Here is a 115,022-nt window from a genome sequence, read left to right on the forward strand (position 1 = left end):
AGCGGGTGATGATCGCCATGGCGCTGGCGCTCGAGCCCGACGTGCTGATCGCCGATGAGCCGACGACGGCGCTCGACGTCACCGTGCAAGGCGAAGTGCTGGAGCTGTTGCGCGACCTGCAGCGCCAGCATGGCACCAGCGTCATCCTGATCACCCACGATATGGGCGTGGTTGCCGAAATGGCCGACCGGGTCATCGTCATGCGCGACGGCCGCATGGTCGAAGAAGGCACGACATCGGATATTTTTGCCCGCCCGCAGGCCGACTATACGCGCGAACTGCTGGCTGCCGTGCCGCGCATCGGCAGTGGTGTCGGTCGACAGAAATCCAGGGATGCGATTGACGTCTTGAAACCGGCCAATGTCGCCGAGGTCAACGACCTGCATGTCCGCTTCGATCTGCGTGGCGGCATCTTTGGCCGGGTCACCCGCCGCGTCCACGCCGTCGAGGGCGTCAGCTTCTCGATCGCGCCCAACGAAACGCTTGCTCTGGTCGGCGAATCCGGCTGCGGCAAGTCGACGACCGCCAAGGCGCTGGCCGGACTGGCGCCGTATAGCGGCGACATCGTCATTGGCGGGCGCAATCTCTCCGGTCTTGGCCGCGACGAGCGCAAGGCGGTGCGCCGTGACGTCCAGATGATTTTCCAGGATCCCTTCGCTTCGCTCGATCCGCGCATGCGCGTCGGCGAGCTCGTCGCCGAGCCGCTGGTGATCCATGGCATCGCCTCCAAGGACGAGCGCCGCGAACGGGTGGGGGCGCTGTTCGAGCGCGTCGGCCTGTCGGCCGACCAGATGGAGCTTTACCCGCACGAATTCTCCGGTGGCCAGCGCCAGCGCGTCTGCATCGCCCGAGCGCTGGCGCTACGACCAAAACTGATCATCGCTGACGAAAGCGTCTCCGCGCTCGACGTCTCGGTGCAGGCGCGTGTGCTCGATTTGCTGAAGGAATTGCAGCGCGAATTCGGCGTCGCCTATCTCTTCATCTCGCACGACATGGCGGTGGTCGAGAACATTTCCGACCGCGTTGCCGTCATGTATCTCGGCCAGATCGTCGAGATGGGCACGCGCGACCAGGTGTTTTCCAACCCGCGCCATCCCTACACCAGGCGGCTGATCGACGCCGTGCCGGTGCCCGATCCGGCGCAGCGCAGAACGCGCTTCGCGCGCCTCGACCAGGAAATCCCGAGCGCCACCCGCAGGATCGGGGAGGCGCCGCTGAAGCTGGCGCTGAACGATGTCGGCGGCGGCCATCTGGTTGCTGCGGAAAGCTGAGCCCGCACTGGCTGGCAGCTGTTCTTTTACTTTGTTGAGTACAACCAAGAACTGCCGTCTCGGGTTTACCGCGTCTTAGGTGGACGGCGGCCACTATACGGTCGGAGTTCTTGCCAAGGGGAAAAATAGTGCTCAAGGCGGTTCTGCAGCTGCTGCCGGGTCGGTTCATGGATGTGCGCATGCGCGTATCCGCCGACTACGAGACGCGCGTCGTGGAGCGGCCCGGGCGCTGGATGAAGGCTGCCGAACTGGAGCAGCTGAGCAGCGATCTGCGGCTGGTAGCGTCCAAGACACTGAAGTTCGGCAGCCTGACCTATGGCGTGTTTTCCGGCGACCGCAGCCGGCTGGAACATTCCATCATCACCATTGTCTACCGGCGCAGCGACCGGCAGCCGATCGCCTTCAACTCGCTGGCGCTGATGGAGATATCGCTCGCCGGCAAGCCCTATGAAGTCTTGCACCTCGGTCTGGTCATGATCGATCCCGACGAGCGCAGCCGCGGGCTGAGCTGGATCCTCTACGGCCTGACCTGCTTCCTGATGTTTTTGCGCAATCAACTGCGGCCGATCTGGATTTCCAATGTCACCCAGGTACCCGCTGTCGTCGGCATGGTCGCGGAGGCGTTCAGCAATGTGTTCCCAGGACCGCATGCCGGCGCGCGCCGCTCGCTTACCCATGTGCTTCTGGCGCGGCAGATCATGGCGCGCCATCGCCATGTCTTCGGTGTCGGCCCCGAAGCTGGTTTCGACGAAGAGCGCTTCGTCATCACCAACGCCTATACGGGCGGCTCGGACGATCTGAAGAAGACCTTCGACGAGGCGGCCAAGCACCGCGTCGAGACCTTTAACGAGTTCTGCCGCAAGGAACTCGACTACACGCGCGGCGATGATGTGCTGCAGATCGGACAGATGAGCTTTCAGTCGGCGCGCACCTATCTCGCCGACGCGGTTCCGCGCGGCTCGCTTGCCGCCCTTGCGGTAGCAGGTGCGGCGGCCACGCTGCAGCGGCTGGTTTTGCCGGTGGTACACTGGGCGGATAGCAGCCGCCAATGGAATGTGCTGAGACCATGGACACGCTGATGGCTTCATCCGTGATGATGCCTGGGTGTGAGCTGATGGGCGCTGACCGATGAACCTCGACGACACGCTCGTGGCCGACACCATCACCTCGCTGGCGGCGCTGTTCGGGCTGCTGATCGTGATATCGGTCGTCGGCGGGCGCGACACCGGCGATCCGCTGTCGCGGCGTTTTCTGTTCGGTTTGCGGGTGCTGACGGTTCTGCTCGCCTGCCGCATCCTCGACTGGACTACCGGCCTCGCACTCTTCCGCTTCGTCACCATCGCGGCGGCGGGCCTGCTGCCGCTGGCCGCACTGCTGCTGACCGAGGGGCTGTTGCGCCGGCATGCGCCGTTTGCGCTAAAGTTCTTTGCCGCCGGCGGCGCCCTGCTGTTTCTACTGCTGGCGCCGATCCCGGAACGCTTTGCCGAGCCATGGCGGATGGCGGTACTACTTGCCTTCCAGTTCGGAGGTTTTCTCGCCATCGGCTGGCTGGTGATGACGCGCGATCGCGACAGCCTGTCGGCGGCCGAAAACCGCACGGTCGAGCGCATGGCGCTGTCGCTGCTGTTGATCATTCCGTTCATGGTCACCGACTACCGGCCCGGCCTGTTCGAAGTGCCGGTTCGGCTTGGCGGCATCGCCATCCTGTTCCTGTGTTGGCTGACGATCGGCCTTGGACGCGCGAGCCTCGGCCATCGCGACACGATCGGCGCCTTTACCGTGATTACGCTGAGCTCGGTTTTCGCCGGGCTGGCGCTGGGCGGCATCGACGATCTCGGCTGGCGCGGCAGTGTGCAGGGCGTGGTGATCGTGCTGTCGGCGACGCTGCTGGCAGTCATCTACAATGACAGCGTCAGCCTCACCGCGGAGAAGCGCCGCGACTCGTTGCTGAAGCATATGGCCGAGGGCGACCTCACCGATTCGGCGCGCTTCCTGCGCGGCCTGCAGAGCCATATTCTTGTCGACGGTGCGCTGATCCTGCCGGCAGCCGACCTCGGTGATTTCGACCTGAAGGTGCTGGCCCGTGCACTAGAGCAGGAGCCCGTGCGCTCGCTCGCCGATACGCAGCCGGGGGCGCCAGTCGACCAGGATATACGCGAGCAGCTGGCCTGGCTGTTCGAGAAATTTGAGGCGACCCATGTGCTGCTGGCGACGCTCGAGCCGTTGACCGTGGTGGCGCTCAACATGCCGGCGCTGGCATCGTCGCCGGGCGTGGAAATGGAGCTGCGGGCAGTCCAGCGCATGGCGATGCTGATCTCGCAGCGGCATGCGAAGGGTTGATCATACTGAACGGGCCGGCTCTTGCGTCGGCCCGTTGCCGTAGCCGGGTCAGGCGGCCTTGGTCTTCAAGGCCTCTTCGTCGCGCACCATTTTTGTCACGGCGGCGAAGTCGAGCTTGCCGGAGCCAAGGACCGGTACCTTTGAGACCACCCGCACTTCGGCCGGGACCATCAGGTCCATGGCGCCGTTGGCCTTGGCGTAGGCGAGGAATTCCGCTCGTGTGGCGCCGGATGCCTCAGTGATGAGGATCAGCTTTTCGCCCTTGCGCGCGTCGGGCACCGTGGCGACCGCCGACAGCGAGCCCTTCCACAATTCGCCGGCCAGCGCTTCGACAGCGGCGAGCGAGATCATCTCGCCGCCGATCTTGGCGAAGCGCTTGGCGCGGCCGCGAATGGTGATGAAGCCGCCTTCGTCGATAGCGACGACGTCGCCCGTATCATGCCAGCCGTCCTCCAGCGGTTCGAGCACGCCGGGCTTCTCGGCCCGGAGATAACCGGCCATGACATTGGGGCCGCGCACGAACAGCCGGCCGCCTTCGTCGACGCCGGGGACCGGATCGAGGCGGTATTCCATGCCGGGCATGATCTTGCCGACGGTTCCAGAGCGATTGTACATCGGCGTGTTGATGGAGATCACCGGCGCCGTCTCGGTGACGCCATAGCCCTCGAGTATGCGGACGCCGAACTTCTCCATATAGGTCATGCGCGTCGCTGTCTTGACCGGCTCCGCGCCGGCAAAACAATAGCGTATCGAGCGGAAGTCGTAGGGGTGCGCGGTGCGGGCATAGCCGGAGAGGAAGGTGTCGGTGCCGAAGATGATCGTCGCGTTCGAGCCGTAGATCAGTTCCGGCACGAGGCGGTAGTGCAGCGGCGAGGGGTAGAAATAGACCGGCACGCCGGAGATCAACGGCAGCACCGTGCCCGCGGTCATGCCGAAGGAGTGGAAGATCGGCAGCACGTTGAACACCTTGTCGCCCGAATGGAAGTCGATACGCGACGCCGCCTGGGCGGCGTTGGCCAGGATGTTGCGGTGGGTCAGAACGACGCCCTTCGGCGTGCCTTCCGAACCCGAGGTGAACAAGATCACCGCCGCATCGCCGGGCTTGCGTTTCGCGCGCGGCGTCGACTTGCGCAGCAAGCCGAGCAGCTTATCCTTGAGACTGATGGTCTTTCTGAGATCGTCGAGCCACACGATGTCGACCGAGCGACCGAGTTCCTCGACTACAGCGCCGAGCTTTGCCTGTTCGACGAACGCGCGGGACGTCAGCACGGTGCGGACTTCGGCGGCCTTGCAGGCGGACAGAATATTGGCAGCACCTGCGGTGAAGTTCATCATCGCCGGAACCTTGCCGGCGGACATGACGCCGAGCAGCGTCGCGCAAGAGCCGTTGGCGTTGGGCAGCATGATGCCCAGCGTCTGCTGGTCGGCATAAAGGTTCTGGAACTTCTCACCAAGCACGGCGGCAGCCGTGAGCAGCTTGCTGTAGCTGAGAGAACCGGTGATCGGATCCTGAACTGCGAGCTGATTCATGCCGCGTTCGTTCGCCGTCTCGATGATCTTTTCCAGTACGGTCTTGTCGATGTCCTGGGTGCGGAAAACGAGATCCGACATCACCTGGTAGAGCGCGGAACCCGCCGCGGCGCGGCGCTTGCGGCCCTTCAGCTCTTGCGGCACCTCGAGCTTGACCGGTTCCAGAATGGTCACTTTGACCTTCGGGAACAGGCGGCGGCGCACATGCTGCGAGCTCAACCGCGAGAAGTAGGTCTTCTCCAGCCCGTCGATGCGCACCGGCACAACCATCGAGCCGGTCTTGTCGGCAACCATGGCGGCGCCGTCATAGACCTTCATCAGGCCGCCGGTCACCGTGATGCGTCCCTCCGGGAAGATCACCAGCGGATCGCCGCCCTGCACGATCTTGATCAGCGTGCGGGTCGACATCGGCTTGGCCGGGTTGAGCGGCAAAGCGCGGGCAAGTTTCATGAACGGCTTCATCCACCAGGCCTGGGCAATGGTGTAGTCGATGGCGAAGACCGGCTCCTCATCGGTCAGCGTCAAGGCGAGCGGACCGTCGAGGAAGCTGACATGGTTGAGCGCCAGGATCGGCGCCTTGCCGGCCGCCTTGAGGTTTTCCATACCCTCGACTTCGAGGCGCAGGAAAGCGCGGAACAGGATGGAGACGAAGTCACGGAAGGGGTTCGTCGGCAAATATTTCAGCATCAGCCAGGCGGCAATCGCATTGGCCGCGACGAGGCCGAACAGGATGCCGCCGGTCGAGACCTTCGTCTGGATCAGGGCCATGATGATGCCGCCGCCAGTCATGAAACCGGCATTGACGATACTGACGGCGGCGACGACCCTGGCGCGCCGCGCTTCGGGCGACCAGGCCTGCACGGCGGCGAAGGTCGGCACCACCAGGAAAGCGGCTGCAATGGCCATGCCGGCGAGGTCGATGGCGACGCGGATCGTGTTTGGGCCGGCGAAGAATGCGCCAAGGGTTTCCGCCTGGGGCGACGGCGTCATGCCGGAGATGGTCCAGGCGAGATGCAGGCCGAACAGGGCGAGCAGCGCCGTGCCGACCGGTGCCGGCAACAGCACGATGCGGCCCTGCGACATCCAGGCGGCGATGGCCGAACCGATGGCGATCGAGACGGCGAACACGGCGAGGTAGACGGTGACGGCCATTTCGTTGCCGCCGAGCGAATCCTTGATCAGGACCGGCAGGAGCGAGAGCACGATGGCGCCGATCAGCCAGAACCAAGACGTCATCAGGCCGGCGCGCCAGATGCGCGTGTCGGTGCGCAATTCGGTGACCTGGCGCCAGGTCGAGCGGAAGATGTTCTTGTCGATGACAAGGTCGGGCGCCGCCGAACCGGTGGACGGGATATAGCGGCTGACGAGCCAGCAACCGACGGCGAGCGCCATCATGATCGGTCCGAACACCGCGACGCCGATACCATCGGCGGAAACGACGCCGCCGGCTATGGTGCCGCCGAGAATCGCGGCAAACGTGGCTGACTCGATCCAGGCGTTGGCCTTGGGCAGTTCCTTGCGTTCGAGGTGATCGGGCAGGATTCCGTATTTGATCGGTCCGAACAGCGCCGAGATGATGCCGAACATCAACAGCGCCGTCATCAGCACGGGAATGGACGACAGGGCGATGCCGACGACGGAGACACCCGCCGCGGCGATCTCGGCGAATTTCAGACGCTTGGCTATGAGAGCCTTGTCGAAGCGGTCGGCGAGCTCGCCGCCGAGCGCCGACAAGAGCAGGAAGGGAGCCATGAAGACGGCGCCCGCCAAGGTGACCAGTGATGCCGCCTGGTCCGCCGCCAGCGTGAACAGAATAAGGAACACCAGCGTGTTCTTGAGGAAATTATCGTTGAAGGCGGACAGGAACTGCGTCCAGAACAAGGGCGCAAAGCGCCTGGATGTCATCAGATGAGCTGTGGGACGATTGATCGGGGCGATTTCCATAGCGGCGACTTCCATTGGGCAAGACCGGTGAAAATCCTGACTGGATTGATCAGCGGTCTTGCGCGTTGAGCCTTGTTTAGCGGGAACCCGGTTACACTTCGTTACTGCGGCTGACTTCCATCAGCAACTTCTCGGTCTTGGCGTCTTCCAGCCGGTTGATGAAGCGGCTTGCCTCTTCCGAGTCGCGCAGTGTCTTGGTGATGGTGATCGAGGTGTGCACGAGCATGATGGCGGCCATGGCATAAAACCCCTTGGCGGCGAAGCTCGCCTCCATGAAGTAGATGCCGCCGGCCATCATTGTGGCGGCAACGGCGAAACTGGCCATGGTGAAGGTCTTCCAGGCGCTTGAGTCCTTGGGGGAATAGGTGTTCGGGGTCATCGATATGGTCCTTTCGTTTCAAGGTTAGGTTGGTTGGGCGTGGGTCTGTTTCAGGCTGGATACAATCAGGCTGGATACAATCAGACTGGATAACAATCAGGCCGGGTACGATCAGGCCGGCTTGGTCATGGTCTTCGTGAGCCGTTCGAGCACGGCGTCGGCGCTGCTTCTCAGCGGCGCACCGCAGCCGGCGGCCGCAAGCTTCTCTGAGACCGCGGCAGGATCGCCCGACTGTTCCATCTCGGCCATGGCGGCCGCGGTGTCGTCCATCTGCTTTTGCCTGGTGCGCAGGCGCAGCAGCGTCTCCTCGGCGTCCCTGAGCGCCGACAGGCTGGAGCCGGGCGCGCTTTCTCGCAGGCGCTGGGTCGAGTCGACCGCGGCAACGATGCGCTGGCCGCGCTGCAATTCGCGCAGGCGCATTTCGGAGACGCGGATAATCCGCTTGAGACGCTCAATCTCGGTGCCGAAGCTTTTCTGCGCCTCGGCGGAGGCGTCGCGTTCGGCTTCCAGCATGGCGATGGTTTCGGCGGCTTCGCGGGCCAGTTCATTCTGTCCCTGCTCGATCGCGGCGATCGTGCGCTTCTCCAAATCGTCGATGCGGAGGACAAGCTTCTTGTACTGCGCGACTTCCTGTTCGTTCTGGGCGATGGCAATTGCAACCGCCCGGCGGGCGGCCGCGATAGCGTCGGCGCAATCGCGGATCTGCTGGCGCAGGATTATCAGCGCGTTGCGGTCGACGACCGCCTCGGCGGCTTCGTAGCTTCGGCCGCGAACGAGAGCAAAAAACTGTTTCAACATTTCCGTTTCTCCTCTATGAACGTTGTTCATGAGGCAAAGTAGCACATTGTGAACGGCGTTCAAGGAGAAAATGAACGGTGTTCATGATTGCGCATAAGAGAAGGTTAATGACCGCAAAACGGGACGCCAAACGCGAGGACCTCAAAGGCAGGCTGATCGAGGCCGCGCAAGCGCGCATCCAGTCCTCGGGGCTCGCCGGTCTGCGTGCGCGCGACATCACGGCCGATGCCGGCTGCGCGCTGGGCGCGCTCTACACCGCCTTCGCCGACCTGGACGAGCTCATCCTGCACGTCAATTCGATCACATTGGCCAGGCTGGGGGCGGCCCTGCAGCAAGAGGCGACCGGCGTCGCCGAGCCTAGGGCAAGGCTGAAGGCGCTGGCCAAGGCCTATCTCGGCTTCGCCCGCGACAACCGCATGGCGTGGAAGGCGCTGTTCGAGCACCGTATGGCGCCAGGCGTGGCGGTGCCCGAATGGCATCTGGCCGAACATGCGGTGCTGGTCCAGCATCTGGTTGAGCCGCTGGCCCAGCTGCTCCCGGCGGCGGCAACGCCGGAGCTTTTGGCCCGCGCGCGCACGCTGTTCTCCGCCGTGCATGGGATCGTCGCCATCTCGCTCGAAGACCGTTTCATTGGCCTGGCGTCCACCGACCTCGAAAGTGAGCTGCTGGGTTTCGTCGACACGCTGGTGAGCGGACTGGAGACGGAAAGGGAATGAACTGCTGCGATCGGCTCTTGCCTCACGGCACTCTGCCCTTATGAAGATCGTGGCGCGGACTGCCGGTTGATCCAGGCCGGCTGAGACTGTTGGGGATATCCGGTGACAATCGATCAGAACCGTCGGTTTCGACCCGAAATACAGGGGCTGCGCGGCTTGGCGGTCGCGCTTGTCGTGGTCTATCACATATGGCCGGATGTGCTGCCTGGCGGATATGTCGGCGTCGACGTCTTTTTCGTCATCTCTGGCTATCTGATCACGGGCCTGCTGGCGCAGATGGCGCTGCGCGGCGGCCGGATTTCACTGATCGAATTCTACTCGCGACGGGTGCGACGGTTGTTGCCGGCAGCAACCCTGGTGCTGCTGGTGGCATTGCTGGGCACGCTGCTTTTCATCTCAAAGGCGCGCTGGGAGGAAATGGGCAACCAGATCGTGGCGAGCGCTCTTTATGTCGAGAACTGGCGGCTGGCCTCGATTGCGGTCAGCTATCTCGAGGCCGACACCTTGCCGAGCCCGGTGCAACACTACTGGTCGCTTTCCATCGAAGAGCAGTTCTACATCGCCTGGCCGTTGGTGATGATCGGCGTGATCTGGCTGGCGCGCCGCCGTGACCTTCCGCTGAGGGCCTGCTTGATCGGGGCGTTGTCGCTCATTTTCGCGGCATCACTTGTTGCCTCCGTCGTTTTGACGGCGACGGATCCGGCCCAGGCCTATTTCGTCAGCCATACCCGCCTGTGGGAATTGGCGCTGGGTGGTCTGCTGGTGCTGACCGAACACCAGTTTCGACTGGCGGCACTCACTAGACAGTGGCTGGCGATCGCCGGCATCCTGGGCATCGTTGCGTCCGCCTTGCTGTTTTCCGCTGCAACTCCATTTCCCGGCGTCAGTGCGTTGTTGCCGACCTTGGCCACAGTGCTGGTCATCCTGGCTGGCGAGGTTGAAGTCGGCCGGTTTCGTGGGCTCGATTCGTTGCCACTTCGTTTCATCGGCGATCGCTCCTACTCGGTCTATCTATGGCATTGGCCGCTGATCACCATCTTCCAGGCGCAGGGTCATTCGCTGACCCTTGCCGGCGGTTTCGGCCTGATTGCGGCGACCCTGCTTCTATCGGATCTGTCCTATCGATATGTTGAGCAGCGCTACCGGCAAGCTCGGGGCGGCGCCTGGTGGAAGCCGCTGGGATACGGCACCGCGGCGGTTCTCACATGCGTGGCCGCATCCGGCAGCCTGCTGCTCTTTCTGAAGACCGAACGCATCGACACCGCGCTGATCGGCACGCCTTCCTACCCTGGGCCCGCCGCTCTCGTCTCCGGCGCCGTGGTCCCGGACGGTGTGAACCTTCTGCCGCCGCTGGCCCGGCTGAGGCGGGACGTGCCGGTCGTGTATGCAAGGAAGTGCCACCAGGAGGAAAGCTCGGAGCCCAAACGATGCTCTCTAGGCGATCCCACGGGTGCGAAAACAATGGTTCTGGTGGGAGATTCTCATGCAGCCCAGTGGGTGCCGGCACTGGACAAGATCGCAAAGGACCGCAACTTCAAACTGGTTACCTTTACAAAATCCGCCTGCCCATTCACCCGCGTGGCCATCACGGCGGATGGCAAACCCAACGTCTTATGCGCGCAGTGGCACGAAAAGGTGCTTGCCGAGATCCTAAAGCTGAAACCGGATCTGATCTTCACCAGCCAGTCCAATTACGGAGCGGTTCAGCAAGACGTGATGATCGAGGGGCTGCGAAGTCTCTGGGGCGGGCTGACGGACGCCGGCTCGCAAATCGTTGCCATCCGCAACACGCCCTATATGAAATTCGACCCGGGCGAATGCCTGAGTTCGACCCCAACGAAATGCGTCACCAAACTGAGCGATATTGAGCGGAGCAACGTGTTGGCGCTGGCCGCGGAAGGACAGAAAAATGTGCGCGCCATCGATATGCTCGATGCCATTTGCGGGCCGCAACTATGCCCGGCAGTTGTCGGCAACATCATCGTCTGGCGGGACAGTCATCATCTGACCGCCAGCTACTCGCTTGCCCTGGCGCCCTATCTCGCAGCGAAGGCGGGGCTTTGACGAGACGTCTCGGAACTTAGATGTGTCGACAGGCAGGAAAATTCCGCTGGTGGAGCTGAGGAGGATCGAACTCCTGACCTCGTCATTGCGAACGACGCGCTCTCCCAGCTGAGCTACAGCCCCGTCCAGCGGATGGCGCATTTATCGAAGGCGGCGGTTTCCTGTCAAGGCGGGGTTTTGCCGAAATCCCTTGTGCCCGGTGCTTATAGGCGACCGGCCCTTGCCGGTTTGGCGCGCAATGGCTACATGTCGGCAACAATCGGAGACCGGCATGCTCGCCCTCATTCAAACAATCGTCATGGCGCTGGACCTGTACTGGTGGGTCATCATCGCCTCGGCGATCTTTTCCTGGCTCTATGCGTTCAACGTCGTCAACTCGCGCAATCAATTTGTCGGCAGCATCGGCAACATGCTCTACCGGCTGACCGAGCCGGCGCTGCGGCCGATCCGTCGGTTCATGCCCGACCTCGGCGGCGTCGACATTTCGCCGATCATCCTGCTTCTGCTCCTGTTCTTTCTCAGGCAGCTCATTCTCACCACGATAGCGCCGCTGGTCCTGTGAGCCTGACGATGGCATGAGCGCGCCATTCCGCTTGCGCGCCGACGGCATCGACCTGTTTATCCGGCTGACACCCAAGTCTTCGGTGGACAGGCTCGAAGCCGTCGAACCTCCGTCGGCGGGCGCAGCCATTTGAAGGCGCGCGTGCGCGCCGTGCCGGGCCAATGCGGCGCTGGAACGGCTGGTGGCCAAGGCGCTGGGCGTTCCGGCATCGGTCGTGTCGGTCATTGCAGGCGGCACGGCGCGGCTGAAGACCGTGCATTGTCGGGGGTGATCCGGCGGTGCTGGCGCAGCGTATCGGGGCGCTCAGCGGCTGATCGAAGATCCAGCGTTGCGGCATGCAGCCCCTTGATCTGTCGGCGGAACAGCGCCCCCCTCTGTCCTGCCGGACATCTCCCCCACGAGGGGGGAGATTGGCAGTTTCCGCCCCACTCTCAATCCCCCAGCGGCAACTTCGGATCGTCGACCTTCAGCGTGTTCACGCTCTGCTTGATGCGGCGCAGGTTTTCGAGAACCCTGGGTCCGCGCGTTTCGGCCACGGAGGTGACGATCATGTCGATGATCGACAGCAGAGCATAGCGCGACGAGGTCGGCTTGTAGATGTTGCCGTCCTCCAGCGACTGGAACTGGACGACAGTGTCGGCGGCCTTGGCGAGCGCTGACTCCGGCGGGGTGATGGCGATTGTGGTGGCGCCATATTGCTGGGCAACCTGCACGGCGTCGATCACCGAGCGAGCATAGCCGGACACCGAGAACGCGATCAACGTCGTCTCCGACGTAGCGACCGCGGCATACATGCGCTGCAACTGCCCGTCGATCTGCGCCAGCACCGGCACGCCCAGCCTAAACAGCCGGTTCTGCATCTCGGTCGCCATCATCGAGGAAATGCCGCCGGAGCCGATGCACAGCACATTGCCCGAACTGACGATGCGCGCGGCCACGCCCACCAGCGTCTTCATGTCGAGGTTTTCGCTGGCGCGCTGGATGGCGGCGATTGCCGCTTCGGTGATGGCCGACGCAATGCGCTGCTCGCGCGCGTCCCGGTTCAGCGGTTCGGGCGATAGATACTGGCCGCCAATGGCGATCGCCTGCGCCAGGTAGAATTTGAAATCGCGCAGACCCTCGCAGCCGAGATTGCGGCAGAAACGGGTGACTGTCGGCTCGCTGACGCCGACGCGCGCGGCAATTTCCGAGATTGCCGCCTTGGAGGCAAAGTCGAGATCGGTGAGCACGAGACCGGCCAGGCGGCGGTCCGATTTGGTGCCGTCCTGCGACATCAGCTGCAGGCGCGTGATGATGTCGGCCGGCGTTTTCATTTCTGGGTTGTCGTCTTCATCGTGGTATTTTCGTTTTCATGCCGGCGCTCATAGCGGCAGGCCTGTCGCCGTGTCGAACAGATGGATGTTGCCCGGCGCTACCGAGACCGGCAGCAGTTCACCCGGCTTGACCTGAACCCGGTCGCGGAATACGGCGCGCACCGTGTCAGCGCCGATGGCGCCATAGACATGGGTTTCCGAGCCGGTCGGCTCGACGACATCGACCTTGATCGCCATCGCGTCGACAGCCTCGCCGATGACGAAGTGTTCGGGCCGTATGCCGGCCTCGACCGTGCTGCCAGCCGGCACCGTCTTGCTGCCGAGCGACAGTCGCCCTCCGCCGGCCGATTCGAACCAGCTTTTCTCGGGCGTCGTCTTCAGGGCGCCGGAGACAAAACTCATCGACGGCGAGCCGATGAAGGAGGCGACGAATTTGTTGGCGGGACGGTCGTAGAGTTCCAGCGGTGCGCCGACCTGCTGGATCTTGCCGCGGTCCATCACCACGATGCGGTCGGCCATGGTCATGGCCTCGATCTGGTCGTGGGTGACGTAGACGATGGTCGATTTCAGCCGCTGGTGCAGCGCCTTGATCTCGGTGCGCATCTGCACGCGCAATTGCGCGTCGAGATTGCTGAGCGGCTCGTCGAACAGGAACACCGAGGGTTCGCGCACGATGGCGCGGCCCATGGCGACGCGCTGGCGCTGGCCGCCCGACAGTTCCCGGGGATAGCGGTCGAGATAGGAGAACAGGTTGAGGACGCCGGACGCCTTTTTCACCTTGTCGTCGATTGCCGTGCGGCTTTCGCCGCGAATCTTGGGACCAAAGCCGATATTGTCGGCCGCTTTCAGGTGCGGAAACAGAGCATAGGACTGGAAGACCATCGCGATGTTACGCTGTTGCGGCGGCAAATCGTTGGCGCGCACGCCGCCGATCAAGAGGTCGCCTGAGGTGATCGGCTCCAGCCCGGCCAGCATGCGCAGCAAGGTCGACTTGCCGCAGCCGGAAGGGCCGACCAGCACGACGAACTCGCCGCTCTTGATGTCGAGGCTGATTTTTTCGAGGATCTTATGGCGTCCGAAAGATTTCGACAGGTCGCGGAACTCGACATCGGTCATGGTCAGGCTCCCAATATGTCGTCGATGAAGGGCAGGAAGCCGGCGGTCAGTCCGGCGTCGACCGGCACCACCGCGCCGGTTATCCCCGATGCGCGATCCGAAACAAGGAAGGCCACCGCTTCGGCCACTTCCGTGGCGTCGACGATGCGGCCGAGCGGATAGAGCCGCTTGAGCTTGCCGAGAACATCCGGGTTCTTGGCCAGCCGATGGTCCCATGCGGCGGTGCGGATCGAGCCGGGGCAGACGACATTGGCGCGCAGCCCGTTGCGGCCGAGTTCCACAGCGATCGCTTTGGCATAGGCATTGATGCCGGCCTTGGCTGCGGCATAGGCCGGGTTGCCGAAGTGGGCGATGGCGTTGACGGAAGAGATGAAGACGACGCTGCCCGAACCGCGCGCGGCCATCGCCTTGATCAGTGGATCGGCGAACAGCATCACCCCGGTCAGATTGAGGTCGAGCTCGTGCTCAATCTTATCGGGTGTCAATGCGGCAAGCGTCTCTGCGCGCGTCCAGCCGGCATTGTTGATCAGCATGTCGGGAACGCCATCTTTCTCAAGGATCGCTGGTATCGCCGCCTCGATGGAAGCCCGGTCGAGGAGGTCGAAGGCGTGACGCGACGCCAGGTGTGGGCTGCGCAACGCATCTTGCGACTGGTCGCAGCCGACGACCCGCGCGCCTCGTTGGGCCAGCAGCGCCACAATAGCCGAGCCGAGCCCGCCGCCGGCGCCGGTCACCAGCACGGTCTTGCCCGCGAATTCGGCCGTTGAAACCACCCTGCGCGCCTCCCTGGGATCCACGATAGTCGGAAAACGCTATTTTAGGAAATGTAATTAAGCAACAGGATAATCCGCTTGCACGGCGTGAAATGAAGGATAATGTAGGAAAGTCACATAAAGCCATGGCCGCCTGAAAGCCGCAAGAGCGCAGGCGCCAATCAAATGGGAGAGATCGAATGAAGCTTGCAAAATGGACTGTCGGCCTGATGGCCGGAATGAGCCTGCTCGCCCTGGCCGCCCAAGCAGATGCCGGCGAGGTGCGCGTAACCGTCGCCGAATACAGCGCCAAGACCGGCCCGTATTTCGAAGCGGTGAAAAAGGAATTCGAGGCAGCCAACCCGGGTATCACCGTCAAGTTCGAAGTTGTGCCGTGGGACGTGCTGCTGCAGAAGCTGACCACCGACATCACCGCCGGCACCAATGCCGACCTGTCGATCATCGGCACCCGCTGGCTGATCGATTTCGTCCAGCAGGATGTCGCCGAGCCGCTCGACGCCTACATCAAGCCAGACTTCAAGGACCGCTTCATCGACACCTTCCTGTCGCCGTCGATCATGGAGGGCAAGACCTATGGCCTGCCGATCGCGGCTTCGGCGCGCGCCATGTACTACAACAAGGAATTGTTCGAGAAGGCCGGAATCGCCAACCCGCCGGCAACCTGGACCGAGTTGCAGGAGGATGCGCGCAAGATCAAGGCGCTGGGCACCGGCACGTTCGGCTTCGGCCTGCAGGGCAAGGAGATCGAGACCGACGTCTATTACTACTATGCGATGTGGTCGCAAGGCACCGAGATTCTCAACAAGGATGGCACGTCGGGCCTCGGCACGCCGGGCGCGCTCGAAGCCGCCAAGCTCTACAAGTCGATGATCGACGAAGGCCTGACGGAACCCGGCGTCACCTCCAACAACCGCGAGGACGTCCAGAACCTGTTCAAGCAGGGCAAGGTCGGCATGATGATCACCGCGCCCTTCCTGTCCAACCAGATCAAGGACGAGGCGCCGAACCTGAAATATGGCGTGGCCGCTATCCCCGCCGGACCGACCGGCGCGCGCGGCACGTACGGCGTCACCGATTCCATCATCATGTTCAAGAATTCCAAGAACAAGGATGAGGCCTGGAAGCTGCTCGACTTCCTGTTCACCACCGAACAGCGCGCCAAGTTCACGCAAGGGGAAGGCTTCCTGCCGGTGAACAAGGAAGAGGCCAAGATGGACTATTACGTCAACAATGCCGATCTGGCAGCGTTCACCGCGCTGCTGCCCGACGCCCGCTTTGCACCGGTCATCCCCGGCTGGGAAGAAGTCGCCCAGATCACCTCGGATGCCATGCAGAAGATCTATCTCGGCGGCGACCCCGAGGCAGGCTTGAAGGAAGCGGCTGGCAAGGCCAACGCCGTGATCAAGAAATAGGGCGTATCTCCCTGCGCCCGGCGCGCCCCACGGGGCGCGCCACACTTCCTCTCCCTCCGGAGGGGGGAGAGGTGGCTCGGCGAAGCCGAGACGGAGTGGGGGAACCACCTGGCAACCGCCGCGAACGGACATAGGAAGGGCAATAGGGGCAAACATCACCTCGCCTTGCGCCCCAAGGGTCGACATCCACTCCGTCGACCCCCACTCCGTCGAGCTTCGCTCGACACCTCTCCCCCGATCAACGGGGGAGAGGAAGGGCTCCCTTCCGCAACCGCTGCGGAGGATGGGCAGGCAGGTGAGGGGCAGCGCAAACGTCCGCAGGAGATTCAAACCCTGAAGCGCTGCCTTAGACCGATATGCGAGATTGATCCGAGCTGGCGCGCCAGCGCCACTTATGTCCAACACGGTACGAATCCGGCCGATGCAAAATCGTTACCTGCCCTATTTATTGACCTTGCCCAGCCTGTTTCTGGCCGCAGTCGTCATCTTCTGGCCGGTCTGGGACCTGATCCAGATATCGACGCATGATGTCAGCCGTTTTGGGCAGCTGCGGGACTTCAACGATTTCGCCAATTATTCCGCCTTCCTCGCCGATCCCGATTTCCTGGCGGCACTCTGGCGCACCGGCCTGTGGACCGTGCTGGTGGTCGGCGGCGCGCTGCTGTTGTCCGTCCCCGTGGCGATGATCCTCAATACCGATTTCTACGGCCGCGGCATTGCCCGCGTCATCATCATGCTGCCCTGGGCGGTGTCGCTGACGATGACGGCGGTGGTCTGGCGCTGGGCGCTCAACGGCGAAAGCGGGATGCTGAACTCGGCGCTGATCGGGCTTGGCCTGATCCATGAGAACATCCAGTGGCTGGCGCGCGCCGAGACGGCATTCCCGATGCAGGTGCTGATCGGCATATTGGTGACGGTACCGTTCACCACGACCATCTTCCTCGGCGGCCTGTCGTCGATCCCCGACGACCTCTACGAGGCGGCGGCCCTGGAGGGGGCGACGCCGCTGCAGCAGTTCCGCGAGATCACCTTTCCGCTGCTGAAGCCGTTCATCAACATCGCCATCGTCCTCAACACCATCTACGTCTTCAATTCCTTCCCGATCATCTGGGTGATGACGCAGGGCGGGCCGGCCAACTCGACCGACATCCTGGTCACCCATCTGTACAAGCTGGCCTTCCGCATCGGCAAGCTTGGCGAAGCATCGGCGGTGTCGCTGCTGATGTTCGCCATCCTTTTGATCTTCACCATGATCTATGTGCGCCTCGCCATGCGGGAGCAACGCGCATGATGCCCAAGCTGAAGCGCACGATCATTGCCTGGCTGCTGCTTTCGCCGCTGCTCGTGGTGACCATCTTCCCCTTCGCGGTGATGTTTTTGACCGCGGTCAAGCCGCGGCAGGAGGTGCTGTCGCCGACCTGGTGGCCAAGCGAATTCCACTGGTCGAATTTTGCCGACATGTGGGTGGCGACCGGCTTTGGCGAGGCGCTGGCCAATTCGCTCTATGTCTCTGTTATCGCCACCGTCGGCGCCATCCTGATCTCGGTGCCGGCTGCTTACGCCATGTCGCGGTTTCGCTTTGCCGGCTACGGCGCCTTCCGCCAGTTCCTGCTGATCTCGCAGATGATCTCGCCGATCGTGCTGGTGCTTGGCCTGTTCCGGCTGATGGCCGCCTGGGGCCTGATCGAATCGACGACGGCGCTCGGCGTCATCTACATGGCTTTCAACGTCGCCTTCACCGTGTGGATGCTGCAGAGTTATTTCGACACCATCCCGCGCGATCTCGAGGAAGCAGCGTGGATGGAGGGCGCCGGCCGCTGGCTGACCTTGCGAAAAGTGTTTCTGCCGCTTTGCCTGCCGGCAATCGCGGTCACCGCCATCTTCACCTTCATCAACGCATGGAATGAGTTCGTCGTTGCGCTCACAATGCTGCGCAGCCAGGAAAGTTACACGCTGCCGATCCAGGTGTTCTCGCTGGTCGCCGGCCGCTACACGATCGAATGGCACCATGTAATGGCGGCGACGCTGCTGGCGACGCTGCCGGTGGCGATTCTGTTCATCTGGCTGCAGCGCTATCTCGTCCGCGGGCTGGCGCTCGGGGCGGTCAAATAACCGCGCCATTCACAACGGAGCTTTCATGCGCATCTTCACCGCCTCGCTGGCGACCGAAACCAACACCTTCTCGCCGGTGCCGACCGACCGGGCGTCGTTCGAGATGGCGTTCTATGCCGGGCCGGGCAAGCATCCAGACACGCCGACCTTGTGCTCATCGACGATGGTCGCGCTGCGCCGGCGTGCGGCTGCCGAAGGGCTGACCGTCATCGAAGGCACCGCCACTTGGGCGGAGCCGGGCGGGCTGGTGCAGCGGCAGACCTATGAGGCGTTGCGCGACGAGATTCTCGGCCAGTTGAAGGCAGCCTTGCCGGTCGACGCCGTCATCCTCGGCCTGCACGGCGCCATGGTGGCGCAAGGCTATGACGATTGCGAAGGCGATCTGCTGGAACGGGTTCGCGCAATCGTCGGGCCCGACGTGGTGATCGCGGTGGAGCTCGACCCGCACAGTCATCTGACCCCAAAGCGCGTCGCGGCATGCAATGTCATGGCCTATTTCCTCGAATTCCCGCACACCGACTTCTATGAGCGCGGCGAACATGTCGTCGAGCTTGGATTGGCGGCGGCGCGCGACGAGATCAAGCCGGTGATCTCGACCTTCGACTGCCGCATGATCCAGGTGCTGCCGACCAGCCGCGAGCCGATGCGCTCCTTCGTCGACCGCATCAAGGCGCTGCACGGCAAGGACGGCGTGCTGTCGGTGTCGGTCATCCATGGCTTCATGGCCGCGGACGTGCCCGAAATGGGCACGCGCATCCTGGTCGTGACCGACAATGACAAGGCCAAGGGTGATGCGCTGGCGGAGAGGCTAGGGCGCGAGCTTTACGCCATGCGCGAAAAGACGGCGATGACGATGCTGAACACCGAGGATGGCATCGCGCGGGCACTGGCGGTGCGCAAGGGAAACCCCGGCAAGCCGGTTGTGATTGCCGACATCTGGGACAATCCCGGCGGTGGCGTCGCCGGCGACGGTACCGTTGTGCTGCGCGCCATGTTGGAACAGGACGTTGACAATTTTGGCGTGGCGACGATCTGGGACCCGATCGCCGTCACATTTTGCCAGGCGGCAGGCGAAGGCGCCGTCATCGACCTGCGCTTCGGCGGCAAGGCCGGGCCGCTGGCCGGCGAACCGATCGATGCGCGCGTCAAGGTGTTGAAGGCTGTCCGCGAGGGCTGGCAGAGCTTCGGGCCAAGCCGGGTGACGCTCGGGCCAACGGCGCTGGTGCGCGTCGAGGGCACGGAAATCGACATCATCCTCAACACCAACCGCACGCAGACCTTCGAGCCGGATATTTTCTCGAACATCGGTATCGATCCGATGAGCAAGGGCATATTGCTGATCAAGTCGACCAACCATTTCTACGCCGGCTTTGAACCGATCGCGGCGGAGATCATCTATGTCTCGGCGCCGAGCTCGTATCCGAGCAATCCGGCGGTGACGGATTACAAGAAGCTGACGCGGCCGGTTTGGCCAAGGGTGGCGGATCCTTGGAAGGTCTAATCTCCTTGAGGGGGAGATGTTGCCCAAGTTGACAGGGGGTCGCCTCGCGTGAAGCGCCGACCTTCATCTGCCGCAGGAGGTCGAGCCCAGTCGGACCGACCCCCCTCTGGCCGCTTTGCGGCCATCTCCCCCTCGAGGGGGGAGATAAGCTGGCGCTATAGCAATCCCCGCTTCACCATCATCGCTTCCGGCGAAGGCATCTTGCCGCGGAACGCCGTGTACAGCTCCTCCGGATCCTTCGACCCGCCGGCGGCATAGATATTCTTCCGAAGCCGTTCCGCCAGCGCCGGGTTGAAGGGATCGCCGGTCTCCTCGAAGGCGGCGAAGGCGTCGGCGTCGAGCACTTCCGACCACATGTAGGAATAGTAGCCGGCTGAATAACCGTCGCCGGAGAAGATATGGCCGAAATGCGGGGTGCGATGACGCATGGCGATGGTGTCGGGCATATCAAGCTTTTCCAGCGTTTCGGCTTCGAAACGCAGCGGTTCCGCCGGCGCATCCGGCCGCGCGTGATACGCCATGTCGATCAGCGCCGACGCTGTGAACTCGACCGTGGCGAAACCGGCGCCGAACGTGCGGGCGGCCAGCATCTTGTCGAGCAGCGACTTCGGCATCGGCTTGCCGGTCTTAACATGCAGCGCATGCTTTTCCAGCACTGCGGGCACCGTCAGCCAGTGCTCGTAGAGCTGCGAAGGCAGTTCGACGAAATCGCGGGAAACCGAGGTGCCCGCCACCGACGGCCAGGTGACGTCGGTCAGCATGCCGTGCAAAGCATGGCCGAACTCGTGGAACAGGGTCTTGGCCTCATCGACCGACAACAGCGCCGCTTCCCCGGCCGGCGGCTTGGCGAAGTTCATGATATTGTAGATCACCGGCTTGGAGCCATCGCCAAGCTTGTAGCCCGACTTCAGCGCGCTCATCCACGCGCCGGAGCGCTTCGAGGACCGGGCGAAATAGTCGGCGAGGAACAGGCCGCGCTCGCTGCCATCGGCGTTCTTCACCACGAAGACGCGCGCGTCGGGATGCCAGGCGGCGATGCCCTTCTTCTCCTCGAAAGTGATGCCGAACAGTTTTGTGGCGACGTCGAAGCAGGCGTTGATGACCCGGTCGAGCTGCAGATAGGGTTTCAGTTCCGCCTCGTCGAAGGCGAATTTTTCGGCGCGCAACTTCTCCTGGTAGAAGCGCCAGTCCCAGGCGGCGAATTTTTCGTTGCTGCCTGCCTTGGTCGCCAGCCGCTCCAGCTCCTTCTGGTCGGCGGCGGCCTTCTCCAGCGCTTTCTCCCAGACCGGGTCGAGGAGGTCGTGCACAGCCTTCGGCGTCTTGGCCATGGTGTCGTCGAGTTTCAGCGCGGCGAACGAGGCATAGCCGAGCAGCTTGGCCTTTTCGGCGCGCAATTTCAGCATGTCGCGCACCACTGCGGTGTTGTCGCTGGCGCCGCCGTTCTGGCCGCGCATGGTGAAAGCGCGGAAGGCGGTCTCGCGCAGGTCGCGGCGTTCGGAGAAGGTCGTGAACGGCTCATAGATAGAGCGCGACAAGGTGACTGCGTAGCGGCCTTTCTGGCCGCGCGTCTCGGCGGCTTCGGCCATCGAACTCTTCACGAAGTCCGGCAGGCCCGCAAGATCAGCCTCGTCGAGGAAAAGCGCCCAGTCGCGCTCGTCGGCCAGCACATTCTGGCCGAAGGTCGTGCCGAGCGAGGACAGCTCCTCGCTGATGTTGGCCAGCCGCTTCTTGCCGTCGGCGTCGAGTTTTGCGCCCGATCGCACAAAGCCTTTCCAGGTCTTCTCCAGCACCCGCAGCGTCTCGACGTCGAGTTTTAGCGTCTCCCGGCGCTGGTAGAGGTCGTCGACGCGGGCAAACAGTTTCTCGTTCATCGAGATCGCCGAGAAATGCCGCGACATCTTCGGCGAGATCTCACGCTCCAGCGCCTGGATCGCATCGTTGGTGTGGGCGCCGGCCCGGCACCAGAAGATCGACGAGACATGGTCGAGCGGCTCACCGGCGAGCTCGAGGGCTGCCAGCGTATTCTCGATGGTCGGCGCATCCTTGTTGCCGGCGATCGCATCGACTTCGGCCTCATGTGCCTTCAGCGCCGCGTCGAACACCGAGGAGAAATCGTCGTCGCCGATGCTGGCAAAATCCGGCAGGCCGAGCGGCCCTTGCCATTTGGTCAGCGGATGGGCGGCGAGATCGACGGTTTTCGTGGACGGCATGGGGGATCTTTCGATGATTGGCGGAGCTTGCTGACCGATGTAGGGCGATGACTGGCGCGGCGCAACAGCGCGGCCGTTCCAGCCCGCGTCAGAAGCCGTCGCAATTTTCCGCGATCGCCGCTTGCGAACTGGCGGTGATGCGGTTGCCGGTGACGCCGAACGTCTCCTGCATCAGCATGTCATTGTTGGGGAAATCATAGCAGGCGATGACAGTGGTGACGCCGGCCTCGCTCTTTTCGACGCGATGCCGGATTTCGGCGCCGGCGACCGCGCCCTTCCATTCGTCGATCGACGCGATGAACTCCTGCTTCGACTGCACGACGCCGAGATCGTCGAGCTTGATGCGGACATCGTCGGCGAGCAGGTCCGACAATTCGGTGCGATCGGCGACCAGCAGCGCCGAATACCAGCGGTCGATAATGGCGCCGTCATCGGAGCGGGCAGGGACGAGCGAAATCAGCAGCGCCGCTACGGCGAAAGCGATCGCAGGCCAAACCCGCATTCTTGCCTCCTCTTATTTGACCATGCCCTTATCCGAAAACCGGTTCCCACTTTTCGGGATCATGGGTCTACGTCAAATCCGGCCGCTCGAAGTCGCCGGTGTCCTTGTTCATCACCCAGAGCTCGCCGGTCGAGATGTCGAACCAGGCGCCATGCAGCGACAGCCGCCCCTTGCCTTCGAGGATGGAGACGCAAGGGAAGGTCCTGAGATTGGCGATCGAATAGCGGATGGAAATCCGCTCCAGCGCCGTCTGCCGTTCGGTTGCCGTCATGAACGTGCTGGACGAAACGGTTTCGGCCGCCGGCGCGATCAGGCTCATCCATTTGCCGATGAAGTCGCCGGGCGACAGCGGCGCCGAATTGGTGTCGAGCGCGGCGCGGATGCCGCCGCAGCGGCCATGGCCCATCACCACGATGTTTTTCACCTTCAGGCTCTGCACGGCGAATTCGAGCGCGGCCGAGGTCGAGTGGAACTCGCCGTCCGGTGCATAGGGCGGCACCAGATTGCCGACATTGCGCAGGACGAACAGTTCGCCCGGACCGGCGTCGAAGATCGCCTCGGGGGCAGAGCGGGAATCGCAGCAGGCAACGATCATGGTTTCGGGCGCCTGCCCTTCGCGGGCGAGCTCGCGATAGCGTCCGCTCTCGGTGAGATAGCGGCCATTCATGAAGTTGCGGTAGCCGGTCCAAAGATGTTCGGGGAGATGGGGCATGGGCTAGGGATGAAGCCTTTCGGGGTTAGCGACGGCAGCTCATTTCAAGTTAGAAAGGCTCTAACGGCAAATGCCCGTCGCGGGCAATGCCGAATTGCAGATGGCTTCGTCGCAAATCGCCATGCCGCACGCATGGCTCGCCGCTTGCCTCACGCCCAGATCGCCAGGGGAATGCCCAAACGGTCGGCAAGCGGCGGGTCGGGAAACGGCTTTGCCTCGCCGCCGGCAATGCGTCCGGCAATCAGCATCATCGCTGCGGCGTCGAGGAAATCGTCGGCGGCAGCACCGCGTTGCGGCGGCTGGTCAAGGAAGGCTCTGGTATAGCCGTGCCGGCAGAGCAGTGCCTTGCGCTCTTCCATCCCGGCAGGATTGACTGCGCCCTTGATCTTCTTCGGCAGCGTCATCGGTTTTTCGCCGTTCAGCCGGCAGAAGGCCACTTCGGGGTGCGATTCGAAGACGCGGCGGCGCAGTTGCGGACGTGCGATCAGCAGCGCGTCGATCTCGCGTATCTTGGCAAAGATGCCGAAGGCCTGGATCGAGACGCCGCGTGGCGGATCGGAGGTCGCCCTGGCCACCTCGCTGGCGCGCCGATGCGCCTCATACCAGGCCTCGACCGTGGTGAAGTCGCTGATGTCGGCGTAGAGGGCCGCGCGGGACGGGATAGAGAAGACGCTGAATTGCCGTGCTCCGAGCATTGGCCGTACCAAGGTCTCCGGCCCGCGCCCGCCTCTTTGCGAGACGTCCGGCAGGCCGATCGGCATGTCGACGGCCACTGTCGCATCGGCGGGCAAGGCGTCGAGCAGGGCCGCAAAGCTGGGAAAGACGCGGACTGACGGCGCGGCATCCAGATCGCGGCGGACGGCGATCCAGCCGGCCTTGCAGCCGTCGGCGCCGACGACCACGGTCGAGGTCACGCCCGGCGGTCCCGCCCCGGATGCGTGAGGTGGCGCAGCTGCACCATCGCCATCGGGTGCGACAGGCTCTGGGCATCGGTTTCAAGCTGCAGCTCGTCGCCGCCACGCTTGGCGGTTCGCGCCAGGATTTCGTAGACGGCGGCGGTGGTCGATTGCAGCGCCTTGATCGGCGGCTGCCCCGACAGGATGCGGGCGAGGTAGACGGCCGCAGTCAGGTCGCCGAGGCCATTCGGCGGCTTGTCGATGAGGCGGTGTTCGGCCAGCAGCGCCTGGGTGCCGTCAAGCAGCAGATTGCCGGTGCCGCCGGTCATCATCGACTGTGCCGACGTCACCAGCATTGTTGACGGTCCGGCATGGAGGGCGGCCGAGATCACGGATTTCAGATCGGGCAAGGGCGCGCCGGCCATCCACTCCAGCTCATAGCGGTTGGGGGTGGCGATGTCGGCGATCGGCATCAGTCGATCACGCATGGCGGCGGCCGTCGGCTCGGGCACATAGAGCCCGCCGGAATCGCCCATCACCGGATCGCATATATAGATCGCGTCCGGCGTCTTGGCCTTGACTGCCGCAACCAGCGAGGCGACGGCCTCGGCCTGGCCGGCCTCGCCGAGATAGCCCGACAGCACCGCGCCCACCTCGCCCAGCCAGGGCGCGCGCTCGAGATCGGCCATCAGCGCCTTGAACTGGTCGAGCGGCGGCACGATGCGCGTGGCGCGGCCATGGCCCGGATGCCAGGGCAGGATGACCGTCGGTACCGCCCACACCGGAAAGCCCAGCGTCTCCAGCGCAAACACGGCGGCGCGGTTACCGACCGAGCCGCGGGCGACATGGCTGGAAATGACGATGACCGCGCGCGGCGCGTCGGCTTTTTCGCTGTTCATGGAAAATCCTAGATACGGATAATTTTTCGTTGAATCGTCATCCTGATCTATCTCTTTGGTTGGAGCATGATCTCCGGACAAAACGGTTCCCGCTTGTCCGAGAAAACCGGTTCCCACTTTTCAGGATCATGCTCTAGCTGCCCCGGGAGACGTAGTACACGAGCCAGATCAAAAGGCCGAGGGCGACGATGAGCCCAAGTGCGCGACCGATGCGGGTGCCCCAGACCTCGATCGGATCGGATCGGTCGGCCTCCGCTGCGGTAACATGATCGCGCGCGCCTTTCGCTGCCCGTGACACCAGCGATGCGCTGCCAAGGCCGCCCTCGTTCGCCACGCGCTCGATAATGCGGCGCGATTCGCTGTCACCGTCGCGGCCTTCCGCCATGGTCCTGTCCTGTTTGCCGGCAACCATACCGTGTTCGCGCGATCAATCACAGGGCCTCGCCGGCGCATGAATGCGCGCCAGCGGCAGACATTTTCTTGAGCGCGGATTGTGCTAATGCTTCACATGCAACTTCTGTCGAGGGACCTCACCATGTTTGCCCAGCGCCTTGCCTTCCCTTTCCGCAGTCTGCCGGCCGTGCTGATGATGGCCGTCGTGCTGCCTCTGCTCGCCGGCTGCGGCTTCAACACCATCCCGACGGCGGAGGAAAACGCCAAGGCGGCATGGAGCGAGGTGCTGAACCAGTATCAGCGTCGGTCCGACCTCATTCCCAATTTGGTCGAGACGGTGAAGGGCTATGCCTCGCATGAAAAGGACACGCTCGATGCGGTGGTCGAAGCGCGCGCCAAGGCGACGCAGATCACGGTGACGCCGGAAACGCTGAAGGACCCCGAAGCGCTCAAGAAGTTCCAGGATGCGCAATCAGGGCTGACCAGCGCGCTGTCGCGGCTGATCGCGGTGTCGGAGGCCTATCCCGACCTCAAGGCCAACCAGAATTTCCTGGCGCTGCAGGCGCAACTCGAAGGCACCGAGAACCGTATCGCCGTGGCGCGGCGCGACTACATCCTGGCGGTCAAGGATTACAATCTGACGCTGAGGACCTTTCCGTCGGTGCTATGGGCAACCTTCTGGTTCCGCAGCAACGAGCCCTTCGCCAACTTCACCGTCGAAGAAGACAAGATGCAGCCGCCGAAGGTCGATTTCGGCACGAAGCAGGGCGGGTGATGACGTCTGCTTGGCCTTTGCCAGCCTTGCGTTCCTTCACACCCCCCTCTGTCCTGCCGGACATCTCCCCCTCAAGGGGGGAGATCAGCTGTCTTCTGTCCTTGCGCCAAATATCAGCGTTGCCGGCTGAGCGTCGGCAGCGAGATTGCCAATCTCCCCCCTCGAGGGGGAGATGTCCGGCAGGACAGAGGGGGACGCGAAGGAACGCCAACCTTGGTGTTCTTCTCGCCTTTCTGGCCGTCTTCCTGCCCCTCACCGCCTTCGCCGCCGACCTCCCCGCGCTGACCGGCCGCGTCGTCGATAACGCCGGCATTATCGACGCGGGAACCAAAGCCGCGCTCACCCAGAAACTCGCCGACTTCGAGACCAGAGGCTCCGACCAGATCGTCGTCGCCACCATCCCCAGCCTCGACGGCGAGGAGATCGAGCCTTACGCCAACCGGCTGTTTCGCTTCTGGAAGCTCGGCCAGGCCAAGGAAAATAACGGCGTGCTGCTGCTGGTGGCGCCGAACGACCGCAAGATGCGCATCGAGGTCGGCTATGGGCTGGAAGGCACGCTGACCGATTTGCACACCAAGCTGATCATCGAAAACGACATGGTGCCGGCGTTCCGCGCCGGCGATTTCTCCGGGGGCATTTCCAAGGCCGTCGACGACATGGTGATGGTGCTGGAAGGCAATCCGGAGGAATTGGAGGCGCGCGGCGAGCGCAACCAGAAGCCGCCCATCAATACCGACAATCTGTTCTTCGGCGTCTTCATCAGCATCTGGGCAATCATCTTCTTCGGCAGCATGGCCGCCTCCATCCTGCCGCCGATCTTCGGCCAAAAACTCGGTCCCGGCCGCTATCGCTGGCTCGGCATGACATTCGAGCCGCACAAGCGGTCGTCCAGCGGCGGCTGGTCTTCGGGCGGGGGCGGCTGGTCGTCGGGTTCAAGCGGTGGTGGCGGCTTTTCCGGCGGCGGCGGTTCGTCCGGCGGCGGCGGCTCCTCGGGAAGCTGGTGACGAGATGACAACACGCATCGCCAATCCCTGGCATGGCCGCTTCGCCACGATGACCGGCGCTGCCTTGCTGGTCTTGCTCGTCAGCTTCGCGGCGCTGGCGGCGGAACTGCCCGCCCTCACCGGTCGTGTCGTCGACAATGCAGGCATCATCGACGCTGCGACCGAGGCGGCGCTGACGCAGAAGCTGGCCGATTTCGAGACCAAAGGCTCCGACCAGATCGTCGTCGCGACGGTTCCCAGCCTCGACGGCGAGGAGATCGAGCCTTACGCCACCCGGCTGTTCAACGCTTGGAAGCTCGGCCAGAAGGCCAAGAACAATGGCGTGCTTCTGCTGGTGGCCGTGAACGACCGCAAGATGCGCATCGAGGTCGGCTACGGGCTGGAAGCCACGCTCACCAACCAGCACGCCACACGGATCATTGAAGGCATGGTGCCGGCCTTCCGCGCCGGGGATTTCTCCGGCGGTATTTCCAAAGCGGTCGACGACATGATCATGGTGATTGAGGACAGTCATGGTGGTTGAGGGGAACTGGTGACGGCATGACAGTACGCGTCTTCAATCCGCCAAGACCTGGCCGCGCAGCCGCGACGATCGGCATCGCGCTGTTGACGATGCTCACCATGCTGTTTGTAGCTTTGGCGGCAGACCTGCCGGCACTCACCGGGCGGGTGGTCGACAATGCCGGTATTATCGACGCCGCGACCAAGGCGGCACTGACGCAGAAGCTCGCGGATTTCGAGACCAAAGGCTCCGACCAGATCGTCGTCGCCACGATCAACAGCCTCGACGGCGAGGAGATCGAACCCTACGCCAACCGGCTGTTCCGCTTTTGGAAACTCGGGCAGGCCGGCGAAAACAACGGCGTGCTTCTGCTGGTGGCCAAGAACGACCACAAGATGCGCATCGAGGTCGGCTACGGGCTGGAAGGCACGCTGACCGACCTGCACACCAAACTGATCATCGAAAACGACATGGTGCCGGCGTTCCGCGCCGGTGATTTCTCCGGCGGCATTTCCAAGGCCGTCGACGACATGGTGATGGTGCTGGAAGGCAACCCGGAAGAGCTGGAGGCGCGCGGCAAGCGCAACCCGGCCGACCGCAGCACGCCCATCGATCCCGTCGTCGCGGTCTTCCTGATCCTGTGGGCGGCGATGTTCTTCGGCGGCCTGGCGATGGCCTTCCTGCCGCCGATCTTCGGCACCAAGCTGTCGCCGGGCGTGTATAAATGGCTGGGCATGACCTTTCGCTACGGCCAGGGGCCGAGCGGATCGTCCTCGGGCTCCAGCAGCTGGACAACAAGTTCGTCGTCGGGCAGCGGATGGTCATCGGGAAGTTCGGGCAGCAGCTGGTCTTCGGGCTCAAGCAGCGGCGGCGGGTTTTCAGGCGGCGGCGGTTCGTCTGGCGGTGGCGGGTCTTCAGGGAGCTGGTGAGAGAAGATGGCAACACGACCGATCAGCCCACAGGACCATGAGCGCATCGCCACCGCGATCCGCGCGGCCGAGGCCAAAACCGACGGCGAGATCTACTGCGTCGTTGCGCATGCCAGCGACGGCTATTTCTTTCCCGCCGCCTTCATGGCGACATCAGGCATGCTGATTGCCAGCCTCGCCGTCGCTTATGGGCTGGAAGCCTGGTGGCTGTCGATCCGGCTGCCGCATTTCGTCATTGTCCAACTGCTGGCACTGGCCTCGGTGTTGGTGCTTTTGTGGGCGCTGCCGGGCTTGCGCATCCATCTGGTGCCGCGCCGGCAGCGTTATCAGGCGGCACATCACAATGCGCTCAGGCAGTTCCTCGCCCGCAATGTCCACCGCACCACGGCGCGCACCGGCGTGTTGGTCTTCGTGTCGATCGCCGAGCGTTATGCCGAAGTGGTCGCCGATTCGGGCATCGACAGCAAGGTCGGCCAGCATGTCTGGGACGGCGTGGTGCGCGATCTCCTGCAGCATGCCGGTGACGACCGGCTCGCCGACGGCTTCGTCAAGGCGATCGGGCAGGTCGGCGCGGTGCTGGCCGAGCATTTCCCGGTGACGTCGGGCGACGCCAATGAGCTGGACGATCATCTCGTCGAGATCTGAAGAGCCTGCACGCGCTACCCGGACGGACGCCTGACCGCGCCGGCTGGGCGCGTTTTCCAGGCAGGCTTTGCCCATTGTCAGCAGTGTCGCGATCGGCTGTGAGAAAGCGGTCGGCGGGCTGACCTCGAGTCTTGCAAATGGCCGATGCGGGTTTATGGTTAACAAATCATGAATACGCTGAGCATCGACATCAGGAAAGCCGAACCGCGCGACGCCGGCGCCATTGCCGACGTGCACCAGCTGGCCTGGGAGGGCGCCTATTCCGGCATCATCCCGCATCGCTCGCTGACCTCGATGATCAACCGCCGCGGCGCCGACTGGTGGGCCAACGCCATCCGCCGCGCCGCCACCGTTCTGGTGGTCGAGATCGGCGGCACCATCGCCGGCTATGCCACGATCGGCAAGAACCGCGCCCGCGAGCTGAAGCAACAGGGCGAAATCTACGAACTTTACCTGCGTCCGGAATATCAGGGCATCGGGCTCGGCAGCCGGCTGTTCAAGGCGGCGCGGGCGCGGCTTGCCGACCACGGGCTGAAGGGAATGGTGGTGTGGGCGCTGGAAGACAACCAGAACGCACTTTCCTTCTATGCCGGCGCGGGTGGCCGTGACGTCGCCGAAGGCGTCGAGATTTTCGAGCAGAGGGCGCTCAAGAAGGTCGCCTTCGTCTGGGAATGACCGGCCTCGGTTACAAATCATCATAAACCGTGCGCTTCCGTTAGCGCTTCGCACCAATCGCCGCATTGCACCATGCCGCGCCGCCCGCTATCGATCTTGGACATCGAGAGAGGGATTTAAGCCATGCGAATCGAAGCCATTGCCATCGGAAAGAACCCGCCCGAGGACATCAACGTCATCATCGAGGTGCCGATCGGCGGCGAGCCGATCAAGTACGAGATGGACAAGGAGGCCGGCACGCTGTTCGTCGACCGTTTCCTGCATACGTCGATGCGCTACCCCGGCAATTACGGTTTCGTGCCGCACACGCTGTCGGGCGACGGCGACCCGATCGACGTGCTGGTCTGCAACACGCGCGCGCTGGTGCCGGGCTGCGTCATCAATGTGCGGCCGATCGGCGTGCTGGTGATGGAAGACAATGCCGGCCAGGACGAGAAGGTCATTGCCGTGCCCTCGCCGAAGCTGACGCTGCGCTACGAAAACGTCACCGAATACACGCAGCTGCCCGAGATCACCCGCGACCAGGTCCAGCACTTCTTCGAGCACTACAAGGATCTCGAGCCCGGCAAATGGGTCAAGATCGAAGGCTGGCACGATTCGAAATACGCCAAGAAGATGATCGTCGACGCGATCGCACGGGCGAAGGCGGCGAAGTAGCGCCGAGAGAGGCCTGCGTCTCGTTCAAGTAAGCGGCAAACGCCAGCGCGAGGCACCCCCCTCTGGCCTGCCGGCCATCTCCCCCTCAAGGGGGGAGTCGCAACGGCTTTCGTCAATTTTCAGCGCCGAAAGAAAAGCGCCGCCAGCGAAGCTGCCAATCTCCCCCCTTGAGGGGGAGATGCCCGGCAGGGCAGAGGGGGGTGCCTTGCACCCACGTGACTAGTTATCCACCCGACCAAACGCCGGCACGTTGCCGATGACGGTGTGCTTGTCCTTGCCACAGGCGAAACTCTTCGCCTTTTCGTCGGCCAACTTGCGCGCCTGGTCATTGGCCTGCGGGTTGCCGGTGGCCAGCACGAGGCCGATGGTGCAGCCGTCGCGGGCTTCCATCTGGGCGACCTTGGCGACGAGCAGCACTTCGGTCGGCTTGTTCTCGTCCTCGGGATTGCTGATCGAGCGGCGGTGGATGACGGCAAAGGGAACGGCAACGTCGCCCTTGGTCTCGATGCGCCACTCGACCTTGGCGCCGGACGAGTTGAAGCCGGAAAAGCTCTCCCAGACCGAGGTCATGTCGCCGCCGGGCGGAAATCCGTAGAACAGCGATTCACGGGCGTCGTCATAGGCGATCAGCACGGGATAGCCACGATAGCCGGAGCAGGCGAGTTCGGCCCAGTCGCCATCGCCTTCCTCGGCCTGCGCATAGGTCACGCAATCCTTTTGCGAGTCGAGGTCGGTGTAGACGCTGGATATGCCATCGGCATGGGCTGCCTGGCAGAGGGCGGCGAGGGCGAATGGAACAAGCAGCAGGGTTCGCATGCGGACTTTTCCCTTGAGGTTGGCCCCAGCCTATCGCCAAATTTGCGGCCGGCCTAGCGTGCCAATCTCAACGTTGGCGCCGCCCAAATCGCCCTGCCGGGCAATTCTCCCCCTGAACGGGAGAAAGTGGCCGGCTGCGCCGCTGGCGACAACCTTGCAACGCTGGCAATTGGCGAAATCGTGATGAGAGCGTTCCTCGCCCCATTTCCGGGAAAGGATGCCGGCAGGTGAGGGGCGGCGCCAACGTTCGAAATGTTATTTCTTCAAGCTCGCCTCGATCAGCAGGTCGGCGTTGCGGGCGACCGCTGCCGCCGGGCCTCCGAGGCCGAAGAGCTGGCCGCTGATATAGGCGCCTTCGATCAACAGCAGCAGGCCGTCGCCGAGCGTGTCAGGGTCTTTAGCGCCCATCGCTGCGGCCATCGCGCGCAGGCGGTGGCGCAACTCCTGCTTGTTGGCCTCGCTGACGACGCGCGCCGGATGGCCATGTTCGGGATATTCCACCGCCGCGTTGGTCATGCCGCAGCCGCGATAGTCCGGCCTTTGCGTGCGCTTGCCGACGCGAGTCAGGAAAGCCCTGAGCTGTGCCCGCGGGTCGCCGGGATGGGCAGCCACGGCTTCGTCGAAACGCTCCCAATACTCACGGTCATATTGCCTGAGATAGGAAGCGGCGAGCTCGTCCTTGGAGGGAAAGCTGCGGTAGAGGCTGGGCTTGGTGACGCCGGCGCGCTTGACGATCTCGTCGACGCCGATCGCCCGGATGCCGCGGCGGTAGAACAGGTCGTACGCCACGTCGAGGATTTTCTTGGCAGCCTTGGGCGGTGCGGCTGCATGACCGTCCTTGATGGTCAGTTCAATATTTTTGTCCGTTGGCATGGTATGACTCGATTGACGTGTTACCGATCGGTACGTATACATGTCCTCACCCTGCAACGTACCGGTCAGTAACATGATAGCTCAATCCCGTCCCTTTGGCCAGCGCTACGCTTTCGTCGTGGTTGGCGTCATCTTCCTCTGCTTGTTGATCGCGGCCGGGCTTCGTTCCGCACCCTCGGTGATGATGCTGCCGTTGGATAAAAGCTTCGGCTGGGGGCGCGATACGGTTTCGATTGCCGCCGCGATCGGCATCTTCCTTTACGGCCTGACCGGGCCGTTTGCCGCCGCATTGATGGAGCGTATCGGCTTGCGCCGCACGCTGCTTGCCTCGCTTGTGATCATGTCGGGCTCGACCGCGCTCAGCCTGCTGATGACCGAGCCATGGCATCTGTTCCTCACCTGGGGCGTGTTTTCAGGTATCGGCTCCGGCGCGGTCGCCACCGTGCTCGGCGCCACCATCGTCAACCGCTGGTTCAAGACCAATCGCGGCTTGGTGATGGGGCTGATGTCGGCCTCCAGCGCCACCGGCCTCTTGGTGTTCCTGCCGCTGCTGGCATCGCTCGCCCAGTCGGGCGGCTGGCAGCCCGTCGCTACCGCCGTCTCGATCGCCACCGCCTGTCTTCTGCCGCTGGTCTGGCTGTTGGTTCCGGAGCGTCCCGCTTCGATCGGCATGGTGCGCTATGGCGCCGGGACCGATGACGTGCCGCCGGTATCGCCGGCATCGCAAGGCAATTTCCTGGCGCATACGCTGAACACGCTACGCCGCGCTGCCGGCACCCGCGTCTTCTGGTATCTGTTCGCCACCTTCTTCATCTGCGGCTTCACCACCAACGGGCTGGTCGGCACGCATCTGATCTCTTTCTGCGGCGACATGGGCATCCCCGAGGTACAGGCCGCGGGCCTGCTGTCGCTAATGGGCATTTTCGACCTGATCGGGACGACGCTCTCGGGCTGGCTCACCGACCGTTTCGACCCGCGCAAGCTGCTCGGCGTCTACTACGGCATTCGCGGCCTGGCGCTGATCTATCTGCCCTATTCCGGCTTCTCGGCGACCAGCCTGATCATCTTCGCCGTGCTCTACGGTCTCGACTGGATCGCCACCGTGCCGCCGACGCTCAGGCTCGCCAACGAGGCCTTCGGTGACCGCAGCGGCCCGATCGTGTTCGGCTGGATCGTAGCCGGCCACCAGGTCGGCGCCGCCACCGCCGCCGCCTTCGGCGGCACCATGCGCGAACTGCAGGGCAATTACGAACTGGCTTTCCTGATCGCCGGCATGACGGCGATCGTGGCTGCGTGTCTGTCGCTGCTGATCAATACGAGCAGGCCGGCTTTCGATCCGGAGCCGCAAGCGGCGTAAGGCGCGGTACTAATCTCCCCCCTCAGGGGGGAGATGGCCGCGAAGCGGCCAGAGGGGGTCCGTGCGACCGGACTCAGCCTCTTGCGCATAGGAGGTCGGCGCTCCAAGCGAGGCGACCCCCTTCTGTCGCCTTCGGCGACATCTCCCCCCTCAAGGGCGGAGATCACCTGTCGGTTGTTATCAAAGTTTCATCTTCCCGAGATGTGGCTGAAACATTGAAGCTGGAGCTTGCTGGCACCGTTCGAAGCCATCAGGAGACAGCCATGAACAAGATCTCGTTGACCCGCCGCGCTTTCGTCACCTCTGCCAGCGCCGCCGGTCTGCTCGGCGCATCGGGGCTCGCTTTGCCCTATTATTCGCGCGCCAGCCAGCGCCCGGCCTTCACCCATGGCGTCCAGTCCGGCGATGTCGATGCCTCGAGCGGCATGGTGTGGACGCGCACCGACCGGCCTTCGCGCGTCATGTTCGAAGTGTCGTCGACGGAAAACTTCGCCAATGCGACGCGGCTGGCGCCGCTCGATACCTCGCCGGCCAGCGACTTCACGGTCAAGCGCCTGCTTACCGACCTCGCCTCCGACCAGGATATCTTCTACCGGATGACTGCCGCCGACCTGTCGGATATCAACGCCGTTTCCGAACCGATCGTCGGCCGTTTCCGCACAGCACCCGCCTCGAAGCGCGACATAAAATTCGCCTGGTCGGGCGACACGGCCGGCCAGGGCTGGGGAATCGATGAGACCGGCATGAAAACCTACGCCACCATCGCCAGGCACACGCCGGATTTCTTCCTGCATTCCGGCGACACCATCTATGCCGATGGCGCCATGAAGGACGAGGTAGACCTGCCTGGCGGCGGCAAGTGGAAAAACGTCGTCCTGATCGACGGCAAGCGCAAGGTGGCCGAGACGCTGGATGAGTACCGCGACCAGTGGAAATACAACATGATGGACAAAAACGTTCTGGCCTTGAGCGCCATCTGCCCGACCTTCTACCAGTGGGACGATCACGAGGTGCTGAACAACTGGTCGGATTCGAAGAATCTCGGCGCCGACAGCCGCTACACCGAAAAATCCATCCATGTGCTCGCGGCGCGTGCGGCGCGCGCCTTCCATGAGATGACGACGATCCGCTACGAGCCGTCCGAGCCCGGCCGCGTCTACCGCAAGATCGCGCATGGGCCGCTGCTCGACGTGTTCTTCCTCGACATGCGCTCCTATCGCGGCCCGAACGGCCCCGACATGCAGGAGGACATGACGCCGCAGTCACGCATGCTGGGCGAACAGCAGACGAAATGGCTGAAGCGCGAGCTGACGAATTCCAGGGCGACCTGGAAGATCATTGCCGCCGACATGCCGCTCGGCCTCGTCGTCTGGGACGACGGCGCCAAGAAGGTCGGCGCGGAAGCCATCAGCAATGGCGACAATGGCCTGCCCAAAGGCCGCGAGCTCGAGATCGCCGACCTGTTGCGCTACATCAAGACTGCCGGCATCACCAACACGGTCTGGTTGACCGCCGATGTCCACTACACGGCGGCGCACTATTACAACCCCGACAAGGCGCGGTTCCAGGATTTCAATCCTTTCTGGGAATTCGTCTCGGGCCCGATCCACGCCGGTACCTTCGGTCCCAATGATTTCGACATGACCTTCGGCCCGGAGCTGAAATTCATCAAGGCGCCGACCACCGAACAGGGCCAGAACCTGCCACCCTCGGCCGGCCTGCAGTTCTTTGGCCTGGTGGACATTTCAGGGGCGACAGAGCAGCTGACCGTGCGGCTGATGGATCGCGACGACATCGAGCTTTACAAGGTGACGCTCGATCCGGTGCGGTCGGCGTAAGCCTTTGGGTCGGTGCGAAGGATCGCTATGCCTGGAATGGGCAACTGTCAGTCCGGGTAGCAAACCGTCGGAATCTTCGGCCACACCGCGCTGTCGCAGCCTGCAACCTGCTGCCTCTGCTTGAAAGAGGCGCTGACCGGGCCGGTGACCACGGGGTCGACGCCATCAGGGGCGTCGGCAAACATCTGCTCGGCCGTCCGGTCGGACGACGAAGCCGGATTGGCTTCCTTCACCGTGGCGGCCGATTGAGCGGCATTGGCCGCCAGCACGGCAGCGAATGCGACCGAAGCGATGAGGGGCCAAAATCGGTTGAGTTTGTCGGTCATGAATTTCGAACTACCCGGGCCCAGAAAGGTTCCCGCCTTGGTTAACAAAACCATCTCACACCGAGATGCTTAAGATTTGATGAGTATTTGGTGGTGCGCCTCCTCTTTCGCAATTGCGAAAAACCCTGTATGAGCCGCGCAACCGAAAGAGGCGGCGCCTTTTGGCCTGCTGCCTGCAACGCTCCCGAGACCACAAAATGAAAATTCGTAATATCGCGATCATCGCGCACGTCGACCATGGAAAAACCACCCTCGTCGACCAATTGCTGCGGCAATCCGGTTCCTTCCGCGACAATCAGCGCGTCGCCGAGCGCGCCATGGATTCCAACGACCTCGAAAAGGAACGCGGCATCACCATCCTGGCCAAGGCGACCTCGGTCGACTGGAAGGACACCCGCATTAACATCGTCGACACACCCGGCCACGCCGATTTCGGCGGTGAGGTCGAGCGCATCCTGTCGATGGTGGATTCGGCGATCGTGCTGGTCGACGCCGCCGAAGGCCCCATGCCGCAGACCAAGTTCGTCGTCGGCAAGGCGCTCAAGGTCGGCCTGAAGCCGATCGTCGTCATCAACAAGATCGACCGTCCGGACGCCCGCCACGTCGAGGTGGTCAACGAGGTGTTCGACCTGTTTGCAGCGCTTGACGCGACCGACGAGCAGCTCGACTTCCCGATCCTCTACGGTTCTGGCCGCGATGGCTGGGTCTCGGAAAATCCGGAAGGCCCGAAGGACCAGGGCCTGGCGCCGCTGTTCGACCTCGTCATCAAGCATGTGCCGGAGCCGACCGTTCATCCCGGCCCGTTCCGCATGATCGGCACCATCCTGGAAGCCAATCCATTCCTCGGCCGCATCATTACCGGCCGCATCGAGAGCGGCACGCTGAAGTCCAACCAGGCGGTCAAGGTGCTCCACCATGACGGCACCCAGATCGAAACCGGGCGCATCTCCAAGATCCTCGCGTTCCGTGGCCTCGAGCGCCAACCGATCGAAGAGGCGCAGGCGGGTGACATCGTCGCCATTGCCGGCCTGTCCAAAGGCACCGTCGCCGACACGTTCTGCGACCTGGCGGTGACCGAGGCGTTGCATGCGCAACCGATCGATCCGCCGACCGTGACCATGTCTTTCCTGGTCAACGATTCGCCGCTCGCCGGCACTGAAGGCGACAAGGTGACCAGCCGCGTCATCCGCGACCGCCTGCTGCGCGAAGCCGAAGGCAATGTCGCGCTCAAGATCGAGGAATCGCCTGACAAGGATTCGTTTTTCGTTTCCGGCCGTGGCGAATTGCAGCTGGCCGTGCTGATCGAGACGATGCGCCGCGAAGGCTTTGAAATCGCCGTGTCGCGTCCGCGCGTCGTCATGCAGAAGGGCGAAAATGGCGAATTGCTGGAGCCGGTCGAGGAAGTCGTCATCGACGTCGACGAGGAGCACGCCGGCATCGTCGTGCAGAAGATGTCGGAGCGCAAGGCCGAGATGGTCGAGCTGCGGCCTTCGGGCGGCAACCGTCAGCGCATCGTCTTCCACGCGCCGACGCGCGGACTGATCGGCTACCAGTCGGAACTGTTGACCGACACGCGCGGCACCGCCGTGATGAACCGGCTGTTCCACGCCTACCAGCCCTACAAGGGCGAACTGCCGGGCCGCACCAACGGCGTGCTGATCTCCAACGAACAGGGCGAGGCAGTGGCCTATGCCATGTGGAACCTCGAAGACCGCGGCCCGATGGTCATCGACCCGGGCGTCAAGGTCTATCAGGGCATGATCATCGGCATCCATAGCCGTGACAACGACCTCGAAGTGAACGTGCTGAAGGGCAAGAAGCTGACCAACATCCGCGCCGCCGGCAAGGACGAGGCGGTGAAACTGACGCCGCCGATCCGCATGACGCTGGAGCGCGCGCTGGCCTGGATCCAGGACGACGAGCTGGTCGAGGTGACGCCGAAGACCATCCGCCTGCGCAAGCTCTATCTCGACCCGAACGAGCGCAAGCGCTTCGAGAAGTCGGCCAAGGTTGTGGGCGCGGCGTAATCGTCTGATTGTCTAAATTCGAGAGGGGCGAAGCACCGGTGCTTCGCCCCTCTTGTCATTCACCCACGGCAGCCGAAATGATGGCTTCACGATCCGGCTCGTCGGCCAGGTCAATGCGAATCGCCGTGCCGTCGCGGGCTGGCTTGCGCAAAGCTCTGGCGCCTTCGGGAACAACAACCAGCAATCGTTTCTCCTCCAGCGCCTGAAGCCTTGATCGGGAGATGCCGAGTTCGCCGGCGAGCAGACGGTTGAGCCGCAGCGATGTCGGCATTTCCAGCCCAAGCCTGATTTCAAGCGCGGCTGCGGGTCGGCCTTCGCCGCCGAGCCGGTGTTTGTGAACGGCGACATCGGGAAACTCCTCGACGCGGCCGACCCGGTTTCGCAAAGCCACGACATCGAAGGCATGGCGGCGGGCGAGGGCCGGATCGTTGCTTTCGAGCGCTGCCAGCAGCGCGGGTTCGATGTCGCGGCGGTTGCAGCGTTCGAAAATGCCGAAATTCCACGAATTGTCGCAGTCGATGCAGCGATAGATCAGCCAGACATCAATGCGTTTGCCATTGGCGTTGACGCGGAATTTGTCGCTGCAGCGATAGGCTTTCACGGCGCCGCAGCGGTTGCAGTGGATCAGGGGTCGAGGTGCGATTTCGGGCGCGATTGCCCAGCGGATAGCGAGATGTTGGGACAAGCCGGAAGACCTTCCAGTGTGGAAGTTCTTCAGGTCGGCAATGGCGAGATGCCCATGCGGGCACGGCGTGGCGAGAGCTAGCTATGTCGGAAATCAGCTGTCACGGGCGGCAAAGCGCGCGACAACGGTTCAGCAGTGCCAAACCGGTCTCGAACCGCCGCCTGAGGAACACGTGAAATGGAGCAGGCACCGCTTAATGCGGCGCCCTGCCAAGTGTGATCAGGGAGTTGGCGAGACCGGCGGTTACTGAGGCAAAATGAAGCTCGAAATGAATGTCGGGACGGTTCTTCTAGCGGCAAGATGCCGAGCGGGCAAGGTTCATAGGGTGTCTCGCCCTGCTCAGGCGAAGGCGATCTGTACCTTCATCGATTTGTTGCGGTCGCCGGCGATCTCGAAAGCCGCAACCGCCTCGTCCATCGGATAGATGCCGGTCAGCAGCGGCTTGACGTCGACGCGACGGTTGTTGATCAGATCGACGGCCAGCGCGAACTCGTCGTGGAAACGGAAGGAGCCGCGCATTTCGATCTCCTTGGCGACGATGAGATTCTGAGGCAGCGACATGTCGCCGCCTAGGCCGAGCTGCACGAGCACCCCGCGCGGCTTCAGCACATCGAGCCCGGCTCGCACCGCGCGCTCATTGCCGGAGCATTCGAACATGACGTTGAAACTGCCCTTCTCGACATTGTAGCCAGCGAGCTTGTCGGCATCTGTGGCGACATTGATGGTGCGGTCGGCGCCGATCTCGTTGGCCTTGGCCAGAACCGCGTCCATGACATCGGTGACGACGATCTCGCGCGCGCCGTGGACGCGCGCGGCCAGGATGCACAGCGCGCCGATCGGCCCGCTGCCGGTGACCAGAACCCGCTTGCCGAGCAGCGAACCGGCGCGGTTCACGGCATGCAGCGTTACCGCGAACGGCTCGGCAAAGGCGGCTTCGTTGATGGAGACATGGTCGGCGATTTTGTGGCACTGCCAGGCCTCCGCGACGAGGCGCTGGCGGAAGGCGCCCTGTATATGCGGCATCGGCATGGCGCTGCCGTAGAAGCGCATGTTGAGGCACTGGTTCTGCATGCCCTGCAGGCAATAGCGGCAGGCATTGCAGGGCCGGCTGGGCGAAATCGCAACGCGGTCGCCGACGGCAAGGCTGGAAACGCCGGCGCCAAGTGCCTTCACCGTGCCAGCGACCTCATGTCCGAGGATCATCGGCTCGCGCAGGCGCACCACGCCGAAGCCGCCATGATTGTAGTAGTGCAGGTCCGAGCCGCAGATGCCGCCGGCCTCGACCGATATTTCGACCTGTCCGGCGCCAGGCGCGCCCGAATCGGTCTCTTCGATGCGCAGGTCTTTTGCGGCGTGGATGACGATTGATTTCACGGCCGCGATCCTTTCTCAAACCGCTGGCACGGGCAAGTCCGATCTCCGAAATGTGTCGCGTTCGTTGGCCCTCAGGCAGAGGGTGCCAAATTGACGCCGATCGGATATTCTTCGCCATCCAACGCTCGAAGGCTCCGTCATGCACCTCACCTCGCTCCTGATCTTCGCCGCCGCCTTGTTCGTCGCTGCCGGTTCGCCCGGCCCGTCGATCGCCGCACTTGTTGCCCGCGTCATCTCGAAAGGCTTTCGCGACGTGTTCCCTTTCCTGCTCGCCATGTGGATCGGCGAGGCCATCTGGCTGTCGCTGGCGGTGTTCGGGCTGGCGGTCGTGGCGCAGACCTTCCATTTAGCCTTCGTCGTCGTGAAATGGATCGGCGTCGCTTACCTCGCCTACCTCGCCTTCAAGATGTGGACCGCACCTGTCGACGCAAAAGAAGGCGAGATGCCGCGCGAGGATTCGGCGACAAAGCTGTTCTTTGCCGGCATGGCGGTGACGCTCGGCAATCCCAAGATCATGATGTTCTATCTGGCGCTGCTGCCGACGATCATCGACCTCGCTTCGGTGAGTGTCATCGGCTGGGTCGAACTGACGGCGACGATGGCGGTGGTTCTGATCGCCATCGATCTCGCCTGGGTCGTCGCGGCCTCACAGGCGCGCAAACTGTTGAAGAGCAAGCGTGCGATGAAGATCGCCAACCGCATCAGCGCCACGACGATGGCCGGCGCCGCCGCGGCCATCGCGGCGCGATCCTGACCGCCTTTCTATGGGAACCTCAAAGCTAGACTTTGTCAAATAGACCCATGCTATCAGACGTGCCAACTTTCCAGCCGGCGAAGCATCCCAAAACGCCACAGGCCGCGCATCGTACGCCAACATAAAGCCAGCGAACGCCGTCACGTTCCGGGTAGATGGAAAACCCGACGCCGATGTTTGCAGCTTCGGAGCCGCACTCGGTGCACGCCCATCGTTCCGGCTGGGCTTCGTCCCAAAATTCCGCACTGTCGCAGATAAGATGCTCGGATCCGCAGACCGTGCACGTTCGTCGCGCCACACCCTCGTCATCGTCGGCATCGAGGAGAAACGAGATGGAACCGCACTTGCAGCGGGCGAGCCTGAAGTCATGAACCTCGGCGTTGTCGGCGCCATAGGCTTCCAAGTATTCTCCGATGTCAGTGGGCTCGCTGCCAACCCACCACTTGCCTGACGTATCTATCGTCATTGGTCACCTCGCCATGGCGTGGTATTCGTCGTTCGGCCGCATGTCGATGGCCGCCGCCACGCGGTTCGACATGTTGAAGAAGGCGGCGGTCGAGGCGATGTCCCAGATGTCGCGGTTGGTGAAGCCGGCGTTGCGCAGTGTTTCCCAGTCCGCCTCGACGATCTTTGCCGGCTCTTCCGTCAGCTTGACGGCGAATTCGAGCATCGCCGTCTGTTTTGGTGAAAGATTGGCAGCGCGGAAGTTCATCACCATCATCTCGCCGAAAGCCGGATCGCCGGAGAGCTGGCGCACCGCCGCGCCATGCGCGGTCAGGCAATAATAGCAATGGTTGATCGAGGAGACGACGACCGCGATCATCTCCCGCTCCAGCTTCGACAGGCCGGATTCACCCAGCATCAGATCATTGTAGGTGTCGGTAAAGGCGCGCAGCTTCTTCTCGTCGAAGGCATAGGCAAGAAGCACGTTGGGAACCAGGCCGAGCTTTTCCTCACATTTGGCGAAATAGGCTTTTGTCGCCTCGCTCAGTTCCGCGATACCGAGGTCAAGTGCGCTGATTTTGCCGGACATGGGGTCTCCCTCCTGGTTCACCGCCGCCTGACCGTCGAATTCCTGTAATTCTTATCGAGCCGTCAAACCTTTGTCGCCAAACAGCGGTCATCTGCTACCATAGTCGTAAAAGCATGTGACGGGAGGACAACATGGCGAGCGTGAAATCCGCAGCTAAGCCGAAGAAAACAGCCACCGCCGGGGTGAAACCCGACGGGAAGCCGGCCAGGCTCGCCGACTATCTGCTGGCCCGCGCGCCGGCCGAAGACATTGCCGCCTATGACGCCGCCGACCTGGAGCGCGCCGCCGACCTGGCAGGACGTGCGGTCGCCGCCCACAAGAAGGGCCAAAGTGTCGTCGCCGTCGATGCCGGGTCGGGCGTCTCCCGCGAGGGCCGCCCGATGACGATCATCACCGTCGTCAACGACAACATGCCGTTCCTGTTCGATTCGATCCTCGGCGAGATCACAGAAACTGCCGGCGAACCGACTTTGGTCACCCATCCGGTCATCGTCGTGCGTCACGGCAAGGCCGGCGTCGACGAGATCCTCGGCGACGGCAGCGCCCTCAAGGACGATGGCAATCACGACCGCCTGAGCGTCGTCCATGTCCATATTCCGCGCCTGACGGCGGAGCAGGCCGACGCGCTGGCCGACCGCCTGCGCAAGATGCTCAACCAGGTGCGCGCCGCCGTCAGCGACTGGAAGCCGATGCTCGCCCGTCTCGACCAGGCGATTTCCGAATTCCGCTATTCCGCCGTGCCGCTCGACAAGAAGAGCGTTGCCGAGGCCATCGCCTTCCTTGAATGGCTGCGCGACGACAATTTCACTTTCCTTGGCATGCGCGAGTTCAAATATTCCGGCGGCGCGGAGAGCGGCAATCTGGAGCGCGCCGACAAACCCGGTCTCGGCATCCTCGCCGACCCGGATGTGCTGGTGCTCCGGCGCGGCACCGAGGCGGTGACGACGACGCCCGAAATCCGCGCCTTCCTGCATGGGCCGGAGCCGCTGATCGTCACCAAGGCCAACGCCAAGTCGCTGGTGCACCGCCGCATTTATCTCGATTATATCGGCGTCAAAACCTACACCGCCAAGGGCACGCTTGCCGGCGAGTTGCGCATGGTTGGCCTGTTCACCTCGACCGCCTACACGCGCTCGGTGATGAAAATCCCGTATCTGAGGTCAAAGGCCGAGACCATCATCGCCAAGTCCGGCTTCGACCGGCACGACCATTCCGGCAAGGCACTGATCAACGTTCTGGAGAGCTATCCGCGCGACGAACTGTTCCAGGTGCCGGTGCCGATCCTGAAGAAGCACGCCGCGGCCATTCTCGGCCTGGTCGAGCGGCCGCGGGTGCGGGCGCTGGTGCGCGCCGACCAGTTCGACCGCTTCGTCTCGATCCTCGTCTTCGTGCCGCGCGACCGCTATGACAGCGTCGTGCGCGAGAAGATCGGCACCTATCTCAAGACCGTCTTCGAAGGCCGTTTGTCGGCTTACTATCCGGCTTTCCCCGAGGGCGGGCTGGCGCGTGTGCATTTCATCATCGGCCGCTCCGGCGGCAAGACGCCGAAGGTCGAGCAGGCGGTGATCGAAGCGGCGATCCGCGACATCGTGCGAACCTGGGACGACGCGCTGGCCGAAGCTGCGGAAGCCGTCGGCGGCGATCCATCGCTGAAGGCGATCGCCGCGCGTCTGCCTGAGAGCTATCGCGATTCCTTCAGCGCGGCCGTCGCGCTGAAGGATGCGGGGCGCATCGCCGGCATCAGCACCGCCAACCCGATCGCCATCGACTATTACCGCCATGCCGAGCAGAAACCGCATCAGGCAGCGCTGAAGATCTACCACCACGGCAGCCCGGTAGCGCTGTCGCGTCGCGTGCCGGTGCTGGAAAACATCGGCTTCCGCGTCATCAGCGAGCGCACCTTCGAAGTTGGCGAGGACGGCGGCGACACCGTCTTCGTCCACGACATGGAGTTGGAGAACAGCTACGGCAAGCCGATCGACCTCAGCGATGGCGGCGCGCTGTTCGAGGACGCGTTCCTGTCGGTCTGGCGCGGCGACATCGACAATGACAGCTATAACGGGCTTGCCCAGACCGCCGGCCTGTGGTCGGGCGAAGTCAGCATTCTGCGCGCCTATGGCCGCTACCTGCAGCAAGCCGGTATCCCGCAGAGCCAGGATTTCATCGCGGCCGCGCTCAACCGCTATCCCGACATCGCGCGCGGCCTGCATGCACTGTTCGTCGCTCGTCTCGGCCCGACCGCCGAGACGGAAGGCGTCGTCGCCGCCAAGCACCTCAAGGCCAAGATCAAGGACGCGCTGGAGGAAGTCCCTAACATTGATGACGACACCATCATCCGCCGCTATCTCAACCTGATCGAAGCCTCGTTGCGCACCAATCATTTCGTTGCGGGAACGAAGGCGCGGGGCCAGTCACTGGCGATCAAGCTGGACTCGCAAGCGGTCGATGGCCTGCCGGCGCCGCGGCCGTGGCGCGAGATCTTCGTCTATGGGTCCGAGGTCGAGGGCGTGCATCTGCGCTTCGGCCCGGTTGCGCGCGGCGGCCTGCGCTGGTCGGACCGCGCCCAGGATTACCGCACCGAGGTGCTCGGCCTGGTCAAGGCGCAGCAGGTCAAGAACGCCGTCATAGTGCCGGTCGGCGCCAAGGGCGGCTTCTATCCGAAGAAGCTGCCGATGAGCGCCGGCCGCGACGCCATCTTCGAGGCCGGCACCTCGGCCTACAAGAATTTCGTTTCCAGCCTGTTGTCGATTACCGACAATATCGGGCTGGACGGTGTCATCCCGCCGGCCGGCGTTGTCAGGCGCGACCCCGACGATCCCTATTTCGTCGTCGCCGCCGACAAGGGCACGGCAACCTTCTCCGACACCGCCAATGCCATTTCGGAGAAACACGGTTTCTGGCTCGACGATGCCTTCGCCAGCGGCGGCTCGGCCGGTTACGACCACAAGAAGATGGGCATCACCGCCAAAGGCGCCTGGGAAGCGGTCAAGCGGCATTTCCGCGAGATCAACCGCGACATCCAGGCCACCCCCTTCACCGTCGTCGGCGTCGGCGACATGTCGGGCGACGTGTTCGGCAACGGCATGCTGCTGTCGCCGCAGACCAGGCTGATCGCCGCCTTCGACCATCGCGACATCTTCATCGATCCCGATCCAGACAGAGTGGCGTCGATGGCCGAGCGCGAGCGCATGTTCGCGCTGCCGCGTTCGTCTTGGCAGGACTATGACGAGACCAAACTGTCGGAAGGCGGCGTCATCGTCTCGCGCAGCCAGAAGTCGATCACGCTGCCTGCGGCAGCGGCGGCGGCGATTGGCCTCGCCAAGACCACCGCGACACCGGCCGAGATCATGACCGCCATCCTCAAGGCGAACGTCGACCTTCTGTGGTTCGGCGGCATCGGCACGTATTTACGGGCCTCGGGCGAAACCAATGCCGAAGTCGGCGACCGCGCCAATGACGCCATCCGCATCACCGCGCTCGATGTGCGGGCCAAAGTGATCGGTGAGGGCGCCAATCTCGGCGTCACGCAGCGTGCCCGCATCGAATTCGGCATGAATGGCGGTCGCTGCAACTCCGATGCCATCGACAATTCCGGCGGCGTCAACTGCTCCGACGTCGAGGTCAACATCAAGATCGCGCTGGCGTCCGCCATGCGCAAGGGATCGCTGACCCGGCCGGCGCGCAACAAGCTGCTGGCCGAGATGACCGACGAGGTCGCCGGCCTCGTGCTGTCCAACAATTACGAACAGACGCTGGCGCTTTCCATCGCCCGCAAGCGCGGCCTTGCCGACATCGCGCACCAGAGCCGGTTCATGGCGGCGCTGGAGGCTCGGGGCCTGCTCGACCGCGCTGTCGAGACGCTGCCGTCGCCGGCCGCCCTTGCCGAGCGCGAGGCGCGTGGCGAGCCGCTGACCCGGGCGGAGCTTGGCGTGCTGCTCGCCTATGCCAAGATCGTGCTGTTTTCCGACATCGTCGCCAGCGACGTGCCTGACGACGCGCATTTCGACCGCGACCTGATGGGCTATTTCCCTGACCGGATGGCGAAGAAATATGCGGCCGAGATCCATGGCCACCGGCTGCGCCGCGAAATCATCGCCCGCGTCGTCGCCAACGATCTCGTCAATCGCGGCGGACCGTCATTCGTCAACCGGCTGCAGGAAGCCACGGGGCGCAGCGCGGCCGACGTGGTGCGCACCTTCGCCGTGGTGCGCGACGGCTTCGCGTTGCCGGCGCTCTATCAGGAGATCGATGCGCTGGACAGCCACATCGACGGCCAGGCGCAGCTCGATCTCTACCAGTCCGTCAGCCGGCTTATCTTCGTGACCAGCGGCTGGTATCTGAAGAACGATGCCGGCACCGCAGCGCTCGGCCAGCGCATTGCCGAACTGCAAGAGGCGCGCATGGCGCTGGAGCCGAAGCTGCTCTCGCTGCTACCGGCCTTCTCGCGCGAGCGGGTCGAGGAGAGGCGGTATGGCCTCTTCAAGGCCGGCGCCCCGGAAAAGCTCGCCGGGCAGCTGGCAATGGCCGATGTGGCGGGACTGATCCCCGACATCGCACTGACGGCGCGCACGGCCAATGCCGACGTCGTCGCCTCGGCCAAGGCGTTCTTCGCCGTCAGCGATGCCTTCCGCATTCCGCGCGTCGAAGAGGCGGCGCGTTCTATCACGCCGTCGGACTATTACGACCAGCTGGCGCTGTCGCGCGCCACCGACACGATCGGCGCGGCGCGGCGCGGCATCGCGGTGGCGGCTCTCGCCGGCCATGCCGGGACGGCGGATCCTGTGGCGGCCTGGCTGGAAGCCGGCGGCGAGCGCGTGGCGCGCATTCGCGAGCGGCTGCAGGCGCTGACCGAAGGCGGGGATATCACCGTGTCCAGGCTGTCGGTGGCTTCGGGGCTGATGAGCGATCTGACGGGGATGTGAGGCTCGGGACTTACCCTCCCCCTTGTGGGGAGGGTCGCTGCGAAGCAGCGGGGTGGGGGTGCGGCACCGACCCCCACCCGGACCTTCGGTCCGACCTCCCCACAAGGGGGAGGTAGGGGCGCGGCGCCTTTCTTCGCGTCTCTATGCAGGTAGACAGCGGCGACATCCAGGTGAGGGGCAGCGCGAATCTTTGGCGGTTTGCATGAGCATTCGAAACATGCAGACATGGCGTCCGACAAGCGCGGTGTCCGGGGGAATCATCATGGCGGCGATAGATGCAGTGCAGCGGGCATCCGGGCGTGGCATCTGGGGGTGGATGTTCTTCGACTGGGCGGCGCAGCCGTTCTTCACCGTCGTCACCACTTTCATCTTCGGCCCTTATTTCGTCTCGCGCATGGCCAACGATCCGGTTTCGGGCCAGGCGGCCTGGGGCTACGGCATCGCTGTTGCGGGCCTGGTCATTGCCGTTTTGTCGCCCATCCTCGGCTCGATTGCCGACCAGACCGGGCCGCGCAAGCCGTGGATTGCGTTCTTCGCCTCGATCAAGATCATCAGCCTTTGCCTGCTATGGTTCGCCGCTCCCGGCTCGAACCTTTTCCTGGTGGTGCTGTTCTTTTCTCTCGCTTCGGTCGCGGCGGAATTCTCGACCGTGTTCAACGATTCGATGATGCCGCGCCTGGTGCCGAAGAGCGAGATCGGCCACGTCTCCAACATTGCCTGGGGACTTGGTTATCTCGGCGGCATGATCGCGCTGATCTTTGTCGTCGCCTGTCTGGCGGGTTCGCCGGAGACCGGCAAGACGATCATCGGCATCGACCCGCTCTTTGGGCTCGACCCGAATCTCGGCGAGGACGCGCGCGCCACCGGGCCGCTGTCGGCCGGCTGGTATTTCCTGTTCATCCTGCCGATGTTCTTCTTCACGCCAGACGCCATCAAAGGCATTCCGATCGGGCCGGCGGTGCGCGAGGGGCTGTCGGAGCTGAAGTCGACGCTGACTGAAGTGCGCCGGCGCAAAGGCATCTTCCGCTTCCTTGTCGCCCGCATGATTTATCAGGACGGCGTCAATGCGCTGCTCGCTTTGGGCGGCACCTTTGCGGCAGCGATGTTCCATTGGTCGATCACCGAGATCGGCATGTTCGGCATTATTCTCAACGTCGTCGCCATCGTCGGCTGCCTGGTTGCCGCATGGCTGGACACCGCGCTTGGCTCCAAGACCATCGTGATGATTTCGCTCGCCCTGCTCAGCATCGCCACCATCGGCATCGTTTCGACCGGGCCAGGCTACACGTTGTTCGGCGCCTGGATGATGCCGGGAGCCGATAGTGGCGGCCTGTTCGGCACGGCGGCGGAAAAGGCCTACGTTTTCTATGGCCTGCTGATCGGGCTGGCGTTCGGACCGGTGCAGGCGTCGTCACGCTCCTACATGGCGCGCAGCGTGACCGCAGCCGAATCCGGCCGCTATTTCGGCATCTATGCGCTGGCCGGAAGGGCGACGAGTTTCCTGGCGCCGTTCATGGTGGCGTCGATCACGCTCGCCAGCGGCTCGGCGCGGCTCGGCATGGCGGCCATCGTGCTGTTCCTGGGCGTGGGGATCGCGATATTGATCTGGACGCCGTACCCGGCGGATCAGCCGGTGGAATAGCGCCGCACTTTTCCTTCTCCCCTTGTGGGAAAAGGCAGAGGCGCTCAATGCCTGAAATGCCTCACGCCGGTAAACACCATGGCGATGCCATGCGCGTCGGCAGCGGCGATGACGTCTTCGTCGCGCATTGAACCACCGGGCTGGATGACGGCAGTGGCGCCGGCTTCGATGGCTGAGATCAGCCCGTCGGCGAAAGGGAAGAAAGCGTCGGAGGCGACCACCGAGCCCTTGGTCAACGGCTCCGCGAGGCCAGCTGCTTCCGCCGCGTCGAGCGCCTTGCGGGCGGCGATGCGCGAGGAATCGACGCGGCTCATCTGGCCGGCGCCGATGCCAACCGTGGCGCCGTCCTTGGCGTAAACGATGGCGTTCGACTTGACGTGCTTGGCGATGCGGAAAGCGAATTTGAGGTCGGCCATCTCGGCCGCCGTCGGCGCGCGCCTGGTCACCACCTTGAGCTCGAGATCGTCGACCACCGCGTTGTCGCGGCCCTGGACGAGCATGCCGCCAGCGACGGATTTCACAGTGATGCCGCCGGCGTGCGGATCGGGCAGACCGCCGGTGACCAGCAGTCGCAAATTCTTTTTGGCGGCGATGATGCGGACAGCGTCCTCCGACGCGTCCGGCGCAATGATCACCTCGGTGAAGGTTTTTACGATCTCCTGAGCCGCTTCGGTATCGAGGATGCGGTTCATGGCAACGATACCGCCAAAGGCCGAAACCGGGTCGCAGGCCAGCGCTCTCGCATAGGCAGCAGCCAGCGAAGCGTCCTCGGCGACGCCGCACGGGTTGGCGTGCTTGATGATGGCAACGGCGGCGCAGCGGTTGGGATCGAACTCGCCGACCAGCTCGAAGGCGGCATCGGTGTCGTTGATGTTGTTGTAGGACAGCTGCTTGCCCTGCAACTGGCGAGCCGTGGCGACCCCGGGCCGCTTGTCGCCATTGACGTAGAAGCCGGCGCTCTGATGCGGGTTCTCGCCATAGCGCATGACGCTTTCCAGCCTGCCGCCGAAGGCGCGCCAGGTCGGGTGCTCGATCTCAAGCGTTTCGGCGAACCAGCCGGAGATCGCCGCATCGTAGCTGGCGGTGCGGGCAAAGGCCTTGGCCGCCAGCTTCTGGCGGAAATCCAGCGACAGCGAGCCGATGTTCATCTCCAGCGCGTTCAGCACCGAGGCGTAGTCGCCGGGATCGGTGACGATGGCGACATAGGCGTGATTCTTGGCCGAAGCGCGGATCATCGCCGGGCCGCCAATGTCGATGTTCTCGACAACAGCGGCATAGTCGGCGCCGGAACGGCGGACCTCCTCGAACGGGTAGAGATTGCAGACGAGCAGATCGATCGGCTCGATGCGGTGATCGTGCATCGCCTTGGCGTGTTCGGGATCGTCGCGCACGCCGAGCAGTGCGCCATGCACCGACGGGTGCAGCGTCTTGACGCGGCCGTCCATGATCTCGGGAAAGCCTGTCAGTTCCGAGACGTCACGCACCGCCAGCCCCGCCTCGGCGATCGCCTTTGCCGTACCTCCGGTCGAGACCAGCTCGACGCCGGCCGCGACCAGCCCTTTGGCGAAGTCGGTCAGGCCGGTCTTGTCGAAGACGGAAAGCAGGGCGCGGCGGACCGGAACGAGGTCGGGTGCCGGAATGTTCTTGGCGGCGACGGCCATGGGCTGGCGGCCTTTCAGGGCTGATTGGAGAGCGTTGCCGGGCCGTAGCACATGAGGTCAGGAAATCAAGCCGGAAGCTCGATCAAGCCGGCGCCGGCAACGACGCTCAGCTGTTCTCGGGATAGCCGGCGATGCCGGTGCGCGTGAGCTGCCAATGCACCTCGGCGATCTCCGAGGCCTTGAAGGCGAGCACGATCTGGCGGCTGCGGCGCGGGCCGCCAAGGCCGGCGAAATAGATCGATTCCTCGACCTCCGGCACCACTTCGGTGCAGGTGAACACCCAGGTGTCGGCCTGGTCGGCGGTCAGCACCAGGCGGTCATGCTCGTCCTGCAAAAGGTTGATATCAGGGTGGATGTGGAAGCGCACCACGACGAAGTCGCGGCCATTGTTGCGGATCGCCGCACCGCCCGGGCGGAGGAAGCGATCCCTGCCGGCGAGCACATTGCCCTCGCTCGACAGTTTCAGCTCGCGCTCATGCAGGAAGCCAAAGCGTTGCATATAGCCGTCATGGCGGGCGATGAAGCCTTGCGTGCCCTTCTGGTCGATGCGCTTGCAAGGCACATGCTGCGGGCCGCCGAGCAAGGGTGAGCCGAGCAGGTCGTTGACGCGCAGCGAATGGGAAAACCGCGCCGACGAGGTGTCGTTGATGGTGGCGGTCGAATGCGCCGCAGTGGCACGGGCCAGCGGCCGGAACTCGGCAGCGCCATAGGTGTCGATGCCGGCATTGACGATATAATGCTGGCGACCGGACGAGAGTTCGAAGGCCAGGCACCCGGCATGCGCGGCGTTGGACACATCGACGGCCGGCGACGGGCCGGTATCGGCAATCACCGTAACGCCGCCCATACACAGCCGCTCATAGCCGGAATGCGGCGCGTGCAGCAGCGGCGCGCCGGCGGTGTCGTCGTGGCGCAAGATGGTGGCAATGCGGTCGTGGATGGTCGCGCCCATGCCGTTGAAGCGGGCCAGGCTGCCATCCTGATGGCGGAAGAAACGGAGCGCCGGCAGCATGCGGTCGATGGCGCCCATCAGGGCTGCCGGTGGCGTTTCGGCCTGATTGGCATAGGTCTGACGCAGCGGCAGGAGATCGGCGAGCAGTTCGAGAACCGCCATCGGGTTGCGCGAAATATGGCCGCCGTCGGGAAGGATCTGGCGGTCGAGTTCTTCCGCCAGGTTGCGGGTGGCGCCGCGCAGTGCCGAGGCCGGCGCCGGCAGCGACAGCGCGGCGAAGGCAAGCGCGATGCGAGCGCGCAGCCTGTCCTTGCCGTCCGGCATTTCGCGCGCCATCGAGCGGAGATAGCGGATCTGCACGGCGAGCGATTTCAGGAAGGCGCGATAGAACGGAAATTCGGCCCCTTGTAGGACAACCGAGGAGTGTTGCAACCAGGCAATGACTCGCTTGGCGGTGGTGCCGGGCTCCCAGGCTATGCCGGAAATCTGGTTGCCATGCATGGCGATCCAGTCGGAGACAAGCGCGCGTGCATTGGCGGCGGCCAGCTCGGTGCCGGCGGCGCGCATATGGCGCAGCCAACGAAAGCCGTGCAGCGTCTTCACCCAGCCGCGATTGGCGACATCGATCTGGAATGGCGATTTGCCGCCGGTCTCGACGAGGTGTCCCGACAGCGGATAGCGGCCATAGTAGATCTCGAGCGCGATCTGCGGATCGGCGAGCCTGAGGTCGGGCGGTGCAATCAGGACGCGTTCGGGCGTGCGCCCGGAATAGCGCCAGCGATAGACTGGCCCCGCGCGAAGGCGCCGGCGCGTCTTGCGCCAAAACTCCTTAGCGACAAGCGTCCACAGACGTGTCGTGCTGCCGGCAGCCAGTGCCAAAACCCCTCCTCGTCGCCTGGAGATAGAGCATGCTGTCGCCCGAAAACCGCGTCACACTTTTCGGCATCATGTTCCGGTACCCCAGCACAAGCTTATATGATTCAAGAACTTATGCGAAGTCGAATTCCGCCGACGTGAAGCGCCTCACGCTGCCGGCCACCGACCCACCCCGAAAAAAGTCAAGCGCTTCGCGGGTTTAAGCCCGGCAATCCTGCACTCACTTGCGGTTGTGGCGAGACCGAAATTCGCTGGGCGAACAGTTTTCGCGGTCGCGAAACAGACGGGAGAAATAGAAGGCGTCGTGGATGCCGACGGCGGCCGCAATGGACTCGATGGGCGAATCGGAGGCGGCCAGCATCTGTTTGGCGCGGTCGAGCCTCGTGCGCAGTTGGAAGGCCTTGGGCGACATGCCGGCTGCCCGCGCAAATCTGCGCCGCAAGGTTGCCGGCGACATCGAGAATTTCGCGGCGAAGGCATCGAGATCGACCGGGTCGCACGCGCAGCGGCGCAATTCGTCGACGATGGGCTGCATGTCGGCGGCATCCTGGAGGCTGGGGTTTCGTTGACGGTTGTTCCAATCCATTGCCTGGCGGGCGGCACGCACGACGATGCGATGCATCGTGGCGGCGGCTTCTGCCTGGCTCAGCATCGTATCGAGCGACAGCTCACCATGCAGCCTGTCGAACAGCCGCTGCATTTTGCCGAGGTCGCGCAAGGGGACGACAGGGGCGTCCTCGGCGATCAGCCGCAGCCGGGTGAAATCGCGTATCAAGGCCCCGTCGAAGAGCGCCCAGCGTTCGAGCCAGCCCGATGCGTCCGGCCCGTAGGAATGCATCCTCCCGGGAAGCAGCCAGAACAGGGCCGGCGCTTGGATCGTCTGCATGCCGGCAGTCCTGGTTTCAAGCCAGCCTTGACCGTTCTCAATCAGCACCACGGCGAATTCCGGCAATTTGCGCGCTTGGATCGCCTGCGTGACGCGATGCCGACCAATCCCTGTAACCGACAGGCCGCCGGCCGCGGCCGGTGCGGATCTGTAGAGTGCGTAAGAGAGATCGTTCGTGAGCGAAAAGTCCATGGCTTCGTTCTGTCCATGGGCGAGTGTGCGAACAGTATGACATTTCCAGCTAAGGATGAAAAATCGCAGGTGGCTGAAATGTCAAGCTCAACAGGTGGCATGCAACGACGGAGTCCTGTTGCGTCAATCGATCTGAACGCCAACGGCAAGACATTATCGATGGCGCCGAACCGGTTGGGTCGCCTCGTGCCAACCGACGCCGGGATCGGCATCGATGCCATTCGCGGCCTCCTTGCCGAGCAAGGCTATGTCTGGCTGAAAAGTATGCTGCCGCGCCGCGACGTCATCGATTTTCGCGGCTGGGTGTTTTCGTATCTGGCCGACACCGGCTTGCTGCAGCCCGGGTCCGATCCCGCGCTTGGCCTGGCGGCGGCCGCCGGCACGTTCGACCGTCAGCTCGCCGATCGCCGGTTGATGGCGCTGGTTCGCTCCACCGCCTATGAAGGGTTCTGCGCACAGCCCCGGATGGCCCGGCTGATGGATGCGTTCGTCGGCGGGCTGTCCTATTTGCACAAGCGCAAGATCATGCGCTTCACCCAACCGGGCACCACCGTGGCGACGCCGGCGCATTACGATCTCGTCTATCTTCGCGGCGGCACCAGCCGCATCGTCACGGCCTGGATCCCGATCGGCGACGTTCCCGTCGACATGGGCGGCCTGGTCTATCTCGAGCGATCGCACGCCATCGGCCTCGACATGGAGGCCCGGTTCGCCAGGGACAATGCCGGGCTGAGCCCGCAGGAGCGCATCAGCGCCTACAACAGGAACATGAGCGAGGGCGGCTGGGTGTCGAAGGACCTGCCCGACATGGCGGAGCGGTTCGATACACGCTGGCTGATCGCGGACTTCGAGGCCGGCGATGTCGTCCTCCACTCGCCCTATATGATCCACGCCTCGACGACCAACCAGAGTGCGGAGGGGCGTATCCGGCTCTCCACCGATATCCGCTACCAGAATGTCGATGATGAGATCGATGCAAGGTGGGGGAAGCACTGGTCCCTGGACGACATGCTTTAGGGGGCGCAGCCGTTCGGGATTAGTCGAGGCATTCGCACTTCGTTATCCCAGGGCGAAGCAGGAGCGAAGCTCCGTCGCGGAGGCCCTGGGATCCATTCCGTGACCTTGGCCGTGGGTTGCAGCGGAGCAGAATTCTGCGTCGTAGCGGCGCTCATGTGTCGCGGCATGGCATCCTCGGGTCTGCGCTGCGTCGCTACTCTCCTTGCTCCGCCCGTGGATGACGAAGTCACGAAGGGCTGCGGCTCTGCCGACAAAATCCTAGGCGACACGTCGCATGCGGGCGGCGAAGAAGCCGTCCAGACCGGAAACCCCTGGCGAACCAAGGTCAAGATCGGCGGGTGTGGTGCGCAGCGTGCCTTGCAGGGTCAGGAAGGCGTCGATGCCAGCGATTTCGCCGGGCTGCAGCGGATCGTCGGCGACGGTCTTGTTGCCGGCCAGAAAGGCGCGATACAGATCCTCGCCTTCGATCGGGTCCAGCGAACAGTTGGAAAAAACAATCCGGCCGCCCGGTTTGACCAAAGTGACGGCGCGGGCGAGCAGCTTTGCTTGCAGATCGGCTAGCTTTTCGACGTCGGCTACCGTCTTGGTCCATGGCACGTCCGGGTGGCGCCGAACCGTGCCGGTAGAAGAGCAGGGCGCGTCGAGCAGGACGGCGTCGAAAAGCTCCGCCGGCTGGTATTTCAGCAGATCGGCCTGCACGATCTCGGCGGACAGCCCAAGCCGTTCGAGGTTCTGCGTCAGCCGCGCCAGCCGGTTCTTCGAGGTGTCCAAGGCGGTGACTTTGGCGCCGGCAAGGATAAGCTGAGCGGTCTTGCCGCCGGGGGCGGCGCAGAGGTCGGCGACGCGTAATCCTTTGACATCGCCGAACAGCCGCGCCGGAAAACTGGCGGCGGCGTCCTGGACCCACCATGCGCCTTCGCTGAAGCCCGGCAGTTCGGTGACGGAGGCGCTGAGCTTTTCCACTCGCACCGTGCCGGTCGGCAGCACGATGCCGCCGAACTTTTCGGCCCACAATTCGGGATCGGCCTTGACCGTGAAATCGACCGGCGCCTCAACGCGATGCGCCGCCAGGATCTGTCTGGTCATCTCGGCGCCATAGGCGGCCTTCAGCCGGTCGGAGAACCATTTTGGCGCCTCGTCGGTGGCGGCAAGAGCTGCCGGCAGTTCGGTCTCCTTGGCGCGCACCAAAGTGCGCAGCACGCCATTAACGAGGCCGGAAAAGCGCTGCGTGCGCGGGTCCGACTTGGCGTGGGTCACAGCCAAATCGACGGCGGCGCTGTCGGGGATGTCGAGGAACAGGATCTGCGCCGCCGCAACATGCAGGATGTGCGACAAAGCTGTGGCGTTGGGCGGAAGCGGCTTTTCAAGGCGGCGGGCGAGGAGCCCGGCAATGGTCATGCGGTAGCGCAGCGCGGTCACCAGTATGGCGCGCACCAGGCCGCGGTCGCGCAGGTCGAGCACCTTGTATTGCGGGTGGCCGTTCTCGTGGTCCGTCAGCCCGTCGAGCGGCGTCTTGGCGTCGATAACGGCGGCCAGGAGCCGCGCCGCTGCCTTGCGCGCGGCGAGGCCGGCGACGAATTCGTCCGAGCTGTTTTCGCGAACGCCTGAATGTGCGGGCCGAGGTCTGGCGCCGCTCACGACCACGGACCTTTGGGTCCGGACGGATTGCGGCCCCACGGATTGGCTTTCGGCTTGGCCGGTTTGGTCGGCGGCGTGGGGCGTGCTGCCTTGCCCCACGGGCCTTGCACGGCATCGGCCGGGAATTCTTCTGTTTGCCCGGGCGTCGGCGCTTGGCGCGGCGCCGGCTGGCGGCCTGCCATGTCGCGCGCCATCGCCTGCAGCGCGGCGATGCGGTTGTCGGTATTCGGGTGGGTCGAAAACAGGCTGTCCATGCGCTCGCCGTGAAGGGGATTGATGATGAAGAGATGCGCGGTCGCGGGATTGCGTTCGGCATCCGGGTTGCGGATGCGTTCGGCGCCGCGGGCGATCTTGTCAAGCGCTGATGCCAGCCAAAGCGGATTTCCAACGATTTCGGCGCCGCGCCGGTCGGCTTCGTATTCGCGGGTGCGGCTGACCGCCATCTGCACGATCATGGCGGCGAAGGGCGCGACCAGCATCGCCACCAGCACGCCGACAAAGCCGAACGGGTTGTTGTTGTCGCGGCTGCCGCCGAAGAAGAAGGCGAAATTGCCGAGCATCGAGATGGCGCCGGCGAGTGTCGCGACAATGGTCATGGTCAGCGTGTCTCGATGCTGGATGTGGGCCAGCTCATGCGCCATGACTGCCGCCACCTCCTCATGCGACAGGCGCTCCAGCAGCCCGGTTGAGGCCGCGACCGCGGCGTTCTCGGGATTGCGGCCGGTGGCGAAGGCGTTCGGCTGCGGATTGTCGATCAGATAGGTCTTGGGCATCGGCAGGCCGGCCTGCTTGGCCAACGCCTCGACGATGGCGTGGAATTCGGGCGCGTTCTTCGCGTTGACCTCGACGGCGTGGTTCATCGACAGCACCATCTTGTCGGCATTCCAGTAGCTGAACAGATTGGTGCCCGCGGCGACCAGGAAGGCGATCATCATGCCGCCGGTGCCGCCGATCAGAAAACCGACGCCCATGAACAGCGCCGTCATCGCGGCCAGAAGCATGGTGGTGCGTAGCGTGCTCATCATCTGCTCCCTGTGCGGCCGTGGCAAAAAAAGGTCGATCGGGGTGAACTCATGGCTATATGATGGGAAACGCCGCCCTTGGTTTCAATCCGCCCGGACTATCGCATGACCGACCAACCCAGCAAAGCTGATGCCGACCGGGAGAAGGACCTGACGCCGGCGGCCAGCCGAGCGCTGGCTGAAGCCGAGGCGCGCCGTGAAGCGTATCGCCAGAAGGAAGCTGCGTTGCCGAAGGAAATCGGCGGCCGCGGCGGCAAGGAACCCGGCCGCTACGGCGACTGGGAAGTGAAGGGACTGGCTAGCGATTTCTAGGGGTTCAGGAACGGAAGAACTGGGGAACTGGTGAACTGAAGAGTTGAAGAAAAAGGCGCACAGCAGTTCTCCAGTTCTCCAGTTCTCCAGTTCTCCAGTTCTCCAGTTCTCCAGTTCTCCAGTTCTCCAGTTCTCCAGTTCTCCAGTTCTCCAGTTCTCAGGCCGCGCTGCGCTGTGCCCCCAGCGTCATCCAGCCGCTGTCATCGATGGCGATGGAGACGGTTTCATAGCCGCCAATCGAGTTGTGCTGAGTCGTCATTGGATGCTGGTGAGTGGCGCTGATCACCATCACCGACGCTCCCGCTGCTTCCGCCGCCGCGATACCGGCCGGTGCGTCCTCGAAGACCAGACAGTCGCCGATATCGACGCCGAGCCGCTTTGCCGCCAGCAGGAAACAGTCGGGCGCCGGCTTGCCGTGCGACACATCCTCGGCCGCGACCACCAAGGCGGGAACCGGGATGCCGGCGGCCCGCATGCGCAGCAGCGCCAACGGGCGCGGCGCCGAGGTGACAATCGCCCAGCGCTCTGGCGGCAAAGCGTTGAGGAACAGCACGGCGCCGGCGATCGGCAGCACGCCTTCGACATCGTCCGACTCGGCCTGCAACAGCACAAACGCCTCATGAACAGGGTCGACGCCGGGAAGCGCCAGCCTGGTGATGGTCTCGACCGCCCGCACGCCATGGATCGTCGGCAGGAAGGCTTCGACGTCGAGACCGTGCTTAAGCGCCCACGCCGCCCAGACGCGCTCGGCCGAGGCGATCGAATTGAGCACCGTGCCATCCATATCGAACAGGAACGCGGCGAATTTTCTGCCTGCAAACATCAGATTTTCCACGGGGTTAGGGATCGTTTCGGGAGGGTCGAAACATGTCGTGCGACCGTAACGTCGCCACGCCTGCCTGGGAAGCCGCGGGAGAGCCTTTTCGATAGTTCCAGGGAACCATGGTCCCGCCTCTGGCGTTTTGAGCATACTGTTTTCCACGGGATCGAAGGGGCAATCATTGTGCTGATCCGGCTCGGCTACGAAATCGCCATTGAATGCGTCGGCGCCACGCCGGTCATCTCGCTGCTTGATATCCACAGGGATCGTCAGGCCGACATCAAACGGCAGACGCGCGTGCTGACGTCGCCTTCAGTGCCGAGCAAGGTCTATCACGATCTGTTCGGCAATACCTGCCGCCGCTTCACCGTACCCGCCGGCAGTTTCCGCATTCTCTATGACGCAGCCGTCGAGGACAGCGGCGAGCCTGACGCGGTCAACACGCTGGCCAGGGAAGTGCCGGTGGCGGAACTGCCGGACGATGTGCTCGGCTACCTCCTCGGCAGCCGCTATTGCGAGACCGATCATCTGAGCAGTCTGGCCTGGCAGCTTTTCGGCCATGTTCCCTCCGGCTGGGCGCGGGTGCAGGCGATCGTCGACTATGTCCACAACCGGCTGTCCTTCGGCTATGGCTATGCGCGGTCGACGCGCACCGCAGCCCAAGCGCATGAGGAGCAGGTTGGTGTATGCCGCGACTTCGCCCATCTGGCGATCACGCTCTGCCGCTGCATGAACATCCCGGCCCGCTATGTGAACGGTTATCTCGGCGACATCGGCGTACCGGCCGACCCGGCGCCGATGGACTTTTCGGCCTGGATGGAAGTGTTCCTCGACGGCAAATGGTACACGTTCGACCCCCGTCATAATCGTCCGAGGATAGGCCGCGTCGTCATCGCGCGCGGTCGTGATGCCACGGATGTGCCGCTGCTGCACAGCTTCGGCCCACACCAACTCTCGCTGTTCAAGGTCTGGACCTACGAGCAGCAGGGCAAGCTGTTCAATCCGCCCTATCACGGCGTCGACAAGACGGTCAGCGCGCGGATGCTGGCGTGACCGGATTCTGATCCGCTTCGACACACAATCCGGAAATGGAAAAGGCCGCCGCTTCTTGACGAAGCCGGCGGCCTTCCGTGTTTCCGTCCGTGGCGCGGCCAATGGCGGCGACCGAGGTCACCCGCCGCGCTTATCGCGCCTTAACGGGAAGACTGCTTCCCGAAAGTGCAATCCGCTGAGGCCACGTTCTGGAAAACGAAATCACTCGACATCGGATCACCTCCTTTCGATTTGTTGAACACGTACAGATGATGGGGTGCGTTGCAGCAAAAAACAAGATGCCGATTTGAAATAGCTGGCGAGCCGCCTTTTGCGCCGGGTTGCGAAGAGCCGCGAGGGCGGGCAAAATCCATGCAAGGTGGATTGTCAGGACTCGGGAGGATGGCCATGGAGGCAGCCGAGAAGGCCGCGCGCATCGTGCGAACGGTGATCGAAACGCTGAAGCCGGGTTTTGCGGTCAAGCTGTGGACCGGCGAGCGGATCGGTCCCGCCATCGGGCCCGTGCTCACCATCAACGACCAGGACATCGTCTGGCAGGTGGTGAAGCGGCCATCGTTGTCGACGCTGATCGAGATGTGGATCTCCAAGACGATAGACATCGAAGACGGGACGATTTTCGATTTCTACGCACTGCCGTCGCAAGGCAAGCTCAGGACCAAGCTCAAGTCGCTGCCGAAGCTGGCGATCCTGCGCGACCTGCCGGCGGTGCTCCTGTCACGCAAGCAGATGAGTGCACGCACCGATCTGTCGGGTCGCAACCCCTATGTCAGCGGGTCGAGCCAGGAGGCGATCCAGCATCACTACGACATTTCGAATGCCTTTTACCGGCTCTTCCTCGACGAGCGCATGGTCTACAGCTGCGGCTACTTTAAGGATTTCGCCGATGGCATCGACCAGGCGCAGGCCGACAAGCTCGACCATATCTGCCGCAAGCTCAGGCTGAAGCCGGGCGAAAAGCTGCTGGACATCGGCTGCGGCTGGGGTGCCATGCTGATCCATGCGGCCAAAAATTACGGCGTCGTCGGCCATGGCGTGTCGCTGTCGCAGGCGCAGACCGATCTCGCCCGCGAGCGCATCCGCGCCGAAGGGCTGCAGGACCGCATCACCATCGAAATCAAATCCTATACGGAGCTCAAAGGCTCCTTCGACAAGATATCGTCGATCGGCATGTTCGAGCATCTCGGCCTCGCCAACCACGCCACCTATTTCAAGACCATCCATCGCTTGCTGAAGCCCGGCGGCATCTATCTGCACCACGCCATCACCAGGCGCAGCAAGGGCGACTTGAAGAAAACCTTGCGCAAGGGGCCGGAGTTCAAGGCGCTGCTCAAATACATTTTCCCAGGCGGCGAACTCGACACGATCGGCATGACGCTGGGCAATCTGGAGGCGCATGGCTTCCTGGTCTACGACGTCGAGAATCTGCGCGAGCACTATGCGCGCACCTGCCGGCTGTGGGCCGAGCGGCTACAGGCTCGCTTCGACGAGGCGGTCGCCGAAGTCGGCGAGGCCAAGGCACGGCTGTGGCTGCTTTATCTCACCGGCTGCTCGATCACCTTCGAGCGCGCCTCGGCGCAGATTTTTCAGACCGTCGTCACCAAACGCGCACGCGGGCCGAGCGGGCTGCCGCCGACACGGGCGGATCTGTATCGGTAGGGATAGGATTCGGGGCCGAACCCCACGCTTTCCAAGGTCTGCGATTCGCTGCCTCGCGGTAGAGGCCTACACGAACCGCATCGGCGCGCCGATCTCGACACGGGCAGGCCTGTCCACAGTGCAATAGACGCCAAGATTATGGGCGTTGTGGCGGACCAGATTGCGCAGGATGCCGGGATCGTGGTCAAAGCCGTCCTGGCTGATGATGGTGAAGCCGCAGCGGCGGCACGGCTCCGAGACGGTCACCAGCAGGTCGCCGATGGCAAGCTTGCGGCCAATCCATTCGGTCTCGGGAAACGAGCCTTCGACCGCCGCCATGTCGACGACGATGTTGGGGCGGAAGCGGCGCGGATCGGGAATGCCTTCGGGGTGCAGCGCCTTGAGCCGGGCCAGCGATGCGGTGGTCAAGAGATGGATCGGCGCTTTGCGGTAGCGCGCCGCGGTCAGCGGGCCGGTGTAGCCGGGAGCGTTGTCCTGGCTGAACGGCCGGATCGAGGCGGCGAAGCCGAGATAGGTCGAGACGGCGCTGTCGCATTCAGCGCCCGGCGCTACCAGCCAGTCGCCGTCGGGAACGGCGATCTCCAGCTTGCGGTCCTTGCTCAGCCGGGTGCGGATGCGCGGCACCTTGTGCCACTTGGCGTCGCGGTCGGGCCGCGCGATCTCATTGTCCGAGACATCGACAAGGCCGAACAGCCGGTCGCCGTCGATGGTTTCAAGGCCGACCGAAATGGCGTCCTGGCGTTCGCCGGCAAGCGAACTAGCGGGGTAACGCCAGAGCTCCGTGACTGCGCCCAGTGCAGCCATCAAATCCCCTCAGCCCTTCTTGTTCTGGCGGTTGGCGATCAGATCATCGACCACGGCCGGATCGGCCAGTGTCGAGGTATCGCCGAGCGCGGAAAAATCGTCCTCGGCGATCTTGCGCAGGATACGGCGCATGATCTTGCCGGAGCGGGTTTTCGGCAGTCCGGGCGCGAACTGCAGCTTGTCGGGCGAGGCGATTGCGCCGATCTCCTTGCGGACATGGGCGACAAGCTCCTTGCGCAGTTCCTCGCTCGGCTCCACGCCTTTCATCAAGGTAACGTAGCTGTAGATGCCCTGGCCCTTGATGTCGTGGGGATAGCCGACGACAGCTGCTTCCGACACCTTCTCATGGCTGACGAGCGCCGATTCGACCTCGGCCGTTCCCATGCGGTGGCCGGAAACGTTGATGACGTCGTCGACGCGGCCAGTGATCCAGTAATAGCCATCGGCGTCGCGGCGACAGCCGTCACCGGTGAAGTATTTGCCCTTGTAGGTGGAGAAATAGGTCTGCACGAAGCGGTAATGATCGCCATAGACGGTGCGCATCTGGCCGGGCCAGGAATCGGCGATGCAGAGATTGCCGTCGGCCGCCCCTTCCAGCACCCTACCTTCGCCGTCGACCAGCTGCGGCCTGATGCCGAAGAAGGGCCGCGTCGCCGAACCAGCCTTGAGGTCGGTGGCGCCGGGCAGCGGCGTGATCAGGATGCCGCCGGTCTCGGTCTGCCACCATGTGTCGACGATCGGCACCTTGCCGTTGCCGACGATGTTGAAATACCACTCCCAGGCTTCCGGATTGATCGGTTCGCCGACTGAGCCCAGCACGCGCAGCGACTTGCGCGAGGTCTTCTTCACCGGTTCGTCGCCGGCGCCCATCAGCGCGCGCAGTGCCGTCGGCGCAGTGTAGAAGATGTTGACCTTGTGCTTGTCGATGACTTCCCAGAAGCGCGACTGCGAGGGGTAGTTCGGCACGCCCTCGAACATCAGCGTGGTGGCGCCGTTGGCGAGCGGGCCATAGACGATGTAGCTGTGGCCGGTGACCCAACCGACATCGGCGGTGCACCAGTAGATATCACCATCATGGTAGTCGAAGACATATTGGTGGGTCATCGAGACATAGACGAGATAGCCGGCGGTGGTGTGCAGCACGCCCTTCGGCTTGCCGGTCGAGCCTGAGGTATAGAGGATGAACAGCGGATCCTCGGCCTTCATCTTCTCCGGCTTGCAGTCGCCTTTCACCGTGGCGATCTCGTCATGGTACCAGATGTCGCGTCCCTGAACCCAGCCGGTCTTGCCGCCGGTGCGGCGCACGACGACCACCTTATCGACCTTGGTGCCGGCCTTGGCGGCGATTTCGATCGCTCTGTCGGTGTTTTCCTTCAGCGGGATCGGCTTGCCGCCGCGCAGGCCCTCGTCGGCCGTGATGACGAAGGTCGACTTGCAGTCATCGATGCGGCCGGCCAGCGCGTCCGGTGAAAAGCCGCCGAAGACGATCGAGTGGATGGCGCCGATGCGGGTGCAAGCCAGCATCGCGTAGGCCGCTTCCGGGATCATCGGCATGTAGATGGTGACGCGGTCGCCCTTCCTGACGCCGTGCTTCTTCATCACATTGGCGAGCCGGCAGACATGCTCGTAGAGCTCGTTATAGGTGATCTTCTTGTCGTCGTAGGGATTGTCGCCTTCCCAGATGATGGCTGTCTGGTTGCCGCGCTTCTTCAAATGGCGGTCGATGCAGTTGTAGGAGACGTTGGTTTCGCCGTCCTCAAACCATTTGATCGAGACCTTGCCCTCGAAGGAGGTGTTCTTGACCTTGCTGAACGGCTTGAACCAGTCGATGCGCTTGCCGTGCTTGCCCCAGAACTTGTCCGGATTCTTCACGCTGTCGGCATACCATTTGAGGTAGGTGTCGTTGTCGATCAGCGCATTCTTCTTCCACGCCGGCTGGACGCGGTGGATCTTCACCTCGGACATGTCTTCACTTTCCTCCCAAACCACCCCGCCGGCTTGACCTCAGCCAGGATCACGGCGACGCAGCCGCGAATTCGGCGGCATTATTAACAGTTCCGCGCTGACGGCAACATTAGACGTTGGATTCGCGTGGCGGGATGCCGCAGCTCCCGTTTCGGTTGCATCAGCACTCGGCAGCGGTCGCTGCTAACTGCATGTTTTCGTGCATAAAACCCGACTGGGATCAGGAAAATCATAGACAGTTAAGGAACGGCGCGCACAATTCGGTGTTGGGAGGAATGGAGAATCAACTAGGCCAAGGGGCTGTCATGCGCGATCATTCCGAAATGGACCTGATGCTCAAGGGGTATGGCCTGACCACGGCCAAGATTCTGTACCATTTTCCCGACCACCCGCATCTGCTGCAGAGCTTCATCTGGCAGGATTACGATCTGGCGCCGAAGTTTCCGGTGCTGATCAAGTTCATCGAGTTCTGGAAGGCCAGGCTCGACGGGCCGCTGCATTCGATCAGCTACACGCACCAGAAGCTGATCGCGCCGAACGAATGGCGGAAGGTGGATGGGGAGTTCGTGCTGCACTGAGCGGCAGTATAGCTGATCTCCCCCGCAAGGGGGAGATTGGCAGCTTCAACGTCGTGTGATCACACCGCAGGCGGGTTCAGCCGGGCGAAACCTTCCTGGCGGAGATAGGGGAAGTACGGGTAGGGCGCGGTCACTTCGCTTGCCATGTCGAGCTTTTTGACCTGCTCCGGCGTCAACGCCCAGCCGACGGCGCCGAGGTTCTGGCGCAGCTGTTCCTCGTTGCGGGCGCCGATGATGACGGAGGACACGGTCGGGCGCCGCAACAGCCAGTTGATGGCGATCTGCGGCACGGTCTTGCCGGTCTCTTCAGCCATCGCATCAAGCGCATCCATGACCCGGTAGAGATGTTCGTCCGCGACCGGCGGGCCGAAATCGGCGGTGTCGTGCAGCCGGCTCTTTTCCGGCAGGGGCTGGCCGCGGCGGATCTCGCCGGTCAGGCGGCCCCAGCCGAGCGGGCTCCACACCAGCGCGCCGATGCCCTGGTCGATACCGAGCGGCATCAGCTCCCATTCATAGTCGCGACCGACCAGCGAGTAGTAGACCTGATGCGCGGCGTAGCGCGGGTAGCCATGCTTGTCGGCTTCCGCCAGCGATTTCATCACCTGCCAGCCGGAGAAGTTGGAGACGCCGACATAGCGCAGCTTGCCGGCGCGCACGAGGTCGTCCAGCGTCGACAACACCTCCTCGATCGGCGTGCCGGCATCGAAGGCGTGCAGCTGCAACAGGTCGATGTAATCGGTGCCCATGCGCTTCAGGGCGGCGTCGACGGCTTTGATCAGCCGCGAGCGCGACGAGCCGTAGTCGGCCGGTCTGTCGCCCATCGGCAGCGAAGTCTTGGTCGAGATCAGCACCGCGTCGCGGCGGCCTTTGATGGCTTCGCCAAGCACTTCCTCGGAGGCGCCGTTCGAATAGACATCGGCGGTGTCGAACAGATTGACGCCGGCCTCGAGGCAGATGTCGATCAGCCGCCGCGCTTCCTTGGCATCGCTGTTGCCCCAGGCCCCGAACAGCGGCCCGGAGCCGCCGAAAGTGCCGGCGCCGAAAGAGAGTGCGGGCACTTTCAGGCCCGATGCGCCGAGACGTCGATAATCCATTTTATGCTCCTTGATGATGTCGAAGAAGGATTGCGCGTGATGCTCATGACTGGGCGCAGACCGGCGCCCCGATTGTGGGGGCGCGATCGAGGCGCAGCGCCAGGGCAGCGACGCCAAGAGCCGCGACCGGCAGCAAAGCGGCGATCCAGGTTAGTGAGCCGAGGCCGAGGCCATGGGCAATCACCGCGCCGCCAAGCCAAGCGCCGGCGGCATTGCCGAGGTTGAAGGCGGCGATGTTGAAGGACGAGGCGAGGCTCTGGCCCGCGCCTTGCGCCTTTTCCAGCACCCACATCTGCAGCGGCGCCACGGTGGCGAAGGCGGCGGCACCAAGCAGGCCGACATAGATGACGGCCAGGATTTGGCTGTGGACGGCGAAGGTCATTGTGGCCAGCACCAACGCCAGCACCACGAGGCTGCCGAGCACCGCCGGCACCAACCAGCGGTCGGCGACCTTGCCGCCAAGCAGATTGCCGGCGATAAGACCGCCGCCGAAGACGAGCAGGATCGGCGACACGGCGGCTTCCCTGAAGCCGGTGATCTCGGTGAGCAGCGGGGCGATGTAGGTGAAGACGGCGAAGACGCCGGCGTAGCCGAGCACGGTGGTGGCGAGGCCGAGCAGCACCGGCGTGCGGCGCAGCACGGCGAGATCGGCGCGCAGGTTGGTCTTCTCGGGCGCCGTCTGGCTGCGTGGTACCAGAAGCAGGATCACTGCGAAGGCAGCGAGACCGACCAGAGCTACCGCCCAGAAGGTGGCGCGCCAGCCGAAGGTCTGGCCGAGCCAGGTGCCGAAGGGCACGCCGAGGATGTTGGCGATGGTCAGGCCGGTGAACATCAGCGCGATCGCCGAGGCTTTCTTGTTGGGTGCGACCAGGCCGGTGGCAACCACCGAGCCGACGCCAAAGAAAGTGCCATGGGCAAGGGCGGTGATGATGCGGGCGCCCATCAGCGTCCAGTAGTCGGGGGCGATCGCACAGGCGAGGTTGCCGAGCGTGAAGATCGCCATAAGGGCCAGAAGGACGGTCTTGCGGGGCCAGTTGCCGGTGGCGATGGTCAAAAGCGGCGCGCCGATGACGACGCCCAACGCGTAGCCCGAAATCAACTGGCCGGCGGCCGAGATCGAGACTCCGAGATCTTTGCTGACATCGATCAGCAGCCCCATGATGACGAATTCGGTGACACCGATGCCGAAGGCGCCGGCAGCGAGGGCGTAGAGAGCAAGAGGCATGGCGGTTTCCAGTTCGAACTCGAATGAGCGCGCTGTCCAGACCCGCGCCCCGACCGCAGAGATCGTGTTGCCATGCCTTGTGAACCAGACTTGCTTTGGGCATATTTCCTGTGAAATAGATTCACAAATGGCCAGACCCGATATCAACCGTTCCGGCGAGATCGAAGTGTTCGTCCGCGTCGTCGAGGCGAGCAGCTTCTCGGCTGCGGCTCGTTCGCTGCGTATGACACCGTCGGCGGTGAGCAAGCTGATCGCGCGACTGGAGGCAAGGCTCGGCGCGCCACATCCCCGTATTTCCGAGTTGATTGTAGCGCATGGTGGCTCCAGCAGATTGGTGATGACTCCAAGCAAATAGGAACGGCGCGTTTCGTTTCCAGTCGTGGCGCAATGATGGGCCGGCTCTGGCTCAACCTGCGGCCGACCCCAACACCGGATCAACACAGGCGGGTCAGGCTTCCCAAGGGTTGAACATTGTGACGCCAGTATCGTCGAAATCGGCGACGTTGCGTGTGACCAGTATGAGGTCGTGGAAGAGCGCCGTCGCGGCTATAAGCCCATCTGCGTCGCCGCGCGTGCGGATCGCGGAGATGCGACCCCATTGGGCAGCGATGCTCTCGTCTATGCCGAGAATTCGGTTTTCGTAGCTGTGGCGCAGACCGTGGAACCACGCTGCTAAATGGTTTGCAGTGTCGGGGTCGTTTCGCCGCTTCATTTCGATTCCGCGTGCGATTTCACCGAGCGTGATGACGCTTAGAAACAGAGACTGGCGCTCTTGCTTGATTATCTAATCCGCCACTGGCCCCTCTCGCTTTCGCGCACCCGACACGACGTTCGTGTCCAGAAGAAACATCAGAGGTCCACGTCTCTGCCGGGCCCCTTGGAGCGGCGATTGACCTCTTCGACGAAGTCGTCGTCCCACTCGGGACCGGAAAGAAGGTATTCCGCAAGTGAGGGCTTAGAGCCGACGAGCCTTTCGTATTCTTCAGCGGCCAACACGACAGCAGCGGGCTTTCCACGCAAGGTGATGGTCTGCGGGCCCTTTTCACGAGCCTGCTGAACCAGCTTCGAGAGATTGTTTTTTGCGTCCTGCAGATGCCAGTTCATGGAAGATACCTAGCTAGCTTGGCTAGATATAGCATCGCTGCAGCGATGCAGCAACAAATGCTACTGTTAGGGCCGCGAGATCACCGAGGTTATCGGCCGCCAAAAATCGCCGAGCCGACGCGGACGCTGGTGGCGCCGAAGGCTATGGCGGTCTCGAAGTCGCCAGACATGCCCATCGACAGTTTTGCCACGCCGGCCTCCATGCCGAGCTTTTCCAGCAGGGCGAAATGCGGGCCGGGGTTTTCGTCGGCCGGCGGGATGCACATCAGGCCTTCGATGGCGAGGCCATGGACATCGCGGCAGCGGGCGACGAAGGCGACGGCGTCGCGCGGCTCGATGCCGGCCTTTTGCGGCTCCGAGCCGGTATTGACCTGGACGTAGAGTTTCGGCGTGCGGCCCTGGCGCACGATTTCCTTGGCGAGTTCGGCGGCGATCTTTTCGCGGTCGACGGTCTCGATGACGTCGGCGAGAGCTACGGCTTCCCTCGCCTTGTTCGACTGCAGCGGGCCGATCAGATGCAGTTCGATATCAGGGAATTCCGCTTTCAAGGCCGGCCATTTGCCTTGCGCTTCCTGCACGCGGTTTTCGCCGAAGACGCGCTGGCCAGCCTCGATGACCGGGCGGATGACGTCGGCCTCAAAAGTCTTCGACACCGCAACCAGCGTCACCGAACCGGCGTCGCGGCCGGCCTCGCGCTCGGCGGCAGCGATCCTCGTCTTGACGGCGAAAAACTGTTCGACGGCGCTGGCCATGTCCATATCCTGCCTGTCTTTAATCGTCTTGGCCGGCTCGCCGCAGTTGACGGGTCCGGCAATCCATGGTGAACACCGCGACGACATTTACCTTGGCCACCGGGCCTTGTCCGGCGGTCTGCGCCTGCTTTTAAGTGAAAATCATCCGATGGCAACCGAACGATACAATCCGCGCGCGTCAGAGCCCAAATGGCAGAAGGCCTGGGCCGAAAAGAAGCTGTTCGAAGCGCATAACAACGATCCAAAGCCGAAATACTACGTGCTGGAGATGTTCCCCTATCCCTCGGGGAAGATCCATATCGGCCACACCCGCAACTACACGATGGGCGATGTGGTGGCGCGCTACAAGCGGGCCAAGGGTTTCAACGTGCTGCATCCGATGGGCTGGGACGCGTTCGGCATGCCGGCCGAGAATGCCGCGATGCAGAACAAGGTCCATCCCAAGGAATGGACCTACGCCAACATCGCTGCCATGCGCGAGCAGCTCAAGATGATGGGCCTGTCGCTGGACTGGTCGCGTGAATTCGCCACCTGCGACGTCGACTATTACCACCGCCAGCAGATGCTGTTCCTCGATTTCGTCGAGAAGGGGCTGGTGACGCGCAAATCCTCCAAGGTCAACTGGGATCCGGAGGACATGACGGTGCTCGCCAACGAGCAGGTCATCGATGGGCGCGGCTGGCGTTCGGGCGCGCTGGTCGAACAGCGCGAGCTGACGCAATGGTTCTTCAAGATCACCGACTATGCGCAGGACCTGCTGGATTCCCTGAATGGTCTCGGCGAGTGGCCGGAAAAGGTCAAGCTGATGCAGCAGAACTGGATCGGCCGCTCGGAAGGGCTGCTGATCCGCTGGCCGCTAGCAGAGCCTGTTGGCGACACGAACGAGCTGGAAGTCTACACGACCAGGCCCGACACCATCTTCGGCGCCTCCTTCATGGCGGTCGCCGCCGACCATCCGCTGGCCAGGAAGGCCGCGGAGAGCAATGTCGAACTGGCCAAGTTCATTGACGAAATCAGACATATGGGCACCTCGGTGGCCGCACTTGAAACGGCGGAGAAAAAGGGCTTCGACACCGGCATCCGCGTCGTGCATCCGTTCGACGACACGTGGACGCTGCCGGTCTTTGTCGCCAATTTCGTGCTGATGGAATACGGCACCGGCGCCATATTCGGCTGCCCGTCCGGCGATCAGCGCGACCTCGACTTCGCCAACAAATACGGCCTGCCGGTCATCCCGGTGGTGATGCCGGAAGATGGTGACGCAAAGACTTTCCAGGTCACGGAAGAGGCCTATGTCGACGACGGCGTGATGATCAATTCACGTTTCCTCGATGGCATGAAGCCGGATCAGGCATTCGACGAAGTCGCAAAACTGCTGGAGCAGAAGGCCATCGGCGGCCGGCCGATGGCCGAGCGCAAGGTGAACTTCCGCCTGCGCGATTGGGGCATTTCGCGCCAGCGCTACTGGGGCTGCCCGATCCCGATGATCCATTGCGAGGATTGCGGCGTGGTGCCGGTGCCGAAGGCCGACCTGCCGGTCAAGCTGCCCGACGACATCGAATTCGACCGTCCCGGCAATCCGCTCGACCGTCATCCGACCTGGCGGCATGTCAAATGCCCGCAATGCGGCAAGGATGCGCGACGCGAGACCGACACGATGGACACGTTCGTCGATTCGTCGTGGTATTTCGCGCGCTTCACCGCGCCCTGGACCAACGAGCCGACGGAGCCGAAGGCTGCCGATGACTGGCTGGCCGTCGACCAGTATATTGGCGGCATCGAGCACGCGATCCTCCATCTGCTCTATTCGCGCTTCTTCACCCGCGCCATGCGCGCGACCGGGCATCTCGACCTGGCCGAGCCGTTCAAGGGCCTGTTCACGCAAGGCATGGTGGTGCATGAGACCTACCGCGTCGGCGGTGCGTCGAACAATGGCCGCTGGCTGTCGCCGGCTGAGGTCAGGATCGAGGATGTCGGCGGCAAGCGCCGCGCCATCGAGATCGCCACCGGCGAAGAGGCGGCGATCGGCTCACTCGAAAAGATGTCGAAGTCGAAGAAGAATACGGTAAGCCCGGAAGACATCACCGACGGCTACGGCGCCGACACCGCACGCTGGTTCATGCTGTCGGATTCGCCGCCCGAGCGCGACGTCGAATGGACGGACGATGGCGCCGCCGGCGCACATCGCTTCATCCAGCGTGTCTGGCGCCTGGTGTCCATTGCCGCCGAGACGCTTGACGGCGCCAAGCCGCAGGCGGCGCCGGAGGGCGAGGCGGGGGCCGTTTCCAAGGCCGCGCACAAGATCCTGAAGGCTATCGGCGAGGATATCGAGAAGCTCGGCTTCAACCGGGCCATCGCCCGCATCTACGAACTGGCCAATGCCTTGACCGCGCCGCTCAACGACGTCGCCGAGGGCAAGGCCGACGCGGCGCTGAAAGGCGCCTGCCGCGAGGCGGTGGAGATCCTTGTGCATGTGGTCGCGCCGGTCATGCCGCATCTGGCTGAAGAGTGCTGGCACACGCTCGGCGGCACCGATCTGGTCGCCGAACGGCCTTGGCCGGTCTACGATCCGGCACTGGTGGTCGACAATGAGATCGTGCTGCCGGTCCAGGTCAACGGCAAGAAGCGCGGCGATTTGACAATTGCCCGCGACGCGGACCAAGGTGCGGTCGAAAAAGCGGTTCTGGCTCTCGACTTCGTGCAGAAAGCGCTGGAAGGTAAGGCGCCCCGCAAGGTGATCATCGTGCCGCAGAGGATCGTCAATGTCGTTGCTTGACTTCAGAAGGATGGGGCCCGATCTGGAAAAGACGACGCGCTTGCTGCGCCGCACCGCGCTCTGCGGGCTGGTGGCCTCGATGACGCTGATTTCGGCCTGCACGGTCAGGCCGCTCTATTCGAGCGCGCCGCTGACGGCAGGCTCGACTGTCAGCGCGTCGGCGGAGCTCGCCTCGATCGCGGTCAAGCCGGTCAAGACCCGCTATGCCCAGCAGGTCCGCAACAATCTGATCTTCGCCTTCGGCCAGGGTGCCGGCGAAACGACGGCACCGGTCTACATGCTCGATCTCGGTGTCACCGAACTGGTCGAATCGGCCGCGGTGGTGCAGATCCAGACCGACGAAGACGAACCGACGGCAGGCAGGGTGACGCTGACCGCAAACTATGTGCTGACCGATGCCAGGACCGGCGTGGTGATCGCCACCGGCAAGCGGTCGATCCCATCATCCTTCGACAAGCCGACGCAGGAGTTCGCTTCCTACCGGGCGCAGCTCGACGCTGAGAACCGCGCCGCGCGTGAACTGGCTGAAATGGTGAGCCTGTCCGTCGCCCAGGACTTGGTCAGGCACGGCAAGAAAGCCTGAGCATTCCCTGGCGCTGCCAACTAGACTTTTAGCAGTCCGCAACAAAAAGGCCGGTTTCCCGGCCTTTTTTCGTTTGTATCGAACCGATCTCAGCCGATCTTCTGGCCGGTCTTGGCCCAGTCGGCAGCGAACTGATCCAGGCCCTTGTCGGTCAACGGGTGCTTGACCAGCGCCTTCAGCGTCGCGGCCGGCGCGGTAACGACATCGGCGCCGATCAGGGCTGCCTGCTTGACGTGGTTCACGGTGCGAACCGAAGCGACGAGGATCTCGGTGTCGAAATCGTAATTGTCGTAGATCTGCCGGATCTCCTGGATCAGTTCCATGCCGTCCGCGCCGGTATCGTCGACGCGGCCGACGAAGGGCGAGATGAACGAGGCGCCGGCCTTGGCCGCCAGCAGCGCCTGGTTGGCCGAGAAGCACAGCGTTACATTGACCATGCGGTTCATCTCGGTGCGGATCGTCTTGCAGGCGCGCAGGCCGTCGAGCGTCAGCGGCACCTTGATGCAGACATTGTCGGCGATCTTGGCCAGGATGTTGGCCTCGGCCATCATGTCCTTGTATTCGATCGCAACGACCTCGGCCGAAACCGGGCCCTTGACGATGTCGCAGATCTGCTTGGTGACCTCGGCGATCTTGCCGCCGGATTTCAGGATCAGCGAGGGATTGGTGGTCACGCCGTCGAGCAGCCCCAGGTCGTTCAGTTCCTTGATGTCCTTGATGTCAGCGGTGTCGACAAAAAATTTCATGGGGGTCTCCTGAAAGATTTCCATGTGCATGCCATGCACATTCCGGGTTGCCCTTTGATCTAGACCAAAGTCGGGGCAAGGTCACGCCCGATGATCGAAGATTCGCCCTTTGTCGCAGCCGCGCCGGTGCTGGTGCCGATGCCGGCCGAACGGCCCTACACCTACGCTGTGCCTGCCGGCGTGCGCGTGGTGCCGGGCTCGATCGTGCGCGTGCCGCTCGGTCCGCGCCAGGTTGCCGGCATCGTCTGGGATGGTGCGGTCGAGAATATCGACGCCAAAAAGCTGCGCCCGATCGAACAGGTCTTCGACTGCCCGCCGATCGACCGCGGCATGCGCCGCTTCGTCGACTGGGTGGCGCAGTACACGCTGTCGCCGCCCGGCATGGTGGCGCGCATGCTGTTGCGCGCGCCGGAGGCGTTCGATCCCGAACCATGGATCGAGGGCCTGCAGCGGACCCTCGTCATGCCCGACCGGATGACGGATGCCAGGACGCGCGTGCTGGAGACGGCGGAAGGGGGGCTTGCCTGGACGCGATCCGGCCTGGCGCACGCGGCGGGCGTGTCGTCGACGGTGGTCGAGGGACTCAAGGCGCAAGGCGTGTTCGAGACGGTGATGATCCCGCCTCGACCGGTGGTCGCCGCGCCCGATCCCTCCTACGCCATGCCGGAGCTGATGCCGGACCAGGCAGACGCGGCCGCCATGCTGCGCGCCAATGTCGCGGCCGCTGCTTTCAACGTCACGCTGCTCGACGGCGTCACCGGCTCGGGCAAGACGGAAGTTTATTTCGAGGCGGTGGCGGCAGCCCTCGACCAGGGCAGGCAGGTGTTGATCCTGCTGCCGGAGATCGCGCTGACGCATGCCTTCCTCGAACGCTTCCAGCAGCGTTTCGGCGCCAAGCCGGCGGAATGGCATTCCGACCTGCCGCCCCGAATGCGCGAAAAGGTCTGGCGACAGGTGGCGGAAGGCGGCGTGCGCGTCGTTGCCGGGGCGCGTTCGGCGCTGTTCCTGCCGTTCCGCGAGCTCGGGCTGATCGTCGTCGACGAGGAGCACGACCCCGCCTACAAGCAGGAGGATCGCGTCTTCTACAATGCGCGCGACATGGCGGTGGTGCGCGGCCATATCAGCGGCTTCCCGGTGGTGCTGGCGTCGGCGACGCCATCGGTCGAAAGCCGGGTCAATGCGCAGCAGGGCCGCTACAGCAGGGCGGTGCTGTCGGCGCGCTTTGCCGAAGCCGCGCTTCCCGATCTCAAGACGATCGACATGCGGCGCGCGCCGCCGGCCCGCGGCGGCTTTCTGTCGCCGCTGCTGATCGACCAGATGCAACGTACGCTGGAGAAGAAGGAGCAGTCGCTGCTGTTCCTCAACCGGCGCGGCTATGCGCCGCTGACGCTGTGCCGTGTCTGCGGCCACCGCTTCGGCTGCCCGGTTTGTTCGGCCTGGCTGGTCGAGCACCGCTTTCGCGGCCAACTCGTCTGCCATCATTGCGGGCACAATGAGAAGCGGCCGGAGGCTTGCCCGGAATGCGGCACGCTCGACCATCTGGTCGCCTGCGGGCCTGGCGTCGAGCGGATAGCTGAAGAAGTCGTGGCGCATTTCCCCGACGCGCGCACGATCGTCCTGTCATCCGATTTGATGGGTGGAGTGCGCCGGCTGCGGCTGGAGCTCGAGGCCATTGCCAATGGCGAGGCCGACATCGTCATCGGCACGCAGCTGGTCGCCAAGGGCCATAACTTTCCCAACATGACGCTGGTCGGTGTCGTCGATGCCGATCTCGGCCTCGCCAATGGCGATCCCCGCGCCGCTGAGCGCACCTTCCAGTTGCTCAGCCAGGTGACCGGCCGCGCCGGCCGCACCGGCAAGAAGAGCCTCGGCCTGCTGCAGACTTTCCAGCCGGACCATCCGGTGATGCGGGCGATCGTCTCGGGCGATGCCGAGGCCTTTTACGAACGCGAGATCACTGAGCGCGAACGGGCAGCCCTGCCGCCCTTCGGCAGGCTTGCCGGCGTCATCGTCAGTGCGGTGACGCGGGCCGAGGCCGAAGGCCACGCGCGCGGCCTGCGCCGTGCAGCACCCCAGGCCAGCGACCTGTTCGTGCTCGGTCCGGCCGAGGCGCCGCTGTCGCTGCTCGGTGGGCGCCATCGTTTCCGTTTGCTGATCCAGGGTGAAAAGCGCGCCGACATCCAAGGCTTCATCCGCACCATGCTGGCCGAAGGGCCGAAGCAGCGCGGCTCGGTCCGCGTGCAGGTCGACATCGATCCGCAGAGCTTCTTGTAAGCACAAAGGCTGACGCCGCCGCCGGCCGCCCGTAAGCCGTTTGTCAAGAAAACTCAGCATCTTAGTGCCGGCTAAAATGCGCGCCGTTCATGTACCCGGCTCTCATCCGCTCGCTGACTAATCCTGATTTGAAAAGCCACAAAATAAATGTTGACTCGTTTTATCATGAATTATAACTGGGCCTTTCCGCTCTGGCGCTGGGGACCAGGGCATGGATGGGGACAGCATGCGCAGATTTTTCAGTACGCTTCTTTGGTCATCGGCTTTGGGTTCGTCGATTATGGCAGGCGCGGCATTTGCCCAGGAAGCCGCTCCGACGGACCAGCAGGGAGCCACCGTGCTCGATCAGATCCTGGTCACCGGCCGCAATGAAAGGTCGATTTCCAGCGTTGCCCAGTCCGTTCAGGTCGTGGAACGGCAACAGGTCGAGGAAGCAACGCAGGAAAATATCGACGCCGCGACCCTGATCAGCCGCATCGTCCCCGGCTACGCGCCACGCAACCAGACCATTTCCGGCGCTTCGGAAACCTTCCGCGGGCGCAGCGTTCTCATCATGGTCGACGGTGTGCCGCGCAACACACCGCTGCGGGACGTCTCACGCATCCTGTCGATGATCGACCTGAATTCGGTCGAGCGCATCGAAGTCATCAATGGCGCGTCCAGCCTTTATGGCGCCGGCGCCACCGGCGGCACGATCAACTTCATCACCAAGCGCGGCGACAGCGACAAGCCGAAGGTGACGGTGCGCACCGGCGTCACCGCCTTCACCGAAAACCCCGGCAAGTCGGCCGGGCCAAGCACCAGTGTCTCAGTCGAGGGCAAGAAAGGCGATTTCGACTATTTCTTCTCGGCGTCCGGTGATCTGTCGCGCCGCACCTATGACGGCCACGGCAACGAGGTGGCTTCCGACGCCATGCTTGGGCAAGGCGGCGGCGACCGCACCGGCACGGGCAATCTCTTCGGCGTGGCCGGCTACCAGTTCGATTCCAGGCGCTTCGAGGCCAGCGTCGACTGGACCTATGCCAACCAGAAGCCGGACTGGTTCACCGATTACACGACCAATCCCGTCTCCCCGGATTTCGGCGATCCCTATGAAGGCAAGCCGCTGAAGGAAGATTCGAAATATCTGACCGCCAAATACACCGACAGCGACTTCGCGCTCGGAAACCTCGAGGTCAAGGCGTTCTACAACGACATCTTCAAGCAGTCGCCCTTTACCAAATTCTCGGCCGTCAACAGCCAGGTGTATTTACCGACGAACCCGACGCGGCCGGTGATCCTGCCGCCGGGTACGGACCCGACCGCCGACTTCAACCAGACGGCGCTGCAATCGCGGCGCAGCGGCGTCAACCTGACCGTCAACACGCCGATGGACTTTATCACTCAGGGCAGCACACTGACCTGGGGCGCCGACTACGTTTTCGATGCCACCGATCAGCAGCTGACCAACGGCCAGGACGCCATCTCGCCCACGACCCAGAACTCGGTTGCCTTGTTTGCGCAGGGCGAAATTCCGGTGACGGATCGCTTTCGCATCAGCGGCGGCGCGCGCTACGACCAGTTTTATCTCAACGTTGAAGACTTCACCCGGCCTGCCGCTGCCGTTCTGCTAGGCCGGAACATTATCGGCCTGCCGGCGATCCAGGTGACCGGCGGCTCGTTCGACTACGACGCCGTCACCTTCAACGCCGGCGCCGTCTACGATCTGACCGAAAGGATGCAGCTTTTCGGCAATTTCTCGCAAGGCTACAGCCTGACCGACATTGGCGGCTTCACCCGCCGGGCCGGGTTGAACTCCAACGCCGAAACCTGCGACGCCTATGGCACCGCCATCCGGCCGCTGCTGCCGTGCACCAACGCGCCGGATTACGCGATCAGCTATGCCGATATCGCGCCTGAACCCCAGCTGGTGAACACCTGGGAAGCCGGTCTGCGCGGCGATTGGGGCGACTATCGCGGCGGCGTCAGCACCTATCTGTCGACCTCGGACAACGGCGTCAACTACGACATCGTCAACAACCGGGTATCGCAGCAGAAGGAACGTATCTGGGGCGTCGAAGCCAATCTCGAGGCAGACCTCAGCGGCATGTTCACGCTGGGCGGATCGGTCGGCTATGTCGAAGGCAAATACGACGCGGATCGCGACGGCCACATCGAAGCGAACGAGTATCTGCCGAACAACCGTGTCCCCTCGACCTACAGGGGCCTGGTCTATCTCACCACCCGTTTCGAGAACGAGCTGACCCTGCGCAGCGAGTTGGAGCTGTTTTCCGGACGCGACCGCATCGCCACCCAGGAACTGGACGGTGCAGCACTGGTCAATCTCGCCGTCTCGAAGACGTTCGGCAATGAAAGCGTGCTGAACCTTGCCGTGCGCAATGTGTTCGACACCTACTACATCAACCCTTCCGCATCGGCGACCCGCGGCGCCGACGTTCCGGGTCTGGGACGTTCGGTTGCGTTGTCCTACCAGATCACATTCTGAGGGGCGGCGGTGGCGGTGTCTCTCCAACGAAACGGTGCATTAGTCTCGCTGCTGGCAGAAGCGCCAGCCGATCCGGCGGATGGCGCGCGCTATATCGAGGCGCTCGGCCGCCTTTCGCAGGAACGGGAGCCGTTCGTGCTCCTGGTCGATATCCGCATCGAGATCGCGCTGAGCGACGCCCAGCGCAAGGCGCAAAACCTCTGGTACAAGGCGGAACGCGAGCAGCTCGAAAAAGCCTGCCGCGCCTGTGCGCTGGTGCGCCCCGCCGCCGACGAGAACATGCAGCGCGTCTGGCAAAGCCTGTTCGGCTTTCCAGTGCTCGTCACCCGCGGCCGGGCGGAGGCCGGCGCCTTCCTGAACGGTTACGCACCGAAGGACTATGACGAATGAGCGCCGACGCAGACAGGCTGGCGCCTGCTGGGCTTTCGCGCTTGCGGCTTTTCGTCGTCCTGGCCTGTCTCTATCTGGCGCAGGCCGTCCCGAGCTATCTGTTTGCCGCGGCGATCCCGCCGATCCTGCGTGAGCAAGGCGTGTCGCGCACCGCCATCGGCATGATGGCGCTGCTGATGCTGCCGCTGGTGCTGAAATTCCTGTGGGCGCCGCTGGTCGATCGCTTTCGGCCAGTGGTCCGCGCCCATCGCGCCGGCTGGGTCATCATCACCCAGATCGGCGTCATCGCCGGCATCGCGGCCATGCTTTGGATCGAGCCGACCGATGTCGCCGGTATCTTTGCCGTCGGCCTTGTCGTGAGCCTGTTGATGTCGACCCAGGACATCGCCACCGACGGCTACGCGGCCAAATATCTCGACCCGAAGGACAGGCCGATCGGCAATGCGATCCAGGGCGGCGCCGTCGCGCTCGGCGTCGTTCTCGGCGGCACGCTCGGCCTGTTGGCTTATCATCATGCCGGCTGGCAAACCATGGTGGCCATGGTGGCCGCGTTGTCCATCATCCCGCTGGTCGCCGCCTTCGCCATGCGCGAGACCGATCCCGTCGCCAGCGCGCCGCAGGCGGCCATCGACCGCCCCTCGATCCTGCGCTTTCTGCGCCGGCCGGAGGCACGCCAGATCCTGTGGATCGCGCTCATCTACCGCGCCAGCGAGGGGCTGGTGAAGTCGATGGAAGGCTCCTATCTCGTCGATGCCGGCGTGCCGCTCGATATCATCGGTTATCTCTCGGGCGGTGCCGCGCTCACCGTCGGGCTCGGCGGCTCGGCGCTGGCGGCGTGGCTGCTGCACAACAGGGGCGCCGCCTCGGTGCTCGGCCTGCTCGGCGCGCTGCGAACCATCTGCTTCCTGATCTTCGCGCTGCACGCTTTCGGCGCTATCGCCGGCTTCTGGCCGATCTTCGGCGCCTCGTTCCTGCAGACGCTGGTGCGCTACATGGAGATCGTGGCGCTCTACAGCCTGTTCATGTCCGTCACGTCGTCGGACCAACCCGGCACCGATTTCACCATCCTGTCCTGCGCCCAGCTCATCGTCTACCTCGTCGGCTCCATGCTTGCCGGCCGCCTTGCCGACATGCTCGGCTACTCCGCGTTGTTCACCCTGGCGACAGTGCTGTCGGGCATCGCCGTGGTGGCGACCTATCGCATGCTGAATGCCCATTTCGCCGATGCCGCAAAGACCCAGCCAGGAACGCCGATGCCGCTGCCGGAGGTCGCCGAATGAGCGCGGGTTCGCTAGTGCTTATGAACCATGGCTGCAAGACCGGCGGCGGCCAGAGCCAGCGCCGCGCAGCCGGCCAGCGGCGCAAAGGGCCAGAGCGTGAAGGCGAAGCCGCCGGCCAATGCGCCGATGCTCTGGCCGAGCACATGGGTGCTGGTGAGCCAGCCGGCCGCCGCGCCCTGCTCGCCGGGCTCCAGGCGCTTCATCAGCCAGGCGGTGTAGCCGGGTGTAGCCAGGGCAATGCCGGCCGCTGCCACCACCAGAGACGCTGCCGAGGCAGCATGGCTGGCCGTGACGGCCAGCGCCGTCATGCCGACGCAAACCATGAGACAGCCGACGACGACGCTGATGCGCTCGGCCAGCCGCAGGCGCGCCACGACCAGCCCCTGAACCAGGACCATGACGACCGCAACCAGCATCAGGGCCAGGCCGGTCAACGTCGTGGCCTGCGTCGCACCAAGGCCAAAACGCTGCTGGGTCATCGGGCCGAGCATCATCTGCACCTGTCCGAAGCCGAGCGTCAGGCACAAGCCCATCGCCAGGCAAGGCAGAGCGCGGCGATCGAAGGGCGATATTCCACGGCCGACGTCGGCCGCCCTGCCGTCGGTCCGTCCGCCGGCTTCCCCTTTGCCCCGCGCGAGCCACAGCAACAGCGGGCTGAACAGGAACAGGATGGGCGGCAGCAGCGGCGACAGGACGGCAGCCGTTGCCGCCAGCGCGCCGGCCAGCCGCCCCATGCTGACGCCGGCGCCAAGCAGTCCCAGCGCGGCCTGTCGCCTGTCATCGGCAGCCGAGCGGCTGGCCCAGACCTGCGCCGTCGGCATGACGCCGGACGCGGCAAAACCGTACACGGTTCGCGAAAGCATCAGCAAAGCGATGCCCAGCGCGGCTCCCGTGCCGGCCATCAGCAGAATGGCGAACACCGCCTGGCCGGCCAGCATGGCGAGGCCAAGCAGGCGCAGCAGCCTGGCGTGGCCGAGCCGCTCGCCCATGCGACCCCACAGCGGCGAGCCGACCAGAAAGGCCGCCGCGCCGACAGCAGTTGCCGCCCCGATGGCAAACGTGTCGAGCCTCAGCCGCTCCATCACCAGGGGAACGAGCGATACGAAGGCCGACTGGCCGAAGCCGATTGCCGAGACCGCGGTTGCCAGGCGGCGCAGAAGCGAAGATCGATTTTTCATACGGGTCGTCACAAGACCAAGCTTATTTCTTGTTCAGAATAGATAATCAACAGAAATGTTTAAAGACGACAACGTATAAATGCAATGCATGCAGTTATTGGGATTTATGGGGATGCACATGGAACAAGTAAAACCAGAATCTTCCTCTGCATTAAGCCCGTTACTCAATGCGTTGCTGCGGGAATGGGATAGCTGGGAATTCGTCGACGCCAGGCAAACCGGGCTGTTTCGGCCGCAGGCAGCCGTGCTGCGTCTGAATTTCCCTGCCTCGCGCGCGGCGGTGCTCGTCGAGGCGCGGCATCGCTCGAAGGTTGGTTACCACGATTTAGCGATGCCGCTCTGGCGCCTCGATATTAGCAACGAGGGGGCCGATGGCGAAGCGACCGAGATCGACCTTTTCAGCCTTTTGGCGCTGATCCTGGCGGATCCCGACATTGCCGGCCGGGCGACAGCGAAAAGCCGACTGACCTTCCTGCGCCGCAGCCTGGCCAGCATCGCCGCAATCGCTGACGCGACTGCGGCGCGTGGATCGTCGCGGCCCTTCTCCGAAGGCGATCCTGACTTCATCGATGCCGAAAGCGCCCTGCGCTTCGGCCATGCCGTGCATCCGGCGCCGATGAGTCGCGAAGAGTTCACGCACACGGATTCCGCGCGCTTCGGGCATGAATACTGCAATGCGTTCAAACTGCGCTGGTGGGCCGTCGACCCGACCATCCTCACTGGAGGCAGCGTCGAGCCGCTAGATGTCACCGAGATGGTCCGCGGGCTTGCCGCCAGCGATCCGCAGCTGCTTGCTCGGGCTGGCAAGCAACAGGGCAAGGTTCTCGTTCCGATGCATCCGTGGCAGGCCGTACGGCTCATGCTGGAAGACCGCGTCGAGCGCCTGTTTCGCGCCGGTCGTATCGTCGATGTTGGGCTCGGCGGACCAGCGTGGCGGGCCACGACCTCGCTGCGCACGGTTCATTCGTCTGAAGCCGAGTGGATGCTGAAATTCTCGCTCAGCCTGCGCCTGACCAATTCCAGGCGCATCGTCGAGGAGCATGAGTGCCGGCGCGGCCTTTCGGTGCACCGGCTGGTCAAGGGCAAGCTCGGCTATGCCTTGCAGCGGCGCTGCCCGACCATGACGGTGCTGGGTGAGCCCGCCTGGTTCGGCCTGCGTGACGAAGACGGCCGGCTGATGACGGATACCATCGTCTCGCTTCGCGAAAATCCGTTTCGCGGCACGGGCAATCCGCCGGCTGCCGTTCTCGGCGCGCTTTGCGAGCGCCATCCCGGCCGTACCGAAAGCCATCTGTCCGACCTGGTCCACCGTATCGCCCGCGACGAGAAGCGACCTGTCGAGGAAACGGCGCGTTTGTGGTTCGAGCGTTTCCTTCATGCCGCCATCGAGCCGTTTATCGTTGCCTTCTCGGAATTCGGCCTGCTGTTCGGCGCCCATCAGCAGAACCTCGTCGTCGGCCTCGCCGGCGGCTGGCCGAATGCGCTCTATTTTCGCGACTGCCAGGGCACCGGTTATGTCGAGGAATTCCTGCCCAGGCTGCGCGAATTCGTGCCCGGGGCTGGTCAGGCGGGCGATCATGTCTTCCCAGCGGAAGCGGCCGCGAAGCTGTTCGGCTACTATCTGGTCGTCAATGGCGCTTTCGCCGCCGTCGCAGCCCTTGCGGCCGCTGGCCTCACCAACGAAGACGATCTGCTGGCGATATTCCGCCGCTCGCTCGAGCGGCTGGCCGCCACGCCGATGGCTGACCGGTCCTGCGTCGACTATTTGCTCAACGCGCCGACGCTCGCCGCCAAGGGCAATTTCCTGATCGCGCTGCGCGACATCAATGAGAACACCGAAGTGACCGACCCGCTGGCAGGTTACGTCGAGCTTCCGAACCCCCTGCATGTGAGAGAATACGCATGAACATCGAGGCTGCGAAAAACTGGTCACCCGCCACCGTCGCCGGCAACGAAGGATGGCAGCATCTGGCCTCGGCCGCGGAGCCGCTCGCCATCCGTGCCGGCGATGGCCATGTCAGCCTGGTCAACGCTGAGGGAACAGCGGTGGGACAGGCCCGCATCTCCGACGCGGATGGCCGCCTGCTCATCGACGATGTCGCGTTCATTGGCGGCCGCCTCGACCAACCGCAAATCCTGGCAGGTCTCGTCGACGCCGCGCTGCGCCTGCATCCTTCCTTCGACTGCGCCTTCCTGCCGGCGGCCAAGACGCTGTGGCCGGTTTCGGCGCTGGCCACCGAGACGGTTCCGGGTGAACCGGAATGCGCCGTCATCCATCGCTCGGTCCTGCGCCAGCTGCCGCTGCTGTGGCGCAGCCAGGCCTCGCATGTCACCTATCCGGCATTGACGACCGCTATCGGCCCGGAAGACCGGCTGCCGCCATTGCGCCAACCGCGCCCCTGCGGCCCGATGTACGAACGCTGGATTCCGGAAATCGGCCTCACCGTGTCGCTGCGGCCGATCGACCGCAGGACCGATCTCGACCTCTTCCATCGCTGGATGAACGATGGCCGCGTCGCCTTCTTCTGGGAACTTGCCCAGAGCCATGAGGATCTCGACAAATATCTCGCCGAGCAGGAAAGCGATCCGCATATTTTCGGCGTCATCGCCAGCTTCGACGGCGAGCCGACCGGCTATTTCGAGTTCTACTGGGCCAAGGAGGACCGGCTCGGGCCCTATTATGAGCCGCTCGACTGGGACCGCGGCTGGCATGGACTGATCGGCAATATGCGCCATCTCGGCCGGCCGAAGACGCTGTCACTGTTCCGCTCCGTCACCCACTATCTGTTCCTCGACGAGCCGCGCACGCAGCGCGTCGTCGGCGAGCCACGCGCCGCGCACCAGAAGATGCTGAGCTATTGCGCCGGCGCCGCCTACGACAAAGTCAAGGAGTTCGACTTCCCGCACAAGCGCGCGGCGCTGGTCTGCTGCGAACGCGAGCGCTTCTTCCGCGAGGTGCCGCTGTGACGGTGCAGCAACCGATTGCCAAAGCGGGGGAGGCGACACGCTGGGCCGCGATCAACCGCGACGCCGTCGCCAAGGCCATTTCCGAACTGACCTTCGAGGAGTGCCTGTCGCCGCGCGAGCTTTCGCCCGGCCGATGGGAGCTGACGCCCGGCCCCGGCGTGACCTATCGCTTTGCCGCGACGCGGCGCCTGTGGGGCCAGATCGCCGTCCGTCCGGAGACGCTGACTCGCGACGCAGGCATCGAGCTGCCGGTCGACGATGCGGTCGCCTTCTTCGCCGACGCGCGCGAGACGCTCGGCATGTCGCCGGCAACATTCTGCACCTATGCGAAGGAGCTTTACAACACGCTGATGGCCGACATGCGGATCGCCAAGGCACGCGGCAATCGACCGGCCGCCGATCTAGCCGCGCTGCCGGATACCGAGTTGCAGGCATTGCTCGACGGCCATCCGAAGGCCCCTGCCAACAAGGGACGGCTTGGCTGGGGACGGGACGACTTCGAGCGCTACGCGCCAGAATCGGCCACCGCATTCCAGCTCTTCTGGCTTGCCGCCGCCAGCGATCGCTGCCTGCTGGCGCTTGACTGCGGGCTCGACGAAGAGGCGCTGCTGCAGGCCGCACTCGGCGACTACGAGCGCGCAAGGCTCGAAGCGGCTTTCAGCGCCGCCGGGATCTCGCGATCGACGCATAGGCTGCTGCCGGTCCACCCCTGGCAGTGGCAGGCGATGATCGCCTCGCAATATGGTAGCGAGATCGCCGCCGGCCGGCTGGTGCCGCTTGGCCAGTTCGGCGATCCGTTCCTGCCCTTGCAGTCGCTGCGCACGCTTGCCAATGTGGCACGGCCCGAGGCGCTGCACGTCAAGCTGCCGCTGACCGTCCTCAACACCTCAGCGTGGCGCGGCGTGCCGGGCAAATACATGGCGATCGGCGCCGATCTGTCGCGCTGGCTGGCCACGGTGGCGGCCGCGGACCCGGTGCTCAAGGACGTCAAGGTCTTGCAGGAAGTCGCCGGCGCCTTCTATCCGCATCCGCACTATACCGGGGTTGAAGGCGCGCCCTATCAGTTTTGCGAGATGCTGGGCGCCATATGGCGCGAAAGCTCCGAAAAGGATCTGACAGCGGGCCAGCGGCCGATGATGATGGGCGCCCTGCCGCAGCGCGACGCGCATGGCAGGCCGATCGCCAGCGCCCTGATGGAGCAGTCCGGCCTTGGTCCGGAGGCATGGCTCGATCGCCTGTTCTCCACGGCCTTCGTGCCGCTCTACCACTTCATGTGCCGTTACGGCGTCGGCTTCATCGCCCATGGCCAGAACGTCACCATCATCCTCGACGGAGCGACGCCTCTCGGCGTGGCGGTCAAGGATTTCCAGGGCGACCTCGATCTCGTCGACCAGCCGTTTCCCGAACTGGCCGGCCTCGACCCCAAAATCCTGTCGACGCTGAAGCGCCGGCCGCCGGCACATCTTCTCCAGCATCTGCAAACGGGACACATCGTCAGCGTTCTGCGCTTCCTATCCGAGGCGCTGGCCGCCTATGACCGCTTCGACGAGAGGACTTTCTACGCCATCCTGGCCGCCGCCATCCGGCGCTACCAGGCGCAGAACCCGGATCTGTCGGAACGGTTCGCGCTCTTCGATCTGTTTGCTCCGAAGATCCCACGCATCGCCATCAACAAGGTGCGCTTCGCCATCGGCTACGGCGACAGCGGCGAACGCCCTCTGCCCGACCTTGGCACACCGCTCGACAATCCGCTTAACCCCGAGTCAGCCCGGCGATCTCCCATCAGCCCAGCCAGCTCCATAAGGAGTTCGCCATGACCCATACGCTTGACCTCGCAGGCATCGGCATCGGGCCGTTCAATCTCAGCCTCGCCGCCCATCTCGATGCGGTGGACGGCGTCGAAGCGCGCTTCTTCGATCGGGCGACGCGGCTCGAATGGCATCCGGGCATGATGCTGCCGGGCGTCGAACTGCAGACATCCTTCCTCAAGGATCTCGTCACCGCGACGCATCCGACCAGCCCATGGTCGTTCATGTCCTATCTGGTCGCGCAGAAGCGGTTCTATGAATTCCTCAACGCGGATTTCTCAGCCATCCCGCGGCCGGAATTCGCCCGCTATCTCGGATGGGTCGGCGAGAACTTGTCTTCGCTGCGCTTCGCCAGCGCCGTCGACCGGATCGACTTCGACGGAACGAATTTCAGGCTGCGTATCGGCCGCGAGCAGGTGAACGCGCGCAATCTCGCCATTGCCGTCGGGCTGGTGCCTAACATCCCCGCCTGGGCGCGGGCGGCGGCCTCCGATCAATGCTTCCACAACGCCCAGGCCGCCAACCGCCTCGATCGCCTGAGCGGACAGCGTGTCGCCGTGATCGGCGGTGGCCAGAGCGGCGCCGAAGTGCTTCTGCATCTGATCTCCTCCGACGGCTTCGCCGGCCGCGAAATCGAGTGGATCTCGATGCGGCCGAATTTCCTGCCACTGGACGACTCGCCTTTCACCGACGAACTCTTCACGCCGGGCTATGTCGAAAACTTCCATCGGCTGCCGCAAGGGCGGCGCGAGACGATCCTGGAACAGCAGCTGCTTGCCGGTGACGGCGCATCGACGAGCACGCTGAAGGCGATCTATCGCCAGCTTTACACGCTGCGGCACCTCTCGGAGGAAACGACGGCGGTCAACATGACGCCGCACCGCGAAGTGCTGAACGTGACGCGGGAAGGCAGCGAATACCGGCTGATCATGCGCAACGGCTTCGACGGCGCCATCGAGACGCGCACCGTCGATGCGGTGGTTCTGGCCACCGGCTATGCCTTTGCCATTCCTGATTGCATGGCACCGCTCATGAACAGGATCGCGCTGGACGAGCGCGGTCATTACAGGCTCAACGCCAGCTTCGAGGTCGAATGGGACGGGCCCGACGACCGCCGGATCTACGCACTCAATGCCGGCCGGCTCAGCCATGGCATAGCCGAGCCGCAGCTCAGCCTGATGGCTTGGCGCAGCGCCAAGATCGTCAATTCGCTGCTCGGGCGGGCACAGTTCGATCTCGATCTGCCCGATCCGCCGGTTGCCTGGAGTTCAAGGCACACGACACAAAGCCTGCATCATCTCGGCGCCAATGCGAGGATGACCGAATCGGGCGCGCGGTGATGTTTGTGGAGGCGGGCCGAAGAGCGTGGTACGGCGCGCGTTAAGATTGACATCGACCCGTAAAGCTTTTCTGTGAGAGAGATCGTTCGGTCCTGCTGGAGGCTCAGCGCATGAAAACCCTTGGCCTTATCGGCGGCATGAGCTGGGAATCGACGGCGATCTATTATCGCCTGCTCAACGAGATCGTGCGCGAGCGGCTGAGCGGGCTGCATTCGGCAAAGCTGTTGCTCTATTCCTTCGACTTCGCCGAAATCGCCGACCGGCAGCATCATGGCGACTGGGACAGTGCGGGCGTGCTGCTGGCGGATGCGGCGCGCAAGCTGGAGGCGGGCGGCGCAGAGGGGCTTTTGATCTGCACCAACACCATGCACAAGCTCGCCGACCGGGTGCAGGCGGCGGTGTCGATCCCGCTTATCCACATTGCCGACGCCACGGCCGTCGCGGTCAAGGGCGCCGGCGTCAAGCGGCCGGCGCTGCTGGCGACCCGCTTCACCATGGAGCAGGATTTCTACAAGGGCCGGCTGACGGAGAAATACGGGCTGCAGCCCGTGGTGCCGGACCAGGCCGGGCGCGACATGGTGCACCAGGTAATCTACGACGAGCTCTGCCGGGGCATCGTCAACGCGGCATCGAAGGCGGCCTATATCGACGAGGTCGCCCGTCTGCGGCGCGATGAGAAGATCGATGGCGTCATCATGGGCTGCACCGAGATCACCATGTTGATTGGCGAGCGCGATTTCGACATTCCGGTGTTCGACACCACGCGCATCCATGCCGAGGCGGCGGTCGCATTCATGCTGCCCTGAAGGGTCAAAAAAAGCATCAGGGCTGGGCAGCCACGGCGACATTGCCGCTGCCGGCCACTTTCAGCTTCCATCGATCTGCTTCCGTGCCGGCCAGATTGAGGTGCTTGGTCAGGAAATAAAGGCGATCGGTGTCGGGGCCTTTGGCTGTGCAAAACCGGTCCTGCAGATAGGAGGGAGGCGTCGCCTGATAATACAGGTTGGCCACGATGCTGGCCGGACGCGCGCGCGGCCTAAACAGCCTTCCGCTCCTTCACGAATTGCGTGCCAAAACTGCCGCGCGCTTGACTTCTTTTTGCAGCGACATTCAATACATCCGGCATTGCTGTGAGGGGATGAAAGCAAGATGGAATTTGCGTTTCCGTGGCCGACCAGCCAGGGCGAATGGCTGGCTTGGTCCAGCGCCGTCGTCACCTTGGCGCTCGGTCTGCTGTTTTTCCTCGCGCCAGGGCTGGCATTTCGGATTCTGCGGCTGCAGGTCCGGCCCGAAAGGGCAGCGGCAATCGCGGAAGGGCGCGGCCGCATGTCGGGCTTCTATCTCGGCGTCAGCCTGTGCTGCATTCTGTTGGCGCAGCCGTGGCTCTATATGGCACTCGGCTTTTCCTGGCTGTTCACCGCTTTTGGCCGTTTGCTGTCGATGATGTCGGACGGCGCCAACACGCCTTTCAACTGGGCGTCGATCGTCGTCGAACTCGTCCTGGCCGCGTTGCCGCTTGCCTTCGTCTTCGGCTTTCTGCCCTGAATCGGCAGCCAATCCAAAGGCTTCAGTTGAACTCTGCGGCCGGATGCGACAATAGTGCCCGAAAAGCATGCGGGACGACGCATTGCGGTCTTAAAATGCCTGTGCTAGACGGCAATCGACTTTCGGCCGGGGATAGCGGAAGCCGCGCCTCCGTGCTTGGAAAAACTTAGTAAGGTCAAAGATTTAGCCAGAGTTTTTGCTCGCGCCAACAATCTGCGGCCCCTCAGACAAGAGAAAAGACGGTCCGTGGCTCAATCGTCATCGCCAATCTCAGGTGTCGCAGAACGCTACGCGGGTTCGCTGTTCGAACTTGCGCGGCAGTCGAATTCGGTGGCCAAGGTCGAGGCCGACCTCAACAGTTTCGCCAAGATGCTGGATGACAGCGCCGACCTGACGCGCCTCATCAACAGCCCGGTGTTCTCCAGCGAGGACCAGGCCAAGGCAATCGCGTCGATCGCCGACAAAGCCGGCATCACCGGCCTGACCGGCAATTTTCTGCGCGTCGTCGCCCGCAACCGCCGGCTCTTCGCGGTGCCCGGCATGATCAAGGCTTTTCGCAAGATCGCCGCCGAACAGCGCGGTGAGACATCAGCCGAGGTCACTTCGGCGCATGAACTGACGGCTGCCCAGCAGACCGAACTCAAGGCCGCGCTGAAAGGCGTCGCCGGCAAGGACGTGGCCATCACTGTTACCGTCGATCCGTCGCTGCTCGGCGGGCTGGTGGTCAAGATGGGCTCGCGCCAGATCGATACGTCGCTCAAAACCAAACTCAATTCGCTCAAGCTTGCACTGAAAGAGGTCGGCTGATGGACATCCGCGCCGCGGAAATTTCCGCAATTCTCAAAGACCAGATCAAGAATTTCGGCAAGGAGGCCGAGGTCTCCGAAGTCGGCCAGGTGCTGTCCGTCGGTGACGGTATCGCTCGCGTCTACGGCCTCGACAATGTCCAGGCCGGCGAAATGGTCGAATTCCCCGGCGGCATCCGCGGCATGGCGCTCAACCTCGAAGCCGACAATGTCGGCGTCGTCATCTTCGGCGCCGACCGCGACATCAAGGAAGGCGACATCGTCAAACGCACCGGCGCCATCGTCGATACGCCTGTCGGCATGGGCCTGCTCGGCCGCGTCGTCGACGCGCTCGGGAATCCGATCGACGGCAAGGGCCCGATCAAGGCGACCGAACGCAAACGCGTCGACGTCAAGGCGCCAGGCATCATCCCGCGCAAGTCGGTCAACGAGCCGATGTCGACCGGCCTCAAGGCCATCGATGCGCTGATCCCGGTTGGCCGCGGCCAGCGCGAGCTGGTCATCGGCGATCGCCAGACCGGCAAGACCGCGATCATCCTCGACACGATGCTCAACCAGAAGGCCGTGCACGACAACGGGCCAGAAAAGGAAAAGCTCTACTGCGTCTACGTCGCCATCGGGCAGAAGCGCTCGACGGTCGCGCAGTTCGTGAAGGTTCTCGAAGAGCGCGGCGCGCTTGAATATTCGATCATCGTCGCCGCCACCGCTTCCGATCCGGCGCCGATGCAGTTCCTGGCGCCGTTCACCGGCGCCACCATGGGCGAATATTTCCGCGACAACGGCATGCATGCGCTGATCAGCTATGACGATCTGTCGAAGCAGGCCGTCGCCTATCGCCAGATGTCGCTCTTGCTGCGCCGCCCGCCGGGTCGCGAAGCCTATCCGGGCGACGTGTTCTACCTGCATTCGCGCCTGCTCGAGCGCGCCGCCAAGCTCAACGACGATCTGGGTGGCGGTTCGCTGACCGCGCTGCCGATCATCGAGACGCAGGCCAACGACGTGTCGGCCTACATCCCGACCAACGTGATCTCGATCACCGACGGCCAGATCTTCCTCGAAACCAACCTGTTCTTCCAGGGCATCCGTCCGGCGGTCAACGTCGGCCTGTCGGTGTCGCGCGTCGGTTCGTCGGCGCAAATCAAGGCGATGAAGCAGGTCGCCGGCTCGATCAAGGGCGAGCTCGCGCAGTACCGCGAAATGGCTGCGTTCGCGCAGTTCGGCTCCGATCTCGACGCCGCCACGCAGCGCCTGCTCAACCGCGGCTCGCGCCTGACCGAACTGTTGAAGCAGCCGCAGTTCTCGCCCCTCAAGGTCGAGGAGCAGGTCACGGTGATCTTCGCCGGCGTCAACGGCTATCTCGACAAGCTGGCGCTGAACCAGGTCGGCAAGTTCGAGCACGGCCTGCTCAGCCATATGCGCTCGGCCGGCAAGGACGTGCTGGACGGCATCCGCAAGGAAAAGGCGCTGTCGGACGATCTGCGCGCCAAGCTGAAGGCCGAGATCGACGCCTTCGCCAAGACCTTCGCTTGAGAAGAAGCCGGACGCTCGGGATCAGGTTTGAAGCATGCCTTCATTAAAAGACCTTCGTAACCGTATCGCCTCGGTCAAGGCGACGCAGAAGATCACCAAGGCGATGCAGATGGTCGCCGCGGCGAAGCTGCGCCGCGCGCAGGAAGCAGCGGAGGCGGCGCGTCCCTATTCCGAGCGGATGGGTGCGGTGCTGGCCAATATCACGCAGGCGATCGGCGGCGGCGGCGATGCCCCGGCGCTGATGACCGGCACCGGCAAGGACGATGTGCATCTGCTCGTCGTCTGCACCGCCGAGCGCGGCCTGTGCGGCGGCTTCAACTCGCAGATCGCACGTCTGGCCCGCGACCATATCCGCCGGCTTCTGGCCGACGGCAAGCAGGTCAAGATCATCTGCGTCGGCAAGAAGGGTTTCGACATTCTGCGCCGAGACTATGCCTCGCTGATTATCGACCGCGTCGACCTGCGCGATGTCAAGAAGCTCGGCTTCGTCAATGCCGATGCGATCGCCCGTAAGATCATCCATCTGTTCGGCGAAGGCGGCTTCGATATCTGCACGCTGTTTTATTCGCAGTTCAAGTCGGTGATCAGCCAGATTCCGACCGCGCAGCAGATCATTCCTGCCGGCGTGGCTTCCGCTCCCGCCGAAGCGACCGCCGGTGGCAATGCCGTCTACGAATACGAGCCGGAGCCGGGCGAGATCCTCACCGACCTCATTCCGCGCAACATCTCGGTCCAGGTCTTCCGCGCGCTGCTCGAAAACGCAGCCGGCGAGATGGGCGCCAAAATGAGCGCCATGGACAATGCAACGCGCAATGCCGGCGACATGATCAACAAACTGTCGATCACCTATAACCGCCAGCGGCAGGCGCAGATCACCAAGGAACTGATCGAAATCATTTCGGGCGCCGAAGCGCTCTAGGCGCGACCGCCAGGAGGTCATCGACCTTCTGATGGAGCGTGAGAAACAAAGGACGAGAAGGGTAAAGACGATGGCGAAAGCAGCGACCCCCGCGAAGACGGCCCCCAAGGCGGCCGCAAAGGCTCCGGCAGCAGCGGCGAAGGCCGCTCCGGCCAAGAAGGCGGCCGCGCCCGCCAAGGCCGCGGCCCCGGCAGTGAAGACGACGAGCGTTGCCGTCAAGAAGACCGGCGCCATCGGCAAGGTTCGCCAGGTCATCGGCGCCGTCGTCGACGTGCAGTTCGGCGATCATCTGCCGGCCATTTTGAACGCCATCGAAACCTCCAATGTCGGCAACCGCCTGGTGCTCGAAGTTGCCCAGCATCTGGGCGAAAACACCGTGCGCTGTATCGCCATGGATTCCACCGAAGGCCTGGTTCGCGGCCAGGACGTCTATGACACCGGCGCGCCGATCACCGTTCCGGTCGGCCCGGGCATGCTCGGCCGCATCATCAACGTCATCGGCGAGCCGGTCGACGAAGAAGGCCCGGTCGACGGCATCGAGATGCGCGCCATCCACCAGCCGGCGCCTACCTATGTCGAACAGTCGACGGAAGCGCAGATCCTGATCACCGGCATCAAGGTGCTCGACCTTCTGGCGCCCTACGCCCGCGGAGGCAAGATCGGCCTGTTCGGCGGCGCCGGCGTCGGCAAGACGGTTCTGATCCAGGAGCTGATCAACAACGTCGCCAAGGCGCATGGCGGCTTCTCGGTCTTCGCCGGCGTCGGCGAGCGCACCCGCGAGGGCAACGATCTTTATCACGAGTTCATCGAGTCCGGCGTCAACAAGAAGGGCGGCGGCGAAGGCTCCAAGGCGGCACTGGTCTATGGCCAGATGAACGAGCCGCCGGGCGCGCGTGCCCGCGTCGGCCTGACCGGCCTGACGGTCGCCGAATATTTCCGCGACCAGGGCCAGGACGTACTGTTCTTCGTCGACAACATCTTCCGCTTCACGCAGGCCGGTTCTGAAGTGTCGGCGCTGCTCGGCCGTATTCCTTCGGCCGTGGGTTACCAGCCAACGCTGGCCACCGACATGGGTGCGCTGCAGGAACGCATCACCACAACGACCAAGGGTTCGATCACTTCGGTGCAGGCGATCTACGTGCCGGCCGACGATTTGACCGACCCGGCGCCTGCGACCTCGTTCGCCCACCTGGACGCGACGACCGTGCTCAACCGCGCGATCTCGGAAAAGGGCATCTACCCCGCCGTCGATCCGCTCGACTCGACCTCGCGCATGCTCGATCCGCTGGTCGTCGGCGAGGAGCACTATGCCGTCGCCCGCCAGGTGCAGTCGATCCTCCAGCGCTATAAGTCGCTGCAGGACATTATCGCCATCCTTGGCATGGATGAGCTGTCGGAAGAGGACAAGCAGACGGTGGCCCGCGCCCGCAAGATCGAGCGCTTCCTGTCGCAGCCGTTCTTCGTCGCCGAAGTGTTTACGGGTGCGCCGGGCAAGCTGGTCGACCTCGCCGACACAATCAAGGGCTTCAAGGGCCTCTGTAACGGCGACTACGATCACCTGCCGGAAGCCGCCTTCTACATGGTCGGCGGCATCGACGAAGCGGTCGAGAAGGCTCAGCGCCTGGCGGCTGAAGCAGCGTAATCAAGGCAATAGGGAGTAGTCAGTAGTCAGTAGTGAATAGCGGCCGGGTGATCAGGACAGCTGTCCTCTCCCTACTCCCTACTCACTATTCCCTACTCACTAAATTGACATGGCTGAAGCTTTCAAGTTCGAACTGGTCTCGCCGGAGCGCCTCCTGGTTTCCGAGCAGGTCGAGTCCGTCGTCATTCCAGGCGCCGAAGGTGAAATGACAGTCATGGCGCACCATGCGCCGGTCATGACCACGATCAAGCCGGGCGTCGTCACGCTGAAGACCGCCGGCGGCAAGGAAGAGCGCTATGTGGTGTTCGGCGGCTTTGCCGACATCGTTCCGGCCGGTTGCACGCTGCTGGCCGAATCGGCGGTTGCTGTCGGCGATATCGACCGCGCCGATCTCGCCCGCCGCATCCAGGAAGCCAAGGAAGACGCCGCCGACGCCAAGGACGATCAGTCCCGCAGCAAGGCGGAGCAGTTCCTTAGCCAGCTTACCACGCTCGAAGGCGCGCTGCTGCCGGCGTAAGCCGCAGAATGACTTGAAGAAAAGGCCGGGCTCAGCCCGGCTTTTTTGTTGCGGCCGCCATCCTGGATCGTCTCGCATAGGCGCAGGGCCTTGGCGGGATTTCAGGGCGGGCAGCCAGCATGATCAGATCGGGTGGCGGCATGCCGGCTGCCAGTCAGGGCGAGATGAGCTTGTATTAGGCGATGGCGCCGGCGGAACCGCGATTTGGCTGCGGCGGTACAGTCGGATCGGGGCTTGCCCCTGCTTTCTGGTTGTTCGACAGTCCGGCTGTCTATCGATTTGGGGTGGCCGATGACGGAACAGACAACGCAACCGGAAGCGGCCTCGCGATCCCGGTGGACGACGGCGCTGATCGCGGCCTTTGGCGGTCCGTTCGGCGGGTTCCTTTGGATCGGCGCCGGCCGGCCGGCGGTTGCCAGCCTGGTGGTGATCAGCGCCATAAGCATTGCGCTGACATATGAGGGATTCCCGGTTCTGCCGGGGGTCGATCTCGCCTGGCTGGTGGATCTCTCCAGTTTAGGTCTCATGGTCCTGTGGGTAGCGCTCGTCGTGCCTTTCGCGTCACGATACAGACCGAACCGGTGGTATTCACACGGCCTTTCGGTGCTGCTGTTGGCCGTGCTGACCTCCTACGGAGCCGCGTTAGCGATCCGCACATTCCTCTTCCAGCCGTTTTCGACCCCGGCAGGCAGCATGACACCAACGCTGGAACTCGGCGACTATTTCTTCGTCTCGAAGTTTGCCTATGGTTACAGTCGCTACAGTGTTCCTCTTGGGCTGCTGCCCTTCGAAGGCCGGATCTTTGCCGCCGAGCCGAAGCGCGGAGATATTGTGGTGTTCAAATTTCCAGCGGATCCGAGCATCGACTACGTCAAGCGGGTCGTTGGACTGCCGGGCGACAAAATCCAGATGGTCGACGGAATCCTTCGCATCAATGGTGTGGCGGTCAAACTCGAGGATGTTGGTCCGTACAGCTCCGAGGACTCTCCCCAAAGCGCCAGACTGCAACGTGAAACCCTCCCCAACGGCGTTTCCTATTCCGTCATCAGTCTTACGGACAATTCAACAACCGACAACACACGGGTGTTCGACGTGCCCGAAGGCCACTATTTCGCGCTTGGCGACAACAGGGATAATTCCTCCGATAGCCGGCTCAGTGTCGGCTTCGTTCCTGCCGAAAACCTGGTCGGCAAGGCAGTGCGACTGTTCTGGAATTCGCAAGGCACGGAGTATTCGTCGCGGCAGAGGCTGGACGCTCCGGCGGGACAATAGGCTTGAAATGGGCGGTTCCGGACCAGCTTCAGCCTACGTTTGTCGGCTCCGGTATGCCGAGCGCTGAGAGCGCAAGCACGATCCCGCCTTGCAGGATATGCTCGCGATGAGCGGCGACCAGTTCGATCAGCGTCTGCCGCTCGGGCTTGCCACTGGCGAAGCCGGCCCAGTCGAACACCGCCGCTACTCGTTCCAGCATCCGTCGTTCGTCGAGCGCCGCCAGCGCCGCGTCGAGCGGATCGGTAAAGTGGGCTTCCGGCAGGTCCTTGCCGCGCGCCTCGCAGGCGGCGATCCAGGCGGCGATCACCAGCGTCAGATGCTCCGGGACCAGGCCGGCCTGGATGCACTCGATGGCGGTAGCGACAATGCGCTGCGGCAATTTCTGGCTGCCGTCATTGGCGATCTGCGCGGTGCGGTGGGCCAGCGCGGTGTTGGAGAAACGTTCGGCAAGTTCGGCCGTATAGGCTGACGTGTCGAGCCCGGCATCCCCAGGCAATGTCGGGATGGCCTCGGCCCAGAGCCGGTCGACGAACGCGCGGATCGCGGGATCCGCGAAGGCGCGGTCGACGGTGACGTGGCCGCTGAGCAGGCCGATATAGGCGATGCCCGAATGGGCGCCGTTGAGCAGCCGAAGCTTCATGTCCTCGAACGGCCGGACATCCTCGACCATGGTGACGCCGAATTTCTCCCAGGCCGGGCGGCCGGCTGGAAACCTGTTTTCGATCACCCATTGCCGGAACGGTTCGGTCATCACCGGCCAGGCGTCCTCGAGGCCGAGTTCGACCGCGATGCGCGCCCGGTCGGCATCGGTGGTTGCCGGCACGATGCGGTCGACCATGCTCGATGGGAATGCAACGTCATCGGCTATATGACCGGCGAGGGCAGCGTCGCCTGAAGCAGCAGCGCCGGCATCGCGCAGTTTTGCAAACCCGACCAGCAGCCGGTGCAGCGTGGCGCCATTGGCCGGAAGGTTGTCGCAGCACAGCACGGTGAAGGGCGGCGTGCCGGCGGCCCGGCGTCGCACCAGCGCTTCCGCCAGGAATCCATGCGCTGTCCTGGGAGATCCGGGATTGCCCAGATCGTGGACGATATCGGGATGGTTTTCGTCGAGGCTGCCGTCGGCGGCCCTGAGATAGGCCTTTTCGGTGATGGTCAGGGTGACGATGCGGGTGCGCGGGTCGGTCAGCGCGGCCAGCACCGCGCCGGGGTCTTCCGGCGCGACCAGCATCGACTGGATCGAGCCGATAATGTGCAGCGCTTCGCCATCGCTGCCGCGCACCGCCAGCGTGTAGAGCCCGTCCTGTGGCGTCAGCGCATGGCGCGTGTCGGGGCTGCGCAGCGAGACGCCGACAATGCCCCAGCCGGTCTCGCCGGCCGCCAGGCAGTCATCGACATAGGCGGCCTGATGGGCACGGTGGAAGGCTCCAACGCCGAGATGGACGATGCCTGGGGCGACACTGGCGCGATCATAGGGGGGGACCGCGACCGAGGCCGGCAAGGATTGCACTGTTGCGTTGGAAAGGCGTCTGCTGGTCATGGCGCGGCTTGTCGCTGGATGGTGAGCGGGGCGGGATCTGCTAGCGGCCTAACATCCGCTCTTCCGCCGCACAATGACCTGACGCCGGTTAAAAGTCATCATACAACAATCCAGTTTTTGTATGTTGACATTATTTCTTTCCAATCCTACCGATATCGCCCCTGGGAGGAACGACGTGGCGGGACTGACCGATCCGGATCTGCTTTTTGCCGCCGAAGGGCGCGCGCTGTCGATCGCGCGCGATCTCCATGCCGGCATCAAGGACCTGCCGATCATCAGCCCGCACGGCCACACCGATCCGCGTTGGTATGCGCTCAACGAGCCATTCCCCGATCCCGCGCAATTGCTGGTGGTGCCCGACCACTACATTTTCCGTATGCTGTTCAGCCAGGGCGTGCGGCTGGAAGATCTCGGCGTCCCGACCCTCGACGGCTCGCCGGTCGAGACCGATCCCAGGGCGATCTGGCGGCGCTTCGCCGAGCACTATTACCTCTTCCGCGGCACGCCGACGCGGTTGTGGCTCGACCATGTGCTCGAGCATCTGTTCGGCATCGAAGAGCCGCTCAACGCCAGCACCGCTAGCCGCCATTACGACACCATCGCGGCGCTTTTGCAGCGCGACGATTATCGCCCACGCGCGCTGTTCGAGCGCTTCAACATCGAGGTCATCGCGACGACCGAGGGCGCACTCGACGATCTCCAATGGCACAAGACGATCCGCGACAGCGGCTGGCAGGGCCGCGTCGTCACTGCCTACAGGCCGGATGCCGTCGTCGATCCCGACTTCGAAGGATTTTCTGCCAATCTCGATCGCCTGGGCGAGATCGCCGGCTGCGACACCGGCACATGGGCCGGCTATCTGGACGCGCATCGCCAGCGCCGCGCCTTCTTCAAAAGTTTCGGCGCAACCTCGTCGGATCACGGCCATCCGACGGCCGAGACCGCCAATCTTTCCGATGCGGCGGCGGAAGAGCTGTTCAACCGCATCCGCCGCGGCTCGGACGACGAGCGCGAGCGCAAACTGTTTCGCGCCCAGATGCTGACCGAAATGGCCAAGATGAGCCGCGACGACGGGCTGGTCATGCAGATCCATCCCGGCTCATGGCGCAACCACTCGCCTGGTGTTTTCCAAAAATTCGGCCGCGACAAGGGCTTCGATATTCCGACCCGCACCGACTATGCCGCGGCGCTCAAACCCTTGCTCGACTGCGTCGGGCTGGAGCGCGACCTCTCCATCATCCTGTTCACGCTCGACGAGACCAGCTACGCGCGTGAACTGGCGCCGCTTGCCGGCGTCTATCCGGCGCTGAAGCTCGGGCCTGCCTGGTGGTTCCATGACAGTCCGGAAGGCATGCGCCGGTTCCGCGAGATGACCACCGAGACCGCCGGCTTCTACAACACTGTCGGTTTCAACGACGACACCCGCGCCTTTCCATCCATACCCGCCCGCCACGATGTGGCGCGCCGGGTTGACTGCGCCTTTCTCGCCCGTCTCGTCGCCGAGCACCGGCTGCGTGAGGACGAGGCGCATGAGCTGGCGCGGGAGCTTGCCTACACGCTTGCCAAGAAGGCGTACCGGCTGTGAGCCGGGCGCGTGGAATTTTAAGGGAGGAAGACAGTCATGTTGCATTTTTCAAAACTGATGGCAGCCACATTCGCCTTCGGCTCGCTGATGATCGGCGTTGCCGGCGCCCAGACCGTACTGCGCTCGGCCGACACCCATCCGGACGGGTATCCGACTGTCGAGGCGGTCAAATATCTCGGCGAGCTCATCAAGGAGCGCACCGCCGGCCGCTATTCGGTCGAGGTCTATCATTCGGCGCAGCTCGGCGAGGAAAAGGACACGATCGAGCAGACGCAGACCGGTGTCATCGATCTGAACCGCGTCTCGATGGGTCCGTTCAACGGCATCGTGCCGGAAACCGCGGTGCCGTCGCTGCCCTACATGTTCCGTTCGGTCGAGCACATGCGCCATGTCATGGACGGGCCGATCGGCGACGAGATCCTCAAGGCCTTCGAGACGCATGATCTGGTCGGCCTTGCCTTCTACGATTCCGGCGCCCGTTCCTTCTACAACACCAAGAAGGACATCACCTCGATCGCCGATCTGAAAGGCATGAAGTTCCGCGTCATCCAGTCCGACGTGTTCGTCGATATGGTCAACGCGCTTGGCGCAAATGCCACGCCGATGGCGTATGGCGAGGTCTATTCGGCGCTCGAAACCGGTGTCATCGACGGCGCCGAGAACAACTGGCCCAGCTTCGAATCCGCCAAGCACTACGAAGTCGCCAAGCACTATACCGTCGACCAGCACCAGATCGTGCCGGAAGTGCTGGTGATGTCGAAATCGAGCTGGGACAGACTGACGCCGGAAGACCAGGCGATCGTCAAGCAGGCGGCCAAGGATAGCGTCGTCAAGATGCGCGAATTGTGGGACGCGCAGGAGAAGAAGTCGCGAGAGATCGTCGAGAAGGCCGGCGTCAAGGTCAGCGAGATCGACAAGCAGCCGCTGATCGATGCGATGAAGCCGGTCTACGACAAGTATCTGAAGACGCCGGAGCTCAAGGACCTCGCGACGCGCATCCAGGCGACCAAGTGATTTTCTGGCGGGGCGGCATGGCGCCGCCCCGCCAATCGCTTTTAGGGGACGGAAAGACCGGGAGGATCGGATGACTGCGGGAACGGCCAGGAGCGGAGCGCCACCGCGCTTCAGCGCGGTGCTTTCGAAGATTTGCGACGGTGCGCTCTATCTCGCGGGCATCGGGATGGTCGCCATGACCGCGCTTGTTGCCTACCAGGTGTTTTCCCGCTTCGTGCTCAACGCGTCACCGAGCTGGACCGAAGTCACCGCCATCATGCTGATGAACTGGTTCATTTTCCTGGGCGCTGCCGTCGGCGTGCGCGAGAATTACCATATGGGCTTCGACGTGCTGCTCTACATCCTGCCCAAGGGCAGCAAGTGGGCGCTGCGCACCCTGTCCGACCTGATCGCGTTCGGCTTCGGCTTCGGCATGGTCTGGTACGGCTGCAAGCTGGTCGGGCTGACCTGGCGGACCATCATCCCGGCGCTCGAGCTTCCCGGCGGTTTCGACTATCTGCCGCTGGTCGCCGGCGGCTTTCTGATCTGCCTGTTCTCGGCCGAACGCATCGTGCTGCGCTGGTCCGGCGCCGACATCGACAAGGATATCAATCTCGAGGAAGTGCCGGAAATGCCGGCCGTGCAGGAGGCCTAGATGGAACTCTGGATCCTGTTTGGCGTCTTCACGCTTTTGATGTTTGCCGGCACGCCGATCGCCTTTTGCCTGGGTGCGGCGTCCTTCGCCACCGTGCTTTATCTCGGCCTGCCGCCCCTGGTGGTGTTCCAGCAATTGAAGTCGGGCATGTCGGCGTTCTCACTGATGGCGATCCCGTTCTTCATCTTTGCGGGCGACCTGATGGTGCGCGGCGGCATCGCGCAGCGCATCGTTTCCTTTGCCGGCTCGCTGGTCGGTCATGTCCGCGGGGGGCTCGGTCAGGTCAACATCATCGCCGCGACGTTGTTCGGCGGCATTTCCGGCTCGGCTGTGGCGGAAGCCGCTGCCGTCGGCGGGCTGATGATCCCGCAGATGAAAGCGCGCGGCTACGGCGCCGACTACGCCGTCAACGTGACCTCGATGGCGGCGCTGATCGCGCTGCTTCTGCCGCCGTCGCAGAACATGATCATCTATTCGATCGCCGGCGGCGGCAAGATTTCGATCGCCGACCTGTTCACCGCCGGTATCCTGCCTGGCCTGCTGTTCGCCGCTTCGCTGATGGTCACTGCCTATTTCGTCGCCCGCAGCCGCGGCTACCCGGTCGAGGCCTTTCCCGGCTTCTCGCGTGTCGGCCAGCTGGCGGTCATCGCCATCCCCGGACTTCTGCTTATCGGCATCATCTTCGGCGGCGTTCGCTCGGGCATTTTCACGGCGACGGAAAGCTCCTGCATCGCCATCATCTACGCCTTGCTGGTCACCGTCTTCGTCTACCGGTCGATGGCCTGGGGCGATTTCGTCCATGCCACAAAGGGCGCGGTGCGCACGACCTCAATGGTGCTGCTGATCATCGGCACGGCGGCCTCGTTCAGCTGGCTGATGGCCTATCTCAAAGTGCCGGTGCTGCTGATCGCAGGCATGAACGCCATCTCCACCGATCCGCTGGTGGTGCTGCTTCTGCTCAACGTCTTGATGCTGCTGCTCGGCACCTTCATGGACATGGGGCCGATGATCATCATCTGCACGCCGATCTTCCTGCCGCTGGTCACCCATTACGGCGTCGACCCCGTGCATTTCGGCGTCATCACCATCCTCAATCTCGGCATTGGGCTCAACACGCCACCGGTCGGCACGGTGCAGTTCGTCGCCTGTGCCGTCGGCAAGATTACGGTCTGGGAAGCGATGCGCTCGATCTGGCCGTTCTATGGCGCGGGCATCGTGGTCCTGGGGCTGGTGACCTATATTCCGGCGATTTCGCTCTGGTTGCCGAGCGTGTTCAAATAGGGCGTCTTCAAATAGACGTCTTCAAACAGGGGTGCGATATGGCATCGGATAGCGCTGTTGATCTCAGGGTCGAGAGAAAACCCAAACTGTCGGAGACCGTCGTCGCAGCGATCCGCAAGCAGCTGCAGGCGGGCGAGATCCTGCCCGGCCACAAATTGCCGACCGAAGGACAACTGACCGAGACCTTCGGCGTCAGCCGCACCGTCATCCGCGAAGCGCTGGCCAAGCTCGCCGCCGACGGGCTGGTCGAGGCGCGCCAGGGCGCAGGCGTGTTCGTCACCGAGCACATCTCAACGATGTTCGGCGCGCTCGCCGCCGACATGGGCAGCAAGGATTCCATCGCGCTCAATGTGCTCGAAGTGCGCCTGGCCGTCGAAATCGAATCGGCCGGGCTCGCCGCCATTCGCCGCAACGCCGCGCAGGAAGCAGCGATCCAGGAAGCGTTCTTCGAATTCGAACGGCTGCTTCTCAACAGCGAGCCGACCGGTCCGGCCGATCTCGCCTTCCACCGGGCAATCGCCAGCGCCACCAACAACCCGTTCTATGTCGAGATGCTCGATGTGCTCGGACGCCGCGCCATTCCTTGCGACGTGACCTCGCCCTGGTCGACCGAACTGGTGCAATCCGACTGCTATCAGCGAGGGCTGCAACGCGAGCATCTGGTGATCCTGAATGCGATCACCTCAGGCGACGCCGAAGCCGCGCGCGAGGCGATGCGCGCTCATCTAACCGCCAGCCAAGAGCGCTACCGCGAGCGGCTGCACGCCCGCCAGGTCTACTACGCCGACTCGGTCAAGGCGTCGGCAACCAAATAGCCATTCATTCAGCTGGAGCAGCAATGACTCAAAGTCACCCGCATACCGATTTCACCTCGCGTTTCGCCATCGACCCGGTCGCCGCTGCTTCCATGGGCACCGACGAACTGCGTCACAATTTCCATATTGACGACCTGTTCCAGCAGGGACGCATCAGCCTGACCTACACCCATTATGACCGCATGATCGTTGGCGGCGCCGTGCCGGAAGGGACAGCGCTGCCGCTGGAGGCGATCAAGCCGACGGGGACCAAGAATTTTCTCGACCGCCGCGAGCTGATCATCGTCAACATCGGCGGCGCCGGCTCGGTGACGGCAAATGGCGAGACCCACCAGTTGCAGGCACGTGACATGCTCTATCTCGGCATGGGCAGCACCGACGTGTCGTTCGCGTCGGCCGACAAGGCAGCGCCGGCCAAATTCTATCTGCTCAGCGCCCCGGCGCATCACACCCATCCCAACCGGCTGATCCGCATCGGCGACGCCAAGCGGCTCGACCTCGGCAGCAAGGAAACCTGCAATGAGCGCTCGATCTTCCAGTTCATCCATGCCGATGGCGTCAAGACCTGCCAGCTGGTCGTCGGCATGACGCAGCTGGCGCCGGGCTCGGTGTGGAACACCATGCCTTGCCATGTGCATGACCGGCGCATGGAGGCCTATCTCTATTTCGACCTGCCGGAGACGGCGCGCGTCTTCCATTTCATGGGCGAGCCGGACGAAACGCGGCATCTGGTGATGGCTAACGAGGAGGCGGTGCTGTCGCCGGGCTGGTCGATCCATTCGGGGGCCGGCACCTCGAACTATGCCTTCATCTGGGCGATGGCCGGCGACAATGTCGACTACACCGATGTCGACCCGGTGCCGCTGGGTGAATTGCGTTGAGCGGCCCTTCCTCCTTCAGCCTGGCCGGCAAGCGTATCCTGGTCACCGGCGCGAACACCGGCATCGGCCAAGGCATCGCCGTCTCGATCGCGCGCGCCGGCGGCACCGTCATCGGTGTCGGCCGCTCGGCGATGGACGACACGGAAAGACAAGTCGCGGAAGCCGGTGGCCAGTTCGAGGCGGTGCGATGCGATCTTGCCGATCATGTTGCCGCCAAGGCCATGCTCGACCAGGTGTGGGAGAAGACCGGCCCGATCGACGGGCTGGTCAACAATGCCGGCATCATCCGCCGCGCCGATGCGGTCGATTTCTCCGAGGCCGATTGGGACGACGTCATCGACGTCAATCTGAAGACGCTGTTCTTCCTCAGCCAGGGTTTTGCCAGGCGCGTGCTGGCCGATTCCGGGCAGCGCGGCAAGATCGTCAACATCGCCTCGGTGCTGAGTTTCCAGGGCGGTATTCGTGTCGCGTCCTACACCGCGTCGAAACATGGCGCGCTCGGCATAACCCGGCTGCTTGCCTGCGAATGGGCGGCAAAAGGCATCAACGTCAACGCCATTGCGCCCGGCTATATCGAAACCAACAACACCGAGGCGTTGCGCGCCGATCCCGACCGCAGTGCTGCCATCCTGGCACGCATCCCGGCGGGACGTTGGGGCGGGCCGGAAGACATAGGCGATGCCGCCGTGTTCCTGCTGGCGCCAGCGTCCGACTATATGCATGGCGCGGTGGTTCCCGTGGACGGCGGCTGGCTGGCGCGATGAGGAGATGGTCATGATTGAAGCCAAGATTTTCGCACAGCCCGGCGAGAGCGCCTGGACGCCGACGCCGGACGGCAACAGACGCCGCGTTCTCGTCTCCACCGATGAGCTGATGATGGTCGAGTTCGGCTTCGACAAGGGCGGCGTCGGCGCACTGCATTCGCACCCGCATGTCCAGGCCAGCTATGTCGCCGAAGGTCGCTTCGAGGTGACCATCGACGGCCGCACCGCGACCATCGAGACCGGCGGCAGCTTCATCGTGCCGTCCAATCTGGTGCACGGCGTCAAGGCGCTGGAGGCCGGGCGCCTGGTCGACAGCTTTACCCCGCACCGCGCCGATTTCCTGGCCTGAACCTTTTCGGCAATTCCAGAAACAGGAAACCCGCGCCTCCTGGGGAGGCGCGGGCTGTTGCCTGTGCGCTCGTGGCGCAGCGGTACTCGAAACATCGCCGCAGGGTTTGACGGTGCCGCAACATGGTGAAGATAGGTTTAACGATGCCAACCAGGTCGATCGCCGGTGGGGTGTTGCTGCTGCTTGTTGTGGTCACGCAGGGGCTGCGCTAATCGTTCTGTCCACGCCGCTGCTTCGGGCGGCCGATCGAAAACATCAGTGATGCAGATATCGACGACGAGCGTACCGACGCACGATCCCAAACGACGTGTCCTCAAGGACGTGTTCGGTTTCGACGATTTCCGTCCCGGACAGGCCGCAGTGATGGAGGCACTGCTTGGCGGCCGCCACGTGCTGGCGGTCATGCCGACGGGTGCCGGCAAATCGCTTTGCTACCAGGTTCCGGCGCTGGTCAAGGGTGGGCTGACCATTGTCGTTTCGCCGCTCGTGGCGCTGATGCAGGATCAGGTCGCGGCACTGCGCCTCGCCGGCGTCGCCGCCGATACGATCAATTCCTCGATCGATCGTGATGCCAATGTCGCGGCATGGCGCCGCGTCGCGTCGGGCCAGACGCGGCTGCTCTACCTCGCGCCGGAACGGCTGATGACCGAGCGGATGCTGGATGCGCTTGCCAGGCTCGATGTCAGCCTGATCGCCATCGACGAGGCGCATTGCATTTCGCAGTGGGGGCCGGCGTTCCGGCGCGAATATGAAGACCTGTCGCAGCTGCGTGGCATCTTTCCCGACGTACCGATCATTGCGGTGACGGCGACGGCGGACGAGACGACGCGGGCAGACATCGAGACACGGCTGTTTGGCGGGCGTGTCGAAACGCAGGTGCTTGGCTTCGACCGGCCCAACATCAAGCTCGCTATCGAGCCCAAGCAGGACAGCAAGCGGCAGTTGCTCAACTTCATCGAACGCCATCAGGGGCGTAGCGGCATCGTCTATTGCCTGTCGCGCAAGAAGACCGAAGAGATGGCGGCCTTCCTCGAAAAGAACGGCGTCGCCGCGCTCGCCTATCACGCCGGGATGAGCAAGGAGGCGCGCGATGCGAATCAAAACGCCTTCATGACCCTGTCGGGCGTCGTCATGGTGGCGACCATCGCCTTCGGCATGGGGATCGACAAGCCTGATGTCGCGTATGTCTTCCACACCGATCTGCCCGGCAGCCTGGAAGCCTATTACCAGGAGATCGGCCGTGCCGGTCGTGACGGGCGGGCGGCTGAGGCGCATATGCTTTACGGCCTCGGCGATATCCGCATGCGCCGCATGTTCATCGACGACGAGGACGCCGCTGTCGAGCACAAGCGCCGCTCGCATGGCCGGCTCGATACGCTGATCGGCTATTGCGAGACGGCCGAGTGCCGCCGCCAGGTGCTGCTCGGTTATTTCGGTGAAGAGGCGGTCCCTTGCGGCAATTGCGACAATTGCCTGGAACAGGCGCCGCGCACCGACGGCACCGCCGAGGCGCGCCTCATCCTGGCGGCGGTGGCGCAGAGCGGCGAGCGCTTCGGCGCCGGCCATGTCATCGACATCCTCATCGGCCACGAGACTGAAAAGATCGCGGCAAGGGGGCATCACAGGCTGGCAGCCTTCGGCAATGGCGCCGCGCACAAGAAGGATTTTTGGCAATCTATGATTCGCCAGCTGGTCGCGAACGGTTTCCTGATGCCGGACCCGGCCGGCCATGGCGGGTTGGCCATCGCGGACAAGGGCCACGCACTCGGCCGGGGCGAGGTGCCGTTCCAGTATCAGGTCGAGATGCGCACGCGCGCCGCGCGCCGCGCGGCTCGCGCCGGGCAGAGCCCCCAGAGCGAAAATGTAGATGCGTCGCTGCTCGCGGCGCTCAAGACGCTGCGGCTGCGTCTGGCCAAGGAACGCCAGGTGCCGGCCTATGTGGTGTTTTCGGATCGTACACTGATCGACATGGCCGAGCGTCGTCCGCAAGACCTCGACGATTTCGCCGGGGTGAATGGCGTCGGCGCCGCCAAGCTCAAGGAGTTCGGCGCGATTTTTGTCAGCGCCATTGCCGCGCACCTTTCCGAGACGCCAGGCTGAAAGGGTGTTGCTGGACCAAAGCCCGATCCGGCATCAGTACGCCTTCAACTTGCCCGCCCGCTTATCCTTTCATTTTGGCGCTACCCTGCCGTAGGGGAATGGCCTTCCAAATTGTATGGAACCGTGACGACAAACCACACATTCCTGAATCTAAGCGGTCGATTCTCGGATGTAGCCGTGATTATGGAAACCCGCTGTTGCGCGCGGGTGGCGGTTTTCTCGGCCTTGGAGACGCTACGTCGGCAGCCGCGATCCGCTGAGCCGAATGGTATGATTCAGACCATCTTTGTTGTTGAAAACCCGCTTTCGACGGGAGTATAAAACTCGAGGTTACCATTGCTTTTCGTATAGAGGCTGTGGTGGAAACGTGGGTCCAATCCGCAAAGCATTGCCTTGCGTGGAAGTGGTCGAACCGGCGGCGAATGGTCCGTTCCTGTGGCCAAGGAAGACCAGGAAATTACCCGATCATTCGTGATTGAACCGTTTGCGCTGTCCTATGCTGAGGGCCAGCGGATACGCCTGCATCTCGACAAGTTCGTTCGTCTGCAGAGAGGCTAAGCCTGATGAAAGACCGGTGGGAACCTGACCACCAGTTCATTGAAAGCGCCCGCCGTAGCCAGCTCCGAGCGGAGAGCCAACTGGACTCCCTGCAATCGACCATCGCCGAAACGCGACGCGTCCTAGAGGCTTCACGGAAGCTCTTGGAAAAGTTGCCGAGCGCGAAGACCATACCCAGCCATAGGGAATGGCCGGTGCAGGTTGGGCATGCTTGTGGGGCTTCACCGCACCGGCCACTGCGGGGAGATATGAGGCCCCCGCGCCGCCTAAGATATAGGCATATTAGCAATCGCGCAATTAACCCTATTGCGCTACCCAGCCGTAGAGGCAAGGAAATCGGAGAAGTTGGTGCCGGTTAACCGCCAGCACGCGAGCAAGTCATTCTGAAAGCATGAAAAACGCGATTTTGCTCGTGCCAATTGAGCGTCTGAAATCTAGTTCCTGCTGCCGATTATCCCTAAGTTAACAGAAATACTTATATTCCCGAAGGGTTGCGAATCAGTCGATTGTCAAGCGCATGCCATGGAGCAAGCAAGGGATCGATCTGAGCAGAAGGGCCGCAGCGGTCGAAGCGCGCTGGGAAATCCGAGCGGCTTCGGCAATTGTCCGCTCTGGCTCGCCCGCTACAACTCGACTCGCGCAGTGTGGACGGAATCACCGGCCATGTGGACGAGAACCATCTGGCGATGTCGTTCACCGAGTTTCGTTCGCGCTACAGCCTTTAAGGGCAAGGTGATCAAGGCGATCGGATCGCCGCCTCAGGCGGCTTCGCGTTCGGCCTGCGCAGTCAGGTCCGGCTCCCGGCGGCTGTACTGCCGCGGCGAACAGCCCATGACGCGCTTGAATGCCGTGCTGAAGGCGCTTTCGGATTCGTAGCCGAGCGCCAGGGCGATGACGGAAACCGGATCGCCGGAATGCATCAGCCGGTCGCCGGCCAGCATCATGCGCCAGCGCGTCAGATAATCCAGGGGTGAGGCCCCGACCGTCTGCTTGAATCTGAGCGCAAAAGTCGATCGCGACATGCCGGCGCGCTCGGCCAGCTTCTGCAATGTCCAGCCATGGGCCGGGTCTTCGTGCATGGCGCCGATCGCCGCGCCGATCTGCCTGTCGGTCAGTGCGAACAGCCAGCCGACATTGCCTTGCGCCGTCATATGCAGGCGCAAGGCCTCGATCAGGATCATGTGGGCGAGGTGCTCGACGATGAGAAAGCCGCCGGGACGCCGCTGGCGCAATTCCTGCATCATCCGCTCGACCGGCCAGCGAAGCGCCGAATGGTCGCTCTCGCCGCGGATATGGACGATGGGCGGCAGCATCCGCAACAGGATGCCGGCATGGTCGCCGGACAGCGTGAAGCGACTGCTGACCAGGAGGAAATCGCCGCCGCCATTATGGACGGTGATGCCGCCGGTCCGCGCCGGTGAAAAGATCGTTCGCGCATCGACCGTCGGCAGGCCGAGATCGCTGGCAAGGCGGAAAGGCCGGCCGCGCGGCAACAGGAAGCAGTCGCCCACGTCCAGCCGCACCGCGTCAGGGACGCCCTCGACCGACAGCCAGCATCGGCCGGACACCACGGCGCCGCATTTGATGGCGGCCTGCTGGTCAGGGAACTGGATCGCCCAGTCGCCACCGGTTTCCAGCCCAGCCGACAGGTAATTGCGCGGCTTCAGTAGCGACAGCACGTCTGACAGCGGATCCATGAGCGTTCTCGGACGATTGCGAAGATATCTCGGATTTTACAGTATAGATCGTATGATCGCAACCTTCTATCTCCTTCGGCAACGGGCTGCCTGTACGGCCTTCGCCGAAAACCAAGGAGAAATGATCATGCGTGTGTTCGTTACCGGGGCTACCGGTTTTGTCGGTTCGGCTGTTGTGCGGGAATTGCTCGGGGCGGGCCATCAGGTGCTTGGCCTCGCGCGGTCGGAAGCAGGTGCGGAGTCGATCGTGGCCGCGGGCGCCGAGGCGCATCGCGGCGATATCGAGGATTTCGAGAGCCTGCGCAGCGGCGCTGCCCAATCGGATGGCGTCATCCACACGGCCTTCAACCACGACTTTTCGAGATTCGCCGCCAGTTGCGCAGTTGACCAGCGCGCCATCGAAACGCTCGGCGCGGCGCTCGAGGGTTCCGAGCGGCCGCTGCTTGTCACCTCCGGACTCGCCGGTTTTGCTCAGGGAAGGCCGGCAACCGAAGACGACAAACCTGCGCCTCCATCGGTCTCCATGCCGCGCGCTTCGGAAGCAACGGCCGTGGCGCTCGCAGCGCGCGGGGTGCGCGCATCGACGGTGCGGCTGGCGCCGACCGTCCATGGCGAGGGCGATCACGGTTTCGTGCCGATGCTGATTGCCATTGCGCGTGAAAAGGGCGTCTCGGCCTATGTCGGCGACGGCGCAAATCGCTGGGCGGCGGTGCACCGGTTCGACGCCGCCACCCTGTACAGGCTGGCGCTGGAGAAGGGGGCGGGCGGCGTCAGCTATCATGCGGTTGCCGAACAGGGCGTGGCGAGCAAAGAGATCGCCGAGATCATCGGCCGCCGGCTCGGCCTGCCGGTCGTTTCCATAGGCCCCGAGGAGGCGGCTGCGCATTTCGGCTTTCTCGGGCATTTCATCGGCAGGGACTTGTCGGCGTCAAGTGAGCAGACCCGCACTGCGCTGGGATGGCAGCCGACCGGGCTTGGGCTCATCGCCGATCTCGACCGTCCCGGCTATTTCGAGGCCTGATCAGGCCGGCCAGTCGCGTTGCATTGCACGACCGACAGCCTGGCGATCAGCGGCAGTGCCAGCAACACGGCCAGACGCAGCCCGCCGAGCGGGCAGCACCGTCGTGCTGCTGGAACCGCCGCCACATCTGTATGGCGGCAAGCAGAACGAACACGGCGTAGGCCGCCCGCAGCCCGGACGACCTGCTCGCCCGTCGCCGGAAAGCCGGCGAAGGCATGGCCTCGTCATGGCAGACCTACCTTGTTACGGGGATGCGCGCGCGATTCCCGCGCCTAGTTAGAGATCGCCCTTCCTCACCTTGCCGTAAACGATATTCCGGTTCGAGCCATAGTAGACTTTCGCGTCGAAAGGACTCCCGCCGAGGGCGGCATTGATGATGTCCCACATATCGTCGGCCGAACGTAGGATGAGCGGCCAATCCATGAAAGTCTCCATGTAACCATCCGTCGTTATCTCGTCGCTGAAATTGGCAAACAGGAATTCGCCACCGGGCTTGACGAGTTCCATGGCTCTTTGAAGCAGGCGGACGCCGATGGCACGCGGCAGGTAATCGTAAAGCCCCGATGCGTAGACTAGATCGAATGTGCCAAGGGCGTAGGCGCGGCGCAGGATGCCGCGTACGGAACCCTGGACTGCCTCGACTGCCGTGCCGGCAAAGTCGTGGTTCACCGTGGCTACGCTGACGGGGTCCTGATCCAGGCCGATCCAACGCTGCAGTTTATGCCTGGTCAACGCGTCGGAGCGTTCGGCTTCCCTGAGGTGGCCGCAGGCAATCGCCAGCACCTCAGCCTTTTCCACACTGCTGGCCGTCTCGTCCACGGTCCTGGCCAGAATATCCCGCCGCTCGCGCCCCGCCACCGAACTGGCAGCTTCACTGGTGTACGCATAGATTTGCCGACCAAGTAAGGTAGACGAGGCCACGATCTCGTCGGCGATCGGATGCTTGTAGTAAATATCCAGCAGGCCTGCATCGCCCGAATACCCGCGCGGTTTTTCGACCGACCACCGCGTGAACGGGTCCTGGAGCAAATATTCCGCGACCCGATGCTGCTGAGCCAAAGGAACGAGTTTCTGCCAAACCGCGGTAGCAACCTGCCGGCGGAGCTTGTGGAGTCGCCCCGCCAAACGATGGACGACGGGGGCGGCCGGTTTGTTTCGCGCAAAGGCTTGATGAGCAAGGTCCAGTATCAGGGCGAGCTGGGCCGTGCTGTCCCTCAACTCGTCGGAGTCAGCCGCCTCTTCGGAGGTCGCAACATGTTTCTTCATCAGCCTGGTGGTGACCAGGCTGTATTGGTCGAGCTGCAGTTTTGGCTTGATAGGCATGCCGTTTACTCTCCGGTTTACCGCCCCGGTCCCCGGCCAGCAGCATAGGTGCGCCGCCAACCAATGCTAACAATTTTAATAAAATTTTAGTAAAATTTGAATCAACGGAATGGCCATCAATCCTGCAAACTGGCTAAATCCGAACCGCCCGTTTACCCTCGGTTAGCGACATCTGACTTTTCTTGCGGACAGGGACGTCTTCATTCCCCAACCGCAGGCGACGTCGGCTGTTGCATTCGCTACTGCAGATCGCGGAGGAGCGTTGCGATGCAACTGAGCGAGGACGTTGCCCAGAAGGTGGCGGCAGCGATTGGACGTCCGCGGTGGCATTCCGCCGATCCGGAACTCCTGACACTGTTCCTGCAGAAGGATGCCGATGAGAATCGCAGCCTTGTGCGATGGGGTATTGCGGCTGCTGTATTCAGCTATGTGGCCTATGGCCTTTTCGATTGGTTTCTCTTTCCGGATGTCGCCGGCCGGCTTGTTTTGACGCGCGTTACGCTAGGGATCACTTCCCTGGCGCTTGTCGAATTTGTCGCCCGACGGGGCTTTGCCCTTGCCACCTTGCACCTTGTAGCAGCGCTGGCGATTGTCTCCGGTGCCCTTGGGTGGCTCGTCTCCGCTGTTGGAACAGAGCATCAGGATGCCCTCTCCCATTTCATGGTTTTTGGCACCGTGTTCATCCTGGGTGCGAATCTGTTCTTCAACTTCCGTTTTTGGCTTTCAGCCCTTGCCTCCGCGACGGTCGCCGCAAGCTTTGTGTACGCCGCGATGTTCTCCCTTCAGGCCGACATCGCCGGTCGGGTCGTGTTGTCGGCCTATTTCGTGAACTGCCTCGTCTTGTCGCTTTATCTTTCGTGGCGGCTGAGTCTGGAGCGGTACCAGACTTTCCTGCACGCGCTTCGGGCACAATTCCAGGAGCAGGCTGCTATCAAGAAGGGGCAAAAGCTAACTGAAATCGCCGACACCGATCCGCTCACGGGAATGAAGAACCGCAGGGCGATCATTCGAGAATTCTCGGAGCTGCGCGAAGACTGGGCCGCGGACGACGACGAGATAGGCCTCATTCTGATCGACGTCGACTACTTCAAAAGGTTCAATGACGGACTTGGTCATCAGGCCGGCGACGATTGCCTGATCAAACTCGCCCATGTCCTTTCCGAGATGGCGGCTGCCAACAACGCCATCGCGGCCCGCTATGGCGGAGAAGAATTCGTCATTCTCTGCAAGGTCACCGGGCGGGCTCACCTTCATGAGATAACGAAGAAATTCTGTCGCGCTGTAGAGGATTTGGATATCTACCACCCTGATCGGGGCGACAAGCTCAACATCGTAACGATCAGTGCCGGGGCGTCGTTGACGCGCGCCGATCAGAGCATAGAGCTTAGAATCCTGCTGCAGGAAGCTGACCGCGCACTCTACGCGTCCAAGTTTGCCGGTCGGGCTACGTTCACGATTTACGACCCGCACGCCACCAGCCAGGATCGCTCCGGCGAAAATCTTTCAGAACTGCTGAAGGTGGCAGTTTCCAACCAGCTCGTTTCTGTCGCTTACCAGCCAATTCGCGAGCTGGCGTCGGGACGCGTGCTGGGGCACGAGAGTCTGATGCGGGTATGCGACTTCGACGGCACCATGATCAGTCCGTCCGTATTCATACCCGTTGCCGAGCAGACCGGAGCGATCGTGGAACTGGGTACGTGGCTGATCGATCGAGCCTGCGGTGACATGGCGGAATACGGATTGGGCTCGGTCGTGACGGTGAACGTCTCCGTTCTTCAGCTCAAGGCTCCTAACTTTTCACTCCGGATCACCGAGATTCTTGGCAGGCACGGCCTTGCGCCCCAGAAACTGGCCATCGAAATCACCGAAGGCAGTGACATCTTTCTGGAGGCGCAAGCGGTAAGAAACGTGGAGCGGTTGCGAAAACTCGGCGTTCAGATCTGGCTGGACGACTTCGGAACGGGATTTGCCGGCTTGACATGGCTCCGCCGCTTCAAATTCGACGTGGTCAAGATTGATCGCAGCTTCCTCCACGATTGCCAGACGTCTCGTGGCTTGAGCCTGTTGCGGGACATGGTCGGGCTGCTTCGCAATCTCGGCCATGTCGTGCTCGCCGAGGGCGTCGAAACGGAGGAGCAGTACATATTGCTGCAGCGCCTGGGGGTAAATTTGATGCAGGGCTTCCTCACCGGGCATCCCGTGCCGATCGAAGACGTAAACCAGATCAGGCAAGGCCTCGTTGCCTAGCGGCAGCCCGATCGACGACCGGCACGATGCCAAATGCTGAGACTGGAGATAAGGAGATGATCTCAGCAGCTTGATGAACTAGGTTTCGAAATCCCTTTGGGTAAGAAATGACGACTTTTCTCACGAGCGCCGCGATCTAAGGATTGGCGACGAAGAATGCGCCGATAGCTTGCAAAGCGCCGGCGAGCTTCCCACTGAGGGCACCGTACGCTGCTGCTGCAAGCGTGCCGGCTAGCGTGGCGATAATCACCGAAACAACTTGCTCCGAATAAATCCTTAGAGTTCGGGGCCGTTCCTCGTTCATGAAGATCAACGCATTGCTGACAAAGGCTTTGTGCAGATCCATTATGACCACCATGATGGTAAACAGGATTGCGAGAAAAAGCAGCCTCTTCCCAAAGGTCAAGTCGGGCAAAGCCGCGAGTCCGATGACGAACATCAGTCCATTTATGTTGAGCCCAAATTTCTTGATAGAGGTGATTGTTCTTGTAAGCCCGCGTTCCGCGATCGATTTGAGGAAATCCGCTTCACCTCTGGCCCACGATTCTTGTCCACCCTGAACTAGAATTGCGTTCTCGCCGCTCGAATCCAACTCGACCATGGCGATCCGATTAATGTTGGGACTTTCTCTCTCTTGAACATTTAGCCTCAGATAAGTAATTGTTGAAAGATTCTTGCTGGCCTCCATGAACTGCTCGACAGTCATGGTTCGCTTTGTCTTCCGGTCGCTGAATGTTACAAATAATTGGCCGGCCTTGAAGTCCTTGCGGACTGCCGCCACCATTTCCTCGAAGTCGGCCCTATAAAGACGGATCGATCCGAGTGTCCTGTTCTCGGTGTGAATCGTTTCGGCAAGTTCGTTTGTAGTCTCTATCAGGCTAACCGGGTCTGTGGGGTCATGAGGGTGAAGGACAAATGTGCCGGCGGTGCCAAGCTCTGATTCCCAGTCGCCGGATATGGAGCCCTTTGAATTTAGATCGCCCTTTCCTTTGATAGGGGCAACTTTTACGCCTGATTCAGCCTGAACGGGCGTCGCTGCAAAGCGAAGGGCTGAGCCATCAAAGCTCCCCCTGCCTTCATACACTGCTAATCCAAATGTTTGGTCCATGAAGCGGATACGTATGCTAAACCCCGTCTCAGGACCGTCCATCTCGCAATAGATGTTGCCGGTATTCGTGCCAAATAAGGCGCCAGCCCCAACGCTTTGAAAATGCAAACATACGAATCTAGTCCCCGCCAACGGAAGGCGATAACGAATCGAGCCTGTAGCCTATATGAAATCTTGGGGCACCGCAGTGGGGCACCGCTCCCATGGCCATCCACTCGAATGGCAATAAAACCAGTAAGTTAATGACATCGATAGTTTTTGGCGGAGAGGGAGGGATTCGAACCCCCGATGGGCTTGCACCCATGCCGCATTTCGAGTGCGGTGCATTCGACCACTCTGCCACCTCTCCGCGGTCATGGTCGGCCGTTGCCGGCGCGGCGCACTAGATAACGGCTGGGCGGGCAGGTTACAAGGCCAAATCCGCGGGGGAATTCAGCTTCCTGTGCGGGCTCTGTCTGGAGGGCTGCGTTGCGGCCACGTCGGCAGATGGGGCCAACCGGTCCTCGACCGGAGAGATCGGGGGCGGCAAGGAGGCGGCGTGGCCAAGGATTCCGCCCGTTTGCCTTGACTCGTACCGAACCTTCGGTTAGGGGAAGCGCGCAATCGGCGTGGAGGGTTCTTCCACGCCGCTTGTTTTTCGAACCCGCAGACTGACAAAAAGACGGCCGAACCGCGTGACGCGGCTCATCGAGGCCGACCGAACAGCGAAAGGCAAAAAATGTTCGCAGTCATTAAAACGGGCGGTAAGCAGTATCGCGTTGCCGCCAACGATCTCCTGAAGATCGAGAAGCTCGAAGCCAATGTCGGCGATATCGTCGAAATCGGCAGCGTCCTCGCCCATGGCGAAGGCGAAAATGTCACCTTCGGCGCCCCGTTCGTCGATGGCGCTCTGGTCACGGCGGAAGTCGTCGAGCAGGGCAAGAACCGCACCGTCATCGCTTTCAAGAAGCGCCGCCGGCAGAATTCGCGCCGCAAGATCGGCCACCGCCAGCTTCTGACCACCGTGCGGATCGCCGAGATCCTGCTGGGTGGCGCCAAGCCTTCCAAGAAGGCCGCAGCCAAGGTGGAAGTCAAGGCTGACGTAGCGCCCGAGGCGAAGGCCGAGGCCGCGCCGAAGGAAGCCAAGGCGAAGAAGGAAGCCAAAGCCGAGGCTGCTCCGAAGGATGAAGCCAAGACGGAGACCGCCGTCGCCGCGCCGCTGTTCAAGGCGCCGAAGGGCGAGCCGGACGATTTGGCCGTGATCAAGGGCATCGGCCCGGTTGCCGCCGGCCAGCTGCACGAGCAGGGCATCACCACCTTCGCCCAGCTTGCCAAGCTGTCGGACAAGGACGTGGCCAAGATCGACGCGCACATGCCCTTCAGCACCGACCAGATCAACGACTGGCGCGAGCAGGCCAAGGAACTGGCGAAGAAGTAAAACGAACCGGCGACAAGGTCGCCGGATCGGACTTGAAACGGAACGCGAACGCGTTCATAAGACCATTCAAGCGCCCCAGGGCGCATCGGAGTTAGTTAGATGGCACACAAGAAAGCTGGCGGCTCGTCGCGCAACGGTCGCGACTCGCATTCCAAGCGTCTGGGCGTGAAGAAGTTCGGCGGCGAAGCCGTCATCCCGGGCAACATCATCATCCGTCAACGCGGCACCACCTGGCATCCCGGCGTCAATGTCGGCATGGGCACGGACCACACCCTTTTTGCGCTCGAGACCGGCGCAGTCACCTTCAACAAAAAAGCCAACGGCCGAACCTACGTATCGGTCAACCCGATTACCAAAGCCGCGGAGTAGCCGGTTCCGCACTATAAAACCGGCGCCCATCTCGGGAACCGGTGTCTGGCCAAACCAGTGAATGGAGCCAGGAAAAGGATCAGGGGAGATGGGTTTTCCATCTCCCCTTTTTTCTTGCCTGGAGGACGTCGAATGGTTGCCGAAGCGGAAGACACCGAAGACGAAAGTTACGCGATAGATTGCCCGGTGCTGGCCACGGAGCGGCTGGTGATGCGCGCTCCCTGCGAAGCCGATATCGCGCAACTGGTCGAGCTTGCCGACAACCGTCATGTCGCCGAGATGCTGGCCCGCATGCCGCACCCCTATGGCGAGGCCGAGGCACGCGCCTTCCTGGCCATGACCCGGTCGCGCCGGGCCGGCATCGCCTACGCCCTGACGCT

97 protein-coding genes, 2 tRNA genes and 4 pseudogenes (2 of these 103 only partly in view) are annotated in these 115,022 nt (G+C 63.3%); 62 read left to right on the forward strand and 41 right to left on the reverse strand.

Annotated features, from left to right (window positions below):
- The 3 genes from ACYG9Y_RS26630 to ACYG9Y_RS26640 all read left to right on the forward strand — a co-directional run.
- Positions 1-1,271 carry the 3' portion of an ABC transporter ATP-binding protein gene (locus ACYG9Y_RS26630; protein ID WP_023698727.1) on the forward strand. Its footprint begins 511 nt before the window's first position, so only the last 1,271 of its 1,782 coding nucleotides appear in the window; its start codon lies beyond the left edge, outside the window; the stop codon is at positions 1,269-1,271.
- 128 nt (positions 1,272-1,399) lie between these two features.
- Positions 1,400-2,350 (forward strand): hypothetical protein, encoded by a 951-nt coding sequence (locus ACYG9Y_RS26635; RefSeq protein ID WP_027050529.1) that lies wholly within the window; start codon positions 1,400-1,402, stop codon positions 2,348-2,350.
- A gap of 49 nt (positions 2,351-2,399) precedes the next feature.
- Positions 2,400-3,611 carry a hypothetical protein gene (locus ACYG9Y_RS26640; RefSeq protein WP_023730197.1) on the forward strand — a complete coding sequence of 404 codons (1,212 nt, stop codon included), beginning with the start codon at positions 2,400-2,402 and terminating at the stop codon, positions 3,609-3,611.
- Between the two features lie 48 nt (positions 3,612-3,659).
- On the opposite strand, the gene ACYG9Y_RS26645 is transcribed toward ACYG9Y_RS26640, so the two are convergent.
- From ACYG9Y_RS26645 to ACYG9Y_RS26655, 3 genes are all read right to left on the reverse strand, one after another.
- Complete coding sequence (locus tag ACYG9Y_RS26645) at positions 3,660-7,085, reverse strand: acyl-[ACP]--phospholipid O-acyltransferase (RefSeq protein WP_023737947.1); 3,426 nt, start codon at positions 7,083-7,085, stop codon at positions 3,660-3,662.
- A 91-nt stretch (positions 7,086-7,176) separates the two neighbouring features.
- Positions 7,177-7,464: a YiaA/YiaB family inner membrane protein gene (locus ACYG9Y_RS26650; protein ID WP_023668598.1), complete on the reverse strand. Its 288-nt coding sequence runs from the start codon at positions 7,462-7,464 to the stop codon at positions 7,177-7,179.
- 111 nt (positions 7,465-7,575) lie between these two features.
- Positions 7,576-8,262: a PspA/IM30 family protein gene (locus ACYG9Y_RS26655; protein WP_023737946.1), complete on the reverse strand. Its 687-nt coding sequence runs from the start codon at positions 8,260-8,262 to the stop codon at positions 7,576-7,578.
- Between the two features lie 107 nt (positions 8,263-8,369).
- On the opposite strand from ACYG9Y_RS26655, the gene ACYG9Y_RS26660 reads away from it, so the two are divergent.
- Both ACYG9Y_RS26660 and ACYG9Y_RS26665 read left to right on the forward strand, forming a co-directional pair.
- The gene (locus ACYG9Y_RS26660) at positions 8,370-8,978 is read left to right on the forward strand and encodes a TetR/AcrR family transcriptional regulator (RefSeq protein ID WP_023737945.1); all 609 of its coding nucleotides are present in this window, start codon (positions 8,370-8,372) and stop codon (positions 8,976-8,978) included.
- A 102-nt stretch (positions 8,979-9,080) separates the two neighbouring features.
- A complete protein-coding gene (locus tag ACYG9Y_RS26665) occupies positions 9,081-11,042 on the forward strand; it encodes an acyltransferase family protein (RefSeq protein ID WP_084014270.1) in 1,962 nt (653 codons plus the stop codon).
- A gap of 47 nt (positions 11,043-11,089) precedes the next feature.
- Here the strand turns inward: ACYG9Y_RS26665 and ACYG9Y_RS26670 are convergent.
- Positions 11,090-11,165 (reverse strand) — tRNA-Ala (locus ACYG9Y_RS26670).
- 148 nt (positions 11,166-11,313) lie between these two features.
- Between ACYG9Y_RS26670 and ACYG9Y_RS26675 the strand changes: the two genes are divergently transcribed.
- Positions 11,314-11,604, forward strand: coding sequence for a YggT family protein (locus ACYG9Y_RS26675; protein ID WP_023668602.1), 291 nt, complete (start codon positions 11,314-11,316; stop codon positions 11,602-11,604).
- A 13-nt stretch (positions 11,605-11,617) separates the two neighbouring features.
- Positions 11,618-11,918, forward strand: a pseudogene (locus ACYG9Y_RS26680) (DUF167 family protein).
- 117 nt (positions 11,919-12,035) lie between these two features.
- Here the strand turns inward: ACYG9Y_RS26680 and ACYG9Y_RS26685 are convergent.
- The 3 genes from ACYG9Y_RS26685 to ACYG9Y_RS26695 are packed head-to-tail and all read right to left on the reverse strand — an operon-like array spanning position 12,036 to position 14,806.
- Positions 12,036-12,917 carry a MurR/RpiR family transcriptional regulator gene (locus ACYG9Y_RS26685; RefSeq protein ID WP_023737942.1) on the reverse strand — a complete coding sequence of 294 codons (882 nt, stop codon included), beginning with the start codon at positions 12,915-12,917 and terminating at the stop codon, positions 12,036-12,038.
- 48 nt (positions 12,918-12,965) lie between these two features.
- Positions 12,966-14,033 carry an ABC transporter ATP-binding protein gene (locus ACYG9Y_RS26690; protein WP_023737941.1) on the reverse strand — a complete coding sequence of 356 codons (1,068 nt, stop codon included), beginning with the start codon at positions 14,031-14,033 and terminating at the stop codon, positions 12,966-12,968.
- A gap of 2 nt (positions 14,034-14,035) precedes the next feature.
- On the reverse strand, positions 14,036-14,806 hold the full coding sequence (locus ACYG9Y_RS26695) for an SDR family NAD(P)-dependent oxidoreductase (protein WP_023737940.1): 771 nt from the start codon (positions 14,804-14,806) through the stop codon (positions 14,036-14,038).
- 179 nt (positions 14,807-14,985) lie between these two features.
- Between ACYG9Y_RS26695 and ACYG9Y_RS26700 the strand changes: the two genes are divergently transcribed.
- The 4 genes from ACYG9Y_RS26700 (at position 14,986) to ACYG9Y_RS26715 (ending at position 19,831) form a co-directional block, all read left to right on the forward strand.
- The gene (locus ACYG9Y_RS26700) at positions 14,986-16,218 is read left to right on the forward strand and encodes an ABC transporter substrate-binding protein (protein WP_023737939.1); all 1,233 of its coding nucleotides are present in this window, start codon (positions 14,986-14,988) and stop codon (positions 16,216-16,218) included.
- 421 nt (positions 16,219-16,639) lie between these two features.
- On the forward strand, positions 16,640-17,509 hold the full coding sequence (locus tag ACYG9Y_RS26705) for a carbohydrate ABC transporter permease (RefSeq protein ID WP_023726098.1): 870 nt from the start codon (positions 16,640-16,642) through the stop codon (positions 17,507-17,509).
- Positions 17,506-18,330, forward strand: a complete 825-nt coding sequence (locus ACYG9Y_RS26710) for a carbohydrate ABC transporter permease (protein WP_023737938.1) — start codon at positions 17,506-17,508, stop codon at positions 18,328-18,330. The genes ACYG9Y_RS26705 and ACYG9Y_RS26710 overlap by 4 nt, the downstream gene beginning before the upstream one ends.
- 25 nt (positions 18,331-18,355) lie before the next feature.
- Entirely contained in the window at positions 18,356-19,831 is a 1,476-nt protein-coding gene (locus ACYG9Y_RS26715; protein WP_023737937.1) for a M81 family metallopeptidase, read from the forward strand.
- A 155-nt stretch (positions 19,832-19,986) separates the two neighbouring features.
- On the opposite strand, the gene ACYG9Y_RS26720 is transcribed toward ACYG9Y_RS26715, so the two are convergent.
- The 6 genes from ACYG9Y_RS26720 to ACYG9Y_RS26745 all read right to left on the reverse strand — a co-directional run bounded on the left by ACYG9Y_RS26720 (position 19,987) and on the right by ACYG9Y_RS26745 (position 25,435).
- Positions 19,987-22,041, reverse strand: a complete 2,055-nt coding sequence (locus ACYG9Y_RS26720; RefSeq protein ID WP_023737936.1) for a M3 family metallopeptidase — start codon at positions 22,039-22,041, stop codon at positions 19,987-19,989.
- A gap of 88 nt (positions 22,042-22,129) precedes the next feature.
- Positions 22,130-22,543: a hypothetical protein gene (locus ACYG9Y_RS26725; protein WP_023737935.1), complete on the reverse strand. Its 414-nt coding sequence runs from the start codon at positions 22,541-22,543 to the stop codon at positions 22,130-22,132.
- A gap of 67 nt (positions 22,544-22,610) precedes the next feature.
- A complete protein-coding gene (locus ACYG9Y_RS26730; protein WP_023681438.1) occupies positions 22,611-23,255 on the reverse strand; it encodes a carbonic anhydrase in 645 nt (214 codons plus the stop codon).
- Positions 23,256-23,404: 149 nt separating this feature from the next.
- Positions 23,405-24,169, reverse strand: coding sequence for a DUF429 domain-containing protein (locus ACYG9Y_RS26735; protein WP_023737934.1), 765 nt, complete (start codon positions 24,167-24,169; stop codon positions 23,405-23,407).
- Entirely contained in the window at positions 24,166-25,050 is an 885-nt protein-coding gene (gene pdxY, locus ACYG9Y_RS26740; protein WP_023668615.1) for a pyridoxal kinase PdxY, read from the reverse strand. The genes ACYG9Y_RS26735 and pdxY overlap by 4 nt, the downstream gene beginning before the upstream one ends.
- A gap of 133 nt (positions 25,051-25,183) precedes the next feature.
- Positions 25,184-25,435, reverse strand: a complete 252-nt coding sequence (locus ACYG9Y_RS26745; protein WP_023737933.1) for a hypothetical protein — start codon at positions 25,433-25,435, stop codon at positions 25,184-25,186.
- 150 nt (positions 25,436-25,585) lie between these two features.
- Here ACYG9Y_RS26745 and ACYG9Y_RS26750 point away from each other — a divergent pair, with 150 nt between their 5' ends.
- From ACYG9Y_RS26750 to ppa, 7 genes and pseudogenes are all read left to right on the forward strand, one after another.
- Positions 25,586-26,218: a LemA family protein gene (locus tag ACYG9Y_RS26750; RefSeq protein WP_023681434.1), complete on the forward strand. Its 633-nt coding sequence runs from the start codon at positions 25,586-25,588 to the stop codon at positions 26,216-26,218.
- A gap of 233 nt (positions 26,219-26,451) precedes the next feature.
- Positions 26,452-27,222: a TPM domain-containing protein gene (locus tag ACYG9Y_RS26755; RefSeq protein ID WP_198018627.1), complete on the forward strand. Its 771-nt coding sequence runs from the start codon at positions 26,452-26,454 to the stop codon at positions 27,220-27,222.
- Between the two features lie 49 nt (positions 27,223-27,271).
- Positions 27,272-27,727, forward strand: a pseudogene (locus ACYG9Y_RS26760) (TPM domain-containing protein); the annotation flags it as partial.
- Between the two features lie 35 nt (positions 27,728-27,762).
- Positions 27,763-28,653 (forward strand): TPM domain-containing protein, encoded by an 891-nt coding sequence (locus ACYG9Y_RS26765; protein WP_023681431.1) that lies wholly within the window; start codon positions 27,763-27,765, stop codon positions 28,651-28,653.
- 6 nt (positions 28,654-28,659) lie between these two features.
- On the forward strand, positions 28,660-29,298 hold the full coding sequence (locus tag ACYG9Y_RS26770; protein ID WP_023668621.1) for a TPM domain-containing protein: 639 nt from the start codon (positions 28,660-28,662) through the stop codon (positions 29,296-29,298).
- A 168-nt stretch (positions 29,299-29,466) separates the two neighbouring features.
- The gene (locus tag ACYG9Y_RS26775) at positions 29,467-29,973 is read left to right on the forward strand and encodes a GNAT family N-acetyltransferase (RefSeq protein ID WP_023688843.1); all 507 of its coding nucleotides are present in this window, start codon (positions 29,467-29,469) and stop codon (positions 29,971-29,973) included.
- A 123-nt stretch (positions 29,974-30,096) separates the two neighbouring features.
- Positions 30,097-30,630: an inorganic diphosphatase gene (gene ppa / locus ACYG9Y_RS26780; RefSeq protein WP_023668623.1), complete on the forward strand. Its 534-nt coding sequence runs from the start codon at positions 30,097-30,099 to the stop codon at positions 30,628-30,630.
- 219 nt (positions 30,631-30,849) lie between these two features.
- On the opposite strand, the gene ACYG9Y_RS26785 is transcribed toward ppa, so the two are convergent.
- Both ACYG9Y_RS26785 and ACYG9Y_RS26790 read right to left on the reverse strand, forming a co-directional pair.
- A complete protein-coding gene (locus tag ACYG9Y_RS26785; RefSeq protein ID WP_023737932.1) occupies positions 30,850-31,446 on the reverse strand; it encodes a hypothetical protein in 597 nt (198 codons plus the stop codon).
- Between the two features lie 255 nt (positions 31,447-31,701).
- Complete coding sequence (locus ACYG9Y_RS26790; RefSeq protein ID WP_023698744.1) at positions 31,702-32,319, reverse strand: TetR/AcrR family transcriptional regulator; 618 nt, start codon at positions 32,317-32,319, stop codon at positions 31,702-31,704.
- Positions 32,320-32,392: 73 nt separating this feature from the next.
- Between ACYG9Y_RS26790 and ACYG9Y_RS26795 the strand changes: the two genes are divergently transcribed.
- Positions 32,393-33,676 carry an MFS transporter gene (locus ACYG9Y_RS26795; RefSeq protein WP_027050546.1) on the forward strand — a complete coding sequence of 428 codons (1,284 nt, stop codon included), beginning with the start codon at positions 32,393-32,395 and terminating at the stop codon, positions 33,674-33,676.
- Positions 33,677-33,939: 263 nt separating this feature from the next.
- Positions 33,940-35,514, forward strand: a complete 1,575-nt coding sequence (locus ACYG9Y_RS26800; RefSeq protein ID WP_023700189.1) for an alkaline phosphatase D family protein — start codon at positions 33,940-33,942, stop codon at positions 35,512-35,514.
- A 47-nt stretch (positions 35,515-35,561) separates the two neighbouring features.
- Here the strand turns inward: ACYG9Y_RS26800 and ACYG9Y_RS26805 are convergent, their stop codons facing one another.
- Entirely contained in the window at positions 35,562-35,840 is a 279-nt protein-coding gene (locus ACYG9Y_RS26805; RefSeq protein WP_023753187.1) for a hypothetical protein, read from the reverse strand.
- Between the two features lie 197 nt (positions 35,841-36,037).
- Here ACYG9Y_RS26805 and typA point away from each other — a divergent pair, with 197 nt between their 5' ends.
- Entirely contained in the window at positions 36,038-37,867 is a 1,830-nt protein-coding gene (typA, locus tag ACYG9Y_RS26810) for a translational GTPase TypA (protein WP_023681424.1), read from the forward strand.
- A gap of 55 nt (positions 37,868-37,922) precedes the next feature.
- Here the strand turns inward: typA and ACYG9Y_RS26815 are convergent, their stop codons facing one another.
- Positions 37,923-38,552 (reverse strand): DUF1062 domain-containing protein, encoded by a 630-nt coding sequence (locus tag ACYG9Y_RS26815; protein WP_023700190.1) that lies wholly within the window; start codon positions 38,550-38,552, stop codon positions 37,923-37,925.
- Between the two features lie 339 nt (positions 38,553-38,891).
- Positions 38,892-39,926 (reverse strand): L-idonate 5-dehydrogenase, encoded by a 1,035-nt coding sequence (locus tag ACYG9Y_RS26820; protein WP_023700191.1) that lies wholly within the window; start codon positions 39,924-39,926, stop codon positions 38,892-38,894.
- Positions 39,927-40,065: 139 nt separating this feature from the next.
- Here ACYG9Y_RS26820 and ACYG9Y_RS26825 point away from each other — a divergent pair, with 139 nt between their 5' ends.
- Complete coding sequence (locus tag ACYG9Y_RS26825; protein ID WP_023668632.1) at positions 40,066-40,680, forward strand: LysE family translocator; 615 nt, start codon at positions 40,066-40,068, stop codon at positions 40,678-40,680.
- Between the two features lie 25 nt (positions 40,681-40,705).
- Here the strand turns inward: ACYG9Y_RS26825 and ACYG9Y_RS26830 are convergent, their stop codons facing one another.
- Positions 40,706-41,083: a hypothetical protein gene (locus ACYG9Y_RS26830; protein ID WP_198018615.1), complete on the reverse strand. Its 378-nt coding sequence runs from the start codon at positions 41,081-41,083 to the stop codon at positions 40,706-40,708.
- Positions 41,084-41,149: 66 nt separating this feature from the next.
- Complete coding sequence (locus ACYG9Y_RS26835) at positions 41,150-41,713, reverse strand: peroxidase-related enzyme (protein WP_023737930.1); 564 nt, start codon at positions 41,711-41,713, stop codon at positions 41,150-41,152.
- Between the two features lie 131 nt (positions 41,714-41,844).
- Here ACYG9Y_RS26835 and ACYG9Y_RS26840 point away from each other — a divergent pair, with 131 nt between their 5' ends.
- On the forward strand, positions 41,845-46,635 hold the full coding sequence (locus ACYG9Y_RS26840; protein ID WP_023737929.1) for an NAD-glutamate dehydrogenase: 4,791 nt from the start codon (positions 41,845-41,847) through the stop codon (positions 46,633-46,635).
- 262 nt (positions 46,636-46,897) lie between these two features.
- Positions 46,898-48,277: an MFS transporter gene (locus ACYG9Y_RS26845; protein WP_023737928.1), complete on the forward strand. Its 1,380-nt coding sequence runs from the start codon at positions 46,898-46,900 to the stop codon at positions 48,275-48,277.
- A 44-nt stretch (positions 48,278-48,321) separates the two neighbouring features.
- Here the strand turns inward: ACYG9Y_RS26845 and purH are convergent, their stop codons facing one another.
- From purH to ACYG9Y_RS26860, 3 genes are all read right to left on the reverse strand, one after another.
- On the reverse strand, positions 48,322-49,938 hold the full coding sequence (purH, locus tag ACYG9Y_RS26850; RefSeq protein WP_023737927.1) for a bifunctional phosphoribosylaminoimidazolecarboxamide formyltransferase/IMP cyclohydrolase: 1,617 nt from the start codon (positions 49,936-49,938) through the stop codon (positions 48,322-48,324).
- 106 nt (positions 49,939-50,044) lie between these two features.
- Positions 50,045-51,769, reverse strand: a complete 1,725-nt coding sequence (locus ACYG9Y_RS26855) for a heparinase II/III family protein (protein WP_023732954.1) — start codon at positions 51,767-51,769, stop codon at positions 50,045-50,047.
- Between the two features lie 217 nt (positions 51,770-51,986).
- On the reverse strand, positions 51,987-52,844 hold the full coding sequence (locus ACYG9Y_RS26860; protein WP_023737926.1) for a helix-turn-helix transcriptional regulator: 858 nt from the start codon (positions 52,842-52,844) through the stop codon (positions 51,987-51,989).
- Between the two features lie 159 nt (positions 52,845-53,003).
- Between ACYG9Y_RS26860 and ACYG9Y_RS26865 the strand changes: the two genes are divergently transcribed.
- The gene (locus ACYG9Y_RS26865) at positions 53,004-53,861 is read left to right on the forward strand and encodes a phytanoyl-CoA dioxygenase family protein (RefSeq protein WP_444849035.1); all 858 of its coding nucleotides are present in this window, start codon (positions 53,004-53,006) and stop codon (positions 53,859-53,861) included.
- A gap of 258 nt (positions 53,862-54,119) precedes the next feature.
- Here ACYG9Y_RS26865 and ACYG9Y_RS26870 read toward each other — a convergent pair whose 3' ends face one another.
- A complete protein-coding gene (locus ACYG9Y_RS26870) occupies positions 54,120-55,505 on the reverse strand; it encodes an RsmB/NOP family class I SAM-dependent RNA methyltransferase (protein ID WP_023737924.1) in 1,386 nt (461 codons plus the stop codon).
- Positions 55,496-56,521: a zinc metalloprotease HtpX gene (gene htpX / locus ACYG9Y_RS26875; RefSeq protein WP_023737923.1), complete on the reverse strand. Its 1,026-nt coding sequence runs from the start codon at positions 56,519-56,521 to the stop codon at positions 55,496-55,498. Before htpX ends, ACYG9Y_RS26870 begins: the two co-directional genes overlap by 10 nt.
- 105 nt (positions 56,522-56,626) lie before the next feature.
- Between htpX and ACYG9Y_RS26880 the strand changes: the two genes are divergently transcribed.
- Positions 56,627-56,833 (forward strand): DUF1674 domain-containing protein, encoded by a 207-nt coding sequence (locus ACYG9Y_RS26880; protein ID WP_023688862.1) that lies wholly within the window; start codon positions 56,627-56,629, stop codon positions 56,831-56,833.
- Between the two features lie 157 nt (positions 56,834-56,990).
- On the opposite strand, the gene ACYG9Y_RS26885 is transcribed toward ACYG9Y_RS26880, so the two are convergent.
- Positions 56,991-57,656: an HAD-IA family hydrolase gene (locus ACYG9Y_RS26885; protein WP_023737922.1), complete on the reverse strand. Its 666-nt coding sequence runs from the start codon at positions 57,654-57,656 to the stop codon at positions 56,991-56,993.
- Between the two features lie 180 nt (positions 57,657-57,836).
- Between ACYG9Y_RS26885 and ACYG9Y_RS26890 the strand changes: the two genes are divergently transcribed.
- Positions 57,837-58,706: a transglutaminase-like domain-containing protein gene (locus ACYG9Y_RS26890; protein ID WP_023737921.1), complete on the forward strand. Its 870-nt coding sequence runs from the start codon at positions 57,837-57,839 to the stop codon at positions 58,704-58,706.
- A gap of 387 nt (positions 58,707-59,093) precedes the next feature.
- Positions 59,094-60,362: an SAM-dependent methyltransferase gene (locus ACYG9Y_RS26895; protein WP_023688864.1), complete on the forward strand. Its 1,269-nt coding sequence runs from the start codon at positions 59,094-59,096 to the stop codon at positions 60,360-60,362.
- Positions 60,363-60,428: 66 nt separating this feature from the next.
- On the opposite strand, the gene ACYG9Y_RS26900 is transcribed toward ACYG9Y_RS26895, so the two are convergent.
- A complete protein-coding gene (locus ACYG9Y_RS26900; protein ID WP_023726118.1) occupies positions 60,429-61,166 on the reverse strand; it encodes an MOSC domain-containing protein in 738 nt (245 codons plus the stop codon).
- A 9-nt stretch (positions 61,167-61,175) separates the two neighbouring features.
- Positions 61,176-63,131 (reverse strand): acetate--CoA ligase, encoded by a 1,956-nt coding sequence (gene acs / locus ACYG9Y_RS26905; RefSeq protein ID WP_023726119.1) that lies wholly within the window; start codon positions 63,129-63,131, stop codon positions 61,176-61,178.
- Positions 63,132-63,436: 305 nt separating this feature from the next.
- Between acs and ACYG9Y_RS26910 the strand changes: the two genes are divergently transcribed.
- A complete protein-coding gene (locus tag ACYG9Y_RS26910; protein WP_023668649.1) occupies positions 63,437-63,709 on the forward strand; it encodes an usg protein in 273 nt (90 codons plus the stop codon).
- Positions 63,710-63,768: 59 nt separating this feature from the next.
- Here the strand turns inward: ACYG9Y_RS26910 and ACYG9Y_RS26915 are convergent, their stop codons facing one another.
- Together ACYG9Y_RS26915 and ACYG9Y_RS26920 are read right to left on the reverse strand one after the other, a co-directional pair.
- Positions 63,769-64,803 (reverse strand): aldo/keto reductase, encoded by a 1,035-nt coding sequence (locus tag ACYG9Y_RS26915; RefSeq protein WP_023736831.1) that lies wholly within the window; start codon positions 64,801-64,803, stop codon positions 63,769-63,771.
- A gap of 43 nt (positions 64,804-64,846) precedes the next feature.
- A complete protein-coding gene (locus ACYG9Y_RS26920) occupies positions 64,847-66,028 on the reverse strand; it encodes an MFS transporter (protein WP_023749346.1) in 1,182 nt (393 codons plus the stop codon).
- A 127-nt stretch (positions 66,029-66,155) separates the two neighbouring features.
- On the opposite strand from ACYG9Y_RS26920, the pseudogene ACYG9Y_RS26925 reads away from it, so the two are divergent.
- Positions 66,156-66,308, forward strand: a pseudogene (locus ACYG9Y_RS26925) (helix-turn-helix domain-containing protein); the annotation flags it as partial.
- A gap of 168 nt (positions 66,309-66,476) precedes the next feature.
- On the opposite strand, the pseudogene ACYG9Y_RS26930 reads toward ACYG9Y_RS26925, so the two are convergent.
- The 3 genes and pseudogenes from ACYG9Y_RS26930 to ACYG9Y_RS26940 form a co-directional block, all read right to left on the reverse strand.
- A pseudogene (locus ACYG9Y_RS26930) lies at positions 66,477-66,878 on the reverse strand (PIN domain-containing protein).
- On the reverse strand, positions 66,878-67,132 hold the full coding sequence (locus ACYG9Y_RS26935) for a type II toxin-antitoxin system Phd/YefM family antitoxin (RefSeq protein ID WP_023684084.1): 255 nt from the start codon (positions 67,130-67,132) through the stop codon (positions 66,878-66,880). Before ACYG9Y_RS26935 ends, ACYG9Y_RS26930 begins: the two are co-directional and overlap by 1 nt.
- 89 nt (positions 67,133-67,221) lie before the next feature.
- Positions 67,222-67,884: a YggS family pyridoxal phosphate-dependent enzyme gene (locus ACYG9Y_RS26940; protein ID WP_023736835.1), complete on the reverse strand. Its 663-nt coding sequence runs from the start codon at positions 67,882-67,884 to the stop codon at positions 67,222-67,224.
- A 148-nt stretch (positions 67,885-68,032) separates the two neighbouring features.
- On the opposite strand from ACYG9Y_RS26940, the gene leuS reads away from it, so the two are divergent.
- Positions 68,033-70,660: a leucine--tRNA ligase gene (gene leuS, locus ACYG9Y_RS26945; protein ID WP_023737919.1), complete on the forward strand. Its 2,628-nt coding sequence runs from the start codon at positions 68,033-68,035 to the stop codon at positions 70,658-70,660.
- Positions 70,647-71,243 (forward strand): LPS assembly lipoprotein LptE, encoded by a 597-nt coding sequence (gene lptE, locus ACYG9Y_RS26950; RefSeq protein ID WP_023737918.1) that lies wholly within the window; start codon positions 70,647-70,649, stop codon positions 71,241-71,243. The genes leuS and lptE overlap by 14 nt, the downstream gene beginning before the upstream one ends.
- Positions 71,244-71,332: 89 nt before the next feature.
- Here the strand turns inward: lptE and fsa are convergent, their stop codons facing one another.
- A complete protein-coding gene (gene fsa, locus ACYG9Y_RS26955) occupies positions 71,333-71,989 on the reverse strand; it encodes a fructose-6-phosphate aldolase (protein ID WP_023684088.1) in 657 nt (218 codons plus the stop codon).
- 90 nt (positions 71,990-72,079) lie between these two features.
- On the opposite strand from fsa, the gene ACYG9Y_RS26960 reads away from it, so the two are divergent.
- From ACYG9Y_RS26960 to ACYG9Y_RS26975, 4 genes are all read left to right on the forward strand, one after another.
- Positions 72,080-74,263: a primosomal protein N' gene (locus ACYG9Y_RS26960; protein ID WP_023684089.1), complete on the forward strand. Its 2,184-nt coding sequence runs from the start codon at positions 72,080-72,082 to the stop codon at positions 74,261-74,263.
- A 337-nt stretch (positions 74,264-74,600) separates the two neighbouring features.
- Positions 74,601-76,748 carry a TonB-dependent receptor gene (locus tag ACYG9Y_RS26965; protein WP_245260375.1) on the forward strand — a complete coding sequence of 716 codons (2,148 nt, stop codon included), beginning with the start codon at positions 74,601-74,603 and terminating at the stop codon, positions 76,746-76,748.
- A 15-nt stretch (positions 76,749-76,763) separates the two neighbouring features.
- The gene (locus ACYG9Y_RS26970) at positions 76,764-77,138 is read left to right on the forward strand and encodes a hypothetical protein (protein WP_156929802.1); all 375 of its coding nucleotides are present in this window, start codon (positions 76,764-76,766) and stop codon (positions 77,136-77,138) included.
- A complete protein-coding gene (locus tag ACYG9Y_RS26975; protein WP_023737915.1) occupies positions 77,135-78,418 on the forward strand; it encodes a RhtX/FptX family siderophore transporter in 1,284 nt (427 codons plus the stop codon). Before ACYG9Y_RS26970 ends, ACYG9Y_RS26975 begins: the two co-directional genes overlap by 4 nt.
- Before the next feature lie 11 nt (positions 78,419-78,429).
- Here ACYG9Y_RS26975 and ACYG9Y_RS26980 read toward each other — a convergent pair whose 3' ends face one another.
- On the reverse strand, positions 78,430-79,596 hold the full coding sequence (locus ACYG9Y_RS26980; protein ID WP_023737914.1) for an MFS transporter: 1,167 nt from the start codon (positions 79,594-79,596) through the stop codon (positions 78,430-78,432).
- Positions 79,597-79,840: 244 nt separating this feature from the next.
- On the opposite strand from ACYG9Y_RS26980, the gene ACYG9Y_RS26985 reads away from it, so the two are divergent.
- The 5 genes from ACYG9Y_RS26985 (at position 79,841) to ACYG9Y_RS27005 (ending at position 86,517) form a co-directional block, all read left to right on the forward strand.
- Positions 79,841-81,502 carry an IucA/IucC family protein gene (locus tag ACYG9Y_RS26985; RefSeq protein ID WP_245264392.1) on the forward strand — a complete coding sequence of 554 codons (1,662 nt, stop codon included), beginning with the start codon at positions 79,841-79,843 and terminating at the stop codon, positions 81,500-81,502.
- Positions 81,499-82,563: a GNAT family N-acetyltransferase gene (locus tag ACYG9Y_RS26990; RefSeq protein WP_023684094.1), complete on the forward strand. Its 1,065-nt coding sequence runs from the start codon at positions 81,499-81,501 to the stop codon at positions 82,561-82,563. Before ACYG9Y_RS26985 ends, ACYG9Y_RS26990 begins: the two co-directional genes overlap by 4 nt.
- Positions 82,560-84,380 carry an IucA/IucC family protein gene (locus tag ACYG9Y_RS26995; RefSeq protein WP_050593105.1) on the forward strand — a complete coding sequence of 607 codons (1,821 nt, stop codon included), beginning with the start codon at positions 82,560-82,562 and terminating at the stop codon, positions 84,378-84,380. Before ACYG9Y_RS26990 ends, ACYG9Y_RS26995 begins: the two co-directional genes overlap by 4 nt.
- On the forward strand, positions 84,377-85,711 hold the full coding sequence (locus ACYG9Y_RS27000) for a lysine N(6)-hydroxylase/L-ornithine N(5)-oxygenase family protein (RefSeq protein WP_023737911.1): 1,335 nt from the start codon (positions 84,377-84,379) through the stop codon (positions 85,709-85,711). Before ACYG9Y_RS26995 ends, ACYG9Y_RS27000 begins: the two co-directional genes overlap by 4 nt.
- Positions 85,712-85,821: 110 nt before the next feature.
- Positions 85,822-86,517: an aspartate/glutamate racemase family protein gene (locus tag ACYG9Y_RS27005; protein WP_023684097.1), complete on the forward strand. Its 696-nt coding sequence runs from the start codon at positions 85,822-85,824 to the stop codon at positions 86,515-86,517.
- A 16-nt stretch (positions 86,518-86,533) separates the two neighbouring features.
- Here ACYG9Y_RS27005 and ACYG9Y_RS27010 read toward each other — a convergent pair whose 3' ends face one another.
- Positions 86,534-86,722, reverse strand: a complete 189-nt coding sequence (locus ACYG9Y_RS27010) for a hypothetical protein (protein WP_023684098.1) — start codon at positions 86,720-86,722, stop codon at positions 86,534-86,536.
- Between the two features lie 138 nt (positions 86,723-86,860).
- Here ACYG9Y_RS27010 and ACYG9Y_RS27015 point away from each other — a divergent pair, with 138 nt between their 5' ends.
- The 7 genes from ACYG9Y_RS27015 to lepB all read left to right on the forward strand — a co-directional run bounded on the left by ACYG9Y_RS27015 (position 86,861) and on the right by lepB (position 93,942).
- On the forward strand, positions 86,861-87,256 hold the full coding sequence (locus tag ACYG9Y_RS27015) for an AGROH133_08824 family phage infection protein (protein WP_023684099.1): 396 nt from the start codon (positions 86,861-86,863) through the stop codon (positions 87,254-87,256).
- A gap of 246 nt (positions 87,257-87,502) precedes the next feature.
- On the forward strand, positions 87,503-88,063 hold the full coding sequence (locus ACYG9Y_RS27020; protein ID WP_023684100.1) for a F0F1 ATP synthase subunit delta: 561 nt from the start codon (positions 87,503-87,505) through the stop codon (positions 88,061-88,063).
- Positions 88,063-89,592, forward strand: coding sequence for a F0F1 ATP synthase subunit alpha (gene atpA / locus ACYG9Y_RS27025; RefSeq protein WP_023684101.1), 1,530 nt, complete (start codon positions 88,063-88,065; stop codon positions 89,590-89,592). Before ACYG9Y_RS27020 ends, atpA begins: the two co-directional genes overlap by 1 nt.
- 34 nt (positions 89,593-89,626) lie before the next feature.
- A complete protein-coding gene (locus tag ACYG9Y_RS27030) occupies positions 89,627-90,511 on the forward strand; it encodes a F0F1 ATP synthase subunit gamma (protein WP_023668672.1) in 885 nt (294 codons plus the stop codon).
- A gap of 70 nt (positions 90,512-90,581) precedes the next feature.
- The gene (gene atpD / locus ACYG9Y_RS27035) at positions 90,582-92,153 is read left to right on the forward strand and encodes a F0F1 ATP synthase subunit beta (protein ID WP_023698224.1); all 1,572 of its coding nucleotides are present in this window, start codon (positions 90,582-90,584) and stop codon (positions 92,151-92,153) included.
- Between the two features lie 109 nt (positions 92,154-92,262).
- The gene (locus ACYG9Y_RS27040; RefSeq protein WP_023668674.1) at positions 92,263-92,670 is read left to right on the forward strand and encodes a F0F1 ATP synthase subunit epsilon; all 408 of its coding nucleotides are present in this window, start codon (positions 92,263-92,265) and stop codon (positions 92,668-92,670) included.
- Between the two features lie 525 nt (positions 92,671-93,195).
- Positions 93,196-93,942, forward strand: coding sequence for a signal peptidase I (gene lepB, locus ACYG9Y_RS27045; RefSeq protein WP_032886549.1), 747 nt, complete (start codon positions 93,196-93,198; stop codon positions 93,940-93,942).
- A gap of 28 nt (positions 93,943-93,970) precedes the next feature.
- On the opposite strand, the gene ACYG9Y_RS27050 is transcribed toward lepB, so the two are convergent.
- Entirely contained in the window at positions 93,971-95,479 is a 1,509-nt protein-coding gene (locus ACYG9Y_RS27050; protein WP_023715908.1) for a mannitol dehydrogenase family protein, read from the reverse strand.
- Positions 95,480-95,654: 175 nt separating this feature from the next.
- Here ACYG9Y_RS27050 and uxaC point away from each other — a divergent pair, with 175 nt between their 5' ends.
- The 9 genes from uxaC to recQ all read left to right on the forward strand — a co-directional run bounded on the left by uxaC (position 95,655) and on the right by recQ (position 104,902).
- Positions 95,655-97,064: a glucuronate isomerase gene (gene uxaC, locus ACYG9Y_RS27055; protein WP_023688889.1), complete on the forward strand. Its 1,410-nt coding sequence runs from the start codon at positions 95,655-95,657 to the stop codon at positions 97,062-97,064.
- Between the two features lie 36 nt (positions 97,065-97,100).
- Positions 97,101-98,078, forward strand: coding sequence for a TRAP transporter substrate-binding protein (locus ACYG9Y_RS27060; RefSeq protein WP_023684104.1), 978 nt, complete (start codon positions 97,101-97,103; stop codon positions 98,076-98,078).
- A gap of 70 nt (positions 98,079-98,148) precedes the next feature.
- Positions 98,149-98,712, forward strand: a complete 564-nt coding sequence (locus ACYG9Y_RS27065; protein ID WP_023688890.1) for a TRAP transporter small permease — start codon at positions 98,149-98,151, stop codon at positions 98,710-98,712.
- On the forward strand, positions 98,713-99,993 hold the full coding sequence (locus tag ACYG9Y_RS27070) for a TRAP transporter large permease (RefSeq protein WP_023684106.1): 1,281 nt from the start codon (positions 98,713-98,715) through the stop codon (positions 99,991-99,993).
- Positions 99,994-100,031: 38 nt separating this feature from the next.
- Entirely contained in the window at positions 100,032-100,808 is a 777-nt protein-coding gene (locus ACYG9Y_RS27075) for a FadR/GntR family transcriptional regulator (RefSeq protein WP_023732976.1), read from the forward strand.
- 23 nt (positions 100,809-100,831) lie between these two features.
- Positions 100,832-101,689, forward strand: a complete 858-nt coding sequence (gene kduI, locus ACYG9Y_RS27080) for a 5-dehydro-4-deoxy-D-glucuronate isomerase (protein ID WP_023732977.1) — start codon at positions 100,832-100,834, stop codon at positions 101,687-101,689.
- Positions 101,686-102,453 (forward strand): 2-dehydro-3-deoxy-D-gluconate 5-dehydrogenase KduD, encoded by a 768-nt coding sequence (gene kduD, locus ACYG9Y_RS27085; RefSeq protein ID WP_023684109.1) that lies wholly within the window; start codon positions 101,686-101,688, stop codon positions 102,451-102,453. The genes kduI and kduD overlap by 4 nt, the downstream gene beginning before the upstream one ends.
- A gap of 10 nt (positions 102,454-102,463) precedes the next feature.
- Positions 102,464-102,802 (forward strand): cupin domain-containing protein, encoded by a 339-nt coding sequence (locus ACYG9Y_RS27090; RefSeq protein WP_023684110.1) that lies wholly within the window; start codon positions 102,464-102,466, stop codon positions 102,800-102,802.
- A 261-nt stretch (positions 102,803-103,063) separates the two neighbouring features.
- Entirely contained in the window at positions 103,064-104,902 is a 1,839-nt protein-coding gene (gene recQ / locus ACYG9Y_RS27095) for a DNA helicase RecQ (RefSeq protein WP_023737910.1), read from the forward strand.
- Positions 104,903-106,218: 1,316 nt separating this feature from the next.
- Here the strand turns inward: recQ and ACYG9Y_RS27100 are convergent.
- Positions 106,219-107,157 (reverse strand): AraC family transcriptional regulator, encoded by a 939-nt coding sequence (locus ACYG9Y_RS27100; protein ID WP_023668685.1) that lies wholly within the window; start codon positions 107,155-107,157, stop codon positions 106,219-106,221.
- Between the two features lie 127 nt (positions 107,158-107,284).
- Here ACYG9Y_RS27100 and ACYG9Y_RS27105 point away from each other — a divergent pair, with 127 nt between their 5' ends.
- Positions 107,285-108,178 carry an SDR family oxidoreductase gene (locus ACYG9Y_RS27105; RefSeq protein WP_023704933.1) on the forward strand — a complete coding sequence of 298 codons (894 nt, stop codon included), beginning with the start codon at positions 107,285-107,287 and terminating at the stop codon, positions 108,176-108,178.
- 276 nt (positions 108,179-108,454) lie between these two features.
- Here ACYG9Y_RS27105 and ACYG9Y_RS27110 read toward each other — a convergent pair whose 3' ends face one another.
- Positions 108,455-109,501, reverse strand: a complete 1,047-nt coding sequence (locus tag ACYG9Y_RS27110) for a class I SAM-dependent methyltransferase (RefSeq protein WP_023737909.1) — start codon at positions 109,499-109,501, stop codon at positions 108,455-108,457.
- Between the two features lie 267 nt (positions 109,502-109,768).
- On the opposite strand from ACYG9Y_RS27110, the gene ACYG9Y_RS27115 reads away from it, so the two are divergent.
- Positions 109,769-111,748, forward strand: coding sequence for a putative bifunctional diguanylate cyclase/phosphodiesterase (locus tag ACYG9Y_RS27115; RefSeq protein WP_023737908.1), 1,980 nt, complete (start codon positions 109,769-109,771; stop codon positions 111,746-111,748).
- 136 nt (positions 111,749-111,884) lie between these two features.
- On the opposite strand, the gene ACYG9Y_RS27120 is transcribed toward ACYG9Y_RS27115, so the two are convergent.
- Positions 111,885-112,964: a hypothetical protein gene (locus ACYG9Y_RS27120; protein ID WP_156929803.1), complete on the reverse strand. Its 1,080-nt coding sequence runs from the start codon at positions 112,962-112,964 to the stop codon at positions 111,885-111,887.
- Positions 112,965-113,115: 151 nt separating this feature from the next.
- Positions 113,116-113,205 (reverse strand) — tRNA-Ser (locus ACYG9Y_RS27125).
- Positions 113,206-113,574: 369 nt separating this feature from the next.
- On the opposite strand from ACYG9Y_RS27125, the gene ACYG9Y_RS27130 reads away from it, so the two are divergent.
- The 3 genes from ACYG9Y_RS27130 to ACYG9Y_RS27140 form a co-directional block, all read left to right on the forward strand.
- Positions 113,575-114,273, forward strand: a complete 699-nt coding sequence (locus ACYG9Y_RS27130; protein WP_023726143.1) for a 50S ribosomal protein L21 — start codon at positions 113,575-113,577, stop codon at positions 114,271-114,273.
- A 99-nt stretch (positions 114,274-114,372) separates the two neighbouring features.
- Positions 114,373-114,642, forward strand: coding sequence for a 50S ribosomal protein L27 (gene rpmA, locus ACYG9Y_RS27135; protein WP_015315190.1), 270 nt, complete (start codon positions 114,373-114,375; stop codon positions 114,640-114,642).
- 132 nt (positions 114,643-114,774) lie between these two features.
- On the forward strand, positions 114,775-115,022 hold the beginning of the coding sequence (locus ACYG9Y_RS27140) for a GNAT family N-acetyltransferase (protein ID WP_023688901.1). The gene runs 340 nt beyond the window's last position; only the first 248 of its 588 coding nucleotides appear in the window; it begins with the start codon at positions 114,775-114,777; the stop codon falls past the right edge of the window.

The organism is Mesorhizobium sp. W050 (assembly GCF_054719535.1).

Coding starts and splice junctions, on each gene's coding strand:
- ACYG9Y_RS27115 (WP_023737908.1), top strand. CDS start 109,769: ATGCAACTGAGCGAGGACGTTGCCCAGAAGGTGGCGGCAGCGATTGGA.
- ACYG9Y_RS26705 (WP_023726098.1), top strand. CDS start 16,640: ATGCAAAATCGTTACCTGCCCTATTTATTGACCTTGCCCAGCCTGTTT.
- ACYG9Y_RS26975 (WP_023737915.1), top strand. CDS start 77,135: ATGAGCGCCGACGCAGACAGGCTGGCGCCTGCTGGGCTTTCGCGCTTG.
- ACYG9Y_RS27050 (WP_023715908.1), bottom strand. CDS start 95,479: ATGACCAGCAGACGCCTTTCCAACGCAACAGTGCAATCCTTGCCGGCC.
- ACYG9Y_RS26895 (WP_023688864.1), top strand. CDS start 59,094: ATGGAGGCAGCCGAGAAGGCCGCGCGCATCGTGCGAACGGTGATCGAA.
- ACYG9Y_RS26935 (WP_023684084.1), bottom strand. CDS start 67,132: ATGAACTGGCATCTGCAGGACGCAAAAAACAATCTCTCGAAGCTGGTT.
- ACYG9Y_RS27100 (WP_023668685.1), bottom strand. CDS start 107,157: ATGGATCCGCTGTCAGACGTGCTGTCGCTACTGAAGCCGCGCAATTAC.
- rpmA (WP_015315190.1), top strand. CDS start 114,373: ATGGCACACAAGAAAGCTGGCGGCTCGTCGCGCAACGGTCGCGACTCG.
- ACYG9Y_RS26690 (WP_023737941.1), bottom strand. CDS start 14,033: ATGACCGATGTCGAGTTCCGCGACCTGTCGAAATCTTTCGGACGCCAT.
- lptE (WP_023737918.1), top strand. CDS start 70,647: ATGTCGTTGCTTGACTTCAGAAGGATGGGGCCCGATCTGGAAAAGACG.
- ACYG9Y_RS26710 (WP_023737938.1), top strand. CDS start 17,506: ATGATGCCCAAGCTGAAGCGCACGATCATTGCCTGGCTGCTGCTTTCG.
- ACYG9Y_RS26640 (WP_023730197.1), top strand. CDS start 2,400: ATGAACCTCGACGACACGCTCGTGGCCGACACCATCACCTCGCTGGCG.
- ACYG9Y_RS26840 (WP_023737929.1), top strand. CDS start 41,845: ATGGCGAGCGTGAAATCCGCAGCTAAGCCGAAGAAAACAGCCACCGCC.
- ACYG9Y_RS27030 (WP_023668672.1), top strand. CDS start 89,627: ATGCCTTCATTAAAAGACCTTCGTAACCGTATCGCCTCGGTCAAGGCG.
- ACYG9Y_RS26725 (WP_023737935.1), bottom strand. CDS start 22,543: ATGCGGGTTTGGCCTGCGATCGCTTTCGCCGTAGCGGCGCTGCTGATT.
- ACYG9Y_RS27090 (WP_023684110.1), top strand. CDS start 102,464: ATGATTGAAGCCAAGATTTTCGCACAGCCCGGCGAGAGCGCCTGGACG.
- ACYG9Y_RS27060 (WP_023684104.1), top strand. CDS start 97,101: ATGTTGCATTTTTCAAAACTGATGGCAGCCACATTCGCCTTCGGCTCG.
- ACYG9Y_RS26980 (WP_023737914.1), bottom strand. CDS start 79,596: ATGAAAAATCGATCTTCGCTTCTGCGCCGCCTGGCAACCGCGGTCTCG.
- ACYG9Y_RS27110 (WP_023737909.1), bottom strand. CDS start 109,501: ATGCCTATCAAGCCAAAACTGCAGCTCGACCAATACAGCCTGGTCACC.
- acs (WP_023726119.1), bottom strand. CDS start 63,131: ATGTCCGAGGTGAAGATCCACCGCGTCCAGCCGGCGTGGAAGAAGAAT.
- fsa (WP_023684088.1), bottom strand. CDS start 71,989: ATGAAATTTTTTGTCGACACCGCTGACATCAAGGACATCAAGGAACTG.
- ACYG9Y_RS27130 (WP_023726143.1), top strand. CDS start 113,575: ATGTTCGCAGTCATTAAAACGGGCGGTAAGCAGTATCGCGTTGCCGCC.
- leuS (WP_023737919.1), top strand. CDS start 68,033: ATGGCAACCGAACGATACAATCCGCGCGCGTCAGAGCCCAAATGGCAG.
- ACYG9Y_RS26865 (WP_444849035.1), top strand. CDS start 53,004: ATGGCGCCGAACCGGTTGGGTCGCCTCGTGCCAACCGACGCCGGGATC.
- ACYG9Y_RS26675 (WP_023668602.1), top strand. CDS start 11,314: ATGCTCGCCCTCATTCAAACAATCGTCATGGCGCTGGACCTGTACTGG.
- ACYG9Y_RS27105 (WP_023704933.1), top strand. CDS start 107,285: ATGCGTGTGTTCGTTACCGGGGCTACCGGTTTTGTCGGTTCGGCTGTT.
- ACYG9Y_RS26715 (WP_023737937.1), top strand. CDS start 18,356: ATGCGCATCTTCACCGCCTCGCTGGCGACCGAAACCAACACCTTCTCG.
- ACYG9Y_RS27000 (WP_023737911.1), top strand. CDS start 84,377: ATGACCCATACGCTTGACCTCGCAGGCATCGGCATCGGGCCGTTCAAT.
- typA (WP_023681424.1), top strand. CDS start 36,038: ATGAAAATTCGTAATATCGCGATCATCGCGCACGTCGACCATGGAAAA.
- ACYG9Y_RS26655 (WP_023737946.1), bottom strand. CDS start 8,262: ATGTTGAAACAGTTTTTTGCTCTCGTTCGCGGCCGAAGCTACGAAGCC.
- ACYG9Y_RS26800 (WP_023700189.1), top strand. CDS start 33,940: ATGAACAAGATCTCGTTGACCCGCCGCGCTTTCGTCACCTCTGCCAGC.
- ACYG9Y_RS26805 (WP_023753187.1), bottom strand. CDS start 35,840: ATGACCGACAAACTCAACCGATTTTGGCCCCTCATCGCTTCGGTCGCA.
- ACYG9Y_RS26790 (WP_023698744.1), bottom strand. CDS start 32,319: ATGCCAACGGACAAAAATATTGAACTGACCATCAAGGACGGTCATGCA.
- ACYG9Y_RS26685 (WP_023737942.1), bottom strand. CDS start 12,917: ATGAAAACGCCGGCCGACATCATCACGCGCCTGCAGCTGATGTCGCAG.
- ACYG9Y_RS26645 (WP_023737947.1), bottom strand. CDS start 7,085: ATGGAAATCGCCCCGATCAATCGTCCCACAGCTCATCTGATGACATCC.
- ACYG9Y_RS26880 (WP_023688862.1), top strand. CDS start 56,627: ATGACCGACCAACCCAGCAAAGCTGATGCCGACCGGGAGAAGGACCTG.
- recQ (WP_023737910.1), top strand. CDS start 103,064: ATGCAGATATCGACGACGAGCGTACCGACGCACGATCCCAAACGACGT.
- ACYG9Y_RS27040 (WP_023668674.1), top strand. CDS start 92,263: ATGGCTGAAGCTTTCAAGTTCGAACTGGTCTCGCCGGAGCGCCTCCTG.
- ACYG9Y_RS26730 (WP_023681438.1), bottom strand. CDS start 23,255: ATGCCCCATCTCCCCGAACATCTTTGGACCGGCTACCGCAACTTCATG.
- ACYG9Y_RS27015 (WP_023684099.1), top strand. CDS start 86,861: ATGGAATTTGCGTTTCCGTGGCCGACCAGCCAGGGCGAATGGCTGGCT.
- ACYG9Y_RS26990 (WP_023684094.1), top strand. CDS start 81,499: ATGAACATCGAGGCTGCGAAAAACTGGTCACCCGCCACCGTCGCCGGC.
- ACYG9Y_RS27005 (WP_023684097.1), top strand. CDS start 85,822: ATGAAAACCCTTGGCCTTATCGGCGGCATGAGCTGGGAATCGACGGCG.
- ACYG9Y_RS26915 (WP_023736831.1), bottom strand. CDS start 64,803: ATGGATTATCGACGTCTCGGCGCATCGGGCCTGAAAGTGCCCGCACTC.
- ACYG9Y_RS26885 (WP_023737922.1), bottom strand. CDS start 57,656: ATGTTTGCAGGCAGAAAATTCGCCGCGTTCCTGTTCGATATGGATGGC.
- ACYG9Y_RS27070 (WP_023684106.1), top strand. CDS start 98,713: ATGGAACTCTGGATCCTGTTTGGCGTCTTCACGCTTTTGATGTTTGCC.
- lepB (WP_032886549.1), top strand. CDS start 93,196: ATGGTCCTGTGGGTAGCGCTCGTCGTGCCTTTCGCGTCACGATACAGA.
- ACYG9Y_RS26835 (WP_023737930.1), bottom strand. CDS start 41,713: ATGTCCGGCAAAATCAGCGCACTTGACCTCGGTATCGCGGAACTGAGC.
- ACYG9Y_RS26845 (WP_023737928.1), top strand. CDS start 46,898: ATGGCGGCGATAGATGCAGTGCAGCGGGCATCCGGGCGTGGCATCTGG.
- ACYG9Y_RS27065 (WP_023688890.1), top strand. CDS start 98,149: ATGACTGCGGGAACGGCCAGGAGCGGAGCGCCACCGCGCTTCAGCGCG.
- ACYG9Y_RS26775 (WP_023688843.1), top strand. CDS start 29,467: ATGAATACGCTGAGCATCGACATCAGGAAAGCCGAACCGCGCGACGCC.
- ACYG9Y_RS26825 (WP_023668632.1), top strand. CDS start 40,066: ATGCACCTCACCTCGCTCCTGATCTTCGCCGCCGCCTTGTTCGTCGCT.
- ACYG9Y_RS26860 (WP_023737926.1), bottom strand. CDS start 52,844: ATGGACTTTTCGCTCACGAACGATCTCTCTTACGCACTCTACAGATCC.
- purH (WP_023737927.1), bottom strand. CDS start 49,938: ATGGCCGTCGCCGCCAAGAACATTCCGGCACCCGACCTCGTTCCGGTC.
- ACYG9Y_RS26910 (WP_023668649.1), top strand. CDS start 63,437: ATGCGCGATCATTCCGAAATGGACCTGATGCTCAAGGGGTATGGCCTG.
- atpA (WP_023684101.1), top strand. CDS start 88,063: ATGGACATCCGCGCCGCGGAAATTTCCGCAATTCTCAAAGACCAGATC.
- ppa (WP_023668623.1), top strand. CDS start 30,097: ATGCGAATCGAAGCCATTGCCATCGGAAAGAACCCGCCCGAGGACATC.
- pdxY (WP_023668615.1), bottom strand. CDS start 25,050: ATGAACAGCGAAAAAGCCGACGCGCCGCGCGCGGTCATCGTCATTTCC.
- ACYG9Y_RS26940 (WP_023736835.1), bottom strand. CDS start 67,884: ATGGCCAGCGCCGTCGAACAGTTTTTCGCCGTCAAGACGAGGATCGCT.
- kduI (WP_023732977.1), top strand. CDS start 100,832: ATGACTCAAAGTCACCCGCATACCGATTTCACCTCGCGTTTCGCCATC.
- ACYG9Y_RS26770 (WP_023668621.1), top strand. CDS start 28,660: ATGGCAACACGACCGATCAGCCCACAGGACCATGAGCGCATCGCCACC.
- ACYG9Y_RS26750 (WP_023681434.1), top strand. CDS start 25,586: ATGTTTGCCCAGCGCCTTGCCTTCCCTTTCCGCAGTCTGCCGGCCGTG.
- ACYG9Y_RS26650 (WP_023668598.1), bottom strand. CDS start 7,464: ATGACCCCGAACACCTATTCCCCCAAGGACTCAAGCGCCTGGAAGACC.
- ACYG9Y_RS26795 (WP_027050546.1), top strand. CDS start 32,393: ATGATAGCTCAATCCCGTCCCTTTGGCCAGCGCTACGCTTTCGTCGTG.
- ACYG9Y_RS26785 (WP_023737932.1), bottom strand. CDS start 31,446: ATGCGAACCCTGCTGCTTGTTCCATTCGCCCTCGCCGCCCTCTGCCAG.
- htpX (WP_023737923.1), bottom strand. CDS start 56,521: ATGAGCACGCTACGCACCACCATGCTTCTGGCCGCGATGACGGCGCTG.
- ACYG9Y_RS26765 (WP_023681431.1), top strand. CDS start 27,763: ATGACAGTACGCGTCTTCAATCCGCCAAGACCTGGCCGCGCAGCCGCG.
- ACYG9Y_RS26660 (WP_023737945.1), top strand. CDS start 8,370: ATGACCGCAAAACGGGACGCCAAACGCGAGGACCTCAAAGGCAGGCTG.
- ACYG9Y_RS26720 (WP_023737936.1), bottom strand. CDS start 22,041: ATGCCGTCCACGAAAACCGTCGATCTCGCCGCCCATCCGCTGACCAAA.
- ACYG9Y_RS26900 (WP_023726118.1), bottom strand. CDS start 61,166: ATGGCTGCACTGGGCGCAGTCACGGAGCTCTGGCGTTACCCCGCTAGT.
- ACYG9Y_RS26960 (WP_023684089.1), top strand. CDS start 72,080: ATGATCGAAGATTCGCCCTTTGTCGCAGCCGCGCCGGTGCTGGTGCCG.
- ACYG9Y_RS27075 (WP_023732976.1), top strand. CDS start 100,032: ATGGCATCGGATAGCGCTGTTGATCTCAGGGTCGAGAGAAAACCCAAA.
- ACYG9Y_RS26700 (WP_023737939.1), top strand. CDS start 14,986: ATGAAGCTTGCAAAATGGACTGTCGGCCTGATGGCCGGAATGAGCCTG.
- ACYG9Y_RS26920 (WP_023749346.1), bottom strand. CDS start 66,028: ATGCCTCTTGCTCTCTACGCCCTCGCTGCCGGCGCCTTCGGCATCGGT.
- atpD (WP_023698224.1), top strand. CDS start 90,582: ATGGCGAAAGCAGCGACCCCCGCGAAGACGGCCCCCAAGGCGGCCGCA.
- ACYG9Y_RS26745 (WP_023737933.1), bottom strand. CDS start 25,435: ATGGCGGAAGGCCGCGACGGTGACAGCGAATCGCGCCGCATTATCGAG.